The organism is Streptomyces sp. NPDC003016 (assembly GCF_053591455.1).
Window position 1 is genome coordinate 114613 of sequence record NZ_JBSFTV010000011.1, and the last position, 88503, is coordinate 203115.

Below are 88503 nucleotides of genomic sequence, written 5' to 3' on the forward strand. Positions count from 1 at the left end.
CGCCACGCCGGTGCGCGCCACCTCCAGGACGGTGCCGGGCCGCCCCGCCTGCCCGCTGAACGTCTTCCCCGACTCGGTGACGAACCCGCTGTCCAGCAACTGCTCGACCAGCGAGGAGACGGCGGCCCGCGTCAGTCCCACCCGGGCCGCGACCGCGGCGCGCGTCGCCTCGCCGCCGTCGTGGACGGCGCGCAGCACCAGGCTCAGGTTGTGCCGGCGCACCGTGTCCTTGTCGGCCTTGGGTTCCAGCCGCGGGGGGTTGCTCTTCATGGCACCGAGAGCCTAGGCGACGCCGTGCGCGGGCCGTCCGTCCGGGCGAAGCGCCGGTGTACTTCGGGTGAAGTCCTGGTTACTCGCGAGGAACGGCAAGGTTGCTCTAAGGTGAGCGCTCCGATCGACACCGCCTGCGGATCCCATGGGTGAACCGGGCTTTGCTGTGTCAATCGAAGGAAGTCCTGTCAATCGAGGACGCAATATGTAGCGCAGGGCGACGTGGTGTCGGCAACTCCGCCAGACGTCGGCTTCCGTACGAGCCGAACCGCCCTCCTCCCGTCATCCGGGAGCCGACGGCGGCGGTCCTCTCTCATTCACCTACCTCGCGAAGGCAAGGCAGAGATGGCACGAGTCTCCCGACACTCCACCCGGCAGTCGTCCCGGCAGTCCGCCAGGGACCTCTCCCGGCAGCAGACCCACCCGGTGGACCGTCTGCTTCCGCTCCCCCAACTCACGCTCTACGGCTTCCAGCACGTCCTCGCGTTCTACGCGGCCGCGGTGATCGTCCCGATCCTCCTCGGAAACGCCATGGGCCTGTCCCGGCCGGAGCTCGTCTACCTGATCAACGCGGACCTGCTGACCTGCGGTGTCGCCTCGATCATCCAGGCACTCGGCGTCTGGAAGATCGGCGCGAGACTGCCGCTGGTCCAGGGCGTCACCTTCACCGCGGTCTCTCCCATGATCGCCATCGGCCTGGGTGCCGGCGGCGGCACGGCCGGGCTGCTCGTCGTCTACGGCGCGGTGATCACGGCCGGCATCGCGACGTTCCTCTTCGCGCCGTTCTTCAGCAGGCTGGTGAAGTACTTCCCGCCGGTCGTCATCGGCACGATCCTCACCATCATCGGCCTCACCCTCATACCGGTGGGCCTCCAGGACGCGGCCGGCGGTGCCCGGCTGATCGGCGACCCGGCGTACGGCGATCCCAAGAACCTCGCGTACGCGCTCGGCACGCTCCTGTTCATCCTGGCCCTGGTCCGCGTCGGCAAGCCGTTCCTGAGCAGCCTCGCCGTGCTGCTGGGACTGGTCGGCGGAACGGCCGTCGCCTGGTTCCTCGGAGACGTGCACTTCGGTGCGGTGGCGCAGGCCGACTGGCTCGGCGTCAGTACGCCGTTCCACTACGGCATGCCGAGGTTCGAGCTGCTGCCGATCGTCGCCATGACCGTCGTCATGCTGATCACGATGGTGGAGACCACCGGTGACGTGTACGCCATCGGGGAGATCACCCGCAAGAAGGTCGACGGCGACACGGTGGCCAGGGCCCTGCGTGCCGACGGTGTCGCGACCGTTCTCGGGGGCGTCCTCAACTCGTTCCCGTACGTGGCGTTCGCCGAGAACATCGGCCTGGTACGGATGTCCAGGGTGATGAGCCGGTACGTCGTGGTCGCGGCCGGCGTCTTCATGATCGTCCTGGGGCTGCTGCCGAAGGCGGGCAGCCTGGTCGCCGCGATCCCGCCGCCGGTGCTCGGCGGAGCGGCGATCTCGATGTTCGGCATGGTCGCCGCGGTCGGCATCCAGATCCTGGGAAAGGTGGACCTGCGGGAGGAGCGCAACGCGCTGATCCTGGCCGTCGGCCTGGGCGCCGCCATGCTGCCCACCACGGTGCCGACGTTCTTCGACCGGCTGCCGGACGATGTGCAGGCGGTCCTCGACAGCGGGATCACGCTGGGCGGTCTCACCGCCATCACGCTGAACCTGTTCTTCAACGTCTTCACGCGCCGCAAGGTGATGGAGATCGACTGGGCGGACCTGGAAGACACGGAGGACGCCGACGGCCCTGCGGGGCCCTGTACCGGCGCCGCCGTGCGCTGAGCCGCGCGCCTTCGGTCGCGGGCCGGAAGGGGCGCCGTGCCTCACCGGCCCGCGACCGGCGTACCGGCGTACCGGCGTACCGGCGTACCGGGCCGACTCGGCCGGGCGGATTCAGCGGACCACCGCGTTGAACGGCGGCACCTCACCCGCCTCGCCGATCAGCTCCCAGAAGTGGTCGACCAGCCGGCGCAGGTACGCGGCGCGCTCGGCCGCGATCTCCTTGAGCCTGGCGTCGTCGTTGCGCGCCACCAGGTGTCCCATGTAGCGCTCGGAGAACGCGGCGAACTCCGCGTGCATCTCCCGCAGCGCGTCGCCCACCAGGGTCTCGTCGACGCAGACGATCTCCGCCACCGGTGCCACGTGCACCTTCCACCGGCCCTCGATGGCCGAACGCAGGTGCTCGGCCAGTTCGCCGACCCGTCCCATGATGCCGATCAGCTTCCGCAGGGAGAGCCCCAGTGCGTCCACCAGAGCCCTGGTCTGCCGCGGATCGCCGTCCCAGCGCTGCGCCGCCTCGGCGGCCCGGTAGGCGGCCGCGTCCATGCCGATCCGGTACGCCAGCCGCTCCACGCTCAGCAGTTTGGCCAGCCGGTGCTCGGCGAGGGTGTGTGGTTCGATGCCCATCAGCGTGGTCGTGGTGCACCACAGGACATCGGCCAGCGCGAAGAGCTGCGGCTCCGAAGGCACATGGGTGCCCTGCTCCCAGCCGGCTATCAGGTCGGGGTGGGCGGGGGCTCCGCACGCGGCCATGGCGTGGGCGACCTGAGTCGTGGTCAGGCCCATCCGGGCGCGCGCGGCTCTGGCTTCTGCGGGGGAAAACGGAGTGCTGTACACAGACGAGACACCTCGCTGCACCCGGCAGGCTGTGGGCGCTTGGGGGAGACGGACGGGTGGACGAACATCCAGGAGCGGGCAGATTAACAGAAGATCCAATGGTGTGAACCGCCGAGTGGCCTTCGATATGAAGGTGTGCGTACGCACAGCCCCCCAGCCGTCACCGCGTACGTCAAGGGCGTTGTCAGCGGTGGGAGGCAGGATGAAGGACATGACGAACACCTCTGCCGTTCTCGTGCACTCCGCCGCGTACGCCGAGGCGGTCCAGACCGCGACCCGTGCGGCCGCCGCCTCTTGCGCCCAGGGGGCGACAGCGCTCCGGGCGACGACGCGTACGACCGGCCGGTTCGGCTGATCGAGGCGTACGAGCCGGCGCATCCGGACGAAGTGCTGCCGCACTCCCCGACCGGGAAGGTGGCCGGTGGCGCCGCCGCCGGGGACGTGCCGCACACCGCGGCGATGCTGTCGCTGGACAACGTGTTCTCCGCCGAGCAGTTCGCCGGCTGGACGGCCTCGCTGGAACGCGGACTCGGCCGGCCGGTGGAGCGGTGGAGCGCCGAGCCGGAACTCGACGGCCCCGCCGTCGCCGCCCGCTACCGGCACGGCAGACTCGTCCGGCTCATCACGCGCGGGGATTCATCCGGTCCGTGACCAAGGGGTGCACCAGCCGGCGGAAACTGCCCCTCGTCGTGGCCGCCGACGCGGTCTCCCGGTTCGTCGCGCAGAAGGAGAACCGCCGGCACGTCTCGCTCGCGGGCCAGCCCATGTCGTACGTGGGGATGGGCAGCCTCGTCACGCTGGCGGGTGCTTCGTGCGCCGAGGAGGGGGGGTCCCGCACCCCTGCTGGGGGCGGGAACGCCACTGGACGCGTTCTGCGCGGGATACGGGAATCTCCGTACGGAACTCGTGAAGACGCTTCCCGCCGAGGAGTCGCCCCGGACGCCGTGGCCGGCCGAGCGCACCGGAACCACCTACGACGTGGCGGGGCTGCTCGTCGAGGCCGTTTCCACGCTGCACGAGCAGCTGGGCACGCCGTCCAAGGAGGTGGACACGCCGTCCAAGGGGGTGGAGACGCCGTCCAAGGGGATGGCGCCGCACCGGGCGGCGGTCGCCCAGCAGCTCCGGGAAGCCACCTTCCAGGGCGCGACCGGGAAGATCGACTTCCGGACCTCGCACATCGGCAACGAGCGCAACCTCGCGGTCCTGCGGGTCTCCGACCTCCACGACCTGGACGCCGCGCCCACGTGCGCGTACAGGAAGGGCGGCCGCTTCGACCCCCAGCAGCCGCGCGACCCGGACACCGGCTGCCCCGAGTAGGCGCGGTCCGGCGCCCGCCGCTCAGTGCCCGCCCCGGTGGAGCCCGCCCCCCGGGCCCGGCGGCACCAGCGTCACGCGGAACGCCTTCGCCGCGCCGGTGTTGCCCGCCGCGTCGATCGTCCGGTACTCGACCGTGTGCGAGCCGTACTCCGGTGTCGCGTCGTCCCACGGCACGGCACGCGGCGTGCCGAGCTTGCCGTAGACCAGGCCGTCGACGACCGTGCCGCCGGGCGTGAACCGGAACGGCGCGTCCGCGTCGGTCGGCCAGCCGAAGTAGGTGTACCAGCCGTCGCCGTCGACCCGGAACTGCGTGACCACGTACCCGTCCTGGTCGTCGCGGGCGGTCAGCTTCATCGTGAACGGACCGTCGTGGACGTACTCGACCGGCTTTCCGGTCCGCCGCACCGTGCGCAGCGGCTCGGACAGCTCGTACGCCGCCTTCGCGGGCGTCGCGTCGACCGTCCAGGCCAGCGTCCGGTCCGTACCGGCGATACGGGCCTCCAGGGTGTGGCCGCCGCCGCGCAGCGCCAGCGCGCCCAGGTCGAGGTCGCGGTCGTTGCCGGGGTTGGGGACCGGGCGCCCGTCCAGCGCCCACCGCACCCGCGGGGCGCGGCCCGTGGGGTGCGTGGTGTCGGCGTACACGACCGACCCGGCGCCCACCGGGGCAGCGGTGCCGGTGTGCCCGGTGAACTCCGGCGCGACGGAGGACGGCCGGGTGGTGACGGACGGGTCCACCGTCCAGGTGACGGTGCGCGTCAGCGCCGCCGAGGCGCGGACCTCCGGATCCCGTACGAAGGGGGTCGGGTCGGAGACGGTCGCCGTGAGGGTGTGGCTGCGGCCCCCGGAAAGGCCGAGGCGCCGCAGATCGAGGCTGCGCGCCCCCGCCGTGCCTGTGCCCGTGTACGTGCCTGTGTGCGTACCCGTGCCTCCCACCTTCCGGCCGTCCAGCCGCCACACCGTCTCCAGTTCCCCGCCGACCGGGTGCAGCGTGTCGACCCACACCGTCCGGTCGTCGCCGATCGCCGTGTCGTTCGGGGTGTGGCCCTGTACGAGGTTCACCTTGGCGGAGATCGCCTGCGTCATCACCTCGCGCTGCACCTGGTCGAAGGCGTAGCCGAGGGTCTTCATCATCGAGTGCCTGCTCGGCCGCCAGACCCCCTTCGTCCGGTACACGCCGCCCTCGTGGCGCCCGATGACACCGCCCGAGTCGCTGCGCTCACCGAGCCAGCGCCACCACTTCCGCCGTTCGGCGCGCATCTCCTCCTCGGTGAGGAGCGTGTGGTGCGCGGAGCCCGGCTCGCCGCCCTCGTGCGTGCCGCCGGGGACGCCGCGCGCGTAGTAGTCGTACTCGTCCTGGAGCTTGCCCAGCGAGTGGCCGATCTCGTGCGGGGTGATCAGCGAGGACAGCGCGTTGCCGCCGGACGCGGTGGCGAAGGCGCCCCCCGCGCCGCCGTACGTGGTGCTGTTGGCGAGCCCGACGATCTGCCGGTTGGAGCTCTTCGAACCGGGGACCAGATCGGCCAGGGCCGTCGCCGCCGCCGCGTCCATGGACACCAGCCGCTGCACGCCGGCCGGGTCGCAGCCGCCCCAGAAGCCCATGTTCAGCGGGGTGTCACGGCGTGGCGCGTCCAGGCCGGGATCGCAGTCGACGCCCGACTCGGCGGACGGGACCTCCACCGCCCAGACGTTGACGTACGAACGGTAGGAGGCGAACGGTTCCATGCTCCACAGCACATTGAGGTGCTTGTCGACGTCGGCCCGGAAACCGGGCATGTCACCGGCGGTGTAACCGTCGCCGAGGATCACGAGGTTGAAGCGCCGCTCGGCCGGGCCGGTCTGCTGGACGGGCACCACCTCGGCGTCCGCCGTCGCCGGATGCGGCGCCGCTCCCCGGGCGGCCGTCGTCGCGGAGGCGGACGGTGTGGTCCCCACGGCGCAGGCGGCGAGGAGAGCCCCCGCCGCCGCCAGGAGCACGGGTCTGTTCAGGAGTCTCATGGTGGTGCACCCTCCGTCTGCCGTACGACTGGTGATCACGCGGTGGCGGGAGCGTACGGGTGCGGTCAACACGGCGTAAAGGGCGCCGAGTCGACCCTGGGGGAGACGGCGAGCCGCACGGGCGCCGCCGTCACCGGTTCCGGCAGGCGCAGGCCGGGCCCACCGGGCGTGAGGGAGCCGAGGACGCTCGGGCGGCGGGCGCCGGTGCACGAAGGGACCGTGCCGGGCAGGCCGTGCGCGGTCAGCCAGCCCAGAACGGCGAAGGCGTACGCCTCCTTGGCGGCCGGCACCAGCCCGAGCTCGTCCGACGTCCGCAGTACCGCGCCGGCCCCACCGCCACCGCCGAGCTCCTCGCGCAGCCACGCCATCAGCACCGGGTTGCGGGTGCCGCCCCCCGACGCGATCACCTCGGTCGCCCCGAAGGGCCGGACGGCGTCGGCGACGGTCCGTGCCGTGAGCCGGGTCAGGGTCGCGACGACGTCCTCGGCGGGCAGCGAACCGAAACCGGCCAGCGCGGCGCGCAGATAGGGCAGATGGAACAGCTCCTTGCCCGTCGTCTTCGGCGCCGGCCCGGCGTAGTACGGCTCCTCCAGCAGCCGTCGCAGCAGCGGCGGACAGACGCTGCCCCGGGCGGCGAGGGCGCCGTCCCGGTCGAAGGGGTACGCCGTCCCGCCGCCCGCCAGGTCCCGCACCGCCGCGTCGATCAGCGCGTTGGCGGGCCCGGTGTCGAAGGCCAGCGGTTCGCCCGAACCGCCGTCGGCGACAGTGACGTTGGCGATGCCGCCGAGGTTCAGCGCCACCGGGGCTCCCGGCCGCCCGCGCAGCCACATGACATCGACGACGCTCACCAGCGGCGCGCCCTGCCCTCCGGCGGCGACGTCGCGCGGACGGAAGCCGGAGACGACGGGGCGGGCCGTGGCCTCGGCGATCCAGGCGGGCTCACCGATCTGGAGCGTCCCGTGCACCCGGCCGCCCTCGGCCCAGTGGTAGACGGTCTGCCCGTGCGAGGCGATCAGGTCGGCCCGCCCGTCGCACAGTTCACGGTCGGCCCGGACCGCCGCGCCGGCGAAGGCCCGCCCGATACGGGTGTCGAGCCGGCACACGGCGGCCAGGGTGGTCCCGGCGGGCGGCAGCGCCCCGGCCAGCTCCGCCCGCAGATCGTCGTCGTACACCTCACTGATCATGCCCAGCGGGGTGAGCACCAGGGTGTCCCCGTCGAGGGCGAGGTCGGCGGCGGTGGCGTCGATGGCGTCGTAGGACGTGCCGGACATCAGACCGACGACCCGCATGCCGCCGCTCACCGCAGCGCCCGCCTGTGGTCGTCGCCGCGCAGCGTCAGCAGGGCCAGCACGCTGACCGCGCAGGTCACCGCCGCGTAGTAGGCGGGGATGTCGACGTCACCGGTCCGCTTCACGGCCTCGGTGACGATGAGCCCCGCGCAGCCCGAGAGCACGGCATTGGACAGCGAGTACGCCAGGCCGAGACCCGTACAGCGCACCGTGGTCGGGAACATCTCGGCCAGCATGGCCGGCCCCGGACCCGCCATCAGCCCGACGGCGGCCCCCGCGCCGAACAGCGCCGCCCCCTTCGCGTACGTCGACGCGCCCGGGTCCTGCACCAGGTTCAGCAGCGGCAGCGCGAGCACGGCGACCAGCAGCGCCCCGGCCAGCATCACCGTCCGCCGCCCCACCCGGTCGCTGACCGTGCCCGCCGGCAGGATCGACGCCGCGAACCCGAGGTTGGCCAGGACGGTGGCGATCAGCGCCTGCTGGAACGTCGCGTCCAGCGTGCTCTGGAGGTACGAGGGCAGGACGACCAGGAAGGTGTAACCGGCCGCGGACCAGCCCATCAGCCGCCCGGCGCCCAGCGCGATCGCCCTGGCCGTCTCGCCGGCGGGCGGCGGCCGCACGGGCACGTTCTTCTCGGCGACCGCCGACGCGAAGGCGGGTGTCTCGTCCAGGCGCAGCCGCAGCCACAGCGCGACGAGCCCGAGCGGCAGCGTCAGCAGGAAGGGCACCCGCCACCCCCACCCGGTCAGCTGCGACCCGCTCAGGACGGTCGCCAGGAGCGCCGCCGTTCCGGCGCCCCCGAGCAGGCCGAGCGCCACGGTGAACGACTGCCACGCTCCGTACCGGCCCCGCCGCCCGGGTGGCGCGAACTCCGTCATGACCGACACCGCGCCGCCGAACTCCCCGCCCGCCGACAGCCCTTGCAGGACCCGCAGCAGGGTCAGCAGCCACGGCGCGGCCGCGCCGATGGAGGCGTACGTCGGCAACACGCCGATCAGCGCCGTCGCCCCGGTCATCAGGCAGATCACCAGGATCAGCGTGGGCCGCCGGCCGATCCTGTCCCCGACCCGCCCGAAGACCGCGGCGCCGACCGGGCGGAAGAAGAAGGCCAGGGCGAAGGACGCGTACGTCTTGACGAGCCCCTCGACGTCGCTGCCGCCCTCGGGGGTGAAGAAGTGCGCGGCGATGATGGTGGCGAAGTAGCCGTAGACGCCGAACTCGTACCACTCGACGAAGTTGCCGACGGACCCCGCCACCAGCGCTCGGCGCGAGCGGGCCGGCCGGGCGGCTGCCACGGGGACGGGAGCTGGACCATGGACGGGGGTGGTCATGGGGAAAGGGTGCTGACCGGACAGCCGCACCACAAGTACCGTGCGCCCGCTGTCACCTGAGTGACCTGCCCGTGTACGGCAGCCGGCCCCGTCCCGCGGAGGCGGGGCGGGGCCGGCTGTCCGACGCCGGCTCGGATGCGGCGCGCGGGCGCTCAGACGCCCGGCGGAACCCGTGAGGGGCGGCCGGAGCCGCGCGTCACGTGGTACCCGGCGATGGCCGCGGCCGCCCCGAGGACGCCCCCGCCCACCGTCCACAGCCAGCGCGAGGACCACCACCCCGACGAGAACTCCTCGCCGGCGGCCTCCGCCACCTCCGCGCCGGACGCGCCGGGCACCAGCGGGACCGACAGCGCGCCGTCCACCGCCCGCGAGCCGCCCGCGTCCGCCGTCGTCGCCACGACCCCCGCGTGCACCGGCAGACCGAGGTCCTCCTGGGGCAGGCCGACGGCCGTCAGCCGTACGTAGTAGCTCCCCGGCAGCGGATCATTGGCCCACGGTTCCGCCCACGCCCTGACCGTGCGCAGGGTGCAGGAGAGGCCGACCGAGGCGGCGTCCTGCGGTGCCGTCCTGGTCTGGCTGCCGTGGACACAGGCCTGGCGCCGGCGCAGTCCGTCGTAGACGTCGAGCTGCCAGGTGACCGCGCCGTGCCGGGCGGCGGCCTCCGGCAGCTTCACCGTGGCCTTCACGGTGGCGGTACGCCCCGCGTCGGCGTCGAAGGTCCAGTACAGGTAGTCACCGGTGGACGCGTCGGCGGTGGCCCGCTGGTCCTGCCGGATCTTCGTCGCCGTACGGAAGGCGGTGCCCGCCTCGGTCGGCGCGGCCTCCTCCCCGTCCCGGCCGGTGCCCGGCGAGGGCGCCGGGTCCGCGAGGACGGGAGCGGCCGCAGCGAAGAGCGCGGCGCCCGCCAGTACGGCCCCGGCCAGCACACGTGTGGTCGTACGCATCAGTTGGTCCTCCATACGGCGAAGCGCCGGCGCGAGATCCAGCCCCAGAGGAGACCGGCGAGCAGGCCGGTCAGAGCGAGTACGCCGAGCAGCCACCAGCCGTGCCCGAGGCCGAAGGACGCGACGTCCGACGCCTCGCCGGGCCCGTCCACCAGGTCGATGGTCAGCTCGACGGGCAGGCCCGGTGCGGTCGTGACGGACGCGGGAGCGGAGAAGGAGTTGCTGACCTGGAGGCACACGCTCTCCGCCGCCGGCTTGACGCCCTCCGCCGTGTCGTCGTCCAGCGGGGCCTTCGGATAGCGCAGCCCGGTCGAGATCACGTCCGTACGGCCGTCACCCGCCTCCGCACCGCGCACGATCTCCCTGCCGTGCCGGGTCACCGCCCGCAGGAGCACGCCGTAGTCGCGGTCGACGGCGCGGTCGGCGCCGATGCTGACCGAGGCCCGCAGCTCCTGTCCCGGCAGTACGTCGACCCGGTACCAGCGGTGCTCGGAGAACTTCTCGCGGTCGGTGTAGAGGCCGGCCCGGAGCAGCGGCGCGTCCGCGCACGCGGCCGCGCCCTCGGTCGCCACGGGAGTGACGGCGGGCTCGGCGGCGCGGTCCACCAACTGCTTGACGCGGCCCGACAGTTCGTCGGTGTGCTGTACGGCGGTGTACGTACCGCCGGTGGCCTCCGCGATGCACGTCAGCTGTTGCCGGATCTTCGCGTTCGGGACCAGACCGAGCGTGTCGACGACCAGGTGGGTGCCCTTCGCGGCGATCTCGCGTGCGACCTCGCACGGGTCGAGGGGGCCGCAGGTGTCCTCGCCGTCGGTGATGAGCACGATCCTGCGGGTGCCGTCGCCGCCCTCCAGGTCGTCGGCCGCCCCGAGGAGGGCGGGGCCGATCGGCGTCCAGCCGGTGGGCGCGAGCGTGGCGACGGCGGTCTTCGCCTCGGTCCTGTCCAGCGGGCCGACCGGGTACAGCTGCCTGGTGTCCTTGCAGCCGGTCTTGCGGTCGTCGCCGGGGTAGTCGGCGCCGAGCGTGCGTATGCCGAGCCGCACCTCGTCCGGCACCGCGTCCAGCACGTCGTTGAACGCCTGCTTCGCGGCGGCCATGCGGGACCGGCCGTCGATGTCCCTGGCCCGCATCGAGCCGCTGACGTCGAGGACCAGCTCGACCTTGGGCGCGTCCCGTGCGTCCGGTTCGTCGGCGGCAGCGGCGGTGCCGGCCGGAACGAGCCCGGCGGCCAGGGCGACGAGCAGGCCGAACGCCCCGGCCGTCAGCCGTTTTCTTGTGATCATCGCCGGATCCTATTGAAGATCGCCTCCGGCCCCCAAAACGCGGAAGAAGGGCTCCGTCAGAGCGCGTGGCCCGTGGTGGCGTCCACGTGCGCCGGGACGGGATCGTGGCGGTCGCCCACCGTGGACGTGCCCGTCGGCTCGAACAGCAGAAGCGACGCGCCGTCCGCCGAGGACGGCTTGTGCCAGGTGCCGCGCCGGACGACGTACACCGAGCCGGTGGGCAGGACCACGGACCGCTCCACGCCCTCGCCCTCGCTTTCGCGCAGCGCGATCGTCAGCTCGCCGTCCAGCACCTGGAAGAACTCGTCCGTGTCCTCGTGCACGTGCCAGACGTGCTCGCCCGCGACCTTGGCCACGCGTACGTCGTAGTCGTTCACGCGGGTCACGATGCGCGGGCTCCACAGCGCCTCGAAGGAGCCGAGGGCGCCGGCGAGCGAGGCGGGCTGCTGCTGGATCAGTTCGTTCGTGGTCATGGCCCCATCGTTCTCCCTGGCACCGGACCACCGTGAGTGCTAGGAATCGCACATGCCGCAAGAATCCTCGCAAGGGCCCGGGCGCACGCCCTCGCACGCGTCCTCGCGCGCCTCCTCGCCGCCGCGCCTCCACCGCGTCGTCGTGATCGTCGACGAGAACTCGAACCCCTTCGAACTCGGCTGCGCCACCGAGGTCTTCGGCCTGCGCAGGCCCGAACTCGGCCGCGACCTCTACGACTTCGCCCTCTGCTCCCCGGAACCCCGCACCCTCATGAGGGACGGGTTCTTCACGCTCACCGGAGTCGCGGACCTGGCGGCGGCCGACACCGCCGACACCCTGATCGTGCCCAACCGGCCGGACACCGGCGTGCCGCGCCGCCGGGACGTGCTCGACGCCGTCCGGCGGGCGCACGCCCGGGGGGCCCGGCTGGTGGGCTTCTGCAGCGGCGCCTTCACCCTGGCCGAGGCCGGCGTACTCGACGGACGCCGCGCCACCGCGCACTGGCAGTGGGCGGGCACGTTCCGGGAGCGCTTCCCGGCCGTCCGGTTCGAACCGGACGTACTGTTCGTCGACGACGGCGACATCCTCACCGCCGCCGGCAGCGCCGCCGCCCTCGACCTGGGGCTGTACCTGGTACGCCGCGACCACGGCGTGGAGGCCGCCGTCTCCGTGAGCCGCCGCCTCGTCTTCGCCGTCCACCGCGACGGCGGACAGCGCCAGTTCGTCGAGCACCCGGTCCCCTCCGCCACCGCTTCCGCCGACATCTCGCTCGGCCCGCTCCTGGACTGGGCCAGGGAGCGGCTCGGTACGCCGTTGACCGTCGCCGCCCTCGCCGCGCACGCGGCCGTCAGCCCGGCGACGCTCCACCGCAGGTTCCGCTCCCAGCTCGGCACCACACCCCTGGCCTGGCTCACCGCCGAGCGCGTCGCGCTGGCCTGCCGTCTGATGGAACGCGGCGATCCCGCCGTCGAGTCCGTGGCCCGGGCGAGCGGCCTCGGTACGGCCGCCAACCTGCGCACCCAGCTCCGCCGCCGCACCGGACTCACCCCCAGCGCCTACCGCGAGCGCTTCGCACCGGGTGCCTGAACCGGCCGGAATTCACGTCCCCGCAACACTGTGCGGAAACGTTCCAGGATGCGGACGTTTCCCCTTATGACGTGGACAGACGCCCTCGTCCGCTGCCACGCTCCCGCCATGCGCCCTGCCAGCAGCCTCCGTCGCCGCACGACCGCCCTCGCACCGTTCGCGACGCTCGTCGCCCTCACCGCCGCGGCCGTCGCGGCCGTCACCGGCTGCGCCCCGCAGCCCGAGTCCCCGGCCGCCGCCCCCGGCGCCACGGCGAGCTGTGCGCCCGGCAAGCTGGCCACCGAGGTACCCGGCAAGCTGACGATCGGCACCGACAAGCCCGCGTACGCGCCGTGGTTCGAGGACGACGACCCGGCCAACGGCAAGGGGTTCGAGTCGGCCGTCGCGCACGCCGTGGCGGAGAAGCTCGGCTACGGCAAGGACCGGGTGGTCTGGCAGACCGTGCCGTTCAACACCGCCTTCGCCCCCGGCGAGAAGAAGTTCGACTTCGACCTCAACCAGATCTCCATCAGCGACAGCCGCAAGAAGGCCGTCTCCTTCTCCTCCGGCTACTACGACGTCCGCCAGGCCGTCATCGCGCTCAAGTCCTCCGAGGCCGCGAAGGTCACGTCCCTGGCCGGCCTCGAGGACGTCAAGCTCGGCGCTCAGGTCGGTTCCACGAGCCTCGACGTCATCGGCGACGTCATCAGGCCGAAGCAGCGGCCCGCCGTCTTCCAGAAGAACGACTTCGCCAAGACGGCCCTCAAGAACGGCCAGGTCGAAGCGATCGTCCTCGACCTCCCCACCGCCTTCTACATCACCTCGGCCGAGGTGCCCGAAGCGGAGATCGTCGGCCGGCTGGAGAACAGCACCGGGGGCGCGGCCGAGCAGTTCGGTCTCGTACTCGACAAGGACAGCGAGCTCACGCCGTGCGTGACCGGCGCCGTGGACGCCCTGCGCGCGGACGGGACGCTCGCGGCGCTGGAGAAGCGGTGGCTGTCCGACGCGGCCGACGCTCCGGTGCTCAAGTGACCCTGGAGAAGGCCGTGACGACGGCGGAGGCGGAGCCGGACACGTACGTCCCCTCCGCCCGGCGCCTCGCACGCGAGCGCCACCAGCGCGCCCGCACCCGCCGCGCCACCGCCGTCGCGGCGTCGAGCACGCTCGTCACAGCCGCCGTCCTCTTCCTCGTCGTCACCCACTCGCCGGGCTGGCCGCGTACCCGCGAGACCTTCTTCAGCGCCGAGTACGCCCGCGAGGCGCTGCCCGAGGTCATCGACGGCCTGTGGCTCAACCTGCGGCTGCTCGTCGTCTGCGGCGCCGCCGTCCTCGTCATCGGCATGCTCCTCGCCGTGGCGCGCACCCTGCGCGGGCCGGTGTTCTTCCCGCTGCGCGCCCTGGCGGCGGCGTACACCGACTTCTTCCGCGGCCTACCGCTGATCATCTGTCTGCTGCTGGTCGTCTTCGGCGTACCCGCCCTGCGCCTGGCCGGTGTCACCACCGACCCGGTGCTGCTCGGCGGCGCGGCGCTCACGCTGACCTACTCGGCGTACGTCGCCGAGGTCTTCCGGGCCGGAATCGAGTCCGTCCACCCCTCCCAGCGCGCGGCGGCCCGCTCGCTCGGCCTCTCCAGCGGCCAGGCGCTGCGCTTCGTGGTGCTGCCCCAGGCCGTGCGCCGGGTGGTGCCGCCGCTGCTCAACGACCTGGTGTCGCTCCAGAAGGACACCGGGCTCGTCTCGATCGCGGGCGCCGTCGACGCCGTGTACGCGGCGCAGATCATCGCCAGCAAGGAGTTCAACTACACGCCGTACGTCGTCGCCGGACTCGTCTTCGTCGCGCTGACCATTCCGATGACGCGCTTCACCGACTGGGTGACGGCCCGCATGGACCGGCGGCGTGCCCAGGGAGGCACCACATGACCACCACCCCGGTTCTGCGACTGGAGAACGTACGCAAGACCTTCGGGCGCGACAGCGTCGTCCTGCGCGACGTGAACCTCGGCGTCGCCCCGCACACCGTGACCGCCCTCATCGGCGCGTCCGGATCCGGCAAGTCGACGCTCCTGCGCTGCGCGAACCTCCTGGAGGAGATCGACGACGGCGCGATCTTCCTCGACGGCGAGGACATCACCGACCCGAGGGCGGACGCGGACGCCGTACGCCGCCGCATCGGCGTCGTCTTCCAGGCGTACAACCTCTTCCCGCACATGACGGTGCTCGACAACATCACCCTCGCGCCGAGACGCGTGCACGGCACGACGCGCTCGGAGGCACAGGCACAGGCCCGCGAACTCCTCGACCGCCTCGGCCTCGCCGGCAAGGCCACCGCCTACCCCGACCGCCTCAGCGGCGGCCAGCAGCAACGCGTCGCCATCGCGCGCGCCCTCGCCGTACGCCCGCGCCTCCTCCTGCTCGACGAGATCACGGCGGCGCTCGACCCGGAGCTGGTGGGCGAGGTGCTCAACGTCGTACGGGACCTCAAGGGCGACGGCATGACGATGGTCCTCGCCACCCACGAGATGGGCTTCGCGCGCGAAGTCGCCGACCAGGTCTGCTTCCTGGACGGGGGAGTGGTGCTGGAACGCGGCACGCCGGAGCAGGTCTTCGGCGCCCCCCAGGAGGAACGCACCCGGCGCTTCCTCCGGCGGATTGTCGAAGCCGGACGCCTCTGACCGCTTCCGGTGGCAGACCGGAACGGTGCGGGCGCGACGACTTCCCAGGTACAGCGACGCGGTGGCGGTTCTCGGCGGCGACAGCGCCGCCCCGGCGGCGGCCGACCGGGCGCTCGGCGGGGCGCTGTCGCTGGCGACGGGCGGGGCGAGCGGCGTGGTGCTCGACCTGTTCGAGGCCCGGGGCGGGGTGCTCACGCTCGGGCGTGACCTGGCGGCGGGGCTGCGCGAGCGGCTGGGCTCCGCGGAGCGGGCGGACCGTACGGAACGGATCGCGGCGGCGCACGCGGTGCTCGTGGTCACGGCGCACTTCGAAGCGCTCGGCGAGCTCGAACTCCCCTTCCGTGTCGGCGGCACTGGAGCCGGGCGCCACCGCTGAGGACGCCGACGGCCTCCGGGCCTACGGGGAGCCGGCTGTCGAAGCCCTCCTGGGGCGGCGCGCTTTCGGCCGTGCCTGGATCTCTGGGTCCGGACCGGCACGTCGCACCGGGCGAGCGGGTGGTTCGCTGCCGCCGTCCGTCCGGTGCTGGACCGGCTGAACGACGACCGGCTGCGCGACGTGCCGCCGGAGCCCCCGGACCGGCTGCGCGACCTGATCGCCGCGCATGACCAGGGCTCGCCCGGCCCGCCCTGACCGGCGCCCCGCATCAGCGCCGCGAAGGGTCCCGCCGGGCCCAGGCACAATGGGGACATGTCCCGACGCAGTGCACGCGCCACGAGCCGCCACCCCCGGAGCCGGTCCCTCCCCGCGCCCCTCTCCGCCGCATCGCCCTGCCCCTGCGGCCTCCCCGCCGCCTACGGCGCGTGCTGCGGACGTTTTCACTCCGCCGCGGCCGCCGCGCCCACCGCCGAGCTCCTCATGCGCTCCCGCTACAGCGCCTTCGCCGTCCAGGACGCGGAGTACCTGCTGCGCTCGTGGCACCCCGGCACCAGGCCGCGGACCCTCGACCTCGACGCGGACACGCGCTGGCAGGGCCTGGACATCCTGGCGACCACGGAGGGCAGCGCCTTCCACACCACGGGAACGGTCACCTTCCGCGCCCACTACACCCACCAGGGCGAGCCCGGCGAACTCCACGAGCAGAGCCGCTTCGCCCGCCACGAGGGCGCGTGGGTCTACCTGGACGCGGTCTTCACGCGCTGAGACCGCGCCGGGACGGCCGGTCCCTCCCCCCACCGGCTGTTTCAGGGTGCGGTGGGCGGGGTACTGCGGACGGGATCGCGGCGGCCCGGATCGTGCCGCCCGACGTCGTCCGACGTACGCCCGACCTACGCAGCGACCACCCCCGAACCGCCCGGGAGGCACCCCATGGACGACCTCACCGCCCCGGACCTCGAAGCGCTCTGGGACGAATTCCACCGTGTGGTGAACATGACGTCGCAGGAACTGGCCTCCTGGCTCCGGACCAGCGACGCGGGCGAGCACGCCGAGCCGCTGCCCGACCGCGCAGGGACCGGGACGGGACGGCACGTCCTCTCGATCCTGAGCAAGCGGCGCACGGATCTGACCGACGACGACGTCGCGGTCATGCGGCAGGTCGTGGACACCGTCACCGCGCAGCGGCGCGACGACCTGGAGCCGACGGCCGGTGACCAGACCTGGCGGTACCGGTTGATGCTGCTGGGACACGACCCGCTCAAGCCGGCGTGACCCCCGGGACCCGGCCCCGCGCCCGTTCCCAGAACGAGCGCACGGTGCGGGCACTCCTCGACGCGTACGGACGGACGTACGCCGCCGAGGCGGGCATCCGGCTGTGCGACACCCCGCAGCCGCTCTACCGCCTCCTCGTCCTGTCCTGCCTGCTCAGCGCCCGGATCCGGGCCTCCACCGCCGTGGCGGCCGCCCGCGCGCTCCACGCCGCGGGGCTGCGCGACGCGCGCCGCATGGAGGCCGCCACGTGGCAGCGGCGCGTCGACGCCCTCGGCGCGGGCGGCTACCGCCGCTACGACGAACGGACCGCCACCCAGCTCGGTGAAGGGGCGCGGCTGGTGCTCGACAGGTACGGCGGCGACCTGCGCCGCATGCGCGAGGCCGCCGGCGGCGACACGGAGGCGCTGCGGAGCCTGCTGCGGGAGGTGCCGGGGATCGGGCCCGCCGGTGCGGACATCTTTCTGCGCGAAGCGCAGGCGGTGTGGCCCCAGGTCGCGCCGTACCTGGACGGGAAGGCCCTCCAGGGCGCGGAACGCCTCGGCCTCCCGGCCGACCCGGACCAGCTGTCCCGACTCGTCGGCGAGAAGGAGCTCGCCCCGCTGGCGGCGGCGCTGGTACGGGTCGCACTCGACCGGCGCGGCGCGGACGCGCTGCGGGGTGAACCGCGGGACGGCCCGGGGGACGGACGCGCCGGCTGACCCCGCCGCGGCGGGCTGTTGCGGCCGGGCGCATCGGGTACGCGAGGAGCCCGGGACCGACGAGAGAGGCGAGTGCTGTGCCCGAGCCAGGCAGCGAGCCAGGCGGCAAGGAGTACGACACCGAGCGGGCCCGGCTCCTCGCCGCGCCCTCCTTCGCCGGAGCGTTGATGGGCCGCCAGGTCCTGGGCACCGTACCGGCCGGGCGCACGGTGCTGCTCTTCGCCGCCGTCCGGGTGGCGGACCTGCCGCAGCTCGAAGGGCGTACCGTCGCCGGGGCCTTCAGATCCGGCGCGTGGTGCCTCCTCGCCCTGGACACCGCCACCGAGGACCGCCGCAGCGATCTGAGCGCGGACCGTGCCGACACCGACACCGACACCGACGGCGCGGGCCGCGGCAGGGGCGCGGGGCGCCCGCCCCGCCTGGTCGGGGACCTGCACCCCGGCTACGTACTGCGCTCCGACGCCCGCGTGGTCCTCGCGGCCACCCGCCGCGGACAGGCCGAACTCCTCGGCCGTACGCCCGCGTCACGCGCCGACGCGTCGCCGAGCTGACGGCGTCGGCGGGCTGACGGCGTCGGCGGGCTGACGGCGTCAGCGCGGGCCCAGGACGAACAGCGCGACGACGAGCAGGACCAGCACGGCCCAGCCGAGCACCCCGATCCTCCGTCGCCGCGGGCCGCGTCCCTGGCGCCATGCGCCGGCCCGGTGCGGAGTGTCGTCTTCCATGGCCGATCAGCATACGGCCCGACGCCCCGGAACCGCCGACCCTTGTACGGCAGTTCCGGGCCGTCCGTCGTTGCAGGCGGGCAACTCCCGGTGCATTGCCGTATTCCGGCAATCTTTATGCTCTTTCCATGCCGAAGGGGCCACCTCAAGGAGTGGTCAACGGCGCGTCAGGGAGCATCAGCAAGCATCGGCAAGCGTCAGGAATCCGGGGAAGCGCGTGACGGAGCACGAGATGTCCGAGGACTATCTGGACGGCTATGCCCGGATCCTGGCGGAAGTCTCCGCCACCGGACGCCGTCTCACGCGGGACGAACTGGACTCGCGCCGCGCGCTCGGAGAGCAGGCGGCCGAAGCGGGACACGGCCTGCGCGCCCTCGTCGGCCTCCACCTGGCGGCCACCCGCGCCGACTGGCCCGGCGCGTCCGCGGAGCCGGACCGGGTCCTGGCCGCCGTGGAACAGGCCGTCGACGCCTTCGCCGAGGGGTACGAGCGGGCCCAGCGGCTGGCCGTACGCCAGGAAGAGGCGGCCCGGCGCGAGTTCATCGACGACCTCCTCCACGGACGCAGCGACCTGGGCCGGCTCGCCGCCCGCGCCGAGCGCTTCGGCCTGCGGCTCTCCCAGGCCCACGCCGTCGCGGTGGCCGAGGGCGCCGAGACGTACGAGGACACCGACCACGTCACCCGCCGGGTGGACCACGAGCTCATCGGCCGCTTCGGCGACCGCCGCATCCTGCTCGCCACCAAGGACGGCCGGCTGATCTGCATCGTGCCCGGGGACCAGACCGATGTGCTCACCCACTTCGCCAAGCAGGCGCACGCCGCCACGGACGGCGGCCGCGTGGCGATCGGCCGCGCGCACCCGGGCGCGGGCGGCGTGGTCCACTCGTACGAAGAAGCCCTCAGCGCCCTCGAACTGGCCGACCGCATGGCCCTCGACAGCCCCGTGCTGCACGCGGCCGAACTGCTGGTCTTCCCCGTCCTCACCCGCGACCGCCAGGCGATGGCCGACCTGGTGCTCAGCGCGCTGGGCCCGCTCCGGCAGGCCCGCGGCGGCGCCGAGCCGCTGCTGGAGACGCTGGGCGTGTACTTCGACGCCGGCTGCGTGTCGGCGGAGGCCGCCCGGCGGCTCAGCCTGAGCGTACGGGCGCTGACCTACCGGCTGCACCGCATCCACCAGCTCACCGGATCCGACCCGGCCGACGCCATGCACCGCTACACGCTCCAGACCGCGGTGATCGGCGCACGGCTGCTGGAATGGCCCGCCAAAGAGATCTGACGCGGCGGATGGATACCCTGGGCGCCGTCGCGACGCAGGAGCACCATGAGGAGAACAAGCGTGGCCGAGTCCGCCATACCGCCGCCCGACCCACTCGCACCCGGCGGCACGCCGCTGGGGGCGTCGCGGCGCGCGATCGTCCGGTGGTTCGCGGTCTCCGTCGCGTTCGTGGCCCTGGTCCACTCCGGCATGCTGCTGCTCCACGTCGCCACGGACTTCCCGCTCTCCACGAGCTACCGGGAACGGGTCGACGGGTGGATGCGGCCGCTCTTCCCGCAGGACTGGAGCATCTTCGCGCCGGAACCCTCCAAGTTCAACCAGCACCTCGAGGTGCGCGCGAACGTCGACGGGAAGTTCGGCCGGTGGATCGACCTCACCGCGCACGACAACGCGGCGTACCGGGGCGAACTGCTCCCCAGCATCGAGGACCAGCTCGTACTGCGCCGGGCCGTGTCCCACTACCGGACGAACGCGGCGCGCCAGAACGCCGCCCCGGCCACCGGCCGCTCGGCACGCTATCTGCTCAACGTGGTTCTGGTCAGGCTCGACGCCATGGGGGAGGAGCCGGGACAGGCCGTCCAGCTCCGCCTGAGGAGCACCCGCATACCGGCGCCCGGCTCCCGGGCCGGCGCCGTCGTGACGCGGCCGCACTATCAGACCCTCGGGTACTGGAAGGTCCGCTCATGACCGTACGCGCGGCCCTCGCCCTGGGCCTGGACTCCGCGGGCGGCCTCGGCCGCCATGTCGCGGGCAGGGCCCGGCAGCTGACCCTCCAGCCACTCGCCCCCTACAGCGCGGCCGCGATCCGCATCGGCCTCGGCGGCCTGTACCTGATCCACCTGCTCCGCGAATCGGTACGCGCCGACCGCCTGTGGGGGCCGGGCTCACCGTTCACCCCCGACCTCTTCGAGCAGACCCTGAAGGCGCGCGGTCTGGACGGCGCCTTCTCCTGGTGGTACTCGCTCCTCGCCACCGACAGCGCGCTCGTCTTCTGGGCCTGGTACGGGCTCGCGGTCGTGGCCAGCGCGCTGCTGATGCTCGGCTGGCGCACCCGCGCCACGGCCGTGGTCTTCTGGTTCCTCGTGGTGGCCTTCTACCTGCGCGGGTCCATGGCCAACAGCGGCTGGGCGCTGCTGAGTCTGCTGTTCGCCAACTACCTGGTCTTCGTCGCGTCGGGCCGGTACTGGTCGCTCGACGCGCGCCGCCGCGCCCGCCGGGCGGAGGCGGCAGGCGCGGCTTCGCCGAAGCCGAAGCCGGTCTTCTGGGGCGCGGAGACGGAAGAGCTCCGCCGGCGCCTGGTCACCGTCCTGCACAACGGCGGCATGGCGATGATCGCGCTCCAGGTCATGGTCGTCTACGGTTCCGCGGCCATGTACAAGATCCAGGGCGAGTCGTGGCGCAACGGCACGGCCCTCTACTACTCGATGATGTACGACGACTTCTCGACCTGGCCCGAACTCTCGGCCTGGATCGCGGGCCACGGCGCCTTCGCGGCCCTCATGGCGTACGTCACCGTGTTCTCGCAGATGCTGTTCCCCGCGCTGGTGTTCAACCGGCGGCTCAAGTACTGCATCCTCGTCCTCATGCTCGGCACGCACATCGGCATCGGCGCCCTGATGGCCCTGCCGATGTTCTCGGCCATCACGATCGTCGGCGACCTGGTGTTCCTGCCGACCACCTTCTGGCTCGCCGCGGCCCGGCTGGTGCGGACGGCGCGGGCGGCTCCGCAGGAGACGCCGGACGCACCGGTTCCGCTCCCTCGGGAAGCGGCGGACGCCGAGGCCGGTTCAGCGGCGTAACCCGGTGGCGGACCGGCCTCACGACACTCGGCGGCGGCCGGCCGGCAGGAGTCCGCCCTGCGCCAGGTCCTCGGCGAGCAGCCGCTTGGCGATCGCGTCGACGGCGGCCCGCAGTTCCCTGTCGTCCGGCCGCCCGCCGTCCATCTCCAGCTGGTCGCCGAGCCACCGGGCCCACGCCTCGGTGATGACTTCGGCCTCGCGCGCGCCCGCCGGGGTGTGGGAGAGCAGGGTGCCGTCACGGGTGAGGTAGCCCTCGTCCACCATCCGGTCGAAGACCGGCAGCAGGACCTCCGGCGGGACGTTGCGGCGGGCGGCGATCAGCCCGAGGCTGGCATGTCCGACGAGCCGGGTGAGCAGCGTGACCTGCATGACCGCCCAGGCGCCCGCGAGGTCGAGGCGGGTGTCGGAGCCGCTGACGATCCACCGTGCCGTGTCGGGGCCCCTGGCCCGGAGGATCTGCCCGACGGACAGCTCGAGCAGCTTGGCCGAATCCCCCGTACCGGGGGACGCGAACCCCTCGCCCATGTCGGTCGAGCCCGCGCGGGCGGAGTCGCGCAGCGTGACCTGTTTGAGGAACAGCGACACCAGGAAGCCCACGACCGCGACCGGGACCGTCCACAGGAACACCGTGTGCAGCGAGTCCGCGTACGCCTGGACGATCGGCTCCGCCTGCGCGGGCGGCAGCGTGTGCAGGCCCTCCGGGCTCTGCGCCGCCCGCGCCAGGGCCGTGGGGTCCGCCCCGCCGCCGCGGGCGGCCTCGGTGATGCCCGCGGCGAGGTGGGGGCGCAGCGAGTTGGCGTAGATGGTGCCGAAGACCGCCGTGCCGAACGACATGCCGAGCGTACGGAAGAAGGTGACACCGGAGGTGGCCGTGCCGAGGTCGGTGTACTCCACGGTGTTCTGCACGGCGATCGTCAGGACCTGCATGGACAGGCCGATGCCGACGCCGAGCACGAACATGTAGAGCGACTCCGGCCAGGCGCCGGTCCCCGTCCCCATCAGGGACAGCAGGAACAGGCCGACGCCCATCACCAGTGAGCCGACGATCGGGAAGATCCGGTATCTGCCCGTCCTGCTGACGACGTTGCCGCTGAAGACGGACGCGATGAGCAGGCCGACGATCATCGGGAGCGTCCGCACGCCCGAGACCGTCGCGGAGTCCCCGTCGACGTACTGGAGGTACGTCGGCAGGAAGATCATCGCGCCGAGCATCGCGAAGCCGACGACGAAGCTGAGGATCGAGCAGACGGTGAAGACGGGATTCGAGAACAGCCGCATCGGGAGCATCGGCTCGGCGGCGCGCGTCTCGGCGTAACAGAACAGCGCGAGCGCGATCAGCCCGCCCGCGAAGAGCCCGATGATGACGCCCGAGCCCCAGGCGTACTCGTTGCCGCCCCAGCTCGTCCCCAGGATCAGCGCGCTCGCGCCGATGGTGACGAGCGCGATGCCGAGGTAGTCGATGACGGGGCGGCCGGCGGAGCGTACGGAGGGGATGTTGCGGGCGGCGGCGACGACCACGGCGATCGCGATCGGGACGTTGACGTAGAACGCCCAGCGCCAGGTCAGATGGTCGGTGAACAGGCCGCCGAGGAGCGGGCCGACGACGGTGGCGAGGCCGAAGACCGCGCCGATCGCGCCCTGGTACTTGCCGCGCTCGCGCAGCGGGATGACGTCGGCGATCAGCGCCATCGAGGTGACCATCAGGCCGCCGGCGCCGATGCCCTGGAGGGCGCGCCAGGCGATCAGCAGCGTCATGTCGGCCGACAGGCCGCACAGGAACGAACCGGTGATGAAGACGGTCGCCGAGACCTGGAAGACCAGCTTGCGGCCGAAGAGGTCGCCGAACTTGCCGACGAGGACGGTGGCGACGGTCTCGGCCAGGAGGTAGGCCGTGACCACCCACGACATGTGCTCGGCGCCGCCGAGCTCCGAGACGATCGTCGGCAGGGCGGTGCCGACGATCGTCTGGTCCAGAGCGGCCAGCAGCATGCCGAGCACGATCGTCCCGAAGACGATGTTCCGCTGCCGTCTGTCGAGCACGGGCGGCGCGGAGGACGCCTGCGCGGGGGTGGGGGCCGTGGCCGGGCCGGTCTCGCGGGTGGTGGTCACCCTTGCACCCTCACACCGGCGCGGGCGCCGCGCATGCGGTGACGTCCGTACGCCGTAGCGGCTGTGCCCCGCAGGGTTCGCCGCCCGGGTCGGGCCGCCCCGCACTGGGCAGACTCCAGCGACGGGCACTTTGGGCTGAGGGGGACGGCATGGCGGACTTCGCGGTGATCGGCGGCGGGATAGGCGGACTGGCAACGGCACTCTTCGCCACCCGACGCGGCCACCGGGTAACGGTCTTCGAGCGCGACCCCCGCGCTCCGGGCGGCTCCGCCTCCGGCCTCGACGAGGACTTCTTCGGCTGGCGGCGGCCCGGCGTACCGCAGGCCGCCCAGCCCCACCTCATGCTCGGTGCCGCCCGCGCCGTGCTCCGCGCCGAAGCGCCCGACGTCCACGACACGGTCATGCGGCTCGGTGCCCGCGAACGGCACGAGCTGGACTGGTTCGGGGAACGGCCCCCGGCCCGGCCCGGCGACGAGGACCTGGTGACGGTCCAGGCCCGGCGCATCGTCGTCGAAACAGCGCTCACCGAGGCACTGCGGGCCGAACCGCGAGCTGCCCTGCGCTACGGCGAGCCCGTCACCGGACTCCTCGTCGACCCGTCGGCGGCCCCGCCCCGCGTCCGCGGCGTACAGACGGAACGGGGAGCGTACGAAGCCGAACTGGTGATCGACGCGGGCGGGCGCCGGTGCGCGTCGGGGGAGTGGCTGACCGGGGCCGGCTGCCGCCCCCCGGTGGTGGAGCGGCACCGTACCGGCATCGCGTACTTCTGCCGCTGGTACCGGTTGCCGGGCGGGCGTCTCGACGGCCCCGCCCGGCCCTGGACCGTGTCCGGCGGAACCTTCGCCGGCTGCGCCGTCTTCCCGGCCGACAACGGGCTGTTCGCGGTCACGCTCTTCGTCCACACCAAGGACCCGACGCGCGGCGCGCTGCGCGACCCGGCCGTCTTCGAGGCGGCGGCCCGCACGTTCCCGCCGGGGGAGGCGTGGCTGGAGCTGGGGGCGCGGCCGCTCTCCCCGGTTCTCGCGACCGCCGGGCTGGACAACCGCTGGAGCACGCTCGTCGACGAACAGGGGCCCGTCGTCACGGGCATGGTCGGCGTCGGGGACGCCGTCACCCACACCAACCCGACCCTCGGGCAGGGGATGTCGCTCGCCCTGTGGGCGGCCCGCCGGGTCGCCCACGAGACCGCCCCGGACCGAGGCCCGCTCCAAGGACCGGACCGAGGCCCGTACCCCGGCCCGCACCGAGGCCCGCGTCCCGGTCCGGGGTCGCCGGACTTCGTCACCGAGCACTACGCCTGGGCGCTGCGGACCCTCAGGCCCTGGTTCGACTTCCAGGTCATGACCGACCACGCGCTCGGCGAACGCTTCACCGTCAGGGAGTTCACGGCCGGTCCCGCCCGGCAGCGGGCGGCGCTCTTCGAGTGCGCCCAGGAGGACCCGGAGGTGATGCGGGCGCGCGCCAGGGTCCGGCATCTCGCGGCGTCCCCGGCCGAGGCGTACGGAGCCCCGGAGATCAGGGCGCGGGTGGCGGCCTGGCTGGCGGCGCACCCCGACTACGTACCGAGCACGGTGGGCCCCGACCGCAGGGAGTGGGAGAAGATCACCGCGCCCTGAGGACCTCCGCGGGGCCGTGGCCCATCCGCTCCTGCGACCGGGCGTACGGTCCGGCCCGGTGTGCGGTCCGGGCCCGTCCGGCTTAGCGTGACGGACATGGACGATCACGATCACGATCACGACCACGGTCCGGAAGGCACGCCGTACCCGCCGGACCGGGCCAAGCACGAGAGCGTGTGAGCGCCGTATGACCGAGGGACAGGGAGCGCGGGACGCGCGGGACACACCGGACGCCCCCGAGGAGCGCCCCTCGCACGGCGCGCACGGCAGGCCGCCGACGGCTGCCGAGAAGTGGGCGGCCTTCAAGGGATCGCCGTTCCTGCCCGCCCTCGTGCTGGTGTTCATCCTGGCCGTCGCGGCCGGACTCTTCGCCGGCTCCTACACGTACACGATGGCCGACCCCACCCCGCGCCGGGTCCCCGTCGCCGTGGTCGGCGGCACGAAGGCACCGCCCGCCCGGACGTTCGTCACCGGCATGGAGGAGGCACTCGGCGCCTCGCTCGTCCTGACCCCTTACGACACCGCCGCCGAGGCGCGCGAGGCCGTGAACGAGCAGGAGGAGTTCGCGATCCTGCGGACCAGGGGCAACAGCGTGGAACTCGACGTGGCGGGCGCGTCGGGTGCCTCCGTCGCGCAGGTGCTCGCCGAGACCGCCGCGAAGGTCGGTGCGCGTACCGGTGTGCCGGTCGCGGTCAGGGACATCAAGCCGCTCCAGGAGGGCGATCCGCGCGGGCTCGCCCTCTTCTACATCTCGCTCGCCGCCGTCATCATCGGCTTCGTCGGCGCCATCCAGCTGAGCGTCCACGCCCGCGGGCTCAACCCCGCCGAGCGGATCGCCTTCACCGTCGCCTACTCGCTCCTGGGCGCGTTCGCCATCGCCGCCGCCGTGGACTGGCTGCTCGGCGCGCTCGACCTGCCGTTCGTCGAGTCGTGGCTGATCCTGGCGCTGACGATGTTCACCTCGGGCATGGTCTTCACGATGTTCAACACCCTCATGGGCCGCTGGGCGATGCTCCCCACCTGGGGCCTGATGGTGCTCCTCGGCAACCCGTCGTCGGGCGGCGCGGTGTCCTGGCCGCTGCTGCCGTCCGTACTCGGCCACATCGGCCAGTGGCTGCCCCCGGGCGCCTCGGTCAACGCCCAGCACACGGCCGTCTACTTCGAGGGCCGCCAGCACCTCTTCCCCTTCCTGGTGCTGGCCGCCTGGGCACTCGTCTCCTGCACGGTCTTCTGGGTGTACCGGCACCGCCACCCCGGCGGACGCGGCCGCGCGCCTGCGCACGCGGCCGCACCCGACGGGGCCTGACGGCTCCCGCCTACAGCTGCTTGATGCGGATGTCGCGGTACGAGATCACATCGGTGGTCCCGTGGACCTGGAGGCCGATGTAACCGGAGGCGTACCGCCGGCCGTCCGTCCCCGGGTCGTCACCGCGCGGCGGCTGGAAGTCCTGCCCGCCGTTGTTGTCGAACTCGTTGATCAGGACACCGTTGCGGAAGACCGAGTAGTGCTGGCCCTCCACCCGGATCTCGTAGTCGTTCCAGGTGCCCTTGGGTGTGACGCCCGCGCCGCCCAGCCCCACCCGGTCGAAGCCGTAGACCGAGCCGGTCTTGTACATGTCGCCGTCCGGGCGGTCCAGTACCTGCACCTCGTGCCCGTACTTGATGGCGACCCACTCCGGGCGCGGCTCCTCCGGGTGGCCGTGGACCTGCGGGAAGCGGACGAAGACACCGGAGTTGGCGTTGCCCGTGCCCGGCGCGTCGTCGCGCCACCGCAGCCTGAGCGAGAAGTCCTCGTACGTGCGCTCGGGGAACCACAGCATGCCCATGCCCGGCGTCGTGGCGGAGCTGGTCATCGAGCCGTCCGCGTTCAGGGCGAAGGAACCGCCGCCCACCTGCTCCCACTGGGCGAAGGAGGACCGCGTACCGTCGAACAGATCGCGGTAGCCGGCCGTCCGGCCCGGCCTGCCGATGCCGGACTGCCTGGCCGCGCGGTAGATCTTCCGGTGCTCGCGCTCGTCGACGACCCCGTCGTGCAGCAGCTTGTCGAGGACCTTGTCGACGTGCTTGAGGAAGAGCGCCTGGGAGGTCCACTCCCGCTCGTCCTCGATCAGCTCGTTGACGGTGCAGCGGTTGCGCGTGACGCGGTTGGGTACGCCGGTGTCGACCGTGCCGACGACGACGGTCAGCCGCTCGTCGTGCTCGGGGCAGTTCGGCGCGGGTACGCCGCCGCCCTCCGCGACCGTGAGCACCACCTGCTCGGCTGTGGAGGTGTTGCCCGCCTTGTCGGTGGCGCGGTGGCCGACGGTGTGCCGGCCCACCCGGTCGACGACCACCGGCACGGTGTACGCCAGGTACGGGCCGCCGTCGAGCGAGTACTCGACCTTGTCGACGCCCGAGCCGCCCGCGTCCGTCGCGGTCAGCGTCACCTTGGCGCTGGTGATGTACGCGCCGTCGGCGTTCTTCTCGCCGCTGACCGTCGCCGTGGTCTCCGGCGGGGTCTTGTCCTCCGTCGGCGGGGCGACGACGGTGAAGCCGACGGCCTTCTCGGCGGCGGTGTTCCCGGCCCGGTCGGTGGCCCGGTAGCGGACCGTGTGCGTGCCGGTCTCATGGACCATGACCGGCCCCGCGTACGCCGTCCAGGCGCCGGTCGCCCCGATCGCGTACTCGACGGTGTTGACGCCCGAGCCGGTGTCGGAGGCGGTCACCGTGACCGTCGCCATGTCCAGGTACTGGCCCTCGGCGTTCTTCTCGCCGCTGACCGTCGCCGACGTCTCGGGCGGCGTCCTGTCGTCCGTCGGCGGGGCGACGACGGTGAAGCCGACGGCCTTCTCGGCGGCGGTGTTCCCCGCCTTGTCGGTGGCCCGGTAGCGGATCTGGTGCGTACCGACCTCGTGGACCATGACGGGTGCGGTGTACGCCGTCCAGGCGCCGGTCGCCCCGATCGCGTACTCGATCCTGTCCACGCCCGAGCCCGCGTCGGTCGCCGCGACGGTCACCGAGGCGTGTCCGACGTACGCGCCGTCGGCGTTCTTCTCGCCCTCCACCTTCGCCGAGGTCTCCGGCGCGGTGGTGTCCTCGCCGCCGCCCCCGGTGACGGTCAGGGTGCCCTGCATCGAGCCGTGGCCGGGGATGGTGCAGTGGTAGAAGTACCGGCCGGGCGTGAGGGCGACCGTGGCGGTGTGCTTGCCGCCCCGGTCGTCGTTGGGGTTGGCGAGGATGTTCAGCTGTACGTCGTTGTTGTACTCGGGGTCGGACACGCCGAACGTCAGCGTGTGCGGCATCCCGGTCGTGTTGCCGGTCGCCGCGCTGTTCTCGAAGACGATCGTCGTCTCGCCCGCCACCGCCGTCTTCGGGAACGTCAGGTAACGGTCGATCGGGTCGCCGGCGGTCCAGGTGAGCGTCTGGACGGGCGCGGCCGCCGTTTCCGTCCCTGCCCCCGTCCCGTCGTCCTCACGTCCGTACGCCGCCGTCGACGTCAGTCCGAGCACCATCAGCAGGGCGGCCGCGAGCGCCGTCCACAGCCGGGGAGTTCTCCGTTCCAGCTTCACTGCCTACTCCGCCTTCCTGGCCAGGTCCCCGGCGGCCGGTGTCGGCTCGCCGCCCTTGTACGTCACGCGCCACAGCGCCGACTTGGAGTCCGAGGTGAAGAAACCGCGCCCGTAGTCGAGGACGTAGAGCGAGCCGTCCGGCGCGAACTTCCAGTCCATGAGGTTGCGGATGCCGTCCGCGCCCACTGGAATGATCTTCTTGAGGGACTCGGCGTGCGTGGGCAGCCCGCCGTTGCCCACCGTCTTCGGATCGGTCAGCACCGCGTGGCGCGGCTGGTCGCCGTCGTAGAAGTCACCGACGAACCACTTGCCGTCCCAGTACGCGGGCCACTTGTCCTTGCTGTCGCCCGCCCCGTCGTAGCGGTAGACCGGGCCGTTCATGGTCGCCTGGCCGCCGCCCTTGAGCCACGGCAGCAGCAGCTTCTGCTCCTCCTGCCGGTAGCTGGGCACGCCGTCGGCGTCGCGCGGGTAGTCCACGCCGCCGCCCTGCGGCGAGTACCAGATGGTGTTGGGCGTGACGGGCGGCAGGTTCACCAGGCCGTCGTTGTGCGGCGACTCGTTCTTCGGCGCGTCGCAGTCGTACCAGCCCAGCGGCTTGCTCGGATCGGGCAGATTGCGGTCGCGGTAGGGCTGGTTGTTGCCCATGCAGTACGGCCAGCCGTGGTTGCCCGGCTTGGTGATCGCGGCGAACGTGTCGTACTTCGCCGGACCCCAGGTGGTGCTCGGCGCCCCCGCGTCCGGGCCGACCCATCCGGCGTACAGGGTGTCGGTCTTCGGATCGACGGCGATGCGGGCCGGGTTGCGCACACCCATGACGTAGATCTCGCCGCGCGTCCTGCCGCCGCCCTCGTCCGGCTCCCTGCCGGTGAAGAGGTTGCCCTCGGGCAGGGTGTACGTACCGTCGTCCTCGGGGTGGATGCGCAGGATCTTGCCGTTGAGGTTGTTGGTGTTGCCGGCGGTGCGGCGGGCGTCCGCGAAGGACACGCCCTTGAAGTTCGGCTCCGGGTTGTTGCCCGAGTAACCGTCGCTGAAGCGCGAGGAGTTGTTGTCGCCCGTCGCGATGTAGAGGTTCTCCTTCGAGTCCCAGGCCATGCCGCCGCCCGCGTGGCAGCAGCTGTGGATCTGGACCGGCCACTTGAGCAGGACCTTCTCGGAGGCGAGGTCGAGCTTGTCGGTGGCGAGGTCGAGGGTGAAGCGGGAGACCCGGCGCTCGGCCATGCGGGTGTCGCGGTTGATCCGCGCGTGGGGTGTGTAGTGCAGGTACACCCAGCCGTTGGTCAGGAAGTCCGGGTCGGTCTCGACGCCGAGCAGGCCCTCCTCGTTCTTGACCAGCTCGTCGCCGCCGCCCTTGTTGCCGAAGACCGTCAGCGCGCCCGCGAGCGTCACCTTCTTCGTCTTCGGGTCGTAGACGTGGACCTGGCCCTGGCCCTTGCCGATGTCCGGGTCGTTCCAGTCGGTGACGACGGGCGCGTCGCTGTCGCCGCCGCCCCGGCCGATGTAGACGACCCGGCCGTCCTCCGCGGTCACCAGGCCGTGCGGCTCGCCGATCTGATCCGACCGGCCCGGCTGGTTGGGCGCGGTGAGGCGCTCGGCCTTGTAGTGGGCGTTGATGCCGGCCTTGCAGTCGGCGCGCGCGACGCGCGTCGTCCAGTGGAGGGCGCCGCGCAGGTGGTCGCGGAAGTCGGTCTCCTGGAAGGACTCGGGCGTACCGCCCATGGCGGTGTAGAAGGACCGGCCGCCGTCGTAGTCGCGGCACCAGGAGACCGGGTGGTCCCAGCCGTTCGCGCTCGTTCCGGGCCTGTACGTCGCCTCCCGGACGCGGGCGACCGTGTGCACGTCGCCGGACGGGTTCTTTGTCCAGTTCAGCCACGTGTCGGGGCGCTTCCACTGGAGCGGCAGGTTCTTCGTCGCGGGGTGCTGCCGGTCGCCGACCTCCACGGTCGCGCGCTGTACGTTCGTGGGCCCGCCCGCGGCGGGCCGGGCGCCGATCAGGCCGCCGAACCAGTCCGAGTACGGCTCGGTGCGCGCCGCGTCGTGGATGCCGAGGAAGCCGCCGCCAGCCTCCATGTACGCCTCCAGACCCGCCTCCTGCTCCGGGTCCAGCACGTCGCCGCCGCCGGTAAGGAACACCACGGCGTTGAACCTGCCGAGCCGGGCGGTGGTGAAGACGGACGCGTCGTCCGTCGCCTCGACGCGGAAGCGCTGGGCCGCCGGGCCGGCCTGGCCGATCTTCTCGACGGCCGCGATGCCGGCGTCGACCGTGGGGGATTCGTCTGCGGCGGCCGATCCGTGGAAAACCAGCACACGGACGTTCGCGCCGCCGGGCGGAGACGGGAGGGCGGGGAGCGACAACGTTGTCGGAGGCGGGGGCGGCGGTTCTGGGTACGGCTTGGCGGCGGCCGAGGCGCCGCCGAGCAGGCCGGATGCGACAACTCCGGCCGTCAGCGCGGCTGTCAGGCCGCGTCGGCGTCTTGACCGGTGATGTGGTGTGCGCTGCATGTGTTCACCCATCCCTCAGTGGTCACAGGAACAGCCGATGAAGCTAGACCTCTTTTCGCCATACGCCAAGAGGTATGACCGGAGTACCGCGAACTTTGTCCTTGGTGTGGATGAACTGAGCCGCTCCCGCTACGGTGTGGCCGTCAATCTCCGTACCGCGTGGGGAGTTGGGCATGGACAGACGTAGCTTCAACCGACGCCTTCTGGCGGGCGGGGCGGTCGCGGCGACCGGCGTGACATCGTTGTCCCCGGCGACGGATTCCGCGTCCTCCGCCGTGGCGGCCGAGGGCCCGCCGAGAACCGCGCCGGCCGGCGGCCGGATCCACCGGCTGAAGATGTACGCCGAGAAACTGCCCGACGGGCAGCTGGGCTACGGCTTCGAGAAGGGCGGGGCGTCGGTGCCGGGCCCGCTGATCGAGCTGGTCGAGGGCGACACCGTTCACATCGAGTTCGAGAACACCCTGGACGTGCCGGCCAGTCTCCATGTGCACGGCGTGGACTACGAGATCGGGAGCGACGGCACCAAGCTCAGCAAGAGCCATGTCGAGCCCGGCGGGACCCGGACGTACACCTGGCGCACGCACGTCCCCGGCCGGCGCAAGGACGGCACCTGGCGGGCCGGCAGCGCGGGCTACTGGCACTACCACGACCACGTGGTGGGCACGGACCACGGCACGGGCGGCATCCGCAAGGGCCTCTACGGCGGCGTGATCGTACGCCGCAAGGGCGACATCCTCCCGGACAGGACCTTCACCATCGTCTTCAACGACATGACCGTCAACAACAAGCCGGGACACCGGAGCCCCGATTTCGAGGCCACGGTGGGCGACCGCGTGGAGATCCTCATGATCACGCACGGCGAGTTCTACCACACGTTCCACCTCCACGGTCACCGCTGGGCCGACAACAGGACCGGCCTGCTGACCGGCCCCGACGACCCCAGCCGCATCGTCGACAACAAGATCACGGGCCCGGCCGACTCCTTCGGCTTCCAGATCATCGCGGGCGAACACGTCGGCGCGGGCGCCTGGATGTACCACTGCCACGTCCAGAGCCACTCCGACATGGGTATGGCCGGGCTCTTCCTGGTGGCCAAGGCCGACGGCACGATCCCCGGGTACGAGCCGCACCATCCGGCGGAGCACGCCCACCAGCCCGCGCGCGGACCGCGTTGACAAGACGTTCAGCGGATGTTGATCCTTCCGGGACAGGGTGGGCGGCATGCCGATCAACACCACCACCACCACTGAACGTGAACTCTCCTGGCAGGAGACAGCGCTGTGCGCCCAGGCCGGGCCCGAGTTCTTCTTCCCGGCGCCCGGCAGCTCCACCCGCGAGGCCAAGCAGCTCTGCGGCGCCTGCGAAGGGCGGGTGGCCTGCCTGGAGTACGCCCTCGCGAACGACGAGCGGTTCGGGGTCTGGGGCGGACTCTCCGAGAACGAGAGGCTCCGCCTCAGGCGGGGACCACGCTGAGCCCCGGGCGCGGGCCGCGCCGGGTCCGGACCGCACCGGCGCGCCGCCTCCGCACGCCCTCTGGCACGGGTGTTCCCCGCCCGCCATGCTGAGGTCCGCACCGTCCGCGAACCGCCCGGGGGAGACGTGTTGAGCAGCAGGCAGGCAACGGCCGAGTACGACTACGTCATCGTGGGAGCGGGTTCGGCGGGCTGTGTGCTCGCCGCCCGGCTGTCGGAGGACCCGGCGGTGCGGGTCGCGCTCGTCGAGTCGGGCGGCCGGGACCGCAGGGCCGGGATACGGATCCCCGCGGCCTTCCCCAAGCTCTTCAGGACGCCGTACGACTGGAACTTCAGCACCGTCGCGCAGGCCGGGCTGGGCGGCCGCGAGCTGTACTGGCCGCGCGGCCACACGCTGGGCGGCTGCTCCTCGGTCAACGCGATGATGTGGGTGCGCGGCCACCGCGACGACTACGACGCCTGGGGCGAGACGGCGGGCCCCGAGTGGTCGTACGACGCGTTCGTGCCGTACTTCCGGCGGGCGGAGCGGTGGACGGGCGCCGTGGCCGACGCGGCGGGCCGCTCGGTGTACGGGACCCGCGGGCCGCTGTTCGTCTCGCCGCCGCGCGACCCGAACCCCACCACGGCGGCTTTCCTGGAGGCCTGCCGCGGAGCGGGCCTCACGGAACTCCCCGAACTGAACGTCCCCGACCCCAGCGGCTTCTCCCCGACCCCGGTCAACCAGCGCGCCGGCCGCCGCTGGAGCACCGCCGACGGATACCTCAGGCCGGCGGCGCGCCGCCGGAACCTGGACGTCGTCACGGACCTCCGGGTACGCCGGCTGACGTTCGAGGGCACGCGCGCGACGGGGGTGGTGGCGGACGCGGGGAAGGTGCTGCACGCCCGCCGCGAGGTGATCCTCAGCGCGGGCGCCGTCGGCTCCCCGCACCTGCTCATGCTCTCGGGCATCGGCGACCCGGACCACCTGCGCGAGACCGGCACAGAGCTGCGGGTGGCCTCTCCCGACGTGGGCCGCCACCTCCAGGACCACCTGTCCACGGCGGTCGTGATGCGCTGCCCGCTCCCGGTCACCCTGACCGGCGCGGACACGCTCGCCAACCTCGGCCGCTTCCTCCTCGCCGGGCGCGGACCGCTCACCTCCAACGTCGGCGAGGCCGTCGCCTTCGTCCGCAGTACGCCGGAACTGGCTGCCCCGGACATCGAGTTGATCTACGCTCCGGTGCCGTTCGTCGAGCACGGCCTGACGCCGCCCACCGAGCACGGCGTCACGATCGGCGTGATCCTGCTCCAGCCCGCGAGCGAGGGCCGCGTCACCCTCATCGACGACCGGGCCACCTCGGCGCCCCGCATCGATCCGGGTTATCTGACGGACGAGTCCGACCTGCGCCGCCTGGTGGCGGGCGTCCGCCGGGCCGAAGCCCTCTTCGCCGATCCCGCGTTCGCGCCGTACACGGCGGGCCCGATGGCCCCGTACCCGGGCGCCGTCGACGACGAGGCCCTGGCCCGGGCGATCCGGGACTCCTCCGAGACGCTCTACCACCCGGTGGGCACCTGCCGCATGGGCGCCGACGACGCGTCGGTGACCGATCCTCGGCTGCGGGTCAGGGGGGTGCGGGGACTTCGGGTGGTGGACGCTTCGGTGATGCCCCGGATCACCCGGGGGCACACGCAGGCACCCACGGTGGCGATAGCGGAGAAGGCGGCGGAGCTGATCCGCGAGGACGCGCGGGTGCAGAGCCGGCGGACGTCAGGATCGGGGGCCGTGCCCGGACGCGAGGAGTACGGGCACGGCCCCGGCGCGGCCCGCTGAAACGGCTGCGCCGCCACCCGGCGCAGGACGCGTGCGTGACGCGGCCCGTGCCGGGGTGACGGCGTACAGCGGGTGGCCGGGGTGGCCGGGGTGGTCAGGAGGCGGCGCGGGCAGTCATCCGGGCCTTGCGCGCGGCCAGCTTCTCGTCGAACTTGCTCGCCTCGGAGTCCAGCCCGTTCATGTACAGGCCGAGCTCCTCCTGCGCCTTGAGACCCTCGGGGCCGAGCCCGTCGATCTCCAGGACCTTCAGGTAGCGCAGGACGGGCTGGAGCACGTCGTCGTGGTGGATGCGCATGTTGTAGATCTCGCCGATCGCCATCTGCGCGGCGGCCCGCTCGAAGCCCGGCATGCCGTGTCCGGGCATCCGGAAGTTCACGACGACGTCGCGCACCGACTGCATCGTCAGGTCGGGGGCGATCTCGAAGGCCGCACCCAGCAGGTTGCGGTAGAAGACCATGTGCAGGTTCTCGTCGGTCGCGATCCGCGCCAGCATGCGGTCGCAGACGGGGTCGCCCGACTGGTGTCCGGTGTTGCGGTGCGAGACGCGGGTCGCGAGCTCCTGGAAGGCCACGTACGCCACGGAGTGCAGCATCGAGTGGCGGTTGTCGGACTCGAACCCCTCCGACATGTGCTGCATGCGGAACGCCTCGAGCTTGTCCGGGTCGACTGCGCGTGAGGTGAGCAGGTAGTCGCGCATCACGATGCCGTGCCGGCCCTCCTCCGCGGTCCAGCGGTGCACCCAGGTGCCCCAGGCGCCGTCGCGGCCGAAGAGGGAGGCGATTTCGTGGTGGTAGCTGGGGAGGTTGTCCTCGGTCAGCAGGTTGACGACGAGGGCGATCTTGCCGATGTCGGTGACCTTCGACTGCTCGGGCTCCCAGGCCTGGCCGTCGTCGAAGATGCCGGGGAAGTTACGGCCGTCGGAGAACGGGACGTACTCGTGCGGCATCCAGTCCTTGGCGACCTTGAGATGGCGGTTCAGTTCCTTTTCCACCACCTCTTCCAGTGCGTACAGCAGCCGGGCGTCGGTCCACGCGTCCGAACTGCCGAGTTGGGGAGAGGTGATCGTCACGGGTGCTCCTGGGGACGGGGACGAGGGGGGAAGTACCTACGGCTTCGTAGGTTACGAGACCGTAGGTTAAGGGGGTCGTAAGAGCTGAGCCAAGTCTCGGTGCGCAATGTCCATTTAAAGGCAGGTATGCACGCAGGCCGGACGGGTGCACCGAGAGGCATGTCACGTCACCCCCCGGCTTCCCGCACGCTCCGATTTCAATCGGAACCGGTTCGTGTTCCGAGCCGGCGAACGACGCGGGGGCCCGGTCCGGCGGCTCCCGGTCCTCGGCCCGGCGCCCCTCAGGAGCTGCCGTCCGGCCCCGGCTCCGCTCCCGGCTCCGGCCCCAGCTCCAGCCGCCGGGTGATCCCGATCGACTCCAGGAACGGCTCGTCGTGGCTCGCCACGACCAGCGCGCCCTCGTACGACTCCAGGGCCTGGACCAGCCGGCGCACGCTCGCCATGTCCAGGTTGTTCGTCGGCTCGTCCAGCAGCAGCAGCTGCGGCGCCGGCTCCGCCAGCAGCAGCGCCGCCAGCGTCGCCCGGAACCGCTCTCCGCCGGACAGCGTCCCCGCCCGCTGGTCCGCCCGCGCCCCCTTGAACAGGAAGCGCGCCAGCCGCGCCCTGATGGCGTTGTGGGTCGCCGAGGGCGCGAACTCCGCCACGTTCTCGGCCACCGTCAGCCCGTCGTCCAGCACGTCGAGCCGCTGGGGCAGAAAACGCAGCGGCACGTGCGCGACCGCCTCGCCCGAGGCCGGCTCCAGTTCTCCGGTGACCGTGCGCAGCAGCGTCGTCTTGCCCGCGCCGTTGCGCCCGGTCAGCGCGATCCGCTCGGGACCGCGGACCTCGAACTCGCCGCCGATCCGTGCCCCGTACCGCAGGTGGAGATCGCGCAGCGTCAGCACCCTGCGCCCCGGGTGCACGGTCGTGTGCGGCAGTACGACGTTGATCTCGTCGTCGTCGCGCACCGCCTCCACCGCCCCGCTCAGCCGCTCCTTCGCCTCCGCCAGCTTCTCGGCGTGCATGATGCGGTGCTTGCCCGCCGACTCCTGCGCGGCGCGCCTGCGGGCGTTCATGACGATCTTCGGTTCGCGCTTGCTGTCGTACATCTTCTGCCCGTACCGCTTGCGGCGGGCCAGCTTCACCTGTGCTTCGGCCAGCTCCTTCTTCTGCCGGTGCACATCGGCCTCGGCGACCCGCACCATGCGTTCGGCCGCCTCCTGCTCGACGGCGAGCGCCTCCTCGTACGCCGAGAAGTTCCCGCCGTACCAGCGGACCTCGCCCTCGCGCAGCTCGGCGATCTGGTCGACGCGCTCCAGCAGTTCACGGTCGTGGCTGACCACGACCATCACGCCGGACCAGCCCTCGACCGCGGCGTACAGCCGCTCGCGGGCCCGGCGGTCCAGGTTGTTCGTCGGCTCGTCGAGGAGGAGGACGGCGGGGCGGCGCAGCAGCAGCGCGGCCAGCCGCAGCAGCACCGACTCGCCGCCCGAGACCTCGCCGATGGTCCGGTCGAGGCCGATCCGGACGAGCCCGAGCTGGTCGAGGGTGGCGCGGGCGCGCTCCTCGACGTCCCAGTCGTCGCCGACGGCCGTGAAGTTCTCCCCGGTCGCCTCGCCCGCCTCGATCGCGTGCAGGGCGGCGCGCGCCCCGGCGATGCCGAGGGCCTCGTCCACGCGCAGCGCGGTGTCGAGGACCAGGTTCTGCGGGAGGTAACCGACCTCACCGGCCACCCGGATCTTCCCGCTGGTGGGAGAGAGCTCACCGGCCGCCAGACGCAACAGGGTCGACTTCCCTGATCCGTTGAGACCGATCAGGCCGGTCCTTCCGGGGCCGACCGCCAGCTGGAAGTCGTCGAACACGGGGCTCCCGTCCGGCCAGCCGAAGGAGAGCGCGGAGCAGGTGATATGGGTGGGGAAGGTGGACAAGAGTGCCTCCCGGTTGCTGGAAAACGAGCAAGGGCAACGGGTGGAGACACCGCGGCGCGGGCGGCGTACGGCCGGAAAGGAGCGAGGGATCTCCGCGCAGAACCGCGAAACCGCGAGGCTGTGGAACTGCGAAAGGCCCGGTCCGGGAAGGACGGCTCAAGTGCCGAGGTCGCACGCGGCGCGCACAGACGGAAGCTGTGCGGCACGGTGTCTCAGAACCTCAGACGAGCAACGTCCACTCCGATCGACGACAACAGGGCCACGGCCAAAGTACGTCATGGCCCCGGGGGCGCCAACCGATTAATCCGGCTCTCCCGTCACAGCGCGTCGCGCAGCAGTTCGGCCAGGTCGTGGTCGACGTCCAGATGCAGGTGCTCGTCGCCCACGGGGACGAGGGCGTGCGTGCGCCGGAGGAAGCGGCGCAGGTCGGCGGTGCGGATGTGGACCATCGCGGTGCCCTCGGCGGCGTGGAACTCCAGCACGGTCCGCCCGTAGCCGTACGGCCGCACCTGTACGTCGCCCAGGCCGGCCCGCGTGTCCGTGCCCGTGGCCAGGAGTTCGCGGGCGAACACCCAGGAGACCTCGACGCCCTCCAGGGTCGCGGGCGGCGGGAAGCCCATGCGTACGGCGAAGGGGTCCGCGCGGTCGTACCGCAAGGTCGCGGGGACCGTCTCCATCCGGGGCGCGGACGAGATCAGACGGGCCTGCACGGCCTGCTCGATCACGGGTGACACGGCGTGCCCCCTCTCACGGTTCGGTTGATGCGTCCTGTCACAGGGACAGACGTAGGAACACGCGATTCCGTGCATGCGACGGGGACGTGACCTGCGTCACCGCCACCGCCCCGGAGCGCGGGCGGGAACCGCACCCTGGACGGCGAGGGTGGCGTGGGCTAGCTTCCAGCGCCATGAGGGGTACGGGGAAGACGGGACGAGTGGTGTCGGTGGGACTGTGCGGGGCGGCGCTGGCCGCCGTCCTGGCCGCCCCGGCGCAGGCGGACGTAGCGGAGCGGTCACCGCGCGGCGGCCTTGGCTGGGAGCCGAAGGACTCCGGTACGGACGTGCGGCTGCGGGGTCTGGCGGCGGTCGGCCGGAAGACCGCGTGGGCCGCCGGGGCCGAGGGCACGGTACTGCGCACGGCCGACGGCGGCCGGAGCTGGCGCGATGTCTCGCCGCCGGGCGCGGGGGAGCTGGAGTTCCGCGACATCGAGGCCTTCGACGGCCGGCGGGCGGTGGTGCTGGCCATCGGCGAGGGCGAGGCGTCCCGGATCTTCCGTACCGGGGACGGCGGCGCGAGCTGGACCGAGAGCTTCCGCAACACCGACCCCAAGGCGTTCTACGACTGCGTGACCTTCTTCGACAGCCGCAACGGCCTCGCGATGAGCGACCCGGTCGACGGCAAGTACCGCATCCTGTCCACCGGCGACGGCGGAGCGTCCTGGAAGGTCCTGCCGAGCGCGGGCATGCCCGCGGCGCGGAGCGGCGAGGCGGGCTTCGCGGCGAGCGGCCAGTGCCTGGTCAGCTCCGGCCCGCGGGACGTATGGCTCGCCACGGGAGGCGGGGCGGCCGGCCGGGTGCTGCACTCCGCGGACCGGGGCCTGACCTGGACCGCGGCCGAGACGACGATCCCGGCGGGCGACCCGGCGCGGGGCGTCTTCGGCCTCGCCTTCCGCGACCGCGACCACGGCATCGCGGTCGGCGGCGACTACCGCACCGGCCAGGCGTCGCCGCGGGCGGCGGCGGTGACCGGCGACGGCGGCCGCAGCTGGCAGCGGCCGAAGACCCCGCCGCCGGCGTACCGCTCGGGCGTGGCCTGGCTGCCGCACACCACGTCCGGCGCGCTGGCGGTCGGCCCCACGGGCACGGACCTCACGCTGGACGGCGGCCGCAGCTGGCGGACGGTCGACACCGGTTCGTACGACACGGTCGACTGCGCGCCGGACTTCGGCTGCTGGGCGTCGGGCGAGAAGGGCCGCGTGGCGCGCCTGGAGTTCCGACGGCCGGGAGCGGCCGCCCCTACGCGGGCGGCTGCTCCCGGTAGGGCACGAGCCCCGGAGCCGTCTTCGTCGCCACGAACTCGGTGATCCGGTACGCGCACACCCCCGCCACCGTGAACGGATCGGCCGCCGCGATCTCCTCGATCCGCGCCCGGTCGTCCCCGACGGCAAGGATCACCCCGCCGTCACGCGGCACCTTGCGTCCCGAGGCGATGAACACCCCCGCCTCGTACTGCGCGTCCAGCCAGGCCACATGCGCTTCCAGCAGTTCGTCGGCGCGCTCGACGGGGGCGGTGTAGGTCAGCTCCAGTACAAACATGATCGTCAGGCTACCCGTACCCTTCTGATCACTATGAAGAGCCCGAGTCCCCCCGCCGACGAAGCCGAAGCCCGAGCGATCCAGGACGCACTGCGCGCCCGCGTGGTGCTCGACGAGCCGGGACCGCCCCCCGGCACCGGCCTGGTGACGGGTGTCGACGTGGCGTACGACGACGCGCGTGACCTCGTCGCCGCGGCGGCCGTCGTCCTCGACGCCGCGACGCTCGCCGTGGTGGAGGAGGCCACGGCGGTGGGCCGCGTCGCCTTCCCGTACGTCCCCGGCCTGCTCGCGTTCCGGGAACTGCCCACGGTGCTCGCCGCCCTCGAATCGCTGTCGGCGGACCCGGGGCTGGTGGTCTGCGACGGGTACGGGCAGGCCCACCCGCGCCGCTTCGGCCTCGCCAGCCACCTCGGCGTCGTGACGGGGCTCGCGACCATCGGTGTCGCCAAGAACCCCTTCACCTTCACGTACGAGCAGCCGGGCCCCCACCGCGGCGCCGTGTCGCCGCTGCTGGACGGGGCGGGTGAGGAGGTGGGCCGCGCGGTGCGTACGCAAGACGGTGTGAAGCCGGTCTTCGTCTCCGTCGGCCACCGTGTGAGCCTGGACAACGCCTGCGCGCACACGCTGCGCCTGGCGCCGGGCTTCCGGCTCCCGGAGTCGACACGCAGGGCGGACGCCCTGTGCCGCCGGGCCCTGCGCGAGGCGGTCGGCGCCGGTTCCGGAACAAGCGCGTAACTGAGTATCTGTACGGATGTTTGAACCATGGTGATGGGACAGGGTGATGGTATGAGCCCCTACCGGAATCCGAGCCCGAGCCCGAGCTTTGACGTGCACGCGCACCTGCCCGCGCACCCCGAGCACCCCACGTACCCCCGGGCGGCCGAGTCCGTGTCGGTCCACCGCGCGGGACGCCGTACGAACATGGGGATTCTGCTCGGCGGCCTGGCCGCACTGGGCTGGACCGGGGGGATGATCTACACCCTCGCGGGCTGGGTCACCGGTCAGTGACCCCGGTCGCCTCCCGCACGTCCGCGACCCGGAATCCCAGCCCCGCCGCCCTCAGCCGCTCCAGCAGCGCGTCGCCCATCGCCACCGCCGTCGTCACCTGCCCCGACGTCGGGGGCAGCTCGTCGAAGGCCAGGCACAGCACCGACTCGGCCAGCATCTTCGCCGTCTCGTCGTAGCCCGGGTCGCCGCCCGACACCTCGGTGAACACCCGCCGCCCGCCGCCCTCACCCACGAAGCGCACCGTGAACCAGCTCCTGGCCCTGCGCTCCTCGTCGGGACCCGAGCCCGCCGCGTACCGGCTCGTGAGCCAGGCGCGTGCCGCCGGGAACTGGGCGAGCGCGAAGGCGGCGCCCACCGCCGCCACTCCGCCGACCGCGACCGGCAGCCACTTCACCGACGCGTAGTGCCGGTAGCGGAAATCCGGACCGTACCGCTCCAGCGCGGCCGCCGAACGGACCACCACCCGCGGGTCGATGGTCGCCAGCGGCAGTGCCCAGGTCCCCGTCTCGCGACTGCGCCGCACCCCGCCGAGCGGGGCTCGCGCCCGGCGTCCCACGGGCCCCTGCTCGGACAGCCGCCGCTCCTTCGCGGCCCGGAGCATCTGCGGCCCGCGCCCCAGCGCGGTGATCGCGGAGGCGAAGGTGCCGCCCGAGAACATCGCGCGGGAGCGTACGAATCCGTCGACGCGCAGCGGTACGCCCTCGGGCAGCTGCTTGACGGTGAAGTACACCCCGAGGTCGTGCGGGACCGAGTCGAAGCCGCAGGCGTGCACGATCCGCGCCCCGCTCCTGCGGGCCCGCGCGTCGTACCCGAGGTACATCCGGTCGACGAACTCCGGCTCGCCCGTCAGGTCCGCGTAGTCCGTGCCCGCGTCCGCGCAGGCGGCGACGAGCCCTTCGCCGTACTGGAGGTAGGGACCGACCGTCGTGGCCAGGACCCGGGTGCTCGCGGCGAGTTCGCGCAGCGAGGCGGGGTCGGACGCCTCGGCGTACAGGAGGGGGAGCGTCGCGCAGGCCGGATCGACCGCGACGAGCCGCTCGCGCAGCTTCTCCAGCTTCGCGCGGTCGCGCCCGGCGACGGCCCAGCGGCAGTCGGCGGGCGCGTGGACGGCGAGGTACCGCGCGGTGAGTTCCCCGACAAAGCCTGTCGCCCCGAAGAGCACGATGTCGTACGCGCGCCCTGTGCTGCCACTGCCCCGCACTGTTTCGCTCATGGGGGCAGAGGCTAGCGGCAAGGGGAAGTAAAAAGAACTAAGCGCTTGCTTGCCCCAGGGGCTTGTGCTGAGTGGAACGCGTTCTTAGCATCATTGATGTTACATCAGTTGTGTCACAGCGCTGGGGGCTTGATGGCAGGTACAGGGAACGGCCCGCACGGACCTCTGGACGGGGTGCGCGTGGTGGAGCTGGCGGGAATCGGCCCCGGCCCGTTCGCCGCCATGCTCCTCGCGGACCTCGGCGCCGACGTGGTCCGCGTGGACCGCCCCGGCGGCGCGGGGCTGGGCATCGACCCGGCGTACGACCTCACCAACCGCAACAAACGCTCGGTGATCGTCGACCTCAAGTCGGCGGACGGCCCGGCCCGGGTGCTCGACCTCGTCGAGCGCGCCGACGTACTCGTCGAGGGCTACCGCCCCGGTGTCGCCGAGCGCCTCGGCGTCGGCCCCGACGCCTGCCTGGCCCGCAATCCGCTGCTCGTGTACGGGCGGATGACGGGCTGGGGCCAGGAGGGCCCGCTCGCGCGGCGCGCCGGGCACGACATCGCGTACATCGCCCTCACCGGCGTCCTCAACATGTCCGGCAGGGCGGACGAGCCGCCCACCGTCCCCGCCAACCTCGTCGGCGACTACGCGGGCGGCTCGCTCTACCTCGTCGTCGGCGTCCTCGCCGCGCTCCGGCACGCCCGCACCGAGGGCGGCACCGGGCAGGTCGTCGACGCCGCGATCGTCGACGGCGCCGCCCATCTCGCCACGATGATCCACGGCATGCTGGCGGCCGGCGGCTGGCAGGACCGGCGGTCGGCCAACCTGCTCGACGGCGGCTGTCCCTTCTACGGCACCTACGAGACCGCCGACGGCCAGTACATGGCGGTCGGCGCGCTGGAGCAGCAGTTCTACGCCGAGTTCACCGAGCTCCTCGGTCTGGAGGCGGGGGAGGCGCGAGCCCGTGACGACACGGCCCGCTGGGGTGAGCTGCGCGAAGCGATCGCCGCCCGCTTCAAGGCGAGGACCCGCGACGAGTGGACCGCCGTCTTCGAGGGCTCGGACGCCTGCGTCGCCCCCGTCCTCTCGCTGCGCGAGGCCCCCGCCCACCCGCACCTGGCCGCGCGCTCCACGTTCACCGACCACGGCGGGATCGTCCAGCCGGCCCCCGCGCCCCGGTTCTCCGCCACGCCCGGATCCCTGCGGCGGGGCCCCGCCCGCGCCGGGGCCGGCGCCGCCGAGGTGGCGCGGGACTGGGACGTACCGGGGCTCACCGGGGACGGCGGCGCCTGATGGGGCTCTCCGGACCGCTGAGCCGCGCGGTCCTCGGCGTCACTCCCGCCGGTCCCGAGCCGGCCGGGCCGATCGAAACCGTCAAGGACCTCAAGGGCCGGCCGTAGGAGGCACAGTTGAAGCGTCAGATCTTCACCGCGGAGCACGAAGCCTTCCGGGAGAGCGTGCACACCTTCCTGGCGAAGGAGGTGACGCCGTACTACGCGCAGTGGGAGAAGGACGGCATCGTCAGCCGGGAGGCGTGGCGGGCGGCCGGAAGGCAGGGCCTGCTCGGTCTCGCCGTACCGGAGGAGTACGGGGGCGGCGGGAACTCCGACTTCCGCTACAGCGCCGTACTCGCCGAGGAGTTCGCCCGGGCCGGCGCGTCCGGGCTCGCGCTGGGCCTGCACAACGACATCATCGGCCCGTACCTCACCGGGCTCGCCACCGACGAGCAGAAGCGGCGCTGGCTGCCCGGTTTCTGCACCGGTGAGACGATCACCGCCATCGCGATGACCGAGCCGGGCGCGGGCTCCGACCTCCAGGGCATCCGCACGACGGCAGAGGACCGGGGCGACCACTGGGTGCTCAACGGCTCGAAGACGTTCATCTCCAACGGCATCCTCGCCGACCTGGTGATCGTCGTCGCGAAGACGTCGCCCGAGGGCGGAGCGAAGGGCCTGTCCCTGCTCGTCGTGGAGCGCGGCGCCGAAGGCTTCGAGCGCGGGCGCAACCTCGACAAGATCGGCCAGAAGTCCCAGGACACCGCCGAGCTGTTCTTCCACGACGTACGCGTCCCCAAGGAGAACCTGCTCGGAGAGCTCGACGGCGCCTTCGTCCACCTGATGACCAACCTCGCGCAGGAGCGCATGGGCATCGCGGTCGCCGGCATCGCCGCCGCCGAGTACCTGCTGGAGATCACGACGACGTACGTCAAGGAGCGCGAGGCGTTCGGACGGCCGCTGTCCACGCTCCAGCACATCCGCTTCGAGATCGCGGAGATGGCCACCGAGTGCGCCGTCACCCGCACCTTCCTCGACCGCTGCATCGTCGATCACTCGAATGGGGAACTCGACGCCGTCCACGCGTCGATGGCCAAGTGGTGGGCCACCGAGCTCCAGAAGCGCGTCGCCGACCGCTGTCTGCAACTGCACGGCGGCTACGGCTACATGGCCGAGTACCCCGTCGCCAGGGCCTTCACCGACGGCCGCATCCAGACGATCTACGGCGGCACGACCGAGATCATGAAGGAAATCATCGGCCGCTCGCTCCTCGCCTGAGCACTTCTCGCCCGACTTCTGTCCCCTCCCCTCGAAAGGCTGCTGTCTTGAGTACCGAAGCGTTTGTGTACGACGCGATCCGCACCCCGCGCGGGCGCGGCAAGGCCAATGGCGCCCTGCACGGCACCAAGCCGATCGACCTCGTCGTCGGCCTCATCCACGAGATCCGCCGCCGCTTCCCCGACCTGGACCCGGCGGCCGTCGACGACATCGTCCTCGGCGTCGTCAGCCCTCTCGGCGACCAGGGCTCCGACATCGCGCGCACCGCGGCCGTCGCGGCCGGGCTGCCCGACACCGTCGCCGGCGTACAGGAGAACCGCTTCTGCGCCTCGGGCCTGGAGGCCGTCAACATGGCGGCGGCGAAGGTCCGTTCCGGCTGGGAGGACCTCGTGCTGGCGGGCGGCGTCGAGTCGATGTCACGCGTCCCCATGGGCTCCGACGGCGGCGCCTGGGCCATGGACCCGATGACCAACTGGGACACCGGTTTCGCGCCCCAGGGCATCGGCGCCGACCTCATCGCCACCATCGAGGGCTTCACGCGCCACGACGTCGACTCGTACGCCGCGCTGTCGCAGGAGCGGGCCGCCGAGGCGTGGAAGGACGGCCGCTTCGCGCGTTCCGTCGTCCCCGTCCTGGACCGCAACGGCCTGGTCGTCCTCGACCACGACGAGCACATGCGCCCCGGTACGACCGCCGAGTCGCTCGCCGCGCTCAAGCCGTCCTTCGCGGCGATCGGCGAGCACGGCGGCTTCGACGCCGTCGCGCTGCAGAAGTACCACTGGGTCGAGGAGATCGACCACGTGCACCACGCGGGCAACTCCTCCGGCATCGTGGACGGCGCCGCCCTGGTCGCCATCGGCTCGCAGGCGGTCGGCGAGCGCCACGGCCTCACCCCCCGCGCCCGTATCGTCTCGGCGGCCGTCTCCGGCTCCGAGCCCACCATCATGCTGACGGGCCCCGCGCCCGCCACCCGCAAGGCACTCGCCAGGGCGGGCCTGACCATCGACGACATCGACCTGGTCGAGATCAACGAGGCGTTCGCGGGCGTCGTCCTGCGCTTCGTCAAGGACATGGGCCTCTCCCTCGACAAGGTCAACGTCAACGGCGGTGCCATCGCCATGGGCCACCCCCTGGGCGCCACCGGCGCGATGATCCTCGGCACCCTCATCGACGAGCTGGAACGCCGTGACCAGCGGTACGGCCTCGCCACCCTGTGCGTCGGCGGCGGCATGGGCATCGCCACCGTCGTCGAGCGTCTCTGACCGCCTTGCCCCATTCCCCTTACGGAGAAGAAGAAGTCATGAGCGAGAGCACCACCATCCGCTGGGAACAGGACGAGAGCGGTGTCGTCACCCTCGTCCTCGACGATCCGAACCAGTCCGCGAACACCATGAACGCGGCCTTCAAGTCCTCCATCGCGGCGATCGCCGACCGCGCGGAGGCCGAGAAGGACTCGATCAGGGGCATCGTCTTCACCTCCGCCAAGAAGACCTTCTTCGCGGGCGGCGACCTCAAGGACATGATCAAGGTCGGCCCGGAACACGCCCAGCAGGCGTTCGACACCGGTACGGCGATCAAGGCCTCCCTGCGCCGCATCGAGACCCTCGGCAAGCCGGTCGTCGCCGCCATCAACGGGGCGGCCCTCGGCGGCGGTTACGAGATCGCGCTCGCCTGCCACCACCGCGTGGCCCTCGACGCCCCCGGCTCCAAGATCGGCCTGCCCGAGGTCACGCTCGGTCTGCTCCCGGCCGGCGGCGGCGTCACCCGTACGGTACGCCTGATGGGCATCGCCGACGCGCTCCTCAAGGTCCTGCTCCAGGGCACCCAGTACAGCCCGCGGCGCGCTCTGGAGAACGGCCTGGTCCACGAACTCGCCGCCACCCCCGACGAGATGCTCGCCAAGGCCCGCGCCTTCATCGACGCCAACCCGGAGTCGCACCAGCCCTGGGACGTCAAGGGCTACAAGATCCCCGGCGGCACGCCGTCCCACCCCCGCTTCGCCGCGAACCTCCCCGCCTTCCCCGCCAACCTCAGGAAGCAGACGGCGGGCGCCCCCTACCCCGCCCCGCGCAACATCCTCGCGGCGGCCGTCGAGGGCTCGCAGGTCGACTTCGAGACCGCGCTGACCATCGAGGCGCGGTACTTCACCGAGCTGGTCACCGGGCAGATCGCCAAGAACATGATCCAGGCGTTCTTCTTCGACCTCCAGGCCGTCAACTCCGGCGCCAACCGCCCCCCGGGCATCGAGCCCCGCCCCGTCCGCAAGGTCGCCGTCCTGGGCGCCGGGATGATGGGCGCGGGCATCGCGTACTCCTGCGCCAAGGCCGGCATCGAGGTCGTCCTCAAGGACGTGACGCCCGAAGCCGCCGCCAAGGGCAAGGCGTACTCCGAGAAGCTGCTCGCCAAGGCGCTCTCGCGCGGCCGTACGACCGAGGCGAAGCGGGACGCGCTCCTCGCCCTCATCACGCCGACCGCCGACCCGGCCGACCTGGCGGGCTGCGACGCCGTGATCGAGGCGGTCTTCGAGGACACCTCGCTCAAGCACAAGGTGCTCCAGGAGATCCAGGACATCGTGGAGCCGGACGCGCTGCTCTGCTCCAACACCTCCACCCTCCCCATCACGGGCCTGGCCGGGGGCGTTTCCCGCCCCGCCGACTTCATCGGGCTGCACTTCTTCTCGCCCGTCGACAAGATGCCGCTCGTCGAGATCATCAAGGGCGAGCGGACGGGCGACGAGGCGCTGGCCCGCGCTTTCGATCTCGTACGCCGGATCAAGAAGACGCCGATCGTCGTGAACGACTCGCGGGGCTTCTTCACCTCGCGCGTCATCGGCCAGTTCATCAACGAGGGCGTCGCGATGGTCGGCGAGGGCATCGAGCCCGCGTCCATCGAGCAGGCGGCGGCCCAGGCCGGGTACCCGGCGAAGGTCCTGTCCCTGATGGACGAGCTGACGCTCACCCTTCCGCGCAAGATCCGGGACGAGACGAAGCGGGCGGTCGAGGAGGCGGGCGGCACCTGGCCGGGGCACCCGTCGGACGCGGTGATCGACCGCATGGTCGACGAGTTCGGGCGTACGGGCCGCAGCGGCGGGGCGGGCTTCTACGCGTACGGCGAGGACGGGAAGCGCACCCGCCTGTGGCCGGGCCTGCGCGAGCACTTCACGAAGCCGGGCGTGGCGATCCCCTTCACCGACATGAAGGAGCGGATGCTCTTCTCCGAGGCGCTGGACACGGTCCGCTGCTTCGAGGAAGGCGTGCTGACGTCGGTCGCCGACGCCAACATCGGCTCCATCATGGGCATCGGCTTCCCGGCCTGGACGGGCGGCGCGATCCAGTACATCAACGGGTACGAGGGCGGCCTGCCCGGCTTCCTGGCCCGCGCGCGCGAGCTGGCGGCGACGTACGGCGAGCGCTTCACGCCGCCGGCGCTGCTGGTGGAGAAGGCCGAGCGGGGGGAGAGGTTCAGCGACGCGTGATCGCCCGAGGGCGCCGGGGTCCCCTTGCGGGCCCCCGGCGCGGGGCGGGGAGAGCTTCGCGCAGCGGCACCCGCCCCCGCACCCCGGGTCACTCCGTGCCGAACGCCGTCCGCAACTCCTCCTTCAGCGACCGCTGGAACGTCGTGACCAGCGCCTGCACCACCATCGGCTGCATGTGCGCCGACAGCGACTTCATCGCCTTCACATGCTCCGGATCCGACTCGCGCTCCCGGTACGGGCCCCACACCTCGTCCTTGAAGAGCCGCGCCAGCGCGTGCGCCGCCGAGCGGGTGTGCTCCATCAGGACCGTGCGGGCGGCGAGTATCGTCTCGTGCGCTATCGGTACGTCGAGCAGCTGTATGCCGAGCGCCAGCAGCCCCGGATCGACGCGGAAGGTACCGGGGGTGTCCGTGCGTTCCAGGACGTTCATCGCGGCGAGCCGGTCGATGTCCTCCTCCGTCAGGGAGCGGCCCGCGCGGCGGTCCAGCTCCGCGCGGGTGGCGTCCTCCGCCGAGTCGGGCGCCCACGTCGCCACCAGCGCACGGTGGATCGCCAGATCGTGCGCGCTCAGGCCGGGCGGCAGCTGCTCCAGGTAGCGCTCGATCGCGGCGAGCGTCATGCCGTGGTGCTGGAGCTCCTCGATGAGCGCCAGCCGGGAGAGGTGGGCGGGCCCGTAGCGGCCGACGCGGCGCGGACCGATCACGGGCGGCGGGAGCAGGCCGCGCGTGCTGTAGAAGCGGACCGTACGCACCGTGACACCGGCCCGTGCGGCCAACTCGTCTACCGTGAGCGTCGGCTCCCCGGCGTCCGTCGTCATGTCTGTGCCTCGCTTCCCGTCCCACTGCTGTGCTGCGGTTCGGTGCAACAGTATTGCTGTCTCACCAGTGTGGTGAAAGCGTCCGGCCCGACCGTCGCTGGTGGTCCGTACGGTTGTGCCATGCCCGGGGCCGGTCACGTACGGGGGGACGCCACCGCTCCGCAGGACGAGGGCGTCAAGATCATCGCCAGGTCCGCACCGCCCTGGGCGGCTGGGGCAAGGGCTCGGGCCGGCGGTGTCCCGCCGCCGGCCCGAGCCGGAGACGGCGTACCGGTGCCGGCACCGGAAGCGGGCCGCCGGTGACTTCGGCCTGGGCGCGGTGCGGTTCGTACAGGCCGGGCCGGGGGTCCCGGTCCATATGCCGGGCATCGGCTGCGGCCCGGTGGGCGGGAAGCGGTCGCGGAGGGAACCGCTGACAGAGGAGGTTCGTGCTGCTGCGCATCCAGAACAGCGGCTGGCCGCTGCTCTGCCGTCCGACCCAGGAAAAGGGCGCCCTGGGAGAAGGACACTCCCGGAGAAGGGCGCCCACCGGCCCGGCCGCCGCCTACAGGGTCAGGGTGTGCAGGTGGCGCGGCTCCAGCACCCGGGCGCCGTAGGCGCGGACCGTGGAGCGCAGTGCCGTGACGGCGTCCTTCCGCACGCTGTCGTCCAGGCCGGGCGAGAGCAGCGAAGTCAGCATGTCGTCATGGTGGCTCGGCACGACGAGGGGCGGCTCGCCGAGCACCTCCATGGCCCGTTCCACATAGCGGTGGACCGCGGCCTGTCCGCTGATGCCGAGCACCAGTACGTCGGGACGGGCCCCCTGGAGCTCCCGCTCGGAGAGGTTCGCGGTGCCGCTCAGGAACATCACCCGCAGCCGGTCGCCCACGGTGACCTGGTACGCCAGCGTCCCGCCCTCCCGCATGTCGCCCAGCGTGCGGACCCGGGGCGGCGGATCGGTCAGGGTGCCTGGCGCGAAGAAGCCGTGGTTCCCGTACTGGCTGTGCAGACTGCGGAACACCTCCACGGTGTAGGCGGGCGGTTCGCCGGTCGGCCCCGCGGGGAACCGCAGCACCTCGCCGCCACTCACCACGACGCATTCGTCCACGCGCGCGCGCTGTGCGCCCATGGCGCGCAGCAGGTGCAGGCTCGTCTCTCCGCACAGCGTGCGGATCGGATCCTTGCGCCACTGTCCGCGGTTGAGCAGGTACGGCACGTCGAGCAGGTGGTCGAAATGCCCGTGGGTGACGAGGATCAGCTCCGGGGGCCCGGGAAGATGGCGGCCGACGATCGTCTCGACGACCGAAGGGTCCGGCTCCAGCCGCCGGTCCGGGTCGATGGCACTGCCGCCCGGCACGCGGTACTCCTGGCGGGAGAGGTAAGGGTCGACCAGGATGCGGTGTCCGTCGAAGGCCAGCTCCCAGCCCGCCACGCCCAGCCAGCGCAGGGACACCGCGCCGTCGTCGCTCCGCCGCGGTCTGCGCTCGGCCGCCGCGGCGGGCACCGTACCCGTACCCGCTCCGAGAGCCATGCCGGCAGCCGTTCCCGCCACCGCTCCCCGGAGCAACCGGCGCCGTCCGACTCCGGCGTGGTCCGTACCGCCGCTGTCCTTGCTGCCGTTGCCCCTGTCACCGGTCTCGCATGCGCCGCACATGAAGCCTCAGTCCTCTGATCGTGGGAATGTGTGATCAAGGACGCGGCGGGCGACCCTGCGGTTGCCGTCGCGCGGGTCACCGGGAGGACACGGCCGGGGCGAAATGGTGGACCAGGGCGGCGTGCGGGTCCGGAGCCGCCGCCTGCGGGGCGTGGTCCACGTGCACCGTGGCGCAGGCCAGCCGCTCCACCGCGTGCAGCAGCGCGTGTTCCGCGGCCACCGCCACCGCGTGCGCCTGGACCACCGTCAGGTCCGGATCGACCACCACGGACGTCTCGGCGCGCAGGCTGTGGCCGAGCCACCGCATGCGGACCGCCCCCACCGCCCGTACGCCCTCGACGTGGGAGAGGGCGTGCTCGGCCTCGTCCACCAGCGCCGGATCGACCGCGTCCATCAGCCGGTGCCAGATCTCCCGGGCCGTGCCCCGCAGCACCAGCACGATCGCGGCCATGATCACCAGCCCGATCAGCGGGTCGGCGTAACGCCAGCCGAGAGCGGAACCGCCCGCGCCCAGCAGCACGGCGAGGGAGGTGAATCCGTCGGTGCGGGCGTGCAGCCCGTCGGCGACCAGCGCGGCGGAGCCGATTCTCCTGCCGGTACGGATACGGGCCCGCGCCACCCACTCGTTGCCCGCGAAGCCGATCAGGCCGGCCGCGGCGACGGCGGGGAGGTGGCTGACCTCCTGCGGTTCGAGGAGGCGCCGCACCGCCTCGTACCCGGCGAACACCGCGGAGGCGGCGATCACCACCACCACGAACACGCCCGCCAGGTCCTCGGCCCGCCCGAAGCCGTAGGTGTAGCGGCGGGTCGCCGCACGCCGCCCCAGCAGGAAGGCGACGGCGAGGGGCAGGGCGGTCAGGGCGTCGGTGGCGTTGTGGACGGTGTCACCGAGCAGCGCGACCGACCCCGAGAGGGCGGCGACCACGGCCTGGGCGACGGTGGTCGCCGCGAGCACGGCGAACGAGAACCAGAGGGTCCGCAGCCCGGCCGAGGACCCTTCGAGCGCGGAGTCGATCCGGCCCTGATGACCATGGTGTTGGTGATGATGGTGCCCGTGCCCATGCCCATGCCCGTGTCCATGACCCGTCATGTACGTCACACTGGCACACCAACTCCCTTGCAGCCACTGTCGAAGAACCGCCCGTGACCAGGTGCGAACGGCTCGCGATTACGCCGCTCCAGAACGCACCGGGCGCGGCCGCCATGCCCCCGCCAGGAACACCCCGTCGCCCGCGCGGCGCTCTCGCCGTACCGCCGGGCCGCCCACCGTCCGTCCCGGCCCTCTGCTCACCAGGACGGGCGGGGCGGCACGGAACGTGACACCGGCCCGCGGGAGGGGGGTGCGGTCAGCGGCTGCCCGCCACGACCGGGTAGTGGTCGCTCAGATTGGTGTACGTGTACTGCTTGCCCCAGCTGGAGACGGTCCAGGGCGCGCTCCGCTCCTTGATCACCTCGTTCGTCCAGCCCGCCGGCCTGGCGTGCCCGGCGCGGTGCAGGACGTGGTCGAGGTCCTCGCGCGGGTCGTCCGGATAGCGCTCGGACGCGATCGAGTTGTCGGCGGTGTCGAAGGAGTACGGGTGGCCGGTGCGCGCGTCGGAGTCGGCCAGGCCGCCGTCGGCGAGCATCGTGGCGTACTCGGGGCTGTGCGAGTCGACGTTGAAGTCGCCCGCGACGATCACCTGCTCGGAGGCGGGGATGTTCTTGCCGTCGAGGAAGGCGTCGATCGCCTTGAACTGCCGGCTGCGCATCTGCGCGGCCTCGCCCGCGCCGCAGCCCGGGTCGGTCGACTGGGCGTGCGTCCCGACGACGTGGACCGACGCGCCGTTCACGTTCAGCACGGCGTACACGAAGCCCTTGTTGGAGTACCAGTCGGCGCCGCACGCGTCCTTGTAGACGTACTGCTCCTTGCGCACGACCGGCCACTTGCTGAGCACCGCGACCCCGCCGTCCTCCGGAGTCGTGGCGGAGTAGGACCCGCCGGTCGCGTCCCAGCCGTCCTTGCCGCGGCCCATCACCGGTGTCTGGTACGGGTACTGCGCGGCGGCGTTGCTCTTCAGCGCGTCGGAGGCGCCGTTGTCGAAGGCTTCCTGGAGGACGACGACGTCGTTGCCCCGGAAGAAGGAGGCCGCCGGGATGGCCTTCGCCCGGTGGTCCTGGCCCCAGTGGGGGTAGAGGTTTTTGCTGAAAAGGAAAGCATTGTAGGACAGCACCTTCAGCGACGGCACCCCGGCGGCGGCCGGGGCCGCCGGAGCCACCGGGGCAGCGGAGGCGGACGGGGCGGTCGCGGCAAGTGTGGCGGCCGCGAGTGCGGTGGCCAGGGCTGCGCCAGGGGTGCGGCGGAGCATGGAGTGCGGCACTGGAACTCCCGTTTCGAGTGGGGGTGATGATCGGCGCCGCACATCAAATCAGCCGGAGTTACCTACCGGTAGCCATTCGGCGGCGAATGGCCGACCGGCTGCGCATGATCTGGCCAACTTCCGTCACCGGCAGGTCCGGCAGGTCCGGCAGGTCCGGTAGCTCCGGTGGGTCCGGTAGGTCTGATGCGCCCGTCGGTACAACTCCTCCACCCGCCGCGCGCTCCACCGCCGCGTGTGCGGCCTGTGCCCCGTGCCACCTCGGACGGAACCGGAATCGCATACTGGAGGGGTGGGAAAAGGCAGGCAGGACCCCGTACCGCCCCCGCCCGGCGGCATCCTGTGGTCGGTCGCCGGGGACGTGCGCGCGCTGCTCATGCTGCCCGCCGCGCTCACCCTCCAGGTCGCGCACCCGGCCGTCGGCGCGGGCGTCGACCAGCACTCCGTCTTCCGTACGGACCCGTGGGGACGTGGCGAGCGGTCGCTGCGCTCCGTGCAGCTGTGGGTGTACGGGGGAGATGCGGCCGCCGAGGAAGGCCGCAGGCTCAGGCGGCTCCACCAGACGATCCGGGGCACCGACGCGCACGGCCGCCGCTACCACGCCCTGGACCCCGCCCACTACTCCTGGGTCCACGCCACCGGCTTCCCGTGCTACCGGTACGCGCTGCGCTACCTCGTCCGGCCGCTGACCGGGGCCGAGGAGCGGCAGCTGTACGCGGAGTGGCTCCAGGTCGGCCGGATCCTCGGCATCGACGACCGGGACATGCCGCAGACCGTCGAGGAGTTCTGGCCGTACTACCGCAGGATGCTGGCCGACGAACTGGAAGCGACCGTGGTGGTGCGCGAGCTGCTCGCCACCGATGCCCGGGTCCCCGCCCCCGACCGCGGCCCGCTGCCGGTACGTCTCGTCCTGCGCGCCCTGTGGCCGGCCCTGCTGCCGCCGCTGGCCCGCTTCAGGGCGTTCCTCACCGTCGGCTACCTGCCGCCGGACGCCCGCCGGGCCCTCGGACTGGAGTGGAGCGACGCACAGGAGCGCAGGCTGCGCCGGTTCAGCCGCGTCGTACGCACCCTGGTTCCGCTGCTGCCCGAGCGGTTGCGCTATCTGCCCGTGGCGCGGGAGGCCCGGGCGCGGCAGGCCCGGGCGGGGCACCGCGGTGCGGCCGGTCGCAACGGCTGAGAGCGCTCTCGGGCGTTCTGCCCGGGTGAGCCGGGCGTTCTGTCCGGGTGAGCCGCGGAGCTGTGACGCCGGAGGAACCGGACCGTCGCAGCCCCGCGCGCCCCTGTCAGCCGTTCCTGTCGTTACTGTCCTCCCTGTCGCCACTGTCCTCGGCCGTGCTCACGGGAGGAGCCGGCGGCCATGGAACCTCGGCGAGGAGGGGGAGAAGCGACTCTTCCTCGTAGTCGAGGTGTGCGTTCAGTTCCGTCGACATCCGGTCCAGCTCGGAGCGGAAACGCCGGGGGTCGGCGATGCCGATGCCGGCCAGCAGGGCCACCAGCTCGCCCTGGAGACGTGCGACCGTGCGGTGTTCGTCGCGGAGCCGGTCGAAGGTGTCGGTCATGTGAGGGTGGTGACGGGTGATTCCGGGGAACAGGTGCGCGTCCTCACTGGTGTGGTGGAACTCCAGGGACTGGCAGAACGCCAGGCAGCGCTGCCGGATCTGCAGCCCGAGACCCGGGGCCGGCGGTTCGCCGGGGCCATGGTGGGCCGCGCGTGCGGCGAAGTGGGCGTCGACCTCCGCCCTCACCTGACGCAACTGGCCCCGCAGCCAGGTGTGGACCTCCACGAGCTTGTCGGCCAGGCTCCTGATTTCGACAGGTTCCTCCCAGCCGTCGGGCTCGGCACGCTCCAGCACCACGACCGGCAGGAGCCGGGTGGTCCGGGCCTGGTAGTCGCCGTACCCGGGCGCCGCTCGTACGACGTGCTCGAACAGTTCCTCGCGCCGCGCTCCCTCGGCGGGAACCGCGAGGGCCTCGAAGGTACGGGTGCCGGTCTCCACCCGTACCACGGGATGGGCGAGCAGGTTGTGGTACCAGTCGGGATGACGCGGGGCACCGAGGCCGGACCCGACGATCACCAGCGAATCGCCGTGGCGGACGTAGCCGAGGGGAGTGGTGGTCTCCTTCCCCGATTTCGCGCCGGTGGTCGTCAGCAGGAGCAGGTCCTCGCCCGCGAAGGGGCCGCCGACCTTCCCTTCGTTGGCCCGGAACTCCTCGATGACCGATTGATTGAAAGACGTGGGCATACGGTTCTGTGTCTCCGGAGATGCAGGTGGATCCGCAGTGGCTGCGGGAGTGGCCGATGGCGATGCGCGCAGGGCGGAGCGACCGCACGGTACGCAACCGCACGGCACGGCACGGCACACGTGCCGGTGCCGGGAAGCGCGCAGAGTGAAAGACGGAAGACGACGTGCGGCTGGGCTACGTCATGTACAGGGCGCGGAGTGTGAACTCATGGCGGGCCCCTCAAGTGAAGGGTGTTCGCCCGATCACCGGCCGGCCCACTGCTCTTTGGCCGGAGTCACGCGACACCGGCTCCATTACACGTATCCGGCAGTCGTCTGTCAACGCGGAAGGTCACGCACCTGTGCCGCGTCTCCCGTCCCCACCCCGCCCGCCCCGTTCCGTCAACAGTTGAACGCGCGGTGACTCGCCGCATCCCCAACTGCCGTGCGTGTCACACGTATTGACACTTGCATTTCAGGAGTTTTACGTTCCTTGACATCTGAGAGCGCTCTCTGAGGCATTCCCCCACGACTTCGAGGTGCCGTCCATGCCAGCTCCCTCGTTCAGATCCGCCAGATCCGCCAGATCCGCCAGATCCGCGTCCGCGCTGATCCTCGTCTCCGCCCTGACCGCCCTCGGCCTCGGCACCGCCGCCGCCCCGGCGGCCGCGGCCACCGTCCCTGTCGGATCGGGCAGCTACTCCGACGTACGCCCCGCCGGAACCTCCGGCCCCACCACGAACACCGGCACGCCCGTCACCCCCAAGCTCACCCCGGCCGCGAAGGACAAGCCGCTCCCCACCAACGACTGGTGGTCCTCCCTCGCCTTCCAGAGGTACGGCGACAACCCGCACTCCACGCCCATGTACGGGCACCCGCTCACCTACCAGGCCACCGCCGCCGGCCTCGAAGTGGGCTACCCGACGACTCCCGCCGTCGTCGGGGACGGCCGCCAGTACGAGTACGCCCACAAACGCGACCTCACGCTCGGCCTGACCGGTCTCAACTCGCCCGACACCAAGGCCGACGACTGGTCCGACTGGACCGTCACCCCCTACTGGTCCGACGGCGCCCGCACCCTGCGCACCACCATCGGCCACGGCCTGCCCTTCGTGTACGCCAAGGGCTCGGGCGCCGGCGCCCAGATCACCACCGCCGCCGCGCCCACCGTCTTCGCCGACCAGGGCAATGTCCTCGGCATCACCGTCTCCGGCCACCACTACGCCCTGTTCGCACCGACCGGCAGCGACTGGAACGTCGCCGGCTCCACCCTCACGGCGGGCCTCGGCGCCAAGGACTACTTCTCGCTCGCCGTGCTGCCCTCCACCGACGCCCTCGCGACGTACAAGAAGTACGCGTACAGCTTCGTCACCGGCTCCAAGGCGGCCTGGAGCTCCACCGGCGGCACGGTCAGGGCGACGTACACCCTCACCACCGAGGCGAAGGAGGGCAGCGAGACGGGCACACTCCAGGCTCTCTACCGCCACCAGTGGCTGCACACCTCCGACCCGCTCACCCCGTACACCTACGTCTCGCCGCGCGGCACGATGAAGGTCCGCGAGGGCGCGTCCTTCACCACCAGCCAGCGGGCCTCCGCCGTACTGCCCGCCCTCCCGCAGTCGAGCGGCGTCGACAAGGCGAGGCTCAGGGGCTATCTGAACGAGGCCGCGAACGCCTCCGACCCGTTCTCGGGCGCCACCGACACGTACTGGACCGGCAAGGCGCTGGGCCGTCTCGCCCAGCTCGTCCCCGTCGCCGACCAGATCGGTGAGAGCGCCGTCCGCGACAAGCTCCTCGGCCTGATGAAGGGCCGCCTCCAGGACTGGTTCACGGCGGGCGGCGCGAACGAATTCTCGTACGACAGGACCTGGAAGACGCTGACCGGCTATCCGGCGTCGTACGGCAGCGACACCGAGCTCAACGACCACCACTTCCACTACAGCTACTACGTCTACGCGGCCGCGATCGTCGCCCAGTACGACCCGGCCTGGGCCGCCGACTCCGCCTGGGGCGGCATGGTCAAGACGCTGGTGCGGGACTCCGCCAACCCCAGCCGCACCGACTCCGCCTACCCCTTCCTGCGCGGCTTCGACGTGTACGCGGGCCACAGCTGGGCGTCCGGCCACCAGGGCTTCGCCGCCGGCAACAACCAGGAGTCGTCCTCCGAGTCCACCAACCTCAGCGCCGGCCTGGTCCTGTGGGGCGCGGCGACCGGGGACACGGCCCTGCGCGACCTCGGTACGTACCTGCTGACCACCGAGTCCGAGGCGATCGCGCAGTACTGGTTCGACGCCGACGAGCAGGTCTTCCCGTCCTCCTTCGGCCACGACACGGTCGGCATGGTGTGGGGGAGCGGCGGCGCGTACGCCACCTGGTGGACGGCCAACCCGGAGGAGATCCACGGCATCAACGTCCTCCCGGTGACCGGCGGTTCACTGCACCTGGGCGGTGAGAAGACCGCCGTCCGGCGCAACCTCGCCGAGATGGAACGCGAGAACGGCGGACCGGCCGTCGAATGGCGCGACATCCTCTGGGAGTTCCAGTCGCTCGCCGACCCGGCCGCCGCCAAGGCCAAGTGGGACGCGGGCCACGCCGCCTACACCCCCGAACAGGGCGAGTCCAGGGCGCACACCTACCACTGGATCAGCACCCTCGACGCGCTCGGCGCCCCCGACGCGACGGTGAGCGGAGACATCCCGACCTCCGCCGTGTTCACCAAGGGCACGGTACGGACGTACGCCGCCCACAACCACACCTCCACCGCCCGTACGGTCACCTTCTCCGACGGCGCGAAACTGACCGTCCCGGCCCGCTCGACCGCGACCGGCACCGGCACCGGAGGCACCGACCCCGACCCCGAACCGCCCACCGGCAGCACCTTCCAGCTGCGCACCGGCGGCGCCCTCACCACCGCCGCCGGGACCACGGCCGCCACCGACACCATCGCCTCGGCGGGCGGCGCCAACCACGACGGCACCCCGCACCAGCCACTGACGTACACGGTCAAGGGGGTCAACGGCACGCTCAAGCCCGGTACGCCGACGGCCTTCCGCCTCCAGGTCGACGCGGGCACGACGGTCGGCCTCGGCCAGCAGGCGCGCGTCAGCTACGACCTGACCGGCGACGGCACGTACGACCGGACGGAGACCTACCGGTACTTCGCGACCGACCCGGTGACCGGCTGGGAGGAGTACACCCAGGCCCGCGGCCTCGTCTCGGCCACCGGCACGCCCGGTGACCTCAGGGGCGGCACCGTACGTCTCGAAGTGTGGAGCGCCATCGGGAACGGTACGGCGAAACTCCGGACCGGCACGGCGGATTCGGTCCTGGTGATTCCTTTCCAGTGACCGGCCCGCACCCCCCGCACGGCGGGCCCCGGCCGCTCAGGCCGAGGCCCGCCGTACCAGTTCGGTCGGCATGATCAGCGAGACCGGAGCACCCGCTCCCCGGCCGTCGCCCCCGCCCAGGACGCGCATCAGCAGCCTGACCATCAGCCGGCCCATTCCCTCGATGTCCTGGCGGACCGTCGTCAGCGGGGGATCGGCCGCCTCGGCGACGCCCGCCACATCGTCGAACCCGACGAGTGCGACATCCTCCGGCACCCGCCGCCCCCGCTCCCGCAGGACCCGCAGCGCGCCCGCGGCCATCAGGTCGTTGGCGGCGAAGACGGCGTCCAGGTCCGGCCGCCGGTCCAGCAGCTCCGCCATCGCGCGAGCACCGCTGTCCACGGTGAAGCCGCCCTGGGCGGTCAGGGCGGGATCGGCGTCGAAGAGCACGTCGCGGTAGCCGTCGGCGCGGTCGACGGCGGAGGTCTGGTCGCGGGGCCCCGCGATGTGCGCGATGCGCTCCCGCCCCAGGCCGGCGAGATGGCGTACGGCGGTACGGGCGCCGCCCCGGTTGTCGCAGTCGACGTACGGCACCGCCGCCGCCCCGGCCCCGGTCCGTCCGCCGAAGACCGCCGGGACCCTGGAGCCGCGGATGAGGGCCGGCAGCCCGTCGTCGTGGTGCAGCGAGAAGGCGAGTGCGCCGTCGACGTGGCCGCCCCCGAGGTAGCGGGCGATCCGGTCGTGGTCGCCGGACCCCTCCACCCACAACAGCACCAACTGGTAGTCGTTCGCGGTCAGTTCCCTGCTGATGCCGCGCACCTGCTGCTCGAAGAAGGGATCGGAGAAGACCCTGGACTCGGGCTCGGCGATGATCACGGCGACCGCGCCGCTCTGCCGGGTGACGAGGGACCTGGCCGCCTGGTTCGGGACGTACCCCAACTCCTCGACCGCTTCCCGCACCTTGTCGGCCAGCGGCTGCCGCACGCCCGCGCCGCCGTTGACGACCCGGGAGGCCGTGGCCCGGGAGACTCCGGCGCGGGCCGCGACGGCTTCCAGGGTGGGGCGGGAACCGGCGGGCTGCTCGGGCACGGCGGGCGCTCCTCGGCGGGTCGGAGAGAGGAAGTGCTTCCGGGAGGGAGAGTATCCGCCGTCACACCCGCTGGAGAGTCCTCGAGAGCGCTTTCAGCCCCCGTTCGAAGACTTCGAAGACTTCGAAGACACCACCGGTCAGCGGTGTCCGTGCGCGTGGACCGTGTTCGTCGCGGCGATCTCCTTCCACGACTCGGGCTGCGTGGGCGCACCGCCTTCACCGGTGTCCGAGCGTGCGATACGGGCCGCGGCCGCGGCCGGGGCGCCCGGCTTCGACGGCTCGTACAGCCAGGTGTCGAAGAGTGCGCCGAGGGGCTCGCCCGACACCTTCTCGGCGTACTTCACGAAGTCGCCCACGCTCGCGTTGCCGTGCGCGAACGCGGCCGGCCAGCCCTTCAGGATCCTGAAGAAGTCCTCGTCGCCGACCTCGTTGCGCAGCGCCTGCACGGCGAGCGCGCCCCGGTCGTACACGGCGATGTGGAACTGGTGGTCAGGCCCGGGGTCGCCCGGCTCGACCGTCCAGAAGGGGTCGTCGGCCGCGCGCGTCCCGTAGACGTAGTCGGCGAGCTCCTGCGCCGTGCCCTCGCCCTCCTTCTCGGACCACAGCCACTGGCTGTAGCGGGCGAAGCCCTCGTTGATCCAGATGTCCTTCCAGCCCTTGACGGCGACGCTGTCGCCGTACCACTGGTGGGCCAGCTCGTGGACGACGACCGAGACGTTCGCTCCGTTGGCGAACTGCCGCGGGCTGTAGAACGGCCGTGTCTGCGTCTCCAGCGCATAACCACTCGTCACGTTCGGGACGTAACCGCCGAGCGCGTTGAAGGGGTACGGGCCGAAGACCCCGGCCAGGTACTCGGCGACCTCGGTGGTCCGCTCGATGCTCGCGCGCGCCGCCCCGGCGTTGTCGCCGAGGTCCTTGCTGTACGCGTTGAGCACCGGCAGGCCGTCCGCCGTCCTGTCGGTCGTGATGTCGAACCTGCCGACCGCGAGGGTGGCGAGATAACTGGCCTGCGGCTTGTTCGAGCGCCAGTGGTAGCGGGTCCACCCGAGCTTCGAGCTCTGCGACTGGAGTACGCCGTTGCTGATGGCCTGGGTGCCGTCCGGCACCGAGACGGAGACGTCGTACGTCGCCTTGTCCAGCGGGTGGTCGTTGCTCGGGAACCACCAGACGGCCGAGTCGGGCTCCTGGGCGGCGACGCCGCCGTCCGGGGTGCGGTGCCAGGCGGTGTAGCCGCCGATCTTCAGCTCGGACGGCTTTCCGGCGTACCGGACGACGACCGAGGCGGCCCGGCCCTTCTCCAGCGGGGCGGCGGGAGTGACGACGAGTTCCTGGTCCCCCTCCTTCACGAACTTCGCCCTCTTCCCGTCGACCCGCACCTCGCTCACCCCCAGACCGAAGTCCAGGTTGAAGCGCGAGAGGTTCTGCGTGGTGGTGGCGAGGATCGTCGCCGTGCCCTCCAACAGGTCGGTTCCGGGCTGGTACTTGAGGCGGAGGTCGTAATGCGACACGTCGTATCCGCCGTTGCCGCTGGCCGGGTAATAGGGGTCGCCGATGCCCGGGGCGCCCGGCGAGAAGTCCGCGGCCGATGCCGGGATCGCCAGCAGAAGTGAGGCCGTCAGCACGCCGGGGGCGAGGAGTCTGCGGTGCACGGATGCTCCAAATGGTCAGTCCGAAGGATCGTCTGAAGACTATTCACCCCCTGTGCCACCAGTCATGTCCACGGTCACTGCTGTCACAGGACTGACATCCGGCCGTCATACTGCTCACCACTGCGCGCTGCCGCCCCCTTTTGCGCAGGAGTTGACCGGGGTACCTTCCGGCCCATGCCGATACCTGCGCGGAGACCCCACGTGAAGTGGCGAAGGTTCGTACCGGCGGCCGCGGCCGCCCTGATGGCGGTCGTGCTGACCCCGACGGGCGCCCAGTCCGCGGCGGCCGGCCCCAAGGAGAGCAGACCCGTCCACTCCTACGCCAACGCGATCCGCGAAGCCGTATGGGTGGACACCAGGATCGACGGCGACGGGGACGGGAGGACCGACCGGGTCGCCGTCGACATCGTCCGTCCCCGGGAACCCGCCCGACAGGGCCGGAAAGTACCCGTCATCATGGACGCCAGCCCGTACTACTCCTGCTGCGGCCGCGGCAACGAGAGCCAGAAGAAGACGTACGACGCGAACGGCGACCCCGTCCGGTTCCCCCTCTACTACGACAACTACTTCGTGCCCCGCGGCTACGCCTTCGTCGCCGTCGACCTCGCCGGAACCAACCGCTCCGACGGCTGTGTCGACGTGGGCGGCCGCTCCGACGTCCAGTCGGCCAAGGCGGTCGTCGACTGGCTGAACGGCCGCGGCAAGGCGTACACCAGCCGCACCGGCGGCGAGCGCGCCAGGGCGGGCTGGTCCACCGGCAACACCGGCATGATCGGCAAGAGCTACGACGGCACCGTCGCCAACGGTGTCGCGGCGACCGGCGTCGAGGGACTCAAGACCATCGTCCCGATCGGCGCGATCTCCTCCTGGTACGACTACTACTTCGCCCAGGGCGCCCCGCTCTACGACAGCGGCCCCGACTGGCTCTCCGACTACGTCGAGAGCCCCGACGCCCGCGCCCGCTGCCAGGCCGTCCAGAAGCGCCTCGTCGACGAAGCCCCGCGCAACGGCGACTTCACCCGCCTGTGGGCCGAGCGCGACTACGTACCGGACGCGGACAAGGTCAGGGCCAGCGTCTTCGTCGTACACGGCATGCAGGACCTGAACGTCCGCGCCAAGCACTTCGGCCAGTGGTGGGACGCCCTCGCCGACGCCGGTGTGGACCGCAAGATCTGGCTCTCGCAGACCGGCCACGTCGACCCGTTCGACTTCCGCCGCGGGGAGTGGGTGAAGACCCTGCACCGCTGGTTCGACCACGAGCTCCTCGGCTACGACAACGGCATCGACCGCGAGCCGATGGCCGACATCGAGCGCGCCCCCGACCGGTGGACCACCGACAGGGTCTGGCCACCCCGCTCCGCCGACGCCGCCACCCTGCGCCCCGGCAAGGGCTCCGCACCCGGCGTCGGCACCCTCTCCCTGAAGCCCGCCGCCCCCGGCGCCACCGAGACCCTCACCGACGATCCCAAGCTCAGCGAGAGCGACTGGGCCGCGCAGATCGACACATCAACCCCCTCCAAGGCCGGTTTCACCACCAAGCCGCTCACCCGCGACCTGCGCCTGTCCGGCTCCTCCGAGGTGACCGTCACCGCCACGCCCTCCACCTCCACCGCGCACCTCTCCGCGGTCCTCGTGGACCTCGGCCCCGACACGATCCGCGACTACACCGCGGCCGGCGAAGGCATCACCACCCTCACCGACCGCACCTGCTGGGGCCCGAGCACCACCGGTGACAGCTCCTGCTTCAAGGAGACCAAGGCCCGTACCGCGAACGTCGACTACACCGTCTTCAGTCGCGGCTGGGCAGACCTCGGAACCCACGCGGACCCGGACCGCGGCCGTCCGCTCACGCCGGGCAAGCGGTACACGATCACCCTCGGCCTCCACGCGAGCGACCACGTCGTCCCCGCCGGACACCGTCTCGCGCTGATCGTCGGCGGCACCGACGCGGGCCTCATCGACCCGCCCTCCACCACCCCCACCCTCGGCCTCGACCTGTCCCGTACGAACGCCGAGCTCCCCGTGGTCGGCGGCGCCAAGGCGTTCGCCACCGCCACCGCCGGCTCCTCCCACTCCACCCCGCCGGGCGCCCGCCTCGACGGCGTGGCCGAACCGCGCTCCGCCCGCCCGATCCCGGGAGGCACCCCCTGATGCGCACACCTGTCCGCGCACTCGCACTCTGCGCCACCGCGACGGCCCTCGCCGCCCCCGTCGTCCTCACGGCGCCCGCCCAGGCGGCGTCGGCTCCGCCCCGTACCGGCTTCGAGGTGTCCAACGGCGCGCGCTGGACCACCCAGCCCGAGGAGCAGGCCCTGCTGGCCGCCGTCGACCGGGGCAGCGAGCGCGTCACGCTGTCCGGCATCGGCACCACGAAGCAGGGCCGCCCGCTCCAGCTCGTACGCATCGCGAACCAGCGGCACACCGAGAACACCGTGCTGCTGATCTGCTCCCAGCACGGCGACGAACCGTCAGGACGCGAAGCCTGCCTGACCACCGTCCGGGACCTCGCGTACGCCAAGGACGAGAAGACCCTCGACTTCCTCGCCCGCACCACGGTGCTCGTCGTCCCCACCGCCAACCCCGACGGCCGCGCGGCCGGCACCCGGGGCAACTCCGACGGCGTCGACATCAACCGCGACCACATCGCCCTCAGGACCGCCGAGGGGCGGGCGACGGCCGCCGTCATCCGCGACCACCGTCCCGACGTCGTCTACGACCTGCACGAGTACGGCGCCACCCCGCCGTACTACGACAAGGACCTGCTCGCCCTCTGGCCCCGCAACCTCAACACGGCCGGCCGGGTGCACGCCGAAGCACGCACCCTCTCCGAGTCGTACGTGCGTCCCGGCACCGAGGACGCCGGATTCAGCAGCGGCGTCTACGGCATCTGGACCGACCCGGTGACGGGCGAGCCCGTCAAGCAGGTGGCGGGCGACGGCCAGGAGCGCATCCTGCGCAACACGGCGGGCATCAAGCACTCCGTGGGCCTCCTGGTGGAGACCCGCGTCGACCCCCTCACCGAAGCGGAGAAGAAGGACCCCGCCCTCAACAACAAGCGCCGTGTCGACACCCAACTGGCGGCTCTGGACAGTGCGTTCACCTACGCGCACGAGCGACGCGGCCGCATCGGGGCAGCCACCGCCCAGGCACGTCGCGCGGGCTTCGCGGACCGGGGCCCCGTCCACCTCGGCGGCGCCGACAACGACCCGGCCGAGCCCGCCGAGACCCTCCAGGACCCGCCCTGCGGCTACCACCTCTCCGCGGCGCAGTACGCGGACGTACGGGATGAGCTGACCCTGCACGGTGTCGTGTCCCGCCCGGGTGCCGAGGGGGCCTACGTACCCCTCCGCCAGTCCCGGCGAGCCCTGGCCGTCCTTCTGCTCGACGAGCGTGCGGCCTACCACCTCACCGCCGGGCGGCCCGACACCACCTGCTGAGAGGCTGTGACGTGCGACACATGTGGTAGGGGGTACGGGGGAGCGAAATCTGGCTCCGTGAATCCCTGAAAGGTGCCGCTTGTGTCGCACGAACAGAGACCGGCTCAACGGCTGCGGCTGCCCGTCAGGGCGGCTCTCCCGGGCCGCCACCCGCACGAGGACGAGACGCCCCGGACCGACCGGGTGGTGTTCGGCGTGACGGCCGTTCTCACCCTCGCCTTCGTGGTCTGGGGCTCCGTCTTCACCAAGACGCTGGAGGCCGTCTCCGACAAGATGCTGAGCGGCCTGATCCACAACGGCGGCTGGGCCTTCGTCCTGGCCGCCTCCGGGTTCGTCGTCTTCGCTCTCTGGCTCGCCATCAGCCGCTACGGCAGGATCCCGCTCGGCCAGGAGCACGAAGGGCCCGAATTCCGTACGGTCTCCTGGGTCGCGATGATGTTCAGCGCGGGCATGGGCATCGGCCTGATGTTCTACGGCGTCAGCGAGCCGCTCGCGCACTACACCACCCCGCCGCCCGGCACCGACCCCGCCGACTCGGCGGACGCCATGCAGACGGCCCTGGCCACCACCCTCTTCCACTGGACCCTCCACCCCTGGGCGATCTACGCGGTGGTCGGGCTCGCCATCGCGTACAGCACCTTCCGGCGCCGCAGACGGCAGACCATCAGCGCCGTCTTCGAGCCGCTGATCGGCAAGAAGCGCGCCGACGGCACCCCCGGCCGGGTGATCGACATCCTCGCCATCTTCGCGACCCTCTTCGGCTCCGCGACCTCCCTCGGCCTGGGCGCCCTGCAGATCGGCAGCGGATTCCGCGAACTGGGCTGGATGGAGAAGGCCGGCACCGGACTCCTGATCTCCATCATCGGAGTGCTCACCGTCGCCTTCGTCTTCTCGGCCGTCTCCGGTGTCGAGAAGGGCATCCAGTGGCTGTCCAACACCAACATGGTCCTCGCCGTGGTCCTCGCGGCCTTCGTCTTCGTCGCGGGCCCGACCGTCCTCGTCCTCGACCTCCTCCCCACCTCCCTCGCTTCCTACGTCGACGAGATCCCCCAGCTCGCCGGCCGCACCGAGGCGGCGACCGGCGGCGGCGACGTCGCCGACTGGCTGAGCAGCTGGACGGTCTTCTACTGGGCCTGGTGGATCTCCTGGACGCCGTTCGTCGGCATGTTCATCGCCCGCATCAGCCGCGGCCGTACGATCCGTCAGTTCGTGGGCGGTGTCATCCTCGTCCCCAGCACCGTCAGCCTGGTCTGGTTCGCCGTCTTCGGCGGTACGGCGATGAAGCTCCAGGAGCGCGGACGGCTCGGGGACGAGGTCACACCCGAGGGCCAGCTCTTCGCCGTACTCCAGGAGTTCCCCGTCGCCGGCGTGATGAGCCTGCTCGTCATGGTCCTGGTGGCCATCTTCTTCATCTCCGGGGCCGACGCCGCCTCGATCGTGATGGGCACGCTCTCCCAGCGGGGCACCTTCGAGCCGGCCCGGCTCGTCGTCGTCTTCTGGGGCGTGGTGACCGGAGCGGTGGCGGCCGTGATGCTGCTGGTCGGCCACGGCAAGGGCAACGCGCTCGCCGGACTCCAGAACCTCACCATCCTCGTCGCGGCCCCCTTCGTGCTGGTCATGGTGGGCATGTGCCTGTCCCTCATGCGCGACCTGCGTCAGGACCCGCTGATCGTCCGTGGTGAGATCGCCGAGGAGGCGGTGGAGAGCGCCGTGATCGCGGGCCACGAGAAGTACGCCGGCGAGTTCGAGATCCGCATCGGCCCGGGCCCCGAGGCCGGCGGCGGCCCCCGGACCGGTACGGACGACCGGGACGACCGCAACAACCACCCCTGACCGGCAGGACGCACCCGCCCTCGCGTCGCATGCCAGGGCACCGGTCCCCGTACGGCCGGGCATCCCGGCGCCCCACCGCCGACGGAATGCGCGACGCGTGCTCACCTCGCGTCGCGGCTGGGAATACTCAGGACATGTCTGCCGGCTACGCGTCCTTCGGGCCGGCTCCGGCAATGCGTGCCGGTGGTGTTCCCGTCAACGGCGACTACCAAGTGCACCGCGACTTCATGGACTTCGTCGTCGACGGCCGCCCGCTCCTCCGCCGGCTCTCCGACCTCGACGCCGTCTCACCGCTCGCCTCCGACGTACCGCCCGCCATCCTCACCGCCCAGGTACGCGCTCTGCTCCTCGAAGAGGACGCGCCCCTGGAGGACGGCAGGTACGTCATCTACGGCTGCCCCGAATGCGAGAGCCTGGAGTGCGGCGCGGTCACCGCCGTCATCGAGCGGGCGGGGACGACTTCGTCTGGCGGGACTTCGCCTGGCAGACGACCGGGACCGCGGACCTGGACCTGAACGGCTACCACGGGACAGGCCCGTTCCGCTTCCGCGGCCAGGAGTACCGGGCCGCCCTGGAACGCCGGCCGGCCGACGGCGGCCAGGAGCCGCCGCCGCGCCGCCGCGTCCTGCTGATCGGCGCGCGCGTCGGCGTACTGGCGAAGCTCGCCGCGGCCCTGCGCACGGTGAACATCGGTGCGGACATCACCCGCGACGCGGCCGACGTCCCGCCCGACGAACTGCGGGCGTACGGAGCGGTGGTCTTCGGCAGGACCGTCGACGAGAGCGAACGCGCCGCCGTCCGGGCGGCGTTCGACCGGGCCGGAGCGGACGTCGCCCAGGTGGACGGCCTGGCCCCGGTCGTCCCCCTGCCGGTCGCCCGGACAGAGGCCGCCCTGGACCGCAGCCCACCGGAGCAGCGCCGCCTCACGCGGCTGGTGGCGGCGGAGGGCGAGGCAGGGGTCGAGGTGACGTCCACCTGCCGGGTACAGCTGATCGCGTACCGCCTGGACCGGCTGCGCCGGGCGCACGGCCACGAGGTCTTCGACGGCGTGCTGGAGCCGGGGAAGCACCGAATACCACTGGACAGGCAAGTGACGAAGGGCCGGTCGTTCCTCGTGGCGCGCACGAGGGGAGCCGTACTGACAGCCCCAATGATCCACTGACACCCGCGCCCGCGCCCGCGCCCGCGCCCGCGCTCGCGCCCGCGCTCGCGCCCGCGCTCGCGCCCGCGCCCGCACCCGCGCCCGCGCCCGGACCGCACCCCCTCCCGCCGCCGCCCGCCGGCCCGCTCCGGACGCTCGGTAGGATCGGAGCCCTGATGACTGCAACCCTCGTCGCCAAAGATCTCGCCGCCGGCCACGGCGACCGCTCGCTCTTCTCCGGGCTCGACCTCGTCGTCGCGCCCGGCGACGTGATCGGTCTCGTCGGTGTCAACGGCGCGGGCAAGTCCACGCTGCTGCGCCTGCTCGCCGGGCTCGACACCCCGGAAGAGGGCGAGCTGCGGCTCTCGCCGCCCACCGCCACCGTCGGACATCTCCCGCAGGAGCCCGAGCGCCGCGAGGGCGAGACGGTACGGGACTTCCTCGCCCGGCGCACCGGAGTGGCCGCCGCCCAGCGCGCCCTCGACGAGGCCACCCAGGCACTCGTCGACGAGACCCCGGGCGCGGACGACGCGTACTCGGACAGCCTGGAACGCTGGCTCGACCTCGGCGGCGCCGACCTGGACGAGCGCGCGGAGGAGGTGGCGGCGACCCTGGGCCTGGCGATCGGCCTCGACCACCCCATGACCGCCCTCTCCGGCGGCCAGGCGGCCCGCGCGGGCCTCGCCTCCCTCCTCCTCTCCCGGTACGACGTCTTCCTCCTCGACGAGCCCACGAACGACCTGGACCTGGACGGCCTGGAGCGCCTCGAACGCTTCGTCTCCGGCCTGCGCTCCGGCACGGTCGTCATCAGCCACGACCGCGAGTTCCTCACCCGCACGGTCACCAAGGTCCTGGAGCTGGACCTCGCCCAGCAGCAGATCAAGCTCTACGGCGGCGGCTACGCGGCCTACCTGGAGGAGCGCGAGAGGGCGCGCCGCCACGCCCGTGAGGACTTCGACGAGTACGCCGACAAGAAGGCCGCCCTCGAGGGCCGCGCCCAGATGCAGCGCGGCTGGATGGACAAGGGCGTCAAGAACGCCCGCCGCAAGGCCACCGACAGCGACAAGCTCGGCCGCAACCTCCGCAGCGAGGCGAGCGAGAAGCAGGCCGCCAAGGCACGCCAGACGCAGCGCATGATCGAGCGCCTCGACGCCGTCGAGGAGCCCCGCAAGGAGTGGGAGCTGCGCATGGAGATCGCGGCGGCCCCGCGCTCCGGCGCGGTCGTCGCGACCCTGCGCGACGCGTCGGTCCGGCGCGGCGACTTCTCCTTCGGCCCGGCGTCGCTCCAGATCGACTGGGCCGACCGCGTCGCGATCACCGGAGCCAACGGCGCCGGCAAGTCCACGCTGCTCGCCGCCCTCCTCGGCCGCCTCCCGCTGGACGAGGGGTACGCCGCGCTCGGCCCGGGTGTCGTCGTCGGCGAGGTCGACCAGGCCCGCGGCCTGTTCTACGGCTCCGAGTCCCTGCTCGAAGCCTTCTGCGCGGCCGTTCCCGACACGGAACCGGCGGAGGTACGCACCCTCCTGGCCAAGTTCGGCCTGCGCGCCGAGCACGTCCTGCGCCCCGCCACCACGCTCTCCCCGGGAGAGCGCACCCGCGCCGCGCTCGCCCTGCTCCAGGGCAGGGGCGTGAACCTCCTCGTCCTCGACGAGCCGACGAACCACCTCGACCTGACCGCGATCGAGCAGCTGGAGTCCGCTCTCGCCTCGTACGAGGGCACGCTGCTGCTGGTCACCCACGACCGCCGCATGCTGGACGCGGTCAGCACGACACGGCGTATCGAGGTCGCGGACGGCAAGGTCACCGAGGTCTGACGCCGCTCCCCGTCCCGGGGCGGTCCGTACGGGCTCCGGGTTGAGGCTTCACCCCATCGGCGTAGCGTGGAAAGAGGCCGGCCCTGTGGCAGACGAGCGGGAGAGCTCCCTGGCAAGGACGCCGTACCTCGTCGCGCCGCCGCGCCTCCACGCCGCTGCCCCAAGGCGCCGCGCCTTCCGAGCGGAGCCGCGGGAACAAGGGCACGAGGAGCGAGAGTCATGGGCGAACACTCGACCGACCAGTTGCGCGAACGGGTCCGCGGGCCGGTCGTCACCCCCGAGGACGAGGGGTACGACGAGGCACGCACGGTCTACAACGCCATGATCGACAAACGGCCGGCCGCCGTCGTGCGCTGCGCCGGCGCGGGCGACGTCATGGCCGCGGTCGACTTCGCACGGGAGAACGGGCTCGACCTGGCGGTGCGGGGCGGCGGGCACAGCGTGCCCGGCTTCGGCACCTGCGACGGCGGGGTGGTGGCCGACCTGTCCCGGATGCGCGGCGTCCGCGTCGACCCCGTGCGGCGGACGGCGCGCGCGGAGGGCGGAGCCACCTGGGGCGACTTCAACGCGGCGGCCCACGCTTTCGGTCTGGCCACGACCGGCGGGATCATCTCCACCACCGGCGTCGGAGGGCTCACCCTCGGCGGCGGTATCGGGCACCTGGCCCGCGGACTCGGCCTGAGCTGCGACAACCTGGTCTCGGCCGATGTGGTGACCGCGGACGGCCGGCTGCTCGTCGTGAGCGAGGAGGAGCACGACGACCTCTTCTGGGCCCTGCGCGGCGGCGGCGGCAACTTCGGCGCGGTGACCTCCTTCGAGTTCCGGCTCGCTCCCGTCGGGGACATCTACGGCGGGCCGATCCTCTACGAACTGGAAGACGCCGCCACCGTCCTGAGGGGCTTCCGCGAGCTCATCGCCGAAGCGCCCGAGGAACTCGGGGTGTTCCCGGCCTTCCAGATCGCCCCGCCGCTCCCGTTCATCCCCCGGGACCGGCACGGCGACACCTTCATCCTGCTCGTGACGTGCTGGGCCGGGCCACTCGACGAGGGACAGCGCGCCCTCCAGCCGTTCCACGACCTGGCGCCGGTGGTCGCCGAGCACGTCGGCCCGATGCCGTACCCGGCACTCAACAGCGCCTTCGACGCGCTGGTGCCGCCCGGCCTCCAGCACTACTGGAAGGCCAACTTCGTGACCGAGCTCAGCGACGCCGCGATCGAAGCGCACCTGGAGCACGGGCCACGGGTGCCCGCCGTGAACTCGACGGTCCACATCTATCCCGTCAACGGTGCCTGTCACCGCGTGGCGCCGGACGAAACGGCCTTCGCCTACCGGGACGCCTCGTTCGCCACCGTCGTCGCCGGGATGTGGCCCGACCCCGCCGACAACGAGGCCAACACCGCGTGGGTGCGCGATTACTACCGGGCCACCGCGCCGCACTCGGAGGAGGGCGGATACGTCAACTTCATGGCCGGGGACGACCAGGACCGGATCAGGGCCAACTACCGGGGCAACTACGACCGCCTCGTCGAGGTCAAGAGGGCGTACGACCCGGGGAACCTGTTCCACCTGAACCAGAACATCACGCCGTAACCCGCGCGCACGGACCCGAGCCGCCGGCTCCGGTGGTACCCGCACCACCCCGGGTACCACCGGAGCCGGCCGCGTCCTAGCTCCGGCCGCTCCGCCCCTTGCTCCCGGGGTCCGTCAGCCCCGCGCGGCGCAGCGCGTCCGCCATCGCGCTGTTCGCCGGCGGCGGGACCTGGCCCTTGCCGCCGCCGCCCCGCTGCGGACGGCCCTGCCGCTGCTGCGGAGGCCTGCCGCCGGAGCCGCGCTCACGGCGCCCGCCGCCCTCGTCCCGGCCGCCCTCGCCACGCCCACCGCCGGCCCGCGGCGCCGCCGCGTCGTCGTCGAGCCGGAGCGTCAGCGCGATCCGCTTGCGCGCGATGTCGACCTCCAGCACCTTCACCTTCACCACATCGCCGGGCTTCACCACGTCCCGCGGGTCCTTGACGAAGGTCTTCGACAGCGCCGACACATGCACGAGCCCGTCCTGGTGAACGCCCACGTCCACGAAGGCGCCGAACGCGGCGACATTCGTCACCACACCCTCCAGGACCATTCCGGACTCCAGGTCGCCGAGCTTCTCGACGCCTTCCTTGAAGGTCGCCGTCCTGAACGCGGGCCGCGGGTCGCGCCCCGGCTTCTCCAGCTCCTTCAGGATGTCCGACACGGTCGGCAGACCGAACGTGTCGTTCACGTAGTCGGCCGGCCGCAGCGACCGCAGCACCGCGGTGTTCCCGATGAGCGTTCCGACCGCGCTCCCCGCCGTCTTCACCATCGCCCGCACCACCGGATACGCCTCGGGGTGCACGCTCGACGCGTCCAGCGGATCGTCGCCGCCCCGGATCCGCAGGAAGCCCGCACACTGCTCGTACGCCTTCGGGCCGAGCCGCGCCACGTCCTTGAGCCCCTTCCGGGACCGGAACGGGCCGTTCGCATCCCGGTGCGCGACGATGTTCTCGGCGAGCCCCGAGCTGATCCCCGACACCCGCGAAAGCAGCGGCGCCGAAGCGGTGTTGACGTCGACGCCCACCCCGTTGACACAGTCCTCGACCACCGCGTCGAGCGAGCGCGACAGTTTCACTTCCGCCAGGTCGTGCTGGTACTGCCCGACCCCGATCGACTTGGGGTCGATCTTCACGAGCTCCGCGAGCGGGTCCTGGAGCCGCCGCGCGATCGACACGGCGCCGCGCAGCGACACGTCCATGTCCGGGAGCTCCTGCGAGGCGAAAGCGGAGGCCGAGTACACGGAGGCACCCGCCTCCGAGACCACGACCTTCGTCAGCTTCAGCTCGGGGTGCTTGTCGCACAGCTCACCGGCGAGCCTGTCGGTCTCGCGGGACGCGGTGCCGTTGCCGATGGCGATGAGCTCGACGGCGTGCTCCCTGGCGAGCCGCGCCAGCGTCGCCAGCGACTCGTCCCACTTGTTCCGGGGCACGTGCGGGTAGATGACATCAGTCGCGACCACCTTCCCGGTGGCGTCCACCACAGCGACCTTGACGCCCGTACGGAAACCGGGGTCGAGCCCGAGGGTCGCCCGCGTCCCGGCCGGCGCCGCCAGCAGCAGGTCCCGCAGGTTGGCCGCGAAGACCCGTACCGCCTCGTCCTCCGCGGCGGTCCGCAGCCGCAGCCGCAGGTCGATCCCCAGGTGCACCAGGATCCGGGTCCGCCACGCCCAGCGCACGGTGTCGCCGAGCCATTTGTCGCCGGGCCGGCCCTGCTGGGAGATCCCGAACCGCCGGGCGATCATGTTCTCGTACGGGGAGGGACCGGGAGCCTCCGACGGCTCCTCGGGCTCCAGCACCAGATCGAGTACGTCCTCCTTCTCGCCCCGCAGCATCGCGAGCACCCGGTGCGAGGGCAGCGCGGTGAAGGGCTCGGCGAAGTCGAAGTAGTCGGCGAACTTGGCGCCGGCCTCCTCCTTGCCCTCGCGCACCTTCGCGACCAGCCGCCCGCGCGACCACATGCGCTCCCGCACCTCACCGATCAGATCGGCGTCCTCGGAGAAGGTCTCCGTCAGGATCGACCGCGCACCGTCCAGGGCGGCCTGGGCATCGGCCACGCCCTTCGCCGCGTCCACGAACGCGGCGGCGGCCGCGAGCGGCTCCACCGAAGGGTCGGCCAGCAGTCCCCGGGCCAGCGGTTCCAGCCCCGCCTCGCGCGCGATCTGCGCCTTCGTCCGGCGCTTGGGTTTGAACGGCAGGTAGATGTCTTCCAGCCGGGCCTTGGTGTCGGCGGCCCGGATCCGCGCCTCGAGGGCGGCGTCCAGCTTGCCCTGTTCGCGTACGGACTCCAGGACCGCGGTCCGCCGCTCCTCCAGCTCCCGCAGATACCGCAGCCGCTCCTCCAGCGTGCGCAGCTGCGCGTCGTCGAGCATCTCGGTCGCTTCCTTGCGGTAGCGAGCGATGAACGGCACGGTCGAGCCGCCGTCGAGCAATTCGACGGCGGCCCGGACCTGCCGTTCCTTTACGCCGAGCTCCTCGGCGATCCTGCCTTCGATGGACGTCGTCACGATGTTCCCGACTCGCCTTCTCCTGCGGGCTGTGCTTGAGCCTGCATTGTGCAGGGTCGTCGGGTCCCGTGTCGCGCGCGCCCCGGCCGGACGGTCAGGCGCGGCGCGCGCGGCCACCGCCGCGGGACGCGGTGCTCGACGCGCCGCCGAAGAGCTGGGCGACCAGCCGGAAGGGCAGGGTCACCACTGTCGCGATGGCCGAGCCGATCATCCGGAGTCCATCTGCAATCGCACGCAACACGGTGTACCTCCTGCTGTATCGGTGCCCGACACGCATCTCGGTGTCCGACACAGCTCGGGTGTCCGTCATCACGCGGCGCAAACGCCCTGCGCGGCGGGCGATGTCACGTGCCGGTGAGATCGGCGGGGAACGCACCCGCTCCCAGCGCCGCCGCCAGGAAGCCGCGGCCGAGCTCGGTGAGCCGCTCGGTGCCCTCGGCGCCCAGGTGTGCGTACGGCGCCGCGTCGAGCCGGTCCGTGGCGTCCTCCAGCTCGGCGCGCAGCGCCGTGCCCGCCTCGGTCAACTCGCCCTCGCCGTCGAGCAGTCCGCGCTCCCGCAGCCGTCCCGCGGCCGCCTCCCAGTCCGTACGGGTCCAGCCGCGGGTCGTCACGGCCCAGCGCGGCGACATGCCCTTGCCGGTCGCCGTGTGGCTGACCAGTGCCTCCACCGGGTCGAGCTCCGCGGCGAGCAGCGCCGTCAGATGGCCGTCGCCGCGGTGCTCGCGCAGCAGCGTCGCGGCGTGCCAGTACGCGAGGTGGGGCTGTTCGGGCACGGGCAGATCGGCGTGGGCGGCGTACAGCGGACGGGCCTGCCGGGTGCACGCCTCGGCGGCGCGCAGCGCGAGCCCGGCGGCCTCCGCCATCTCGTCGGAGGCGACGGCCTCCGCTCCGAGCAGCCGGCGCAGCGTGGAGTCCGCGGCGCGCAGCCGCGCGGCGAGCACGGTCTCGGGCGACGCCGTACGCCACACCCCGGGCACGTGACGGGCGACGAGGTCGTGGTTGAAGTTGTAGAACGTCGCGGTGATCGCACCGGCCCCGACCGCGCCCATGGCGGCGCCCCGGCCCGCGAAGTAGGCGGCGCTGCTGTCCTCGATGCCCACCCCCGCCAGCTCCTTCGCGAAGTCGGGGGAGAAGTAGACGGTCGAGTGCAGCGGATTGAGGGCGTTGTGGCAGCGGCGGCCGGCGCGCGCGGGAAGAGAGGTCATGACCGTACGCTACCGACTGGTCAGTACGTCTGGAAGCGCCGGGACCCCCTGGCGGCGAAGGTGGGGTTCTCGTCATTGCGGACAGCTGCCGGGGCCCGGAGTGACGGGCGCATGACGCAGCGATCCGTACGCGTCGTCCTGTCCGACGAGGTCCAGAGCCTCGAGGTGACCGGCCCCGTGGAGGTCTTCGCCGGCGCGGCCGTCCAGGCGGGCGACCCCGGGGCGTAGCGCATCCGCAGCGCCTCGCTCGACGGCGCTCCCGTCCGCACCTCCAGCGGGCTCAGGCTCGTCCCCGACGCCGCCCTCGCCGACGAGCCCGCGCGCCGCACCCTCCTCGTCCCCGGCGGCCGGGGCACACCCGCGCCCCCGGCCCGCGCCTGACCGACTGGCTGCGCGAGAACGCCTCCGTGTGCACCGGCTCCCTCGTACTCGCCGGCGCCGGACTCCTCAGGGGCCGCCGCGCCACCACGCACTGGCTCTCGCTGGAGGAACTGGAGGTTTTCGGCGCCGAACCGGCCGGCGGGCGCGTCGTCTTCGACGGGAAGTACGTCACCGCCGCCGGCGTCTCGTCCGGCATCGACATGGCACTCCGCCTGCTCGGCCGGATCGGCGCAGACACGGTCGCCCAGAGGCTCCAGCTGCTCGTCGAGTACGACCCCCGGCCGCCGTACGGCGCGGGCTCGCCGGAGAGGAGGCCCCGGCCGAGGCCGTCGCGTACCGGCGCGGTCACCAGGACAGGGCCCCGGTGGCCCGGGGCCGGCCGTGGCCCGCGTCAGAGCCCGTACGTGAAGCGCGGGGCCCGGCGCTCCAGGAAGGCGGCGACCCCCTCGGAGGTGTCGCCGCTGCCGCGCGCCTGCTCGGCCCAGTGCGCGTCCCGGCCGAAGCGGCCGTCGGCGAACTCCTTCGCCGCGCCCTGCGTCAGCTGCGAGCGCGACACCAGCACCCGGGTGAACTCGGCCACCCGCCCGGCCAGTTCGCCCTCCGGCAGCACCTCGTTCACCAGACCGGTGCGCAGCGCCCGCCGCGTATCGATCAACTCGCCCGAGAACAGCAGGTACTTGGCGGAGGAAGGGCCCACCAGCGCGACCAGCCGCCGGGTCGACGACGCGGGATAGACGATCCCGAGCTTCGCGGGCGTGACCCCGAACGACGCGCCCTCCTCCGCGAACCGCAGATCACAGGCGGCGGCCAGCTGGCTGCCGCCGCCGACGCAGTACCCGCGTACGGCGGCGAGCGTCGGCTTCGGGAACGCGGCCAGCGCCTCCTCGGCCCGCACGGCGAGCCCCTGCGGCTCCTCGCCCGGCTCCCGCAGCGACGAGATGTCCGCCCCCGCGCAGAAGGTGTCCCCCGCCCCGGTCAGGACCAGCGCCCGTACGCCCCGGTCCGCCGCCAGCCGCTCCAGCAGCCCCGGCAGCGCGCGCCACATCCCGGCGGTCATGGCATTGCGCTTGGCGGGGTTGCTGATGACGATGGTGGCGACCCCGTCCGCGACGGCGTGCTCAAGCTGTGGCTCCATGCGCCGGATGCTATCCGGACCGTACGAACCTATGATCAAGAAGGGGCCGAGAAGCGGACGCTGCCACGTGAGGAGTCGTTCATGACCGGTCCCGTAGGCACACCCGAGAGCAGGAGGCTCCGTCGCGACTTCGGCCGGCTGACCCTCCTCGGCGCGGTTCTCGTGCTCGGAGGAGTCGTCGGCCTGGTCTACACCGGCGTCGCCACCCTCACCTCGATGATCCTCTTCGGCTGGCTGCTGCTGGTCGGCGGCCTCGTCGGGCTGCTCCAGGCGGTCCAGTCGCGCGGCTCGAACTTCTTCTGGCTCGGTGTGGTGGTCGCCGCGCTGAACCTGGCGGCCGGAATCGTCGTCATCCGCAACCCCGTCGGCACCGCGGAGGCGCTGACGATGTTCGCCGCGCTGCTCTTCCTGACCGGTGGGGTCTTCCGCCTGGTCGGCAGCGTGGTGGTGCGCGGCCCGCAGTTCGGCTGGACGCTCGTGCAGGGCGCCTTCGGCGTGCTGCTCGGCCTTCTCGTCCTCTTCGACTGGCCGCGCAGCAGCCTGTACGTCCTGGGCTGCTTCTTCTCGCTCGCGCTGCTCTTCGACGGGCTCGGCCTGATCGCGATCGGCACGGGCGGCCGCCAGATGGTCGATCTGGTCTCGGCGCCGCCGCCGGAAGACCAGGAACAGTCGCACAACTGACGCCGTCATAGGAGAAGCGGTCAGAAGGCGCCGATTACGGCTCACTTCTGTTCAGTGGGCGGGCTCGGACCCACGCGTTCTCAACACTCGGAGCGTGGTGACGAGAGAGGACGCCCCGGCAGAGTACGAAGGAGTCTGGCGCTTCACCGCCCCAGCCTCGGACGCCTCCGTACCGCAGGCCCGGCACGCCGTCCGTGATCTGCTCAAACGGCAGGGCGTACCGGTCCACGACGACTTGGCGCAGGGAGTCCTGCTCATCGTCTCCGAGCTGGTCACCAACGTCGTACGGCACGCGGCGCTGCTCTCTCCCGAGCTGGCCGTCGAAGTGGCGATCGACCGGGAGTGGATCAGGGTCTCCGTGGAGGACAACCACCCCTACCGGCCCAAGGCCCTGGAGCGGAACTACGCGCAGACCGGCGGGCGCGGCCTGCTGCTGGTGCGGGAGATCACCGCGGAGGCCGGCGGAGTGTGCGACGTCGAGCACACCGCGAGCGGCGGAAAGGCCGTCCGGGTCGCCCTGCCCCTGGCAGGACCGCCCGTCACCAGCCCGCGGCCGGGCCCGTCAGCTCTCTGACCGCCGGACGCGCCGCGTCCAGCACGGTCATGAACCACGCCGAGAACGGCGCTTTCGCGTGCTGCTCGGCCAGCTCGCCCGGCGTGACGAAGGACGTCTCGCCGACCTCCTCCGGGTCGGGCCGCAGCGCAGACTGCACCATCCCGACGAAGAGGTGGTTGTACTCCTGCTCCACCAGGCCCGAGTCCGGGTCCGGGTGGTTGTAGCGGACGGTGCCGGCCTCGGCGAGCAGCGACGGGGAGATCCCCAGCTCCTCGTGCGTACGCCGGGCGGCCGCGGCGAACGGCGACTCCCCGGGGTAGGGGTGCCCGCAGCAGGTGTTGGACCAGACGCCGGGGGAGTGGTACTTGCCGGGCGCGCGGCGCTGGAGCAGCAGCCGCCCGGTCTCGTCGAAGAGGAACACCGAGAAGGCGCGGTGCAGCCGGCCGGGAGCCTGGTGCGCGGAGAGCTTCTCCGCGGTGCCGATGGTGTTGCCGTCCTCGTCGACCAGCTCGAGCAGGATCTCTTCCGCTGTGCCGTTCGACGAACTGTTCGCCGCGGTGACTGGTGTGCTCGGCATGACCATCCTTCGCTTCGGTTCCCGGCCCACAAGTCTGCCGTACAAAAGCGGCTTGTCCGTACTTCGCGGGACCGGCCGCATGTCCGCTCCCGCCGCCGGGGACGACGGGAGCGGACGAGGCGTCAGCTCAGGCCGGCGGCCGGCCGCAGTACGTAGCCGGTGTAGCCGTACGCCGTGCCGTGCTCCACGCGCACGGCGATCTCCTCGCGGGTCGCGGCGAGAGCCCGGTCCATGCCGGGCGTGGCGGGATCCGCCGCGTCGGCGCGCGCGCCGAGCGGGAGGTAGTACTCGTCCCAGTCGCTCTCGGGCTGGCCGTACACCCCGAGGACGTCGTAGCCGGCCGCGACGGCCGCGGCCGTGTTCTCCGGCCGCCCGCGCAGCGCGTAGTGCCGGTCCCAGAACGCACGTGCCCCGGCCGAGGGCTCCCGCACCCTCCACTCGCACTCGGTGACCACGAGGGCGCCGCCGGGTGCGATCAGGCGCCGCCAGTCACGCAGCGCGGTGTCGAAGCCGATGCTGTAGGCGGAGCTCTCCGCCCAGACGAGGTCGAACGACCCGTCGGGGAAGGAGAGCCGGCCCATGTCGGCCTCGACGGTACGGATCGAGTCGCCGAGCCCGCGCGCTTCGGCGGCGTTCCGCAGCTCGGCGAGGAACGGCCCGTACAGATCGACGGCCGTCACCTCGGCGTCGTGCTCCGCCGCCAGCAGCAGCGAGGCCCGGCCGGGACCGCAGCCCAGGTCGAGCACGCGCGGACGGCGCGGCAGTGGTCCGGCGAGGGAGAACAGGTGGCGGGTGGTGGCGTCGGAGCCGGGGCCCTGGCGGGGGAGCCCGCGGTGCAGGGACATGAAAGCTTCGAACATGGCGTTGTCGGTCAACGTGAGAACCCTTGGGTGTGAGGGCTCCGGCCGACGCGTGCGAAGAACGCGAAGAACGCGAAGAAGGGGTCAGCCGAGAGCCCGGGAGTCGAGGATGAACCGGACACTGCTCGCAGCAGCATCGACCGTGACGGTCATCAACCTCATCTCCCCTCATCGTGTCCCCGAGACGCGAATGTCTCGTCGAAGACCTTAACAGCTCCGGCAGATCAGTGGCAGAGCTTCGCTTCGTGCTCCGCGTGACCGCCGGGCTCCAGCTGGAACGTGCAGTGCTCGACGTCGAAGTGGTCACCGAGGCAGTCCTGGAGGGCGTGCAGCATCTTCTCGTGCCCGACCGAGTCGAGGAAGTCCTGGCTGATCACGACGTGCGCGGACAGCACCGGCATGCCCGAGGTGATCGTCCAGGCATGCAGATCGTGTACGTCGTCGACGCCGGGCAGGCCGAGTATGTGCTCCCGCACCTCCGCCATGTCCACGCCCTTGGGGGCGGTCTCCAGCAGCACGCTCAGCGTCTCCCGCAGCAGCTTCCAGGTGCGCGGCACGATCATCAGGCCGATGACCAGGGACGCGATGGGGTCGGCGGCCTGCCAGCCGGTCGCCATGATGATGCCCGCCGAGATCAGCACGGCGACCGAGCCCAGGGTGTCCGCGAGGACCTCCAGGAAGGCGCCCCGCACGTTGACGCTGTCCTTCTGCCCCTTCATCAGCAGGGACAGCGAGATCATGTTGGCGACGAGGCCGACGAGGGCGAAGACGATCGCCGTACCGCTCCGGGTCTCGGCCGGGGTGATGAAACGGTCGACGGCCTCGAAGAGCAGGAACCCGCCGACGCCGAGCAGCAGCAGACAGTTGGCGAGCGCGGCCAGGATCTCGGCCCTGGCGTAGCCGTAGGTGGCTTTCGCCGTGGCCGGGCGGTTGGCGAAGTGGATCGCCAGGAGCGCCATGGCGAGCCCGAGGGCGTCCGTCGCCATGTGGGCCGCGTCCGCGATCAGCGCCAGCGAATTGGCGAGCAGCCCGCCGACGATCTCGACCGTCATGACGGTCAGGGTGATGCCGAGCGCGATACGCAGCCGCCCCTTGTACGCGGCGGCGGCCGTGCCGGTGGGCGGCGGCCCGCCGTGCGTGTGCCCGTGATCGTGCCCAGCCCCCATGAAGGATGCCTCCCCGGTGGTGCGAATGATCTGGCCGAGGTGACAGTGAACTACGGGCGGGGGGTATCCGCAACACGGGACTGAACACCGTTGTCATCTGCTCTGACCTGCGGAAATGACCGCAGGTCAGAGCGTTGGCAAGATCACTTCCGGGCAGCCTCCGGGTGCTGGAGCAACCAGCCCTCCCAGGCCGAGACGACCATCTCGCGCACCCCTCGCCCGGCGGCCCAGCCCAGCTCCTTGGTGATCAGCTCGGACGAGGCGACGGCCTTCGCGGCGTCACCCGGGCGGCGCGGTTCGACCACCGGGGCGATCGTGCGGCCGGTGACCTCGGCCACCAGGTCGGCGAGCTCACGCACGGAGACCCCCTCGCCGCGGCCGATGTTGAAGGTCAGGTCCGTCACCTCGTCCCGGGCGGCCAGCGCCCGAGCGACCGACAGATGGGCGTCGGCGAGATCGGCGACGTGAATGTAGTCACGGACGCAGGTGCCGTCGGGCGTCGGATAGTCGTCTCCGAAGATCCGCGGGGCCTCGCCGCGCGTGATCCGGTCGAAGAACATCGGGATGATGTTGAACACTCCGGTGTCGGCCAGCTCCGGCTCCGCCGCACCCGCCACATTGAAGTAGCGCAGGCACGCGGTCGAGACGCCGTGCGCCCGGCCCGCCGCCCGCACGAGCCACTCGCCGGCCAGCTTGGTCTCGCCGTACGGATTGATCGGCGCGCAGGGGGCGTCCTCGGAGATGAGCTCCGCTTCGGGCACCCCGTACACGGCGGCCGAGGAGGAGAAGAGGAACCGCCGGACCCCCGCCGCGACGACGGCCTCGAGGAGCACCGTCAGCCCGTGCACGTTCTCCCGGTAGTAGAGCAGCGGCTGCTCGACCGACTCCCCGACCTGCTTCTTCGCCGCGAGATGCACCACACCGGTGACGTCGTGGCCGGCGAGCGTGCGGTCGAGCAGCTCCCGGTCGAGAACGGAGCCGCGTACGAGCGCGATCTCCGGGGGCAGCCGGCGGGGGATGCCGGACGAGACGTCGTCCAGCACCACCACCCGCTCACCCGCCTCCGCCATGGTCCGCGCCACATGTGCGCCGATGTACCCCGTCCCACCTGTGATCAGCCACGTCATGTCGCCACCCTAGGCGGTGTCCGGTCCTCGGCGGGGGGGCGGTTTGTGGGGCAGGGCATTGATCGACCAAGATGATCGCGGCGGGTTGCCCGCTTTCCGGGCCGGTCTTATCGGGGCGTGAACGGGCCGTGAACTCCTGCTTCCGTACATCCGATAACCTCTGCCGACATGCCTGCCTGCCCGTGCCGGGCCGGGATGACGCATGTCACGCGAGGCCCGCCGGGCCGGCCCAGCCCGCCATGTCAGCTCCAAGGAGTGAGTTCGTCTGTCGATCGCCATCCTCACCGGCCCGCCGGTACCCGGATCGTCGCTCGAGGGCGATCTGCGGTCGCTGGGATTCGACGTACGGTCCGCCGGTGCCGCCGACCCCGCCGAGACCGCCCGGATCCTCGACGCGACGCCCGCCGGTGAGCGGGTCGCGCTCGTGGACCCGCGCTTCGTCGGTCATGTCCACTCCCTGCGGCTCGCGCTGACGGACCCGCGCTTCCCGGTCGCGGCGGCCCCCGGCGCGCTCACCGCGCAGCCCGAGGCCCGCGCCGTGCTCGCCGACGCGGTGCGCACCGCGCCGGCCGGCCCCGACGCCGTCGCCGCCGTGCTCGACGCGGGCGGCACCGCCGTGCAGCGGCCCGAGCTCGGCTCGCTGGTCGCCGTCGTCGCCACGGACGAGGCCGAGCGCGCGCGGGCCCGCTCCGCCGTCGCCTCCGTCGACGAGGAGGCCGTGCGGCTGCGTACGGCCGTGAAGTCCCGCGACGGTTTCTTCACCACTTTCTTCATCAGCCCGTACTCGCGCTACCTCGCGCGCTGGTGCGCCCGCCGCGGCCTCACCCCCAACCAGGTCACCACCGCCTCGCTGATCACCGCGCTGATCGCGGCCGGCTGCGCGGCGACCGGCACCCGCGGCGGTTACGTCGCGGCCGGCGCGCTGCTGCTCTTCTCCTTCGTCCTGGACTGCGCCGACGGGCAACTGGCCCGCTACTCGCTGCAGTACTCGACGATGGGCGCCTGGCTGGACGCCACCTTCGACCGGGCCAAGGAGTACGCGTACTACGCGGGCCTCGCGCTCGGGGCCGCCCGGGGCGGGGACGACGTATGGGCGCTGGCGCTCGGCGCGATGGTCCTCCAGACCTGCCGCCATGTCGTGGACTTCTCCTTCAACGAGGCGAACCACGACGCCGAGTCCAACACGAGCCCCACCGCCGCCCTCTCCGACAAGCTCGACAGCGTCGGCTGGACGGTCTGGGCGCGGCGGATGATCGTCCTGCCGATCGGCGAGCGGTGGGCGATGATCGCGGTCCTGACCGCCGTCACCACCCCGCGGATCGTCTTCTACGCCCTGCTCGTCGGCTGCGCGCTCGCCGCCCTCTACACCACCGCGGGGCGCGTCCTGCGCTCGCTGACCCGCACGGCGCGGCGCACCGACCGGGCGGCCCAGGCACTTGCCGACCTCGCCGACAGCGGACCGCTCGCCCGGGCCGTGGCCGCGGTGACCGGGAACGCCGTACGCCGCCTCCCGCGGTTCGCACCGCCGGTGACAGCCCTGCTCGGCGGCGCGGCCGTCCTCGCCACCGCCGCCTTCGCGCCCTACGGCGGTCCGTGGCCCGTGGCCGCGGCCCTGCTGTACGCCGTTACCTCGGGCCTCGCGGTCGGCCGCCCCCTCAAGGGCTCCCTCGACTGGCTCGTGCCCCCCTTCTTCCGGGCGGCCGAGTACGGCACGATCCTGATCCTCGCCGCCCGCTCCGACGCGAGCGGTGCCCTCCCCGCCGCCTTCGGGCTGGTCGGAGCGGTCGCCTACCATCACTACGACACGGTGTACCGCATCCGCGGCGGCACAGGCGCGCCGCCCCAGTGGCTGGTGCGGACGATCGGCGGGCACGAAGGCCGGACGCTGGTGGTGGCGGCAGTCACCACCATCCTGTCGGCCTCGACGCAGCACACAGACCTCACCTTGGCGCTCACGGCCTTCGCTGTGGCCGTGGCGCTCGTGGTGCTCGTGGAGTCCATCCGCTTCTGGGTGTCCTCCGGAGCACCCGCAGTACATGACGAAGGAGAACCCGCATGATCGGCCTCGTACTGGCAGCCGGCGCCGGACGGCGTCTGCGTCCCTACACAGACACCCTCCCCAAGGCCCTCGTGCCCGTGGACGGCGAGACCACCATCCTGGACCTGACGCTCGGCAACTTCGCCGAGATCGGCCTGACCGAGGTCGCGATCGTCGTCGGCTACCGCAAGGAGGCCGTCTACGCGCGCAAGGAGGCTCTTGAGGCGAAGTACGGCCTCAAGATCACGCTCGTCGACAACGACAAGGCCGAGGAGTGGAACAACGCCTACTCCCTGTGGTGCGCGCGTGAGGTCCTCAAGCAGGGTGTGATCCTCGCCAACGGCGACACCGTCCACCCCGTCTCCGTCGAGAAGACCCTGCTCGACGCCCGCGGCAAGGGTCAGAAGATAATCCTCGCCCTCGACACGGTGAAGAACCTCGCCGACGAGGAGATGAAGGTCATCACGCAGGACGGCAAGGGCGTCCAGCGGATCACCAAGCTGATGGACCCGTCGACGGCCACCGGCGAGTACATCGGTGTCACGCTCATCGAGCCCGAGGCCGCCGAGGAGCTCGCCGACGCGCTGAAGGCGACCTTCGAGCGCGACCCCGACCTCTACTACGAGGACGGCTACCAGGAGCTCGTCAACCGCGGCTTCACCGTCGACGTGGCTCCCATCGGGGAAGTGACGTGGGTCGAGATCGACAACCACGACGACCTCGCGAAGGGCCGTGAGATCGCGTGCCAGTACTGACACGTCTCATCCCGTCCCCGGTCGTCGTCGACATCAGCCGCGGCGCCATGGGCGATCTGGCCGGCCTCCTGGCCGACCAGCGGATCTCCGCTTCGGGCAAGCTCGCCATAGCGACCAGTGGCGGTTCGGGACTGGCCCTGCGCGACAAGCTCGCGCCGGTCCTCCCGGGCGCCGACTGGTACGCCGTCGCCGACGGAACCATAGATTCGGCGGTCCGGCTGGCCGACGGCATCAAGGGCAAGCGGTACGACGCCGTGGTCGGTCTCGGCGGTGGCAAGATCATCGACGTCGCGAAGTACGCGGCGGCGCGGGTCGGCCTGCCGATGGTCGCCGTCGCGACGAACCTCTCGCACGACGGCATCTGCTCACCGGTGTCCATCCTGGACAACGACAACGGCCGCGGCTCCTACGGTGTCCCGACTCCCATCGCCATGGTCATCGACCTCGATGTGATCCGCGACGCCCCGGTGCGCTTCGTCCGGTCCGGCATCGGTGACGTGATCTCCAACATCTCGGCGATCGCGGACTGGGAGCTGTCCCACCGGGTCAACGGCGAGCAGGTCGACGGCCTCGCCGCCGCCATGGCCCGCACGGCGGGAGAGTCCGTACTGCGCCACCCCGGCGGCGTCGGCACCGACGAGTTCCTCACGGTCCTGTCCGAGGCCCTCGTCCTGTCCGGCATCGCCATGTCGATCAGCGGCGACACCCGGCCCTCGTCCGGTGCCTGCCACGAGATCAGCCACGCCTTCGACCTGCTCTACCCCAAGCGCTCCGCGCTCCACGGCGAGCAGGTCGGCCTCGGCGCCGCCTTCGCGATGCACCTGCGCGGGGCGACCGAGGACGCCGGCCTCTTCGCCGACGTACTGCGCAGGCACGGCCTGCCGGTGCTCCCCGGCGAGATCGGCTTCAGCGTGGACGAGTTCGTCGAGGCCGTCACGTACGCACCACAGACCCGACCGGGACGCTTCACGATCCTGGAGCACCTCGACCTGTCCGCAGACCAGATCAGGGACGCTTACGCCGACTATGTCAAGACCATCAGTAGCTGAACTCCGTCCGGTCGTTCACCCCGACGGGGTGAAGGACCGGCGCAGCGGTGAGCACTGGGCCGGGCGGATGTACATGCGGGAGATCTCGCTGCACATCGACCCGTACCTGGTGAACACCAGGATCACGCCCAACCAGCTCACATACCTCATGGTCGTCGTGGGCGTCCTGGGCGGCGCGGCCCTGCTGATCCCCGGGCTGACCGGTGCGATCCTCGCGGTGGTCCTGTTCCAGATCTATCTGCTGCTCGACTGCGTCGACGGCGAGGTCGCCCGCTGGCGGGGGCAGACCTCGATCACCGGTGTCTACCTGGACCGCGTCGGGCACTACCTGTGCGAGGCGGCCCTGCTGGTGGGCTTCGGGCTGCGCGGCGCGGACCTGTTCGGCGCCGGGCGGCCCGAGTGGCTGTGGGCGTTCCTCGGAACGCTCGCCGCGCTCGGGGCGATCCTGATCAAGGCGGAGACCGACCTGGTCGACGTGGCCCGTACGCGCAGCGGCCTGCCCGCGGTGAAGGACGAGGCATCCGTGCCGCGCTCCTCCGGTCTGGCACTGGCGCGCCGGGCGGCCGCCGCGCTGAAGTTCCACCGCCTGGTCGGCGGCATCGAGGCGAGCCTGTTCATCCTGGTCGTGGCGGTCGTCGACCACATCCAGGGCGACCTGTTCTTCAGCCGCCTCGGAATCGCCGTACTGGCCGGGATCGCGATCGTGCAGACGTTCCTGCACCTCGTGTCCATCCTCGCTTCGAGCAGGCTGAAGTGACGGGCGCCGCAGCGGGCACGGGCATGAAGGTGGGCGCCGTCATCATCACGATGGGCAACCGCCCGGACGAGCTGCGCGCCCTCCTCGACTCGGTCGCCAAGCAGGACGGCGACCGGGTCGAGGTGGTGGTCGTCGGCAACGGCTCCCCGGTCACGGGCGTCCCCGAGGGCGTACGGACCGTCGAGCTGCCCGAGAACCTCGGCATCCCGGGGGGCCGCAACGCCGGCATCGAGGCGTTCGGCCCCGGCGGCGCCGAGATGGACATCCTGCTCTTCCTCGACGACGACGGTCTGCTGGCCCACCACGACACGGCCGAGCTGTGCCGCCGGGCCTTCGCCGCCGATCCGGAGCTCGGCATCATCAGCTTCCGGATCGCGGACCCCGGGACGGGCGAGACCGCGCGCCGCCACGTCCCGCGGCTGCGCGCCGCCGATCCGATGCGCTCCTCGCGCGTGACGACCTTCCTCGGCGGTGCCAACGCCGTGCGCACCAAGGTCTTCGCCGAGGTCGGCGGGTTGCCCGACGAGTTCTTCTACGCTCACGAGGAGACCGATCTGGCCTGGCGGGCGCTCGACGCCGGCTGGATGATCGACTACCGCGCGGACATGGTCCTCCACCACCCGACGACCGCTCCTTCCCGGCACGCCGTCTACCACCGCATGGTGGCCAGGAACCGGGTGTGGCTGGCACGCCGCAATCTGCCGGCCCCCCTGGTACCCGTCTACCTCGGTGTGTGGCTGCTGCTCACGCTGGCGCGGCGCCCCTCCGTACCCGCGCTCAAGGCGTGGTTCGGCGGCTTCAAGGAGGGGTGGACGACCTCCGCCGGTCCCCGCCGTCCCATGAGATGGCGTACCGTCTGGCGCCTGACCCGGCTGGGCCGACCTCCTGTCATCTGACAAGCTCGGGTCTGAAAGCATCGGGTGCACGCGGGACCTGAGCCCGATCCTGCGCCTTACTGCCTGCGCATCTTGAACACGAAAGTTTCAACTTGTGAGTGACACAACCCATGACGGTGCGGTCGCGACGAGCGCCCCGCCATCTCCCGACGACGGACTTACCCCGGCGGAGCTCGCCGCCAAGTACGGCCTGTCGGTGAGCGGTGCCCGGCCGGGGCTGATCGAGTACGTCCGGCAGCTGTGGGGCCGGCGCCACTTCATCCTCGCGTTCTCGCAGGCGAAGCTGACCGCCCAGTACAGCCAGGCCAAGCTCGGCCAGCTGTGGCAGGTGGCGACTCCGCTGCTGAACGCGCTCGTGTACTTCCTCATCTTCGGCCTGATCCTGGAGGCCGACCGGGGCATGGATCGGGAGGTCTACGTACCGTTCCTGGTCACGGGCGTGTTCGTCTTCACCTTCACCCAGAGCTCGGTGATGGCCGGCGTCCGGTCGATCTCCGGCAACCTGGGCCTGGTGAGAGCGCTGCACTTCCCGCGCGCCTCGCTGCCGATCTCCTTCGCGCTCCAGCAGCTCCAGCAGCTGATGTTCTCGATGATCGTGCTGGTGATCATCGCGATGGCCTTCGGCAGTTACCCCGCGCTGTCCTGGCTCCTGGTCGTCCCCGCGCTGGTCCTCCAGTTCGTCTTCAACATCGGCCTGGCGCTGATCATGGCCCGGCTCGGCAGCAGGACTCCCGACCTCGCCCAGCTGATGCCCTTCGTGATGCGTACGTGGATGTACGCGTCCGGCGTGATGTTCTCCATCCCGGAGATGCTGAGGGACAAGAAGCTGCCGCTCTGGGTCACGGACGTGCTCCAGTGGAACCCGGCCGCCGTCTACATGGACCTCGTCCGCTTCGCCCTGATCGACGACTACGTCTCCGACAACCTGCCCCCGCACGTCTGGGCGTTCGCCCTCGGCTGGGCGCTCCTGATCGGCGGCGTGGGCTTCGTGTACTTCTGGAAGGCTGAGGAGCGGTACGGCCGTGGCTGAGGACAAGAACCAGGGGCGCGTCCCCACCGTCATCGCCGACGACGTGCACATCGTGTACCGCGTCAACGCCGGCGCGGGCGGGCGCGGCAGTGCCACCGCCGCACTGAGCCGCATCATGAAGCGCGGCAAGGGCGACTCGCCCGGCGTACGCAAGGTGCACGCCGTGAAGGGCGTCTCCTTCACGTCCTACCGGGGCGAGGCGATCGGCCTGATCGGTACGAACGGCTCGGGCAAGTCGACCCTGCTCCGCGCCATCGCCGGCCTCCTGCCGACCGAGCAGGGCAAGGTCTACACGGACGGCCAGCCCTCGCTCCTCGGCGTGAACGCCGCACTGATGAACGACCTGACCGGCGAGCGGAACGTCATCCTCGGCGGCCTGGCGATGGGCATGACGCGCGAGGAGATCCGCGAGCGCTACCAGCAGATCGTCGACTTCTCGGGCATCAACGAGAAGGGCGACTTCATCACGCTGCCGATGCGCACGTACTCCTCCGGCATGGCGGCCCGTCTGCGCTTCTCCATCGCCGCCGCCAAGGACCACGACGTACTCATGATCGACGAGGCGCTCGCCACCGGCGACCGGAAGTTCCAGATCCGCTCGGAGCAGCGCATCCGTGAGCTGCGCAAGGAGGCCGGCACGGTCTTCCTGGTCAGCCACAGCAACAAGTCGATCAGGGACACCTGCGACCGCGTCCTGTGGCTGGAGAAGGGCGAGCTGCTGATGGACGGCCCCACGGACGAGGTCCTCAAGGCGTACGAGAAGGAGACCGGCCGCTAGGCCGCCGCCTGCCTGTTCCCCGCGCACCCGGAGCCCCCGCCGGATTCGGCCGGCGGGCTTCGTCCTGCACACCGGCATCCAGTGGGAGTACCTGCCCCAGGAGTTGGGCTTCGGT

Annotated in this window: 74 protein-coding genes and 4 pseudogenes (1 of these 78 only partly in view); 45 read left to right on the forward strand and 33 right to left on the reverse strand. The window is 72.0% G+C overall.

Going from position 1 to position 88503, the window contains the following annotated elements; genetic code table 11:
- Positions 1-270 carry the beginning of an ROK family protein gene (locus tag ACWDZ4_RS12105; RefSeq protein WP_451508291.1) on the reverse strand. Its footprint begins 951 nt before the window's first position, so the window shows 270 of its 1221 coding nt (coding positions 1-270); the start codon lies at positions 268-270; its stop codon lies off the left edge, out of view.
- Positions 271-615: 345 nt separating this feature from the next.
- Between ACWDZ4_RS12105 and ACWDZ4_RS12110 the strand changes: the two genes are divergently transcribed.
- Complete coding sequence (locus ACWDZ4_RS12110) at positions 616-2082, forward strand: nucleobase:cation symporter-2 family protein (protein ID WP_451508292.1); 1467 nt, start codon at positions 616-618, stop codon at positions 2080-2082.
- Positions 2083-2193: 111 nt separating this feature from the next.
- On the opposite strand, the gene ACWDZ4_RS12115 is transcribed toward ACWDZ4_RS12110, so the two are convergent.
- Entirely contained in the window at positions 2194-2916 is a 723-nt protein-coding gene (locus ACWDZ4_RS12115; RefSeq protein ID WP_451508293.1) for a transcriptional regulator, read from the reverse strand.
- A gap of 202 nt (positions 2917-3118) precedes the next feature.
- On the opposite strand from ACWDZ4_RS12115, the pseudogene ACWDZ4_RS12120 reads away from it, so the two are divergent.
- Both ACWDZ4_RS12120 and ACWDZ4_RS12125 read left to right on the forward strand, forming a co-directional pair.
- Positions 3119-3558 (forward strand): annotated as a pseudogene (locus tag ACWDZ4_RS12120) (NAD-dependent DNA ligase LigA); the annotation flags it as partial.
- Positions 3559-3822: 264 nt separating this feature from the next.
- Positions 3823-4233: a hypothetical protein gene (locus ACWDZ4_RS12125; protein ID WP_451508294.1), complete on the forward strand. Its 411-nt coding sequence runs from the start codon at positions 3823-3825 to the stop codon at positions 4231-4233.
- A gap of 21 nt (positions 4234-4254) precedes the next feature.
- On the opposite strand, the gene ACWDZ4_RS12130 is transcribed toward ACWDZ4_RS12125, so the two are convergent.
- From ACWDZ4_RS12130 to ACWDZ4_RS12155, 6 genes are all read right to left on the reverse strand, one after another.
- Positions 4255-6228 (reverse strand): M64 family metallopeptidase, encoded by a 1974-nt coding sequence (locus tag ACWDZ4_RS12130; RefSeq protein WP_451508295.1) that lies wholly within the window; start codon positions 6226-6228, stop codon positions 4255-4257.
- Between the two features lie 65 nt (positions 6229-6293).
- Positions 6294-7517 carry an anhydro-N-acetylmuramic acid kinase gene (locus tag ACWDZ4_RS12135; RefSeq protein WP_451508360.1) on the reverse strand — a complete coding sequence of 408 codons (1224 nt, stop codon included), beginning with the start codon at positions 7515-7517 and terminating at the stop codon, positions 6294-6296.
- Positions 7518-7525: 8 nt separating this feature from the next.
- The gene (locus tag ACWDZ4_RS12140; protein WP_451508296.1) at positions 7526-8848 is read right to left on the reverse strand and encodes an MFS transporter; all 1323 of its coding nucleotides are present in this window, start codon (positions 8846-8848) and stop codon (positions 7526-7528) included.
- A 152-nt stretch (positions 8849-9000) separates the two neighbouring features.
- Entirely contained in the window at positions 9001-9792 is a 792-nt protein-coding gene (locus tag ACWDZ4_RS12145; protein ID WP_451508297.1) for a hypothetical protein, read from the reverse strand.
- A complete protein-coding gene (locus ACWDZ4_RS12150) occupies positions 9792-11075 on the reverse strand; it encodes a VWA domain-containing protein (RefSeq protein ID WP_451508298.1) in 1284 nt (427 codons plus the stop codon). Before ACWDZ4_RS12150 ends, ACWDZ4_RS12145 begins: the two co-directional genes overlap by 1 nt.
- Positions 11076-11131: 56 nt before the next feature.
- Complete coding sequence (locus tag ACWDZ4_RS12155; RefSeq protein WP_451508299.1) at positions 11132-11548, reverse strand: cupin domain-containing protein; 417 nt, start codon at positions 11546-11548, stop codon at positions 11132-11134.
- A 52-nt stretch (positions 11549-11600) separates the two neighbouring features.
- Between ACWDZ4_RS12155 and ACWDZ4_RS12160 the strand changes: the two genes are divergently transcribed.
- The 9 genes from ACWDZ4_RS12160 to ACWDZ4_RS12200 all read left to right on the forward strand — a co-directional run bounded on the left by ACWDZ4_RS12160 (position 11601) and on the right by ACWDZ4_RS12200 (position 18182).
- Positions 11601-12635: a GlxA family transcriptional regulator gene (locus tag ACWDZ4_RS12160; RefSeq protein ID WP_451508300.1), complete on the forward strand. Its 1035-nt coding sequence runs from the start codon at positions 11601-11603 to the stop codon at positions 12633-12635.
- Between the two features lie 108 nt (positions 12636-12743).
- Entirely contained in the window at positions 12744-13646 is a 903-nt protein-coding gene (locus ACWDZ4_RS12165; RefSeq protein ID WP_451508301.1) for an ABC transporter substrate-binding protein, read from the forward strand.
- On the forward strand, positions 13643-14533 hold the full coding sequence (locus ACWDZ4_RS12170; RefSeq protein WP_451508302.1) for an amino acid ABC transporter permease: 891 nt from the start codon (positions 13643-13645) through the stop codon (positions 14531-14533). The genes ACWDZ4_RS12165 and ACWDZ4_RS12170 overlap by 4 nt, the downstream gene beginning before the upstream one ends.
- The gene (locus ACWDZ4_RS12175) at positions 14530-15285 is read left to right on the forward strand and encodes an amino acid ABC transporter ATP-binding protein (protein ID WP_451508303.1); all 756 of its coding nucleotides are present in this window, start codon (positions 14530-14532) and stop codon (positions 15283-15285) included. Before ACWDZ4_RS12170 ends, ACWDZ4_RS12175 begins: the two co-directional genes overlap by 4 nt.
- Positions 15286-15310: 25 nt before the next feature.
- Entirely contained in the window at positions 15311-15661 is a 351-nt protein-coding gene (locus ACWDZ4_RS12180) for an NACHT N-terminal helical domain 7-containing protein (RefSeq protein ID WP_451508304.1), read from the forward strand.
- A 312-nt stretch (positions 15662-15973) separates the two neighbouring features.
- On the forward strand, positions 15974-16426 hold the full coding sequence (locus ACWDZ4_RS12185) for a YchJ family protein (RefSeq protein WP_451508305.1): 453 nt from the start codon (positions 15974-15976) through the stop codon (positions 16424-16426).
- A gap of 165 nt (positions 16427-16591) precedes the next feature.
- Positions 16592-16933: a DUF3140 domain-containing protein gene (locus ACWDZ4_RS12190; RefSeq protein ID WP_451508306.1), complete on the forward strand. Its 342-nt coding sequence runs from the start codon at positions 16592-16594 to the stop codon at positions 16931-16933.
- Positions 16930-17631: an endonuclease gene (locus ACWDZ4_RS12195; protein ID WP_451508307.1), complete on the forward strand. Its 702-nt coding sequence runs from the start codon at positions 16930-16932 to the stop codon at positions 17629-17631. Before ACWDZ4_RS12190 ends, ACWDZ4_RS12195 begins: the two co-directional genes overlap by 4 nt.
- Positions 17632-17708: 77 nt before the next feature.
- Positions 17709-18182, forward strand: coding sequence for a hypothetical protein (locus tag ACWDZ4_RS12200; RefSeq protein WP_451508308.1), 474 nt, complete (start codon positions 17709-17711; stop codon positions 18180-18182).
- Positions 18183-18221: 39 nt separating this feature from the next.
- Here ACWDZ4_RS12200 and ACWDZ4_RS12205 read toward each other — a convergent pair whose 3' ends face one another.
- Entirely contained in the window at positions 18222-18356 is a 135-nt protein-coding gene (locus ACWDZ4_RS12205) for a hypothetical protein (protein WP_451508309.1), read from the reverse strand.
- Positions 18357-18588: 232 nt separating this feature from the next.
- Here ACWDZ4_RS12205 and ACWDZ4_RS12210 point away from each other — a divergent pair, with 232 nt between their 5' ends.
- From ACWDZ4_RS12210 to ACWDZ4_RS12220, 3 genes are read left to right on the forward strand one after another with little or no spacing between them, the layout of a single operon-like run.
- On the forward strand, positions 18589-19632 hold the full coding sequence (locus ACWDZ4_RS12210) for a PucR family transcriptional regulator (RefSeq protein ID WP_451508361.1): 1044 nt from the start codon (positions 18589-18591) through the stop codon (positions 19630-19632).
- Between the two features lie 60 nt (positions 19633-19692).
- Positions 19693-20319, forward strand: coding sequence for a DUF5819 family protein (locus ACWDZ4_RS12215; RefSeq protein WP_451508310.1), 627 nt, complete (start codon positions 19693-19695; stop codon positions 20317-20319).
- Entirely contained in the window at positions 20316-21431 is a 1116-nt protein-coding gene (locus ACWDZ4_RS12220; protein ID WP_451508311.1) for an HTTM domain-containing protein, read from the forward strand. The genes ACWDZ4_RS12215 and ACWDZ4_RS12220 overlap by 4 nt, the downstream gene beginning before the upstream one ends.
- Positions 21432-21449: 18 nt before the next feature.
- Here ACWDZ4_RS12220 and ACWDZ4_RS12225 read toward each other — a convergent pair whose 3' ends face one another.
- Positions 21450-23540, reverse strand: coding sequence for an MDR family MFS transporter (locus ACWDZ4_RS12225; protein ID WP_451508312.1), 2091 nt, complete (start codon positions 23538-23540; stop codon positions 21450-21452).
- 149 nt (positions 23541-23689) lie between these two features.
- Here ACWDZ4_RS12225 and ACWDZ4_RS12230 point away from each other — a divergent pair, with 149 nt between their 5' ends.
- Both ACWDZ4_RS12230 and ACWDZ4_RS12235 read left to right on the forward strand, forming a co-directional pair.
- Positions 23690-25156, forward strand: coding sequence for an FAD-dependent oxidoreductase (locus ACWDZ4_RS12230; RefSeq protein WP_451508313.1), 1467 nt, complete (start codon positions 23690-23692; stop codon positions 25154-25156).
- 187 nt (positions 25157-25343) lie between these two features.
- Positions 25344-26462, forward strand: coding sequence for an ABC transporter permease (locus tag ACWDZ4_RS12235; protein WP_451508314.1), 1119 nt, complete (start codon positions 25344-25346; stop codon positions 26460-26462).
- 10 nt (positions 26463-26472) lie between these two features.
- Here the strand turns inward: ACWDZ4_RS12235 and ACWDZ4_RS12240 are convergent, their stop codons facing one another.
- Positions 26473-28647 carry an OmpL47-type beta-barrel domain-containing protein gene (locus tag ACWDZ4_RS12240; protein WP_451508362.1) on the reverse strand — a complete coding sequence of 725 codons (2175 nt, stop codon included), beginning with the start codon at positions 28645-28647 and terminating at the stop codon, positions 26473-26475.
- A 60-nt stretch (positions 28648-28707) separates the two neighbouring features.
- Positions 28708-31203, reverse strand: coding sequence for a ThuA domain-containing protein (locus ACWDZ4_RS12245; RefSeq protein WP_451508315.1), 2496 nt, complete (start codon positions 31201-31203; stop codon positions 28708-28710).
- Positions 31204-31376: 173 nt separating this feature from the next.
- On the opposite strand from ACWDZ4_RS12245, the gene ACWDZ4_RS12250 reads away from it, so the two are divergent.
- From ACWDZ4_RS12250 to ACWDZ4_RS12260, 3 genes are all read left to right on the forward strand, one after another.
- Entirely contained in the window at positions 31377-32378 is a 1002-nt protein-coding gene (locus tag ACWDZ4_RS12250) for a multicopper oxidase domain-containing protein (RefSeq protein ID WP_451508316.1), read from the forward strand.
- A 46-nt stretch (positions 32379-32424) separates the two neighbouring features.
- Positions 32425-32676 (forward strand): WhiB family transcriptional regulator, encoded by a 252-nt coding sequence (locus tag ACWDZ4_RS12255; RefSeq protein ID WP_451508317.1) that lies wholly within the window; start codon positions 32425-32427, stop codon positions 32674-32676.
- Between the two features lie 129 nt (positions 32677-32805).
- Positions 32806-34485, forward strand: a complete 1680-nt coding sequence (locus ACWDZ4_RS12260) for a GMC family oxidoreductase (RefSeq protein ID WP_451508318.1) — start codon at positions 32806-32808, stop codon at positions 34483-34485.
- Between the two features lie 94 nt (positions 34486-34579).
- Here ACWDZ4_RS12260 and ACWDZ4_RS12265 read toward each other — a convergent pair whose 3' ends face one another.
- The 3 genes from ACWDZ4_RS12265 to ACWDZ4_RS12275 all read right to left on the reverse strand — a co-directional run bounded on the left by ACWDZ4_RS12265 (position 34580) and on the right by ACWDZ4_RS12275 (position 38195).
- A complete protein-coding gene (locus tag ACWDZ4_RS12265) occupies positions 34580-35554 on the reverse strand; it encodes an acyl-ACP desaturase (protein ID WP_451508319.1) in 975 nt (324 codons plus the stop codon).
- A gap of 281 nt (positions 35555-35835) precedes the next feature.
- Entirely contained in the window at positions 35836-37461 is a 1626-nt protein-coding gene (locus ACWDZ4_RS12270) for an ABC-F family ATP-binding cassette domain-containing protein (protein ID WP_451508320.1), read from the reverse strand.
- Between the two features lie 317 nt (positions 37462-37778).
- Positions 37779-38195, reverse strand: a complete 417-nt coding sequence (locus ACWDZ4_RS12275) for an SsgA family sporulation/cell division regulator (protein ID WP_451508321.1) — start codon at positions 38193-38195, stop codon at positions 37779-37781.
- 173 nt (positions 38196-38368) lie between these two features.
- On the opposite strand from ACWDZ4_RS12275, the gene ACWDZ4_RS12280 reads away from it, so the two are divergent.
- A complete protein-coding gene (locus ACWDZ4_RS12280) occupies positions 38369-39544 on the forward strand; it encodes an oxidoreductase (RefSeq protein ID WP_451508322.1) in 1176 nt (391 codons plus the stop codon).
- Here ACWDZ4_RS12280 and ACWDZ4_RS12285 read toward each other — a convergent pair.
- Entirely contained in the window at positions 39477-39776 is a 300-nt protein-coding gene (locus tag ACWDZ4_RS12285; RefSeq protein WP_451508323.1) for a YciI family protein, read from the reverse strand. The genes ACWDZ4_RS12280 and ACWDZ4_RS12285 overlap by 68 nt on opposite strands.
- A gap of 33 nt (positions 39777-39809) precedes the next feature.
- Here ACWDZ4_RS12285 and ACWDZ4_RS12290 point away from each other — a divergent pair, with 33 nt between their 5' ends.
- Positions 39810-40511 carry an endonuclease V gene (locus tag ACWDZ4_RS12290; protein ID WP_451508324.1) on the forward strand — a complete coding sequence of 234 codons (702 nt, stop codon included), beginning with the start codon at positions 39810-39812 and terminating at the stop codon, positions 40509-40511.
- 51 nt (positions 40512-40562) lie between these two features.
- The gene (gene mmpA / locus ACWDZ4_RS12295) at positions 40563-40784 is read left to right on the forward strand and encodes a morphogenic membrane protein MmpA (RefSeq protein ID WP_451508325.1); all 222 of its coding nucleotides are present in this window, start codon (positions 40563-40565) and stop codon (positions 40782-40784) included.
- Here mmpA and ACWDZ4_RS12300 read toward each other — a convergent pair.
- A complete protein-coding gene (locus tag ACWDZ4_RS12300; protein ID WP_451508326.1) occupies positions 40771-41997 on the reverse strand; it encodes a saccharopine dehydrogenase family protein in 1227 nt (408 codons plus the stop codon). The genes mmpA and ACWDZ4_RS12300 overlap by 14 nt on opposite strands.
- A 132-nt stretch (positions 41998-42129) precedes the next feature.
- Between ACWDZ4_RS12300 and ACWDZ4_RS12305 the strand changes: the two genes are divergently transcribed.
- From ACWDZ4_RS12305 to ACWDZ4_RS12320, 4 genes are all read left to right on the forward strand, one after another.
- Positions 42130-43275, forward strand: coding sequence for a CaiB/BaiF CoA transferase family protein (locus ACWDZ4_RS12305; protein WP_451508327.1), 1146 nt, complete (start codon positions 42130-42132; stop codon positions 43273-43275).
- Between the two features lie 116 nt (positions 43276-43391).
- Positions 43392-44534 carry an acyl-CoA dehydrogenase family protein gene (locus ACWDZ4_RS12310; RefSeq protein WP_451508328.1) on the forward strand — a complete coding sequence of 381 codons (1143 nt, stop codon included), beginning with the start codon at positions 43392-43394 and terminating at the stop codon, positions 44532-44534.
- Positions 44535-44581: 47 nt separating this feature from the next.
- Positions 44582-45796, forward strand: coding sequence for an acetyl-CoA C-acetyltransferase (locus ACWDZ4_RS12315; RefSeq protein WP_451508329.1), 1215 nt, complete (start codon positions 44582-44584; stop codon positions 45794-45796).
- A 38-nt stretch (positions 45797-45834) separates the two neighbouring features.
- Complete coding sequence (locus tag ACWDZ4_RS12320; protein WP_451508330.1) at positions 45835-48009, forward strand: 3-hydroxyacyl-CoA dehydrogenase NAD-binding domain-containing protein; 2175 nt, start codon at positions 45835-45837, stop codon at positions 48007-48009.
- Positions 48010-48097: 88 nt separating this feature from the next.
- Here ACWDZ4_RS12320 and ACWDZ4_RS12325 read toward each other — a convergent pair whose 3' ends face one another.
- The 4 genes from ACWDZ4_RS12325 to sph form a co-directional block, all read right to left on the reverse strand.
- Positions 48098-48826 carry a MerR family transcriptional regulator gene (locus ACWDZ4_RS12325; protein WP_451508331.1) on the reverse strand — a complete coding sequence of 243 codons (729 nt, stop codon included), beginning with the start codon at positions 48824-48826 and terminating at the stop codon, positions 48098-48100.
- 544 nt (positions 48827-49370) lie between these two features.
- Positions 49371-50459 carry an MBL fold metallo-hydrolase gene (locus ACWDZ4_RS12330; RefSeq protein ID WP_451508332.1) on the reverse strand — a complete coding sequence of 363 codons (1089 nt, stop codon included), beginning with the start codon at positions 50457-50459 and terminating at the stop codon, positions 49371-49373.
- Positions 50460-50535: 76 nt separating this feature from the next.
- On the reverse strand, positions 50536-51549 hold the full coding sequence (locus ACWDZ4_RS12335) for a cation diffusion facilitator family transporter (RefSeq protein WP_451508333.1): 1014 nt from the start codon (positions 51547-51549) through the stop codon (positions 50536-50538).
- A 256-nt stretch (positions 51550-51805) separates the two neighbouring features.
- Positions 51806-52804, reverse strand: coding sequence for a sphingomyelin phosphodiesterase (sph, locus tag ACWDZ4_RS12340; protein ID WP_451508363.1), 999 nt, complete (start codon positions 52802-52804; stop codon positions 51806-51808).
- Between the two features lie 301 nt (positions 52805-53105).
- Here sph and ACWDZ4_RS12345 point away from each other — a divergent pair, with 301 nt between their 5' ends.
- A complete protein-coding gene (locus ACWDZ4_RS12345; RefSeq protein ID WP_451508334.1) occupies positions 53106-53990 on the forward strand; it encodes an oxygenase MpaB family protein in 885 nt (294 codons plus the stop codon).
- Positions 53991-54096: 106 nt separating this feature from the next.
- Here ACWDZ4_RS12345 and ACWDZ4_RS12350 read toward each other — a convergent pair whose 3' ends face one another.
- Entirely contained in the window at positions 54097-55056 is a 960-nt protein-coding gene (locus ACWDZ4_RS12350; RefSeq protein WP_451508335.1) for a nitroreductase/quinone reductase family protein, read from the reverse strand.
- A gap of 527 nt (positions 55057-55583) precedes the next feature.
- Here ACWDZ4_RS12350 and ACWDZ4_RS12355 point away from each other — a divergent pair.
- Entirely contained in the window at positions 55584-58382 is a 2799-nt protein-coding gene (locus tag ACWDZ4_RS12355; protein ID WP_451508336.1) for a glycosyl hydrolase, read from the forward strand.
- 36 nt (positions 58383-58418) lie between these two features.
- On the opposite strand, the gene ACWDZ4_RS12360 is transcribed toward ACWDZ4_RS12355, so the two are convergent.
- Both ACWDZ4_RS12360 and ACWDZ4_RS12365 read right to left on the reverse strand, forming a co-directional pair.
- The gene (locus ACWDZ4_RS12360; protein ID WP_451508337.1) at positions 58419-59450 is read right to left on the reverse strand and encodes a LacI family DNA-binding transcriptional regulator; all 1032 of its coding nucleotides are present in this window, start codon (positions 59448-59450) and stop codon (positions 58419-58421) included.
- Positions 59451-59588: 138 nt separating this feature from the next.
- Positions 59589-61100 carry a M1 family metallopeptidase gene (locus tag ACWDZ4_RS12365; RefSeq protein ID WP_451508338.1) on the reverse strand — a complete coding sequence of 504 codons (1512 nt, stop codon included), beginning with the start codon at positions 61098-61100 and terminating at the stop codon, positions 59589-59591.
- Positions 61101-61274: 174 nt separating this feature from the next.
- Here ACWDZ4_RS12365 and ACWDZ4_RS12370 point away from each other — a divergent pair, with 174 nt between their 5' ends.
- From ACWDZ4_RS12370 to ACWDZ4_RS12395, 6 genes and pseudogenes are all read left to right on the forward strand, one after another.
- Complete coding sequence (locus ACWDZ4_RS12370; RefSeq protein ID WP_451508339.1) at positions 61275-63251, forward strand: Xaa-Pro dipeptidyl-peptidase; 1977 nt, start codon at positions 61275-61277, stop codon at positions 63249-63251.
- Positions 63251-64537, forward strand: coding sequence for a M14 family metallopeptidase (locus tag ACWDZ4_RS12375; protein ID WP_451508340.1), 1287 nt, complete (start codon positions 63251-63253; stop codon positions 64535-64537). The genes ACWDZ4_RS12370 and ACWDZ4_RS12375 overlap by 1 nt, the downstream gene beginning before the upstream one ends.
- Before the next feature lie 81 nt (positions 64538-64618).
- Complete coding sequence (locus tag ACWDZ4_RS12380; RefSeq protein ID WP_451508341.1) at positions 64619-66370, forward strand: BCCT family transporter; 1752 nt, start codon at positions 64619-64621, stop codon at positions 66368-66370.
- Positions 66371-66504: 134 nt separating this feature from the next.
- Positions 66505-67532 (forward strand): annotated as a pseudogene (locus tag ACWDZ4_RS12385) (oxidoreductase).
- 155 nt (positions 67533-67687) lie between these two features.
- Positions 67688-69325, forward strand: coding sequence for an ABC-F family ATP-binding cassette domain-containing protein (locus tag ACWDZ4_RS12390; RefSeq protein ID WP_451508342.1), 1638 nt, complete (start codon positions 67688-67690; stop codon positions 69323-69325).
- Between the two features lie 219 nt (positions 69326-69544).
- Complete coding sequence (locus tag ACWDZ4_RS12395) at positions 69545-70915, forward strand: FAD-binding oxidoreductase (protein WP_451508343.1); 1371 nt, start codon at positions 69545-69547, stop codon at positions 70913-70915.
- A gap of 76 nt (positions 70916-70991) precedes the next feature.
- Here ACWDZ4_RS12395 and ACWDZ4_RS12400 read toward each other — a convergent pair whose 3' ends face one another.
- From ACWDZ4_RS12400 to ACWDZ4_RS12410, 3 genes are all read right to left on the reverse strand, one after another.
- Positions 70992-73397 (reverse strand): Tex family protein, encoded by a 2406-nt coding sequence (locus ACWDZ4_RS12400; RefSeq protein WP_451508344.1) that lies wholly within the window; start codon positions 73395-73397, stop codon positions 70992-70994.
- A gap of 94 nt (positions 73398-73491) precedes the next feature.
- Positions 73492-73638 carry an LPFR motif small protein gene (locus ACWDZ4_RS12405; RefSeq protein ID WP_451508345.1) on the reverse strand — a complete coding sequence of 49 codons (147 nt, stop codon included), beginning with the start codon at positions 73636-73638 and terminating at the stop codon, positions 73492-73494.
- Between the two features lie 103 nt (positions 73639-73741).
- Positions 73742-74602, reverse strand: a complete 861-nt coding sequence (locus tag ACWDZ4_RS12410; protein ID WP_451508346.1) for an SCO6745 family protein — start codon at positions 74600-74602, stop codon at positions 73742-73744.
- A 111-nt stretch (positions 74603-74713) separates the two neighbouring features.
- Between ACWDZ4_RS12410 and ACWDZ4_RS12415 the strand changes: the two are divergent.
- Positions 74714-75237, forward strand: a pseudogene (locus ACWDZ4_RS12415) (DJ-1/PfpI family protein); the annotation flags it as partial.
- A 137-nt stretch (positions 75238-75374) separates the two neighbouring features.
- Here ACWDZ4_RS12415 and ACWDZ4_RS12420 read toward each other — a convergent pair.
- Positions 75375-76118 (reverse strand): enoyl-CoA hydratase/isomerase family protein, encoded by a 744-nt coding sequence (locus ACWDZ4_RS12420; protein WP_451508347.1) that lies wholly within the window; start codon positions 76116-76118, stop codon positions 75375-75377.
- Between the two features lie 81 nt (positions 76119-76199).
- On the opposite strand from ACWDZ4_RS12420, the gene ACWDZ4_RS12425 reads away from it, so the two are divergent.
- Together ACWDZ4_RS12425 and ACWDZ4_RS12430 are read left to right on the forward strand one after the other, a co-directional pair.
- On the forward strand, positions 76200-76799 hold the full coding sequence (locus tag ACWDZ4_RS12425) for an HdeD family acid-resistance protein (RefSeq protein ID WP_451508348.1): 600 nt from the start codon (positions 76200-76202) through the stop codon (positions 76797-76799).
- Between the two features lie 94 nt (positions 76800-76893).
- Positions 76894-77373: an ATP-binding protein gene (locus ACWDZ4_RS12430; RefSeq protein WP_451508349.1), complete on the forward strand. Its 480-nt coding sequence runs from the start codon at positions 76894-76896 to the stop codon at positions 77371-77373.
- On the opposite strand, the gene idi is transcribed toward ACWDZ4_RS12430, so the two are convergent.
- From idi to ACWDZ4_RS12455, 5 genes and pseudogenes are all read right to left on the reverse strand, one after another.
- Positions 77339-77932, reverse strand: a complete 594-nt coding sequence (gene idi, locus ACWDZ4_RS12435) for an isopentenyl-diphosphate Delta-isomerase (protein ID WP_451508350.1) — start codon at positions 77930-77932, stop codon at positions 77339-77341. The two genes, ACWDZ4_RS12430 and idi, sit on opposite strands and share 35 nt — an antisense overlap.
- 137 nt (positions 77933-78069) lie before the next feature.
- A pseudogene (locus ACWDZ4_RS12440) lies at positions 78070-78792 on the reverse strand (class I SAM-dependent methyltransferase); the annotation flags it as partial.
- A gap of 224 nt (positions 78793-79016) precedes the next feature.
- Positions 79017-79958, reverse strand: a complete 942-nt coding sequence (locus tag ACWDZ4_RS12445; protein ID WP_451508351.1) for a cation diffusion facilitator family transporter — start codon at positions 79956-79958, stop codon at positions 79017-79019.
- Positions 79959-80101: 143 nt separating this feature from the next.
- On the reverse strand, positions 80102-81085 hold the full coding sequence (gene galE, locus ACWDZ4_RS12450; protein WP_451508352.1) for a UDP-glucose 4-epimerase GalE: 984 nt from the start codon (positions 81083-81085) through the stop codon (positions 80102-80104).
- A 205-nt stretch (positions 81086-81290) separates the two neighbouring features.
- The gene (locus ACWDZ4_RS12455) at positions 81291-81533 is read right to left on the reverse strand and encodes a hypothetical protein (protein WP_451508353.1); all 243 of its coding nucleotides are present in this window, start codon (positions 81531-81533) and stop codon (positions 81291-81293) included.
- Between ACWDZ4_RS12455 and ACWDZ4_RS12460 the strand changes: the two genes are divergently transcribed.
- From ACWDZ4_RS12460 to ACWDZ4_RS12490, 7 genes are all read left to right on the forward strand, one after another.
- Positions 81417-83144, forward strand: coding sequence for a DUF5941 domain-containing protein (locus ACWDZ4_RS12460; protein ID WP_451508364.1), 1728 nt, complete (start codon positions 81417-81419; stop codon positions 83142-83144). The two genes, ACWDZ4_RS12455 and ACWDZ4_RS12460, sit on opposite strands and share 117 nt — an antisense overlap.
- Positions 83141-83878, forward strand: coding sequence for a phosphocholine cytidylyltransferase family protein (locus tag ACWDZ4_RS12465; RefSeq protein WP_344499322.1), 738 nt, complete (start codon positions 83141-83143; stop codon positions 83876-83878). The genes ACWDZ4_RS12460 and ACWDZ4_RS12465 overlap by 4 nt, the downstream gene beginning before the upstream one ends.
- Positions 83866-84927: an iron-containing alcohol dehydrogenase family protein gene (locus tag ACWDZ4_RS12470; protein ID WP_451508354.1), complete on the forward strand. Its 1062-nt coding sequence runs from the start codon at positions 83866-83868 to the stop codon at positions 84925-84927. The genes ACWDZ4_RS12465 and ACWDZ4_RS12470 overlap by 13 nt, the downstream gene beginning before the upstream one ends.
- Positions 84905-85684: a CDP-alcohol phosphatidyltransferase family protein gene (locus ACWDZ4_RS12475; protein ID WP_451508355.1), complete on the forward strand. Its 780-nt coding sequence runs from the start codon at positions 84905-84907 to the stop codon at positions 85682-85684. Before ACWDZ4_RS12470 ends, ACWDZ4_RS12475 begins: the two co-directional genes overlap by 23 nt.
- A gap of 23 nt (positions 85685-85707) precedes the next feature.
- The gene (locus tag ACWDZ4_RS12480) at positions 85708-86580 is read left to right on the forward strand and encodes a glycosyltransferase family 2 protein (protein WP_451508365.1); all 873 of its coding nucleotides are present in this window, start codon (positions 85708-85710) and stop codon (positions 86578-86580) included.
- Positions 86581-86674: 94 nt separating this feature from the next.
- Positions 86675-87610, forward strand: a complete 936-nt coding sequence (locus ACWDZ4_RS12485; RefSeq protein ID WP_451508356.1) for an ABC transporter permease — start codon at positions 86675-86677, stop codon at positions 87608-87610.
- Positions 87603-88388, forward strand: a complete 786-nt coding sequence (locus ACWDZ4_RS12490) for an ABC transporter ATP-binding protein (protein ID WP_093797784.1) — start codon at positions 87603-87605, stop codon at positions 88386-88388. The genes ACWDZ4_RS12485 and ACWDZ4_RS12490 overlap by 8 nt, the downstream gene beginning before the upstream one ends.
- Positions 88389-88503 lie beyond the last annotated feature (115 nt).

Coding starts and splice junctions, on each gene's coding strand:
- ACWDZ4_RS12240 (WP_451508362.1), bottom strand. CDS start 28,647: ATGGTGCTCGGACTGACGTCGACGGCGGCGTACGGACGTGAGGACGAC.
- ACWDZ4_RS12395 (WP_451508343.1), top strand. CDS start 69,545: ATGGGCGAACACTCGACCGACCAGTTGCGCGAACGGGTCCGCGGGCCG.
- sph (WP_451508363.1), bottom strand. CDS start 52,804: ATGCTCCGCCGCACCCCTGGCGCAGCCCTGGCCACCGCACTCGCGGCC.
- ACWDZ4_RS12290 (WP_451508324.1), top strand. CDS start 39,810: ATGAAGAGCCCGAGTCCCCCCGCCGACGAAGCCGAAGCCCGAGCGATC.
- ACWDZ4_RS12155 (WP_451508299.1), bottom strand. CDS start 11,548: ATGACCACGAACGAACTGATCCAGCAGCAGCCCGCCTCGCTCGCCGGC.
- ACWDZ4_RS12165 (WP_451508301.1), top strand. CDS start 12,744: ATGCGCCCTGCCAGCAGCCTCCGTCGCCGCACGACCGCCCTCGCACCG.
- ACWDZ4_RS12445 (WP_451508351.1), bottom strand. CDS start 79,958: ATGGGGGCTGGGCACGATCACGGGCACACGCACGGCGGGCCGCCGCCC.
- ACWDZ4_RS12255 (WP_451508317.1), top strand. CDS start 32,425: ATGCCGATCAACACCACCACCACCACTGAACGTGAACTCTCCTGGCAG.
- ACWDZ4_RS12185 (WP_451508305.1), top strand. CDS start 15,974: ATGTCCCGACGCAGTGCACGCGCCACGAGCCGCCACCCCCGGAGCCGG.
- ACWDZ4_RS12135 (WP_451508360.1), bottom strand. CDS start 7,517: ATGCGGGTCGTCGGTCTGATGTCCGGCACGTCCTACGACGCCATCGAC.
- ACWDZ4_RS12300 (WP_451508326.1), bottom strand. CDS start 41,997: ATGAGCGAAACAGTGCGGGGCAGTGGCAGCACAGGGCGCGCGTACGAC.
- ACWDZ4_RS12390 (WP_451508342.1), top strand. CDS start 67,688: ATGACTGCAACCCTCGTCGCCAAAGATCTCGCCGCCGGCCACGGCGAC.
- ACWDZ4_RS12285 (WP_451508323.1), bottom strand. CDS start 39,776: ATGTTTGTACTGGAGCTGACCTACACCGCCCCCGTCGAGCGCGCCGAC.
- ACWDZ4_RS12330 (WP_451508332.1), bottom strand. CDS start 50,459: ATGTGCGGCGCATGCGAGACCGGTGACAGGGGCAACGGCAGCAAGGAC.
- ACWDZ4_RS12475 (WP_451508355.1), top strand. CDS start 84,905: ATGTCAAGACCATCAGTAGCTGAACTCCGTCCGGTCGTTCACCCCGAC.
- ACWDZ4_RS12210 (WP_451508361.1), top strand. CDS start 18,589: ATGTCCGAGGACTATCTGGACGGCTATGCCCGGATCCTGGCGGAAGTC.
- ACWDZ4_RS12455 (WP_451508353.1), bottom strand. CDS start 81,533: ATGACCGACGAAGCGCGGGTCCACGAGCGCGACCCGCTCACCGGCGGG.
- ACWDZ4_RS12410 (WP_451508346.1), bottom strand. CDS start 74,602: ATGACCTCTCTTCCCGCGCGCGCCGGCCGCCGCTGCCACAACGCCCTC.
- ACWDZ4_RS12130 (WP_451508295.1), bottom strand. CDS start 6,228: ATGAGACTCCTGAACAGACCCGTGCTCCTGGCGGCGGCGGGGGCTCTC.
- ACWDZ4_RS12335 (WP_451508333.1), bottom strand. CDS start 51,549: ATGACGGGTCATGGACACGGGCATGGGCATGGGCACGGGCACCATCAT.
- ACWDZ4_RS12190 (WP_451508306.1), top strand. CDS start 16,592: ATGGACGACCTCACCGCCCCGGACCTCGAAGCGCTCTGGGACGAATTC.
- ACWDZ4_RS12110 (WP_451508292.1), top strand. CDS start 616: ATGGCACGAGTCTCCCGACACTCCACCCGGCAGTCGTCCCGGCAGTCC.
- ACWDZ4_RS12480 (WP_451508365.1), top strand. CDS start 85,708: ATGAAGGTGGGCGCCGTCATCATCACGATGGGCAACCGCCCGGACGAG.
- ACWDZ4_RS12250 (WP_451508316.1), top strand. CDS start 31,377: ATGGACAGACGTAGCTTCAACCGACGCCTTCTGGCGGGCGGGGCGGTC.
- ACWDZ4_RS12140 (WP_451508296.1), bottom strand. CDS start 8,848: ATGACCACCCCCGTCCATGGTCCAGCTCCCGTCCCCGTGGCAGCCGCC.
- ACWDZ4_RS12280 (WP_451508322.1), top strand. CDS start 38,369: ATGAGGGGTACGGGGAAGACGGGACGAGTGGTGTCGGTGGGACTGTGC.
- ACWDZ4_RS12220 (WP_451508311.1), top strand. CDS start 20,316: ATGACCGTACGCGCGGCCCTCGCCCTGGGCCTGGACTCCGCGGGCGGC.
- ACWDZ4_RS12355 (WP_451508336.1), top strand. CDS start 55,584: ATGCCAGCTCCCTCGTTCAGATCCGCCAGATCCGCCAGATCCGCCAGA.
- ACWDZ4_RS12305 (WP_451508327.1), top strand. CDS start 42,130: ATGGCAGGTACAGGGAACGGCCCGCACGGACCTCTGGACGGGGTGCGC.
- ACWDZ4_RS12375 (WP_451508340.1), top strand. CDS start 63,251: ATGCGCACACCTGTCCGCGCACTCGCACTCTGCGCCACCGCGACGGCC.
- ACWDZ4_RS12205 (WP_451508309.1), bottom strand. CDS start 18,356: ATGGAAGACGACACTCCGCACCGGGCCGGCGCATGGCGCCAGGGACGC.
- idi (WP_451508350.1), bottom strand. CDS start 77,932: ATGCCGAGCACACCAGTCACCGCGGCGAACAGTTCGTCGAACGGCACA.
- ACWDZ4_RS12370 (WP_451508339.1), top strand. CDS start 61,275: ATGCCGATACCTGCGCGGAGACCCCACGTGAAGTGGCGAAGGTTCGTA.
- ACWDZ4_RS12175 (WP_451508303.1), top strand. CDS start 14,530: ATGACCACCACCCCGGTTCTGCGACTGGAGAACGTACGCAAGACCTTC.
- ACWDZ4_RS12465 (WP_344499322.1), top strand. CDS start 83,141: ATGATCGGCCTCGTACTGGCAGCCGGCGCCGGACGGCGTCTGCGTCCC.
- ACWDZ4_RS12150 (WP_451508298.1), bottom strand. CDS start 11,075: ATGATCACAAGAAAACGGCTGACGGCCGGGGCGTTCGGCCTGCTCGTC.
- ACWDZ4_RS12230 (WP_451508313.1), top strand. CDS start 23,690: ATGGCGGACTTCGCGGTGATCGGCGGCGGGATAGGCGGACTGGCAACG.
- ACWDZ4_RS12320 (WP_451508330.1), top strand. CDS start 45,835: ATGAGCGAGAGCACCACCATCCGCTGGGAACAGGACGAGAGCGGTGTC.
- ACWDZ4_RS12425 (WP_451508348.1), top strand. CDS start 76,200: ATGACCGGTCCCGTAGGCACACCCGAGAGCAGGAGGCTCCGTCGCGAC.
- mmpA (WP_451508325.1), top strand. CDS start 40,563: ATGAGCCCCTACCGGAATCCGAGCCCGAGCCCGAGCTTTGACGTGCAC.
- ACWDZ4_RS12420 (WP_451508347.1), bottom strand. CDS start 76,118: ATGGAGCCACAGCTTGAGCACGCCGTCGCGGACGGGGTCGCCACCATC.
- ACWDZ4_RS12350 (WP_451508335.1), bottom strand. CDS start 55,056: ATGCCCACGTCTTTCAATCAATCGGTCATCGAGGAGTTCCGGGCCAAC.
- ACWDZ4_RS12160 (WP_451508300.1), top strand. CDS start 11,601: ATGCCGCAAGAATCCTCGCAAGGGCCCGGGCGCACGCCCTCGCACGCG.
- ACWDZ4_RS12245 (WP_451508315.1), bottom strand. CDS start 31,203: ATGCAGCGCACACCACATCACCGGTCAAGACGCCGACGCGGCCTGACA.
- ACWDZ4_RS12235 (WP_451508314.1), top strand. CDS start 25,344: ATGACCGAGGGACAGGGAGCGCGGGACGCGCGGGACACACCGGACGCC.
- ACWDZ4_RS12325 (WP_451508331.1), bottom strand. CDS start 48,826: ATGACGACGGACGCCGGGGAGCCGACGCTCACGGTAGACGAGTTGGCC.
- ACWDZ4_RS12145 (WP_451508297.1), bottom strand. CDS start 9,792: ATGCGTACGACCACACGTGTGCTGGCCGGGGCCGTACTGGCGGGCGCC.
- galE (WP_451508352.1), bottom strand. CDS start 81,085: ATGACGTGGCTGATCACAGGTGGGACGGGGTACATCGGCGCACATGTG.